This window comes from Pseudomonas sp. DG56-2, assembly GCF_004803755.1.
Classification (GTDB): domain Bacteria; phylum Pseudomonadota; class Gammaproteobacteria; order Pseudomonadales; family Pseudomonadaceae; genus Aquipseudomonas; species Aquipseudomonas auratipiscis.
The window spans coordinates 237,844-351,117 of sequence record NZ_CP032311.1 but is presented as its reverse complement, the minus strand read 5'-3'; the positions used below and the strand labels follow the sequence as shown (position 1 = coordinate 351,117).

Annotated in this window: 110 protein-coding genes and 2 tRNA genes (2 of these 112 cut by a window edge); 70 read left to right on the top strand and 42 right to left on the bottom strand. The window is 58.7% G+C overall.

The genetic code is table 11. The annotated features are described in order from the left end of the window. Both D3Z90_RS01625 and D3Z90_RS01620 read right to left on the bottom strand, forming a co-directional pair. On the bottom strand, positions 1-76 hold the 5' end (the start) of the coding sequence (locus D3Z90_RS01625) for a DUF5943 domain-containing protein (RefSeq protein ID WP_136474119.1). The gene continues 455 nt to the left of window position 1, outside the view; the window shows 76 of its 531 coding nt (coding positions 1-76); the start codon lies at positions 74-76; its stop codon lies off the left edge, out of view. Positions 77-150: 74 nt separating this feature from the next. Next, positions 151-1,128, bottom strand: coding sequence for a dipeptidase (locus D3Z90_RS01620; RefSeq protein ID WP_136474118.1), 978 nt, complete (start codon positions 1,126-1,128; stop codon positions 151-153). A gap of 285 nt (positions 1,129-1,413) precedes the next feature. On the opposite strand from D3Z90_RS01620, the gene D3Z90_RS01615 reads away from it, so the two are divergent. The 4 genes from D3Z90_RS01615 (at position 1,414) to D3Z90_RS01600 (ending at position 3,801) form a co-directional block, all read left to right on the top strand. After that, positions 1,414-1,821: a lysozyme inhibitor LprI family protein gene (locus D3Z90_RS01615; protein ID WP_136478860.1), complete on the top strand. Its 408-nt coding sequence runs from the start codon at positions 1,414-1,416 to the stop codon at positions 1,819-1,821. Positions 1,822-1,828: 7 nt separating this feature from the next. Then, complete coding sequence (locus D3Z90_RS01610; RefSeq protein ID WP_136474117.1) at positions 1,829-2,248, top strand: DUF3010 family protein; 420 nt, start codon at positions 1,829-1,831, stop codon at positions 2,246-2,248. Between the two features lie 127 nt (positions 2,249-2,375). Continuing rightward, positions 2,376-3,092 carry a hypothetical protein gene (locus D3Z90_RS01605; protein WP_256658307.1) on the top strand — a complete coding sequence of 239 codons (717 nt, stop codon included), beginning with the start codon at positions 2,376-2,378 and terminating at the stop codon, positions 3,090-3,092. 67 nt (positions 3,093-3,159) lie between these two features. After that, a complete protein-coding gene (locus tag D3Z90_RS01600; RefSeq protein WP_136474115.1) occupies positions 3,160-3,801 on the top strand; it encodes a hypothetical protein in 642 nt (213 codons plus the stop codon). Here the strand turns inward: D3Z90_RS01600 and D3Z90_RS01595 are convergent. Continuing rightward, positions 3,798-4,745 (bottom strand): GlxA family transcriptional regulator, encoded by a 948-nt coding sequence (locus tag D3Z90_RS01595; RefSeq protein WP_136474114.1) that lies wholly within the window; start codon positions 4,743-4,745, stop codon positions 3,798-3,800. The genes D3Z90_RS01600 and D3Z90_RS01595 overlap by 4 nt on opposite strands. A 143-nt stretch (positions 4,746-4,888) precedes the next feature. Between D3Z90_RS01595 and choX the strand changes: the two genes are divergently transcribed. The 5 genes from choX (at position 4,889) to D3Z90_RS01570 (ending at position 8,605) form a co-directional block, all read left to right on the top strand. After that, entirely contained in the window at positions 4,889-5,833 is a 945-nt protein-coding gene (gene choX / locus D3Z90_RS01590; RefSeq protein WP_136474113.1) for a choline ABC transporter substrate-binding protein, read from the top strand. 43 nt (positions 5,834-5,876) lie between these two features. After that, positions 5,877-6,761: a 3-keto-5-aminohexanoate cleavage protein gene (locus D3Z90_RS01585; RefSeq protein ID WP_136474112.1), complete on the top strand. Its 885-nt coding sequence runs from the start codon at positions 5,877-5,879 to the stop codon at positions 6,759-6,761. A gap of 15 nt (positions 6,762-6,776) precedes the next feature. Next, on the top strand, positions 6,777-7,742 hold the full coding sequence (locus D3Z90_RS01580; RefSeq protein ID WP_136474111.1) for an L-carnitine dehydrogenase: 966 nt from the start codon (positions 6,777-6,779) through the stop codon (positions 7,740-7,742). A gap of 13 nt (positions 7,743-7,755) precedes the next feature. Further along, positions 7,756-8,226, top strand: coding sequence for a thioesterase family protein (locus tag D3Z90_RS01575; RefSeq protein ID WP_136474110.1), 471 nt, complete (start codon positions 7,756-7,758; stop codon positions 8,224-8,226). Between the two features lie 124 nt (positions 8,227-8,350). After that, on the top strand, positions 8,351-8,605 hold the full coding sequence (locus D3Z90_RS01570; RefSeq protein ID WP_136474109.1) for a hypothetical protein: 255 nt from the start codon (positions 8,351-8,353) through the stop codon (positions 8,603-8,605). Between the two features lie 82 nt (positions 8,606-8,687). Here the strand turns inward: D3Z90_RS01570 and D3Z90_RS01565 are convergent, their stop codons facing one another. Next, complete coding sequence (locus tag D3Z90_RS01565; protein WP_136474108.1) at positions 8,688-9,791, bottom strand: GlxA family transcriptional regulator; 1,104 nt, start codon at positions 9,789-9,791, stop codon at positions 8,688-8,690. Positions 9,792-10,203: 412 nt separating this feature from the next. Next, the gene (locus D3Z90_RS01560) at positions 10,204-11,580 is read right to left on the bottom strand and encodes an L-serine ammonia-lyase (protein ID WP_136474107.1); all 1,377 of its coding nucleotides are present in this window, start codon (positions 11,578-11,580) and stop codon (positions 10,204-10,206) included. Positions 11,581-12,029: 449 nt separating this feature from the next. Between D3Z90_RS01560 and D3Z90_RS01555 the strand changes: the two genes are divergently transcribed. From D3Z90_RS01555 to choV, 3 genes are all read left to right on the top strand, one after another. Beyond that, complete coding sequence (locus D3Z90_RS01555; protein ID WP_136474106.1) at positions 12,030-12,977, top strand: choline ABC transporter substrate-binding protein; 948 nt, start codon at positions 12,030-12,032, stop codon at positions 12,975-12,977. A 66-nt stretch (positions 12,978-13,043) separates the two neighbouring features. After that, positions 13,044-13,892, top strand: a complete 849-nt coding sequence (gene choW, locus D3Z90_RS01550) for a choline ABC transporter permease subunit (RefSeq protein WP_178084200.1) — start codon at positions 13,044-13,046, stop codon at positions 13,890-13,892. Continuing rightward, the gene (gene choV, locus D3Z90_RS01545) at positions 13,889-15,067 is read left to right on the top strand and encodes a choline ABC transporter ATP-binding protein (protein ID WP_136474104.1); all 1,179 of its coding nucleotides are present in this window, start codon (positions 13,889-13,891) and stop codon (positions 15,065-15,067) included. Before choW ends, choV begins: the two co-directional genes overlap by 4 nt. Before the next feature lie 58 nt (positions 15,068-15,125). Here the strand turns inward: choV and hisF are convergent, their stop codons facing one another. From hisF to D3Z90_RS01515, 6 genes are all read right to left on the bottom strand, one after another. Then, entirely contained in the window at positions 15,126-15,896 is a 771-nt protein-coding gene (hisF, locus tag D3Z90_RS01540; protein WP_136474103.1) for an imidazole glycerol phosphate synthase subunit HisF, read from the bottom strand. Between the two features lie 10 nt (positions 15,897-15,906). Beyond that, positions 15,907-16,644, bottom strand: coding sequence for a 1-(5-phosphoribosyl)-5-[(5-phosphoribosylamino)methylideneamino]imidazole-4-carboxamide isomerase (gene hisA / locus D3Z90_RS01535; RefSeq protein ID WP_136474102.1), 738 nt, complete (start codon positions 16,642-16,644; stop codon positions 15,907-15,909). An 84-nt stretch (positions 16,645-16,728) separates the two neighbouring features. Continuing rightward, positions 16,729-16,992 (bottom strand): DUF2164 domain-containing protein, encoded by a 264-nt coding sequence (locus tag D3Z90_RS01530; RefSeq protein ID WP_136474101.1) that lies wholly within the window; start codon positions 16,990-16,992, stop codon positions 16,729-16,731. After that, entirely contained in the window at positions 16,992-17,630 is a 639-nt protein-coding gene (gene hisH / locus D3Z90_RS01525; RefSeq protein ID WP_136474100.1) for an imidazole glycerol phosphate synthase subunit HisH, read from the bottom strand. Before hisH ends, D3Z90_RS01530 begins: the two co-directional genes overlap by 1 nt. Continuing rightward, positions 17,630-18,223, bottom strand: a complete 594-nt coding sequence (gene hisB / locus D3Z90_RS01520) for an imidazoleglycerol-phosphate dehydratase HisB (protein WP_136474099.1) — start codon at positions 18,221-18,223, stop codon at positions 17,630-17,632. Before hisB ends, hisH begins: the two co-directional genes overlap by 1 nt. A 166-nt stretch (positions 18,224-18,389) precedes the next feature. Then, complete coding sequence (locus tag D3Z90_RS01515) at positions 18,390-20,051, bottom strand: OFA family MFS transporter (protein ID WP_136474098.1); 1,662 nt, start codon at positions 20,049-20,051, stop codon at positions 18,390-18,392. A 359-nt stretch (positions 20,052-20,410) separates the two neighbouring features. Between D3Z90_RS01515 and D3Z90_RS01510 the strand changes: the two genes are divergently transcribed. The 9 genes from D3Z90_RS01510 (at position 20,411) to D3Z90_RS01470 (ending at position 30,934) form a co-directional block, all read left to right on the top strand. After that, entirely contained in the window at positions 20,411-22,663 is a 2,253-nt protein-coding gene (locus D3Z90_RS01510) for an AsmA family protein (RefSeq protein WP_136474097.1), read from the top strand. Beyond that, positions 22,660-23,724, top strand: a complete 1,065-nt coding sequence (gene mutY / locus D3Z90_RS01505) for an A/G-specific adenine glycosylase (protein WP_136474096.1) — start codon at positions 22,660-22,662, stop codon at positions 23,722-23,724. The genes D3Z90_RS01510 and mutY overlap by 4 nt, the downstream gene beginning before the upstream one ends. Continuing rightward, the gene (locus D3Z90_RS01500; RefSeq protein ID WP_136474095.1) at positions 23,724-23,996 is read left to right on the top strand and encodes an oxidative damage protection protein; all 273 of its coding nucleotides are present in this window, start codon (positions 23,724-23,726) and stop codon (positions 23,994-23,996) included. Before mutY ends, D3Z90_RS01500 begins: the two co-directional genes overlap by 1 nt. Before the next feature lie 91 nt (positions 23,997-24,087). Further along, positions 24,088-24,163 (top strand) — tRNA-Phe (locus tag D3Z90_RS01495). 610 nt (positions 24,164-24,773) lie between these two features. Continuing rightward, on the top strand, positions 24,774-26,384 hold the full coding sequence (locus D3Z90_RS01490; RefSeq protein WP_136474094.1) for an AAA family ATPase: 1,611 nt from the start codon (positions 24,774-24,776) through the stop codon (positions 26,382-26,384). 736 nt (positions 26,385-27,120) lie between these two features. Then, positions 27,121-27,681, top strand: coding sequence for a lecithin retinol acyltransferase family protein (locus tag D3Z90_RS01485; RefSeq protein ID WP_136474093.1), 561 nt, complete (start codon positions 27,121-27,123; stop codon positions 27,679-27,681). 125 nt (positions 27,682-27,806) lie between these two features. Then, positions 27,807-28,805 carry a PD-(D/E)XK nuclease family protein gene (locus tag D3Z90_RS01480; RefSeq protein ID WP_168198424.1) on the top strand — a complete coding sequence of 333 codons (999 nt, stop codon included), beginning with the start codon at positions 27,807-27,809 and terminating at the stop codon, positions 28,803-28,805. A gap of 572 nt (positions 28,806-29,377) precedes the next feature. Further along, entirely contained in the window at positions 29,378-30,415 is a 1,038-nt protein-coding gene (gene ppk2, locus D3Z90_RS01475) for a polyphosphate kinase 2 (protein ID WP_136474091.1), read from the top strand. A 78-nt stretch (positions 30,416-30,493) separates the two neighbouring features. Next, complete coding sequence (locus tag D3Z90_RS01470) at positions 30,494-30,934, top strand: hypothetical protein (RefSeq protein ID WP_136474090.1); 441 nt, start codon at positions 30,494-30,496, stop codon at positions 30,932-30,934. Positions 30,935-31,037: 103 nt separating this feature from the next. Here D3Z90_RS01470 and gabP read toward each other — a convergent pair whose 3' ends face one another. Together gabP and D3Z90_RS01460 are read right to left on the bottom strand one after the other, a co-directional pair. Continuing rightward, positions 31,038-32,432 carry a GABA permease gene (gene gabP / locus D3Z90_RS01465; RefSeq protein WP_136474089.1) on the bottom strand — a complete coding sequence of 465 codons (1,395 nt, stop codon included), beginning with the start codon at positions 32,430-32,432 and terminating at the stop codon, positions 31,038-31,040. A gap of 236 nt (positions 32,433-32,668) precedes the next feature. Continuing rightward, on the bottom strand, positions 32,669-32,848 hold the full coding sequence (locus D3Z90_RS01460; protein ID WP_136474088.1) for a hypothetical protein: 180 nt from the start codon (positions 32,846-32,848) through the stop codon (positions 32,669-32,671). Positions 32,849-33,042: 194 nt separating this feature from the next. Between D3Z90_RS01460 and D3Z90_RS01455 the strand changes: the two genes are divergently transcribed. From D3Z90_RS01455 to D3Z90_RS01435, 5 genes are read left to right on the top strand one after another with little or no spacing between them, the layout of a single operon-like run. Beyond that, entirely contained in the window at positions 33,043-33,816 is a 774-nt protein-coding gene (locus D3Z90_RS01455) for an ABC transporter ATP-binding protein (RefSeq protein WP_136474087.1), read from the top strand. Positions 33,817-33,829: 13 nt separating this feature from the next. Beyond that, on the top strand, positions 33,830-34,591 hold the full coding sequence (locus D3Z90_RS01450) for an ABC transporter substrate-binding protein (protein WP_136474086.1): 762 nt from the start codon (positions 33,830-33,832) through the stop codon (positions 34,589-34,591). A 57-nt stretch (positions 34,592-34,648) separates the two neighbouring features. Beyond that, the gene (locus D3Z90_RS01445; protein WP_136474085.1) at positions 34,649-35,344 is read left to right on the top strand and encodes an ABC transporter permease; all 696 of its coding nucleotides are present in this window, start codon (positions 34,649-34,651) and stop codon (positions 35,342-35,344) included. Next, positions 35,341-36,030 carry an ABC transporter permease gene (locus D3Z90_RS01440; RefSeq protein ID WP_136474084.1) on the top strand — a complete coding sequence of 230 codons (690 nt, stop codon included), beginning with the start codon at positions 35,341-35,343 and terminating at the stop codon, positions 36,028-36,030. The genes D3Z90_RS01445 and D3Z90_RS01440 overlap by 4 nt, the downstream gene beginning before the upstream one ends. 45 nt (positions 36,031-36,075) lie before the next feature. Next, positions 36,076-37,296 carry a methyltransferase gene (locus D3Z90_RS01435; protein WP_136474083.1) on the top strand — a complete coding sequence of 407 codons (1,221 nt, stop codon included), beginning with the start codon at positions 36,076-36,078 and terminating at the stop codon, positions 37,294-37,296. Between the two features lie 238 nt (positions 37,297-37,534). Here the strand turns inward: D3Z90_RS01435 and mdtI are convergent, their stop codons facing one another. After that, positions 37,535-37,864 carry a multidrug/spermidine efflux SMR transporter subunit MdtI gene (gene mdtI / locus D3Z90_RS01430; RefSeq protein ID WP_136474082.1) on the bottom strand — a complete coding sequence of 110 codons (330 nt, stop codon included), beginning with the start codon at positions 37,862-37,864 and terminating at the stop codon, positions 37,535-37,537. Continuing rightward, positions 37,858-38,217, bottom strand: a complete 360-nt coding sequence (gene mdtJ, locus D3Z90_RS01425; RefSeq protein WP_136474081.1) for a multidrug/spermidine efflux SMR transporter subunit MdtJ — start codon at positions 38,215-38,217, stop codon at positions 37,858-37,860. The genes mdtI and mdtJ overlap by 7 nt, the downstream gene beginning before the upstream one ends. Positions 38,218-38,691: 474 nt before the next feature. On the opposite strand from mdtJ, the gene D3Z90_RS01420 reads away from it, so the two are divergent. The 5 genes from D3Z90_RS01420 to D3Z90_RS01400 all read left to right on the top strand — a co-directional run bounded on the left by D3Z90_RS01420 (position 38,692) and on the right by D3Z90_RS01400 (position 40,318). After that, positions 38,692-39,270: a hypothetical protein gene (locus D3Z90_RS01420; protein ID WP_136474080.1), complete on the top strand. Its 579-nt coding sequence runs from the start codon at positions 38,692-38,694 to the stop codon at positions 39,268-39,270. A gap of 9 nt (positions 39,271-39,279) precedes the next feature. Continuing rightward, positions 39,280-39,486 carry a helix-turn-helix transcriptional regulator gene (locus D3Z90_RS01415; protein WP_038605723.1) on the top strand — a complete coding sequence of 69 codons (207 nt, stop codon included), beginning with the start codon at positions 39,280-39,282 and terminating at the stop codon, positions 39,484-39,486. Between the two features lie 18 nt (positions 39,487-39,504). Continuing rightward, positions 39,505-39,885, top strand: coding sequence for a hypothetical protein (locus D3Z90_RS01410; protein ID WP_136474079.1), 381 nt, complete (start codon positions 39,505-39,507; stop codon positions 39,883-39,885). A 23-nt stretch (positions 39,886-39,908) separates the two neighbouring features. Continuing rightward, on the top strand, positions 39,909-40,145 hold the full coding sequence (locus tag D3Z90_RS01405; RefSeq protein WP_136474078.1) for a hypothetical protein: 237 nt from the start codon (positions 39,909-39,911) through the stop codon (positions 40,143-40,145). Between the two features lie 97 nt (positions 40,146-40,242). Further along, a tRNA-Thr gene (locus D3Z90_RS01400) sits at positions 40,243-40,318 on the top strand. Positions 40,319-40,687: 369 nt separating this feature from the next. On the opposite strand, the gene D3Z90_RS01390 is transcribed toward D3Z90_RS01400, so the two are convergent. Then, positions 40,688-41,008 (bottom strand): DUF3077 domain-containing protein, encoded by a 321-nt coding sequence (locus D3Z90_RS01390; protein ID WP_136474077.1) that lies wholly within the window; start codon positions 41,006-41,008, stop codon positions 40,688-40,690. Positions 41,009-41,665: 657 nt separating this feature from the next. Between D3Z90_RS01390 and D3Z90_RS01385 the strand changes: the two genes are divergently transcribed. After that, complete coding sequence (locus D3Z90_RS01385) at positions 41,666-43,045, top strand: NAD(P)/FAD-dependent oxidoreductase (RefSeq protein WP_136474076.1); 1,380 nt, start codon at positions 41,666-41,668, stop codon at positions 43,043-43,045. Here D3Z90_RS01385 and rfaD read toward each other — a convergent pair. Beyond that, positions 43,042-44,037 (bottom strand): ADP-glyceromanno-heptose 6-epimerase, encoded by a 996-nt coding sequence (gene rfaD / locus D3Z90_RS01380; RefSeq protein WP_136474075.1) that lies wholly within the window; start codon positions 44,035-44,037, stop codon positions 43,042-43,044. The genes D3Z90_RS01385 and rfaD overlap by 4 nt on opposite strands. Before the next feature lie 214 nt (positions 44,038-44,251). Next, positions 44,252-45,442, bottom strand: coding sequence for an MFS transporter (locus tag D3Z90_RS01375; protein WP_136474074.1), 1,191 nt, complete (start codon positions 45,440-45,442; stop codon positions 44,252-44,254). 215 nt (positions 45,443-45,657) lie between these two features. Between D3Z90_RS01375 and D3Z90_RS01370 the strand changes: the two genes are divergently transcribed. Continuing rightward, positions 45,658-47,322, top strand: a complete 1,665-nt coding sequence (locus D3Z90_RS01370) for an FMN-binding glutamate synthase family protein (RefSeq protein ID WP_136474073.1) — start codon at positions 45,658-45,660, stop codon at positions 47,320-47,322. Between the two features lie 114 nt (positions 47,323-47,436). Here D3Z90_RS01370 and D3Z90_RS01365 read toward each other — a convergent pair whose 3' ends face one another. Then, positions 47,437-48,729 carry an OprD family porin gene (locus tag D3Z90_RS01365; protein WP_136474072.1) on the bottom strand — a complete coding sequence of 431 codons (1,293 nt, stop codon included), beginning with the start codon at positions 48,727-48,729 and terminating at the stop codon, positions 47,437-47,439. 443 nt (positions 48,730-49,172) lie between these two features. Here D3Z90_RS01365 and D3Z90_RS01360 point away from each other — a divergent pair, with 443 nt between their 5' ends. Then, a complete protein-coding gene (locus tag D3Z90_RS01360) occupies positions 49,173-51,257 on the top strand; it encodes a TonB-dependent siderophore receptor (RefSeq protein ID WP_136474071.1) in 2,085 nt (694 codons plus the stop codon). Between the two features lie 413 nt (positions 51,258-51,670). Here the strand turns inward: D3Z90_RS01360 and aguA are convergent, their stop codons facing one another. The 3 genes from aguA to D3Z90_RS01340 all read right to left on the bottom strand — a co-directional run bounded on the left by aguA (position 51,671) and on the right by D3Z90_RS01340 (position 56,807). Further along, on the bottom strand, positions 51,671-52,777 hold the full coding sequence (aguA, locus tag D3Z90_RS01350; protein WP_136474069.1) for an agmatine deiminase: 1,107 nt from the start codon (positions 52,775-52,777) through the stop codon (positions 51,671-51,673). Positions 52,778-52,837: 60 nt separating this feature from the next. Next, complete coding sequence (aguB, locus tag D3Z90_RS01345) at positions 52,838-53,716, bottom strand: N-carbamoylputrescine amidase (protein WP_136474068.1); 879 nt, start codon at positions 53,714-53,716, stop codon at positions 52,838-52,840. 184 nt (positions 53,717-53,900) lie between these two features. Next, on the bottom strand, positions 53,901-56,807 hold the full coding sequence (locus tag D3Z90_RS01340) for an aminotransferase (RefSeq protein ID WP_136474067.1): 2,907 nt from the start codon (positions 56,805-56,807) through the stop codon (positions 53,901-53,903). A 195-nt stretch (positions 56,808-57,002) separates the two neighbouring features. On the opposite strand from D3Z90_RS01340, the gene rfbB reads away from it, so the two are divergent. The 7 genes from rfbB to D3Z90_RS01305 are packed head-to-tail and all read left to right on the top strand — an operon-like array spanning position 57,003 to position 64,082. After that, the gene (gene rfbB, locus D3Z90_RS01335; protein WP_136474066.1) at positions 57,003-58,085 is read left to right on the top strand and encodes a dTDP-glucose 4,6-dehydratase; all 1,083 of its coding nucleotides are present in this window, start codon (positions 57,003-57,005) and stop codon (positions 58,083-58,085) included. Beyond that, entirely contained in the window at positions 58,082-58,954 is an 873-nt protein-coding gene (gene rfbA, locus D3Z90_RS01330; RefSeq protein WP_136474065.1) for a glucose-1-phosphate thymidylyltransferase RfbA, read from the top strand. Before rfbB ends, rfbA begins: the two co-directional genes overlap by 4 nt. Continuing rightward, complete coding sequence (gene rfbC / locus D3Z90_RS01325; protein WP_136474064.1) at positions 58,954-59,499, top strand: dTDP-4-dehydrorhamnose 3,5-epimerase; 546 nt, start codon at positions 58,954-58,956, stop codon at positions 59,497-59,499. Before rfbA ends, rfbC begins: the two co-directional genes overlap by 1 nt. Beyond that, positions 59,496-60,371 (top strand): dTDP-4-dehydrorhamnose reductase, encoded by an 876-nt coding sequence (gene rfbD / locus D3Z90_RS01320; RefSeq protein ID WP_136474063.1) that lies wholly within the window; start codon positions 59,496-59,498, stop codon positions 60,369-60,371. The genes rfbC and rfbD overlap by 4 nt, the downstream gene beginning before the upstream one ends. A gap of 35 nt (positions 60,372-60,406) precedes the next feature. Continuing rightward, the gene (locus D3Z90_RS01315; RefSeq protein WP_136474062.1) at positions 60,407-62,221 is read left to right on the top strand and encodes an ATP-binding protein; all 1,815 of its coding nucleotides are present in this window, start codon (positions 60,407-60,409) and stop codon (positions 62,219-62,221) included. Next, entirely contained in the window at positions 62,218-63,630 is a 1,413-nt protein-coding gene (locus D3Z90_RS01310) for a sigma-54 dependent transcriptional regulator (RefSeq protein WP_136474061.1), read from the top strand. The genes D3Z90_RS01315 and D3Z90_RS01310 overlap by 4 nt, the downstream gene beginning before the upstream one ends. Continuing rightward, positions 63,627-64,082, top strand: coding sequence for a YiiD C-terminal domain-containing protein (locus D3Z90_RS01305; RefSeq protein ID WP_136474060.1), 456 nt, complete (start codon positions 63,627-63,629; stop codon positions 64,080-64,082). The genes D3Z90_RS01310 and D3Z90_RS01305 overlap by 4 nt, the downstream gene beginning before the upstream one ends. On the opposite strand, the gene cysQ is transcribed toward D3Z90_RS01305, so the two are convergent. Continuing rightward, complete coding sequence (gene cysQ / locus D3Z90_RS01300) at positions 64,071-64,898, bottom strand: 3'(2'),5'-bisphosphate nucleotidase CysQ (RefSeq protein WP_136474059.1); 828 nt, start codon at positions 64,896-64,898, stop codon at positions 64,071-64,073. The genes D3Z90_RS01305 and cysQ overlap by 12 nt on opposite strands. Then, the gene (gene nudE / locus D3Z90_RS01295) at positions 64,895-65,461 is read right to left on the bottom strand and encodes an ADP compounds hydrolase NudE (RefSeq protein WP_136474058.1); all 567 of its coding nucleotides are present in this window, start codon (positions 65,459-65,461) and stop codon (positions 64,895-64,897) included. The genes cysQ and nudE overlap by 4 nt, the downstream gene beginning before the upstream one ends. Before the next feature lie 80 nt (positions 65,462-65,541). On the opposite strand from nudE, the gene yrfG reads away from it, so the two are divergent. Beyond that, on the top strand, positions 65,542-66,204 hold the full coding sequence (yrfG, locus tag D3Z90_RS01290) for a GMP/IMP nucleotidase (RefSeq protein ID WP_136474057.1): 663 nt from the start codon (positions 65,542-65,544) through the stop codon (positions 66,202-66,204). Here the strand turns inward: yrfG and lysM are convergent, their stop codons facing one another. Continuing rightward, complete coding sequence (gene lysM / locus D3Z90_RS01285) at positions 66,205-66,645, bottom strand: peptidoglycan-binding protein LysM (RefSeq protein WP_136474056.1); 441 nt, start codon at positions 66,643-66,645, stop codon at positions 66,205-66,207. 84 nt (positions 66,646-66,729) lie between these two features. On the opposite strand from lysM, the gene D3Z90_RS01280 reads away from it, so the two are divergent. The 6 genes from D3Z90_RS01280 to D3Z90_RS01255 all read left to right on the top strand — a co-directional run bounded on the left by D3Z90_RS01280 (position 66,730) and on the right by D3Z90_RS01255 (position 73,446). Beyond that, the gene (locus D3Z90_RS01280; RefSeq protein ID WP_136474055.1) at positions 66,730-67,617 is read left to right on the top strand and encodes a LysR family transcriptional regulator; all 888 of its coding nucleotides are present in this window, start codon (positions 66,730-66,732) and stop codon (positions 67,615-67,617) included. 92 nt (positions 67,618-67,709) lie between these two features. Beyond that, positions 67,710-68,540: a formate dehydrogenase accessory sulfurtransferase FdhD gene (fdhD, locus tag D3Z90_RS01275; RefSeq protein ID WP_136474054.1), complete on the top strand. Its 831-nt coding sequence runs from the start codon at positions 67,710-67,712 to the stop codon at positions 68,538-68,540. Between the two features lie 2 nt (positions 68,541-68,542). Further along, complete coding sequence (locus D3Z90_RS01270; protein WP_136474053.1) at positions 68,543-70,879, top strand: FdhF/YdeP family oxidoreductase; 2,337 nt, start codon at positions 68,543-68,545, stop codon at positions 70,877-70,879. A 215-nt stretch (positions 70,880-71,094) separates the two neighbouring features. Continuing rightward, a complete protein-coding gene (locus D3Z90_RS01265) occupies positions 71,095-71,571 on the top strand; it encodes a glycine zipper domain-containing protein (RefSeq protein WP_136474052.1) in 477 nt (158 codons plus the stop codon). 284 nt (positions 71,572-71,855) lie between these two features. Further along, positions 71,856-72,671 carry a protein-glutamate O-methyltransferase CheR gene (locus tag D3Z90_RS01260; protein WP_136474051.1) on the top strand — a complete coding sequence of 272 codons (816 nt, stop codon included), beginning with the start codon at positions 71,856-71,858 and terminating at the stop codon, positions 72,669-72,671. Between the two features lie 118 nt (positions 72,672-72,789). Beyond that, complete coding sequence (locus D3Z90_RS01255; RefSeq protein ID WP_136474050.1) at positions 72,790-73,446, top strand: response regulator transcription factor; 657 nt, start codon at positions 72,790-72,792, stop codon at positions 73,444-73,446. 23 nt (positions 73,447-73,469) lie between these two features. Here the strand turns inward: D3Z90_RS01255 and D3Z90_RS01250 are convergent, their stop codons facing one another. The 4 genes from D3Z90_RS01250 to D3Z90_RS01230 form a co-directional block, all read right to left on the bottom strand. Beyond that, on the bottom strand, positions 73,470-73,898 hold the full coding sequence (locus D3Z90_RS01250; protein WP_136474049.1) for a thioesterase family protein: 429 nt from the start codon (positions 73,896-73,898) through the stop codon (positions 73,470-73,472). Positions 73,899-74,059: 161 nt separating this feature from the next. Beyond that, positions 74,060-75,601: a phosphoenolpyruvate carboxykinase gene (locus tag D3Z90_RS01245; protein ID WP_136474048.1), complete on the bottom strand. Its 1,542-nt coding sequence runs from the start codon at positions 75,599-75,601 to the stop codon at positions 74,060-74,062. Positions 75,602-75,780: 179 nt separating this feature from the next. Beyond that, positions 75,781-76,683, bottom strand: a complete 903-nt coding sequence (gene hslO / locus D3Z90_RS01235) for an Hsp33 family molecular chaperone HslO (protein WP_136474047.1) — start codon at positions 76,681-76,683, stop codon at positions 75,781-75,783. A gap of 62 nt (positions 76,684-76,745) precedes the next feature. Then, the gene (locus D3Z90_RS01230; protein WP_136474046.1) at positions 76,746-77,147 is read right to left on the bottom strand and encodes an RNA-binding S4 domain-containing protein; all 402 of its coding nucleotides are present in this window, start codon (positions 77,145-77,147) and stop codon (positions 76,746-76,748) included. Between the two features lie 139 nt (positions 77,148-77,286). Here D3Z90_RS01230 and D3Z90_RS01225 point away from each other — a divergent pair, with 139 nt between their 5' ends. Together D3Z90_RS01225 and rimK are read left to right on the top strand one after the other, a co-directional pair. Beyond that, positions 77,287-77,769: an ATP-dependent zinc protease gene (locus tag D3Z90_RS01225; protein ID WP_136474045.1), complete on the top strand. Its 483-nt coding sequence runs from the start codon at positions 77,287-77,289 to the stop codon at positions 77,767-77,769. Continuing rightward, positions 77,766-78,671, top strand: coding sequence for a 30S ribosomal protein S6--L-glutamate ligase (gene rimK / locus D3Z90_RS01220; RefSeq protein ID WP_045180940.1), 906 nt, complete (start codon positions 77,766-77,768; stop codon positions 78,669-78,671). The genes D3Z90_RS01225 and rimK overlap by 4 nt, the downstream gene beginning before the upstream one ends. Here the strand turns inward: rimK and D3Z90_RS01215 are convergent. Together D3Z90_RS01215 and ompR are read right to left on the bottom strand one after the other, a co-directional pair. Beyond that, entirely contained in the window at positions 78,668-79,981 is a 1,314-nt protein-coding gene (locus tag D3Z90_RS01215) for an ATP-binding protein (protein WP_136474044.1), read from the bottom strand. The genes rimK and D3Z90_RS01215 overlap by 4 nt on opposite strands. 127 nt (positions 79,982-80,108) lie before the next feature. Next, positions 80,109-80,849 (bottom strand): two-component system response regulator OmpR, encoded by a 741-nt coding sequence (gene ompR, locus D3Z90_RS01210; protein ID WP_136474043.1) that lies wholly within the window; start codon positions 80,847-80,849, stop codon positions 80,109-80,111. A gap of 240 nt (positions 80,850-81,089) precedes the next feature. Here ompR and D3Z90_RS01205 point away from each other — a divergent pair, with 240 nt between their 5' ends. The 4 genes from D3Z90_RS01205 to D3Z90_RS01190 all read left to right on the top strand — a co-directional run bounded on the left by D3Z90_RS01205 (position 81,090) and on the right by D3Z90_RS01190 (position 86,159). Further along, positions 81,090-83,408 (top strand): Tex family protein, encoded by a 2,319-nt coding sequence (locus D3Z90_RS01205; protein WP_136474042.1) that lies wholly within the window; start codon positions 81,090-81,092, stop codon positions 83,406-83,408. After that, on the top strand, positions 83,408-83,791 hold the full coding sequence (locus D3Z90_RS01200; RefSeq protein ID WP_136474041.1) for a PaaI family thioesterase: 384 nt from the start codon (positions 83,408-83,410) through the stop codon (positions 83,789-83,791). Before D3Z90_RS01205 ends, D3Z90_RS01200 begins: the two co-directional genes overlap by 1 nt. Before the next feature lie 153 nt (positions 83,792-83,944). Continuing rightward, positions 83,945-85,531 carry a glutamate--cysteine ligase gene (gene gshA / locus D3Z90_RS01195; RefSeq protein WP_136474040.1) on the top strand — a complete coding sequence of 529 codons (1,587 nt, stop codon included), beginning with the start codon at positions 83,945-83,947 and terminating at the stop codon, positions 85,529-85,531. Position 85,532: 1 nt separating this feature from the next. Further along, on the top strand, positions 85,533-86,159 hold the full coding sequence (locus D3Z90_RS01190) for a TetR/AcrR family transcriptional regulator (RefSeq protein WP_136474039.1): 627 nt from the start codon (positions 85,533-85,535) through the stop codon (positions 86,157-86,159). A 74-nt stretch (positions 86,160-86,233) separates the two neighbouring features. On the opposite strand, the gene D3Z90_RS01185 is transcribed toward D3Z90_RS01190, so the two are convergent. From D3Z90_RS01185 to D3Z90_RS01150, 8 genes are all read right to left on the bottom strand, one after another. Then, on the bottom strand, positions 86,234-86,449 hold the full coding sequence (locus D3Z90_RS01185; protein WP_010221227.1) for a molybdopterin-binding protein: 216 nt from the start codon (positions 86,447-86,449) through the stop codon (positions 86,234-86,236). An 18-nt stretch (positions 86,450-86,467) separates the two neighbouring features. Then, positions 86,468-87,280, bottom strand: a complete 813-nt coding sequence (gene ssuB, locus D3Z90_RS01180) for an aliphatic sulfonates ABC transporter ATP-binding protein (protein ID WP_136474038.1) — start codon at positions 87,278-87,280, stop codon at positions 86,468-86,470. Beyond that, positions 87,277-88,071, bottom strand: coding sequence for an aliphatic sulfonate ABC transporter permease SsuC (gene ssuC, locus D3Z90_RS01175; protein WP_136474037.1), 795 nt, complete (start codon positions 88,069-88,071; stop codon positions 87,277-87,279). The genes ssuB and ssuC overlap by 4 nt, the downstream gene beginning before the upstream one ends. A gap of 10 nt (positions 88,072-88,081) precedes the next feature. Beyond that, a complete protein-coding gene (gene ssuD, locus D3Z90_RS01170) occupies positions 88,082-89,230 on the bottom strand; it encodes an FMNH2-dependent alkanesulfonate monooxygenase (protein WP_136474036.1) in 1,149 nt (382 codons plus the stop codon). Between the two features lie 58 nt (positions 89,231-89,288). After that, entirely contained in the window at positions 89,289-90,254 is a 966-nt protein-coding gene (locus tag D3Z90_RS01165; RefSeq protein ID WP_136474035.1) for a sulfonate ABC transporter substrate-binding protein, read from the bottom strand. Between the two features lie 93 nt (positions 90,255-90,347). Further along, a complete protein-coding gene (gene ssuE, locus D3Z90_RS01160) occupies positions 90,348-90,941 on the bottom strand; it encodes an NADPH-dependent FMN reductase (protein ID WP_136474034.1) in 594 nt (197 codons plus the stop codon). A 191-nt stretch (positions 90,942-91,132) separates the two neighbouring features. Next, a complete protein-coding gene (locus tag D3Z90_RS01155) occupies positions 91,133-91,771 on the bottom strand; it encodes a peroxiredoxin (RefSeq protein WP_136474033.1) in 639 nt (212 codons plus the stop codon). 159 nt (positions 91,772-91,930) lie between these two features. Continuing rightward, on the bottom strand, positions 91,931-93,268 hold the full coding sequence (locus tag D3Z90_RS01150; protein ID WP_136474032.1) for an OprD family porin: 1,338 nt from the start codon (positions 93,266-93,268) through the stop codon (positions 91,931-91,933). Between the two features lie 544 nt (positions 93,269-93,812). Here D3Z90_RS01150 and tauA point away from each other — a divergent pair. The 4 genes from tauA to tauD are packed head-to-tail and all read left to right on the top strand — an operon-like array spanning position 93,813 to position 97,285. Beyond that, entirely contained in the window at positions 93,813-94,790 is a 978-nt protein-coding gene (tauA, locus tag D3Z90_RS01145; protein WP_136474031.1) for a taurine ABC transporter substrate-binding protein, read from the top strand. Between the two features lie 12 nt (positions 94,791-94,802). Then, on the top strand, positions 94,803-95,597 hold the full coding sequence (gene tauB, locus D3Z90_RS01140) for a taurine ABC transporter ATP-binding subunit (RefSeq protein ID WP_136474030.1): 795 nt from the start codon (positions 94,803-94,805) through the stop codon (positions 95,595-95,597). Continuing rightward, positions 95,594-96,433, top strand: a complete 840-nt coding sequence (tauC, locus tag D3Z90_RS01135; protein ID WP_136474029.1) for a taurine ABC transporter permease TauC — start codon at positions 95,594-95,596, stop codon at positions 96,431-96,433. The genes tauB and tauC overlap by 4 nt, the downstream gene beginning before the upstream one ends. Before the next feature lie 18 nt (positions 96,434-96,451). Next, the gene (gene tauD, locus D3Z90_RS01130; protein ID WP_136474028.1) at positions 96,452-97,285 is read left to right on the top strand and encodes a taurine dioxygenase; all 834 of its coding nucleotides are present in this window, start codon (positions 96,452-96,454) and stop codon (positions 97,283-97,285) included. 53 nt (positions 97,286-97,338) lie between these two features. Here tauD and betT read toward each other — a convergent pair whose 3' ends face one another. Together betT and epsC are read right to left on the bottom strand one after the other, a co-directional pair. Beyond that, entirely contained in the window at positions 97,339-99,300 is a 1,962-nt protein-coding gene (gene betT / locus D3Z90_RS01125; protein WP_168198423.1) for a choline transporter BetT, read from the bottom strand. A 212-nt stretch (positions 99,301-99,512) separates the two neighbouring features. Next, positions 99,513-100,445 (bottom strand): serine O-acetyltransferase EpsC, encoded by a 933-nt coding sequence (epsC, locus tag D3Z90_RS01120; RefSeq protein WP_136474026.1) that lies wholly within the window; start codon positions 100,443-100,445, stop codon positions 99,513-99,515. Between the two features lie 190 nt (positions 100,446-100,635). Here epsC and D3Z90_RS01115 point away from each other — a divergent pair, with 190 nt between their 5' ends. From D3Z90_RS01115 to D3Z90_RS01060, 12 genes are all read left to right on the top strand, one after another. Next, entirely contained in the window at positions 100,636-101,634 is a 999-nt protein-coding gene (locus D3Z90_RS01115) for a D-cysteine desulfhydrase (RefSeq protein WP_136474025.1), read from the top strand. 107 nt (positions 101,635-101,741) lie between these two features. Continuing rightward, positions 101,742-102,536, top strand: a complete 795-nt coding sequence (gene tcyJ / locus D3Z90_RS01110) for a cystine ABC transporter substrate-binding protein (RefSeq protein ID WP_136474024.1) — start codon at positions 101,742-101,744, stop codon at positions 102,534-102,536. Beyond that, positions 102,536-103,201 (top strand): cystine ABC transporter permease, encoded by a 666-nt coding sequence (gene tcyL, locus D3Z90_RS01105; RefSeq protein WP_168198502.1) that lies wholly within the window; start codon positions 102,536-102,538, stop codon positions 103,199-103,201. Before tcyJ ends, tcyL begins: the two co-directional genes overlap by 1 nt. A gap of 3 nt (positions 103,202-103,204) precedes the next feature. Then, positions 103,205-103,966, top strand: coding sequence for an L-cystine ABC transporter ATP-binding protein TcyN (gene tcyN / locus D3Z90_RS01100; protein ID WP_136474022.1), 762 nt, complete (start codon positions 103,205-103,207; stop codon positions 103,964-103,966). Between the two features lie 170 nt (positions 103,967-104,136). Further along, a complete protein-coding gene (locus D3Z90_RS01095) occupies positions 104,137-104,856 on the top strand; it encodes a hypothetical protein (RefSeq protein ID WP_136474021.1) in 720 nt (239 codons plus the stop codon). Between the two features lie 176 nt (positions 104,857-105,032). Continuing rightward, the gene (locus D3Z90_RS01090; RefSeq protein WP_136474020.1) at positions 105,033-106,274 is read left to right on the top strand and encodes an SfnB family sulfur acquisition oxidoreductase; all 1,242 of its coding nucleotides are present in this window, start codon (positions 105,033-105,035) and stop codon (positions 106,272-106,274) included. A gap of 20 nt (positions 106,275-106,294) precedes the next feature. Continuing rightward, positions 106,295-107,500, top strand: coding sequence for an SfnB family sulfur acquisition oxidoreductase (locus D3Z90_RS01085; RefSeq protein WP_136474019.1), 1,206 nt, complete (start codon positions 106,295-106,297; stop codon positions 107,498-107,500). After that, positions 107,500-108,885 carry an LLM class flavin-dependent oxidoreductase gene (locus tag D3Z90_RS01080; protein WP_136474018.1) on the top strand — a complete coding sequence of 462 codons (1,386 nt, stop codon included), beginning with the start codon at positions 107,500-107,502 and terminating at the stop codon, positions 108,883-108,885. The genes D3Z90_RS01085 and D3Z90_RS01080 overlap by 1 nt, the downstream gene beginning before the upstream one ends. Further along, a complete protein-coding gene (locus D3Z90_RS01075; RefSeq protein ID WP_136474017.1) occupies positions 108,878-109,681 on the top strand; it encodes a MetQ/NlpA family ABC transporter substrate-binding protein in 804 nt (267 codons plus the stop codon). Before D3Z90_RS01080 ends, D3Z90_RS01075 begins: the two co-directional genes overlap by 8 nt. Position 109,682: 1 nt before the next feature. Further along, positions 109,683-110,810, top strand: coding sequence for a methionine ABC transporter ATP-binding protein (locus D3Z90_RS01070; protein WP_136474016.1), 1,128 nt, complete (start codon positions 109,683-109,685; stop codon positions 110,808-110,810). Continuing rightward, positions 110,800-111,444, top strand: coding sequence for a methionine ABC transporter permease (locus D3Z90_RS01065; RefSeq protein WP_136474015.1), 645 nt, complete (start codon positions 110,800-110,802; stop codon positions 111,442-111,444). Before D3Z90_RS01070 ends, D3Z90_RS01065 begins: the two co-directional genes overlap by 11 nt. 173 nt (positions 111,445-111,617) lie before the next feature. After that, complete coding sequence (locus D3Z90_RS01060) at positions 111,618-113,009, top strand: L-cystine transporter (protein WP_136474014.1); 1,392 nt, start codon at positions 111,618-111,620, stop codon at positions 113,007-113,009. A gap of 81 nt (positions 113,010-113,090) precedes the next feature. Here D3Z90_RS01060 and D3Z90_RS01055 read toward each other — a convergent pair whose 3' ends face one another. Continuing rightward, positions 113,091-113,274, bottom strand: partial view of a dihydrofolate reductase gene (locus tag D3Z90_RS01055; protein WP_136474013.1) — the 3' end only. Its footprint extends 335 nt past the window's final position; 184 of the gene's 519 nt are visible here — the last part of the coding sequence; its start codon lies beyond the right edge, outside the window; it ends in the stop codon at positions 113,091-113,093.

Sequence of the window (113,274 nt, the reverse complement as noted above, 5' to 3'; positions counted from 1 at the left end):
TGGGCAGGGCATCGCTGGTCCAGACACCGGTTTCGCTGTCGACTTCGATAGGCAATTGCGGGGCGATCTTGGCCATGGAAACTCAACTCCAGAAATTTTGGTTGGCTGCCCCTGCGCTGGTGGCAGGGGTGCAAGACGGTGACTGGCGGCTTATTCGCCCCAGACATCTTTAAGAACGTTGACCCAGTTTTCGCCCATGATCTTGCGCACCACGCGCTCGCTATGGCCGCGCTTGAGCAAGGTCTCGGTGAGGTTGGGGAACTCGCCTACGGTGCGAATCCCCAGCGGGTTGATGATCTTGCCGAAGCTGGTCAGACGACGGGCGTAGCCCTTGTCATGGGTCAGGTACTCGAAGAAGTCCTGGCCATGGCCCTGAGTGAAGTCAGTGCCGATACCGATAGCGTCTTCACCCACGAGATTCATGGTGTATTCGATCGCTTCGGCGTAATCGTCGATGGTCGAATCGATGCCTTTGGCCAGGAACGGCGCGAACATGGTCACGCCAACAAAGCCACCATGGTCGGCGATGAACTTCAGTTCCTCATCAGACTTGTTGCGCGGGTGCTCCTTGAGCCCGGAGGGCAGGCAGTGGGAGTAGCACACCGGCTTTTTCGATTCGAGAATGACCTCTTCGGAAGTCTTGGAACCGACATGGGAAAGGTCGCACATGACCCCCACACGGTTCATCTCAGCGACGATTTCACGACCGAAACCCGACAAGCCTCCGTCACGCTCGTAGCAGCCGGTGCCGACCAGGTTCTGGGTGTTGTAGCACATCTGCACGATACCGACGCCCAACTGCTTGAACACCTCGACGTAGCCGATCTGGTCTTCATAAGCGTGGGCATTCTGAAAGCCAAAAAGGATCCCAGTTTTGCCCAGTCCCTTGGCTTTGCGGATATCGGCAGTGCTACGCACCGGCATCACCAGGTCGGCGTTCTCGCGGATCAGTTTCTGGCTGGCAGCAATATTGTTGACCGTAGCCTGGAAGCCCTCCCAGACCGACACCGTGCAGTTGGCGGCAGTCAGGCCACCTTTGCGCATGTCCTCGAACAGCTCACGGTTCCATTTGGCAATAATCAGCCCGTCGATAACGATGCTGTCGGCGTGTAACTCGGCTGGGCTCATCAGGCGGTCCCCTTTTTTTGAGTTGGGTTGCGCCAAATCTTGTGCCGGCGCTTTAGGGCCAGCATATGCCTAGGGATCAGGTCGCCCCGATGCAAAAACGACAGGGGAATTGCCGAAAGCGTCAAAGGGGGGGGAGTTCGCAGGGCTGCACCTCATTTTCACCAGCGCCGTCGCCGCAGTCTGCATGGGTCGCCCCAAATACGCTTATCGGTGCTCACCAATACTGTTCTTTCGCAAGGTGCTGAGAGAGAATTCGTCTTCATGTTCCGGGGGGAGGATGTCTGCTTGAAAACGATAATTGGGCTGTTGCTCGCTACGCTGGCCTTGGGGGCTAACGCCACTGAAGAGGACAGTACTCCGTGTGACAACGTCGAGACCGACCAGCAAAGCTATGACTGCGCACTGTTCAGCCGCACCAGCGCAGAACGGGAGCTCAACGCCGCGCTTGCCGACCTGTTGGACCGGATCAAGGAACAATTCGCCGGCCAGAGTGCGAAGATCAGCGAAGTCAGCCAACGCTTGAGCAACGCACAAAACCTCTGGAAAAAGCTACGTGACGCCGACTGCCAAGTCGAAACCTTCGACCAGGCCCCGGGTAAATCCTTTGAGACGGCAATGAACACCTGCCTGGCGCAACGTAGCGACGATCGCTCCGAATACTTGCAGTCCCTGGGGCTGCAGAACTCCGATTGAGAACAGTATGAAAATCTGCGGAATTGAAATTAAAGGCAGCGAGGCGCTGCTCGCCGTCGCCACGCTGGACGGCGCCAATCCGGTGCATGTTGCCTTGGCGACAAAAAAGATCGCGCTTGAAAACGACGAGCTGGCGGAAAACGTCAAAGCCTTCGCCAATCAGGCCCGACAATTTTTTGCCGAGCACGGCATCAGCCATCTGGCGATCAAAAAGCGCAGCAAGAAAGGCGATTTCGCTGGCGGCCCGACAACCTTCAAGATCGAAGGCGTGTTGCAACTGCTGGATAACTGTACGGTGGAACTGGTCTCACCACAGACCGTCAGTGCGCAAGCCAAGAAACATAATTTCGAGTTGCCAGGCTCGCTGAACAAGTACCAGCACGAAGCCTACAAGAGCGCCTGTGCGTTGTTGCTCAAACACAGCTGAGGCTCGTCCCAAAGTCCCGGCGCATGGAAAAACATGCTGCTGAAAGTGCTCGGCAGGTTCCGACAAAGTCACTCCCAGGCCGCTCTTCCTGAGGCAGGCCATGAATCTGACGTTAAGGAACCTGGATATGAGCACCAGCATCACTCAAGCCGACATGGACAAAGCAATCGAGAAGCTGAAGAAAGAGGGCGAAGATCGCGTACTGATGGTCGCCAACACCGTGTGTATCTTCGCACCTGACGTACCGGCCGGTGTGGCAGAAGATGTGCTGGCGGGTATGCGCCTGATGAACCTGTCGGCCAACAAAAAGTTCGACAAGGAAACTCAACAGCGCGAGTGGTACAACTACTACAACGACGGCCTGGGCAAATTTGGCTGGACCTTGACCGGCGCAGCCCACGCCGAAGAGGCTATCGACAAAGAAGATATCACCGCAGCCGCACTGGCCGCGCATATCGTCACTGTCAGCCTTGGTCACAATCATCGTCTGTCCCGGTGTGTAAAGCGTGCCTTCGAAGTCACCGTGAGCACGCCAAAAGCCCAGAACCTGCTGGAGGAAAGCAGCCTGAGCGTTTCGGGTAAATCGAGCACCCTCCAGGTAGCAGCGTGTGAGATGACCCCGCAAGGCTTGCCAGTCATGCACATGACCAGCGTCCAGATGAGCTACGACAAGGCAGAAAAAGCCCAAGGCTCCATAGGTCGCAAAGTCAACAAGTCCAACACTCGAGTCTACCGTGCATCGCAGCAAGGCTCCTTCAGCGTTCGCCAGTTCGAAGCCATGCGCAAAGCGGTGAGCGACAAGCTCGCCAGCCAGGCAAACGACATCCTCGATCTGGATATCTAAGCCTGTGGCCAGGTATCAACCTGTTGATGCCTGGCCTGACGCCAACTCAACGGCTTCAGGTGACGCCATGACACAAAGTCTCCCCCCCAACGCCAACACCCAGGACATGCCCAGTACGGCGCTGTTCTCTTCGCCCCTATCAATCAGCCAGGAGGCAGGGCTTGTCACCGACCTGGTCGAGGACACGTATCAATGCCTGCGCTTGGCGCAGTTGATCGCCAACGACCGATTCGTCCGGGAGATACAGGCCAAGGAATGGTTTGCCAGTTTCCTGGAAACCTTGAAAGAACTTGGCTTCAAACTGATCGAACACACCCGCAAAGCGATTCCCTACAACCCATCTGACGATGTGCTAAAAGACGTCTTCGAAGGCTGGCTTCCTCCCCCGCAGACAGCAAAATCAAGCTTTCACGCTGCGGCTAAAAATGCTTTCAATGAAATGCAGGCGTCGGAGGACAACCTGTATCGGAAGTACACCAGCTCGACACACCTGAGTATCACCCTGGCAGCGGATCCTGGCGAACCCCTGACGGCCATTCTGTTTCATGTGCTGTGTACTCACGACCCTGATGCCCCTAAGACTCGACTAAAACTGGAGCTCGATCACCTGGGAGCCGTGTTCGACAAAGATGCATTCAACTCCCAGCGCAAAAAAGTGCAGGACCAGCTCGACAAATTTGCCACGCTCGATCAACTCCTTGACGTCTAATGAGCACGCATCAATCGACGCTCTTCGCGTGGGCAGTTGCCGAACTGACGTTTGTAGCGTCGGGCAAAGTAGGACGGTAATTCGAAGCCACAAGCCAGGCTGATCTGAGTGACGCTCATGTCGGTCTGCGCCAACAGTTGGCGGGCTTTCTCCAACCTCAGCGACAAGTACAGATTGCCCGGGGTATCGTCCAGATGCAGGCGAAACAGTCGCTCGAGTTGACGTCGGGTCACCATCACCTTGGACGCCAACTCCAGCGTGCTCAACGGCGTCTCGGTATGCTTTTCCATCTCGCTGATCACCTGCACCAGCTTGCGGTTGCTGATCCCGTAGCGTGTCGCAATCTGCATGCGTTGATGGTCTTGGCGCTGACGTATGCGGCCAAGCACGAATTGCTCAGACACTTGCACAGCCAGTTCACTGCCGTGAGCCTGGGCGATGAGGTCGAGCATCAGATCGATTGAAGCAGTACCACCGGCACAGGTGATGCGCCGGCGATCGATCTCGAACAGTTCCTGCGTCACCTCAAGACGCGGATAGCGCTCCTTGAACGCTTCAATGGCCTCCCAGTGCAAGGTCACCCGATGACCATCGAGCAGACCTGCCTGCGCCAGCACCATCGCGCCGGTATCAATACCGCCGAGCACCACACCATCGCGGTCGAGACGACGCAAGGTTTGCTGCATCGCCGACGAAAAGCAGGCCAACGGCTCGAAGCCGGCAACCACCAGCAACAAACTCGCGCCCGCCTCTCGTCCCAGAACGCCGTCGGCGTTGATCGACATGCCATTACTGGCCTGGACGGGCCCGCCATCAATACTGACTACGCTCCAGCGATAAAGCGCAGCACTGAAGCGATTGGCAACTCGCAGGGGCTCCACCGCCGAGATGAAACCCATGGCAGAGAATCCCGGCAGGAGAAGAAACTGGATCAATTGCGACATTGAATGCTCCCTCTTGGCTGGTCGCCAGCGTGCAAGTTTTAGTCGCCACCGTGCGTTTTACAACCCCGCGACCCGCGTAGCGTGTGTAAACGGTCCGCAGAGACCGGCCCCATAACAATATGCACTGCCGTTGGAGAGCCACCATGCACAGCTTGATCCGCCGCAGCCTGTTGTCCCTCACCCTCAGCGCCACAATCGCCACTCCCCTGTTAGCCGCCGAACCCGCCGCCTGCAAAGACGTACGCCTTGGCGTGGTCAACTGGACCGACGTCATGGCCACCAGTGCCATGGCCCAGGTTCTGCTTGACGGCCTGGGTTACAAAACCAAGCAGACCAGTGCCTCGCAACAGATCATTTTCGCCGGTATCCGCGACGACCGATTGGACATGTTCCTGGGTTACTGGAACCCGATCATGACGCAGACCATCACCCCCTTCGTCACTGCCAAACACGTCAAAGTTCTCGATAACCCGAGCCTGGATGACGCCCGTGCGACCCTCGCAGTTCCCAAGTACCTGGCAGACAAAGGCCTGAAGACATTTGCCGATATCGCCAAATTCGAGAAAGAGCTAGGCGGCAAGATCTATGGAATCGAGCCTGGCTCCGGCGCCAACACTCAAATCAAGGCGATGATTACCAAGAACCAGTTCGGCCTGGGCAAGTTCCAGCTGGTGGAGTCCAGCGAAGCCGGCATGCTCGCCGCTGTAGATCGCGCGGTACGCCGCAAGCAGGCGGTGGTGTTCTTCGGTTGGGCGCCGCATCCGATGAACGTCAATATCGATATGGCTTACCTCAGCGGCAGCGAAGACGCCCTTGGTCCGGATGAGGGCCGGGCCACGGTCTGGACCGTCACCGCCCCGGATTACGCCGAGCGCTGTCCGAACGCCAACCGGCTACTGACCAACCTCAAATTCACTGCCGAAGACGAGAGCCGCATGATGCAACCGCTGCTCGACCACAAAGACGCCCTGGCGTCCGCCCGTCAGTGGCTCAAGGATCACCCTGAAGACCAGAAGCGCTGGCTTGAGGGAGTGACCACCTTCGATGGCAAACCGGCTGCCGAAAATATTCAGCTCACTGCCAACTGACAGATCCCATTGCGGGGCAAGCCCGCTCCTACAGGAAGCCGCCATGAACCACGACGTCATCATTACCTGCGCCCTGACCGGCGCGGGTGACACTGCCAGCAAGAGTCACTTGGTCCCGGTTACCCCCAAGCAAATTGCCGAAGCCGCCGTGGAAGCGGCAAAGGCCGGTGCAACCGTGGTGCATTGCCACGTTCGCGATCCGCAAACCGGACGCTTCAGCCGTGACGTAGCGCTATACCGCGAGGTAATGGAGCGCATCCGTGAAGCCGATGTGGACATCATCGTCAACCTCACTGCCGGCATGGGCGGCGATCTGGAAATTGGCCCAGGTGAAACACCCCTTGAGTTTGGTAGCGGCACCGATCTGATCGGCCCGCTGGAACGGCTGGCGCACGTCGAAGCGCTGTTGCCGGAGATCTGCACGCTCGACTGCGGCACCCTCAACTTTGGCGACGGCAACAGCATCTATGTCTCGACGCCCGCGCAATTGCGGGCCGGGGCCAAACGCATTACCGAGCTGGGAGTGAAAGCCGAACTGGAGATCTTCGACACCGGGCACTTGTGGTTCGCCAAGCAGATGATCAAGGAAGGCCTGCTCAACGATCCGTTGTTCCAGCTGTGCCTGGGTATCCCGTGGGGAGCGCCAGCCGACACCGCCACCATGAAAGCCATGGTCGACAACCTGCCAGCTGGCGTGACCTGGGCCGGATTTGGCATTGGTCGCATGCAGATGCCAATGGCGGCCCAAGCAGTCCTGCTCGGCGGCAACGTACGGGTAGGTCTGGAAGACAACCTGTACCTGGACAAAGGCGTCCTGGCCAGCAACGGGCAGTTGGTCGAGCGCGCCACCCAGATCCTCAGCCGTCTTGGTGCCCGCGTCCTTACCCCAGCCGAAGGCCGGGCAAAAATGAACCTGAGCCGTCGCTGATCAGTGGAGTGAGAAATGAGCTTTATTACCGAAATCAAGACATTCGCAGCATTGGGCAGTGGCGTGATCGGCAGCGGCTGGGTAGCTCGCGCCCTGGCGCATGGCCTTGATGTAGTGGCCTGGGATCCGGCACCGGGCGCTGAAGCCGTACTGCGCAAACGCATTGCCAATGCCTGGCCGACGCTGGAGCAACAGGGTCTGGCAGCGGGAGCTTCACAACAACGCTTGCGGTTTGTCAGCACCATCGAGGAGTGCGTATGTGATGCCGACTTCATTCAAGAAAGCGCCCCGGAGCGTCTTGATCTCAAGCTCGACCTGCACAGCAAGATCAGCGCCGCCGCCAAGCCCAACGCCTTGATCGGCTCGAGCACTTCCGGACTGTTGCCCAGCGAGTTCTATGAATCTTCAACCCACCCTGAACGCTGCGTGGTCGGTCACCCGTTCAACCCGGTGTACCTGCTGCCCTTGGTGGAAATAGTGGGCAGCAACAAAACCGCCCCTGAAGCCATCGAAGCTGCAAAAACCGTCTATACCGCCTTGGGTATGCGCCCCCTGCATGTACGCAAGGAAGTCCCGGGATTCATTGCCGACCGCCTGCTCGAAGCGCTATGGCGCGAAGCCCTGCACCTGGTCAACGACGGTGTGGCGACGACCGGTGAAATCGACGATGCAATTCGCTTTGGCGCAGGCCTGCGCTGGTCATTCATGGGCACCTTTCTAACCTACACCCTGGCCGGCGGCGACGCTGGCATGCGCCACTTCATGGCGCAGTTTGGCCCGGCGCTGCAGCTACCCTGGACCTACCTGCCGGCGCCGGAGCTGACTGAAGGCCTGATCGATGCCGTGGTCGAAGGCACCAGCGAGCAACTGGGCCAGCGCAGCATAAGCGCGCTGGAGCGCTATCGTGATGATTGCCTGCTGGCTGTACTTGAGGCGGTGAAAACCACCAAAGCCAAACACGGCATGACCTTCAGCGACTGACCGGAGCCCTCTGATGCCCGCACTGATCACCTACCAAACCCCAGTCCAGGCGGACTGGGTCGACTACAACGGGCATCTGCGCGATGCTTTTTACCTGCTGATATTCAGCTATGCCACCGATGCATTCATGGACCGCATCGGGCTCGATAGCGACAACCGCAGCGCCAGCGGCAACTCCTTGTTTACTCTGGAATGCCACCTCAACTACTTGCACGAAGTAAAACTGGGCACCGACGTCTGGGTGCAGACACAGGTCATTGGCTTCGATCGCAAACGCCTGCACTTGTACCACAGCCTGCACCGTGAAGGCTTTGAGCCGGTGCTGGCGGCCAGCGAGCAGATGCTGCTGCACGTGGACCTAGCCGGCCCTCGCTCGGCGCCCTTCGCGCCCGAGGCGGTGGAGCGCTTGGAAGAAATTTGCGCTGACCAGACAGACCAGCCAGCTGCACAATTCGTTGGCCGGTTGATCGCTCTTCCCCAGTAGCATCCTGCCCCAAAAACGACCTGCTCTTAGGTAAAGCAGCCATTGCCACATTCTGCGCTTGCCCCACCGCAGTGGTGCCCACAGAATCGACTGACGATCACACCTGCAAACAAGGACAAAAGCCATGATGCATGCGGATTTGATTGATCAGGACGACCTGTTGAGCCAATTGCGCGCTCTGGGTTTCGAAATGCCGACCGACGCCAGTGCCGAGCAGGCCTGCGAATGTGCGGTGCGTGGCTTGAGCGAGCAAAGGGCCAAAGCCCTGAAGGGCCTGGTAGAGCAACTGTACACCGGCAACGCGACCATTCTGCCGGCGGTGCGCCAGGCCATCGAAAAGCAGTTGTTGCCCGCCTTGGCCGAATTCAACAATCGCTGAAAGTAACAAGGGGCAAGCCCGCTCCCACAGGTTGCTGATCACCTGTGGGAGCGGGCTTGCCCCGCGATAAATCCAACCTGACCTATAGCCTCACGCTGGCAAATGTCGACTCGTTACGCGCCTGGCTCAGCGCCGACATAGGCCCCGCCAGTGGCGACAGCACCATTGCCTGTGGAATCGGCATCATCGCCACCTGCTGCGCGGTATTGGAACCCACACGCTCGTCACGCGGCGGAATACCGAAGTACTCGCGGTAGCACTTGGAGAAGTGCGGGGTAGAAACGAAGCCGCACACCGAGGCCACTTCGATGATCGACATGGGGGTCTGCTTGAGCAATTGCCGGGCGCGAATCAGGCGCAGCTTGAGGTAATAGCGCGACGGCGAGCAATGCAGGTATTTCTGGAACAGTCGCTCAAGCTGGCGACGCGATACCGCCACATACACAGCCAATTCGTCCAGATCGATTGGCTCTTCCAGGTTGGCTTCCATCAGCGCAACGATTTCCTGCAGCTTCGGTTGGTTGGTACCGAGCATGTGCTTGAGCGGTACACGCTGGTGATCCTGCTCGTTGCGGATTCGCTCGTAGACAAACATCTCGGAAATCGCCGCCGACAGCTCACGGCCGTGATCGCGGCTGATCAGGTGCAGCATCATGTCCAGCGGTGCAGTACCGCCGGAGCTGGTGAAGCGATTACGGTCGAGGGTGAACAGTCGGGTGCTCATGCTCACCCGTGGGAAGGCTTCCTGCATTGCCGCCAGGCATTCCCAGTGCACGCTGCAATCGAAGCCGTCGAGCAGGCCGGCACACGCCAGCGCCCAACTGCCGGTGCACACCGCACCTAGACGGCGCGACTGGCGGGCCTGGCTCTGCAGCCAGGTCACGTGCTCGCGGGTAACCGTGCGCTGAATACCGATGCCGCCACAGACAATGACGGTATCCATGGCCGGCGCCTTGTGCATCGCCGCATCGGGAGTGATTTGCAAGCCGTCACTGGCCCACACCTGACCACCATCCACGCTCAAGGTACTCCAGCGATACAGCTCGCGTCCGGACAGTTGGTTAGCCATGCGCAGCGGCTCGACGGCCGAAGCCAGGGAGATAAGAGTGAAGTTGTCCAACAGCAGGAAGCCGATGGATTGTGGCGTGCGGTTCTGGGTTGGGGTCCCGGAGTTGTACGACGTCATCGCGGTATCTCCTCACACAATGCAGGTTGCGCCTCAGGCAGGCGCGGGCTTTTTTTGTCACGGCCCCGATTCGAATGCAGGGGCTTTGATAATCACAACGCAATTGCCGTGCCTGAAATTGAATGGCTATTCAACAAAACCCAAAAACGACGTCGCGCAGTGTCTATCTGGCAACTGTTGCAACCCTGGGTTTTAAACGCAAAACACCGTGCTAGCGCCGCTGCACGGGCGACCTGAGCAATTCGGTAGCACTTGTGGGAAGGATGCCCAGAAACGACATATTCGAGTGTCACCCCAGGCACAAGTTACCCGGGTAACAGCTTTCTTCAGCAAGCTTGCCAAGGTCCTGATAAAGACGCGCGCCAAAAGGTGGCAGCCGTGCCAGGCACGGGCACTAATGACGCAGGCAACATCAACACTCGACGGCGCTTACGGCCAAGCCGCCACGTGAGGTTTCCTTGTACTTGTCGTGCATGTCGGCGCCGGTGTCGCGCATGGTGCGGATCACCCGGTCAAGCGAGATGAAGTGCTCACCGTCACCACGCAGCGCCATTTGTGCCGCGTTGATTGCCTTTACAGCAGCGATCGCGTTGCGCTCGATGCACGGCACCTGTACCAGGCCGCCAACCGGGTCGCAGGTCAGCCCCAGGTTATGCTCAAGGCCGATTTCAGCGGCGTTTTCCAGTTGTCCCGGTGTTGCGCCTAGCACTTCGGCCAAGCCTGCCGCTGCCATTGCACAGGCCGAACCGACCTCACCTTGGCAGCCCACCTCAGCGCCGGAGATCGACGCGTTTTTCTTGCACAAAATACCGACCGCCGCCGCGCCGAGAAAAAAGTCGACCACGCAGGCTTCGCTCACCTGATCGCTAAAACGCATGTAGTAGTGCAGCACCGCCGGAATGATCCCGGCCGCGCCATTGGTTGGCGCGGTTACCATGCGCCCGCCCGCGGCGTTTTCCTCGTTGACCGCCAGGGCATACAGATTGACCCACTCCATAGCGCTCAAGGTCGAACCAATCACATTGGGCTTGTTCAGTTCCTGCAAGCTGCGATGAAGCTTGGCGGCGCGGCGCTTCACATTCAGCCCGCCGGGAAGAATGCCTTCGTATTTCAGACCGTTTTCAACACAGGCCTGCATCGCCTGCCAAAGCTTGAGCAGACCGGCTCGGATCTCTGCTTCGCTGCGCCAGACTTTCTCGTTTTCCAGCATCAGTTGCGACACGCGCATGTCGTTTTGCTTGCACAGCGCCAACAGCTCGGCAGCACTGTTGAAATCATACGGCAGCTCGGTGTTGTCAGCATCCAGCACGCCGCTGGCTGCCTGCGCCGCATCGACCACAAAGCCGCCACCGACCGAGTAATAGGTATCCCGGTGCAACTCACCGGCAACGCCTTGAGCAATCAGGGTCATGGCGTTGGGATGGTAAGGCAGGTTTTCATCCAGCAGCAGCATGTCGCGGTGCCAGACAAAGCCGATCTGCAGCCGCCCTGCGAGCAGCAAGGTGTCTGTTTCGCGCAATGCAGCGATACGCGGCGCAATCTGCGACGGATCGATTGCGTCGGGCCACTCGCCCATCAAGCCCATGATCACCGCATTGTCGCTGCCATGGCCGATGCCGGTCGCCGACAACGAGCCATACAGGCGTACCTCGACGCGTTGCACCTGCTCAAGCTCGTCACGCTCACGCAGGCCCTGGACGAACAGCGCTGCCGCACGCATGGGCCCGACGGTATGAGAACTGGATGGACCAACGCCGATCTTGAACAGGTCAAACACACTGATGGCCATGGCGCAAACTCCTGAATGAGCAGCCACCCGCAACCCAAGCCAAGGGCGTTGCAACTGCTACGCTGAAAAGGCGGCAATCCGCCGAACTCGCGCATCATCAGGCTTTTGAACGCACGTCTGACGTCTACAACCGACGCACTCTTGCCCAGCAACGCCGCCAGTTGTCAGCACCACCGCTGCGCCGTTTTTTTGCGGTGCAGCGCCAGCAAAACTACGTTTACAGGGCCGGATAAATCTGTAAACGACCTCATCGACACTGGAAGCGACCCTGTCTGTACTGGATACGACGCACCCTGTAGGCGTTTGATTTTCGCTGTTAGATGATCGTTATCGACTCGATTGCACGGCACCTGTCCCGCTATCGCCCGATAGCCCGGCCCGACCGAATGCAAGACATAAAGCACGGCGGTCCCGTGGGACATCCGACAAAAACATCAGGAGTCCATCGAATGAAAGGTTCACCCTCGCTATTGCTGGCCACGCTGTTGAGTGTGCCGCTGCTGGCCCAGGCCGCAGAGCCGGAGCAGTGTCATACCGTTAACTTCTCTGATGTCGGTTGGACCGACATTACCGTGACCACCGCCGTTACCAGCGTCGTGCTGCAATCGCTGGGGTACAAGACCAAGACCACCATGATCTCGGTGCCGGTAACCTACAAGTCGCTGGCCGATGGCAAGAATATGGATGTGTTTCTCGGCAACTGGATGCCGACGATGGAAAACGACATCAAGCAGTACCGCGATGCCGGTACGGTGGAGACCGTACGAGCCAACCTTGAGAACGCCAAGTACACCTTGGCCGTGCCCCAGGCGCTGTATGACAAAGGCCTGAAAACCTTCGCCGATATCCCCAAGTTCAAGAAAGAACTGGACGGCAAAATCTACGGGATCGAACCCGGCAACGACGGCAACCGCACCATCCAGAGCATGATCGACAAGAACGCCTTCGGCCTCAAGGACGCCGGTTTCAAGGTGGTCGAGTCCAGCGAAGCCGGGATGCTTTCGCAGGTTGATCGTGCTGCCCGCCGTGGCAACGATGTGGTGTTCCTGGGCTGGGAGCCCCACCCGATGAACACCCGCTTCAAGATGAAATACCTCGATGGTGGCGATGACTTCTTCGGTCCCGAATACGGCAAGGCCACCGTGCTCACCAATACCCGCAAGGGTTATGTACAGGAATGCAGCAACGTCGGTCAGTTGCTGAAAAACCTGTCCTTCACCCTGGACATGGAAAGCACCCTGATGGGCAACGTCCTGGACGACAAGATGAAACCCGACGCAGCTGCCAAGGCCTGGCTGAAAAAGAACCCGCAGGTACTCGACACCTGGCTGGCCGGAGTTACCACCGTTGACGGCAAACCCGGCCTGGAGGCGGCCAAAGCCAAACTGACGCAGTAAGCACCACCTGCGGCGGGCCCGCCCCGCCGCAGGCTGTCTTCAATCTTATGCAGGTGGACGCTCGCTATCATGCTGATCGATCAAAAAATACCACTGGGCCAGTACATCGCAGGCTTCGTTGACTGGTTGACGCAACATGGCGCCAACTACTTCGATGCCTTCGCTGAAGCACTGGAATTGATGATTCATGGAGTGACCGGGGCACTGACCTGGTTCAACCCCTTCGTCCTGATCGGCCTGATTGCAGTGATCGCGCATCTGATTCAGCGTAAATGGTCGCTGACCGCTTTCTGCGCACTGTCTTTCCTGCTGATCCTCAACCTTGGCTACTGGCAAGAAACCATGGAGACCCTGGCACAGGTGTTGTTCGCCACTATGGTCTGCGTGGCCATCGGCGTACCGCTGGGAATTCTCGCCGCGCACAAACCGATGTTCTATACCGCTATGCGTCCAGTGCTGGACCTGATGCAGACAGTACCCACCTTCGTCTACCTGATCCCGACCCTGACGCTGTTCGGCCTGGGTGTGGTTCCCGGTCTGATCTCAACGGTGGTGTTCGCCATCGCCGCACCGATCCGCCTCACCTACCTGGGTATCTGTGATGTGCCCCAGGAACTGCTCGACGCCGGCAAGGCATTCGGGTGTTCGCGCCGCCAACTGCTGTCGCGCATCGAGCTGCCCCATGCCATGCCGAGCATCGCTGCCGGCGTTACCCAATGCATCATGCTCTCGTTGTCGATGGTGGTAATTGCCGCGCTGGTAGGCGCCGATGGCCTGGGCAAACCTGTAGTCAACGCACTGAATACTGCCGATATCGCCCTGGGCTTCGAAGCCGGTCTTGCAATCGTGCTGCTGGCGATCATGCTCGACCGTATCTGCAAACAACCCGACGCACCGGCAAGGAGTGAAGCATGAGCATTATTCGCTTCGAAGATGTAGACGTTATCTTCTCCAGCCGACCGCGTGAGGCACTCAGCCTGCTCGACCAAGGCCTTTCGCGGGAGCAGATTCTGAAAAAAACCGGGTTGGTAGTCGGCGTGGAAAAAGCCAACCTGGATATCAACAAAGGTGAAATCTGCGTGTTGATGGGGTTGTCTGGCTCGGGTAAGTCGAGCCTGCTGCGCTGTATCAACGGACTCAACACGGTGAGCCGAGGCAAGTTGTTCGTCGAGCATGAAGGCTCGCATATCGACATCGCCCATTGCACCCCGGCGGAGCTGAAAATGATGCGCACCAAGCGCATCGCCATGGTGTTCCAGAAGTTCGCCCTGATGCCTTGGCTGACAGTGCGCGAGAACATCAGCTTCGGCCTGGAGATGCAGGGTCGCCCGGAAAAGGAACGGCGCAAACTGGTCGACGAGAAGCTCGAGCTGGTGGGTCTTACCCAATGGCGCAACAAGAAGCCCGACGAACTCTCAGGCGGCATGCAGCAGCGTGTGGGTCTGGCCCGCGCCCTGGCCATGGACGCCGATATCCTGCTGATGGACGAACCTTTCTCCGCCCTTGACCCGCTGATCCGCCAGGGCTTGCAAGACGAACTGCTGGAGCTGCAACGCAAGCTGAGCAAAACCATTGTTTTCGTCAGCCACGACCTGGATGAAGCACTCAAGCTCGGCAGCCGTATCGCCATCATGAAAGACGGCAAAATCATCCAGTACAGCAAGCCGGAAGAGATCGTTCTGAACCCGGCCGATGAGTACGTGCGGACCTTCGTCGCCCACACCAACCCACTCAACGTACTGTGCGGCCGCAGCCTGATGCGCACGTTGGACAAGTGCAAACGGATCAACGGTTCGGTGTGCCTGGACCCAGGCGGCGACTCCTGGCTGGATCTGGCCGAAGGCAACACCATCAAAGGTGCGCGTCAGGGCGCCAACGGCATGGATCTGCAGAATTGGGCACCGGGTGAGGCGGTAGAAGAACTGGGCCGCAAACCGACCCTGGTGAGTGCCAGCATTGGAATGCGCGAAGCACTGCAGATCCGTTACCAGACCGGTAACAAGCTGGTGCTTCAGGAAGGTAATACCGTGGTGGGAATTCTCGGCGACAGTGAGCTGTATCACGCGTTGCTGGGCAAGAATCTGGGCTGAGGCTATCGCGGGGCAAGCCCGCTCCCACAGGGAGCGGTTTTGCCCCGCGATAGCGGCATCAGCGAACGACGATCCCCTGCTTGGCCATGAAGGCCTTGGCTTCCGGCACCGTGTACTCGCCGAAATGGAAGATACTCGCCGCCAGCACTGCGCTGGCATGGCCTTCGATAATTCCGTCAGCCAGGTGCTGCAGGTTGCCCACACCACCCGAAGCAATCACCGGAATACCCAAGGCATCGCTGATGGCCCGGGTAACACCCAAGTCAAAGCCATTCTTCATGCCGTCCTGATCCATGCTGGTCAGCAGAATCTCGCCGGCACCCAGGCCTTCCATCTTCATCGCCCACTCAACCGCATCCAGACCGGTCGGTTTGCGACCACCGTGGGTGAAGATTTCCCAGCGCGGGGTTTCACCCGGCCCGGAAACTTTCTTGGCGTCGATGGCAACCACAATGCACTGGGAACCAAAGTGCGCGGCAGCTTCGCCGACGAACTCCGGGTTGAACACCGCGGCAGTGTTGATCGAGACCTTGTCGGCACCGGCATTGAGCAGGTTACGGATGTCCTGCACGGTACGCACACCACCGCCTACAGTCAGCGGGATAAACACCTGGCTGGCCATACGCTCAACGGTATGGAGCGTGGTGTCACGCCCATCGACGCTGGCGGTGATGTCGAGAAAGGTGATTTCGTCAGCGCCCTGTTCATCGTAGCGGCGAGCGATTTCAACCGGATCACCGGCATCACGAATGTTCTCGAACTTGACGCCTTTGACTACCCGGCCGTTATCGACATCGAGGCAGGGGATGATGCGCTTAGCCAATGCCATGTGGGAGTCCTCAGCCTTTGTAGCTGTCGCAGAAGGCTTGCGCCTCGGCGACATCCAGGGTGCCTTCGTAGATGGCCCGGCCGGTGATCGCGCCGATGATGCCCGGCGCCTTGGCGTCGAGCAGGGCCTTGATGTCACCCAGGTTGTGGATACCACCGGAAGCAATCACCGGAATCTTGGTAGCCGCGGCCAGTGCCGCCGTGAACGGTACATTGCAGCCCTGCATCATGCCGTCTTTGGCAATGTCGGTGTAAACAATCGCCGAGACGCCGTCGGCTTCGAACCGCTTGGCCAGGTCAATGACTTGCACCGAGCTGACTTCTGCCCAGCCATCAGTGGCAACGAAACCGTCTTTGGCATCCAGGCCGACGATAACCTTGCCTGGGAAGGCGCGGCAGGCTTGGGCGACGAACTCAGGCTCTTTAACGGCCTTGGTGCCGATGATTACGTAGCTGACGCCAGCCTTGACGTAATGCTCGATGGTTTCCAGCGAACGGATACCGCCACCGATCTGGATAGGCAGGTTCGGATAGCGCTTGGCAATGGCAGTTACCACTTCGCCGTTGACCGGCTGGCCTTCGAAAGCACCATTGAGGTCAACCAGGTGCAGGCGACGGCAACCACCTTCGACCCACTTGGCGGCCATGCTCACCGGGTCATCGGAAAATACCGTGGAGTCTTCCATGCGGCCCTGGCGCAGACGTACGCAAGCACCGTCTTTAAGATCGATAGCGGGAATAATCAGCATGCTGTTTTCCTTCGTAAAAAGAGCTGCAAGTTGCAAGCTACAAGCTGCAAGCGTGCGCGTCTGTTCTCTTGCAGCTGGTAGCTTTCAGCTGCTTTTTTCTAGCGACCAGAGGTCACTTTCAATACTTTCGAAGCGTTCCTTGAGATGGTTCTGCACATCGAAAATCGCTCGATTGTAGTAATGCGGAGCGATTTTCTTGCTGAACAGGTCCAGAACCTCAGCGACCTCGAACGACCCCAGTTGCAGCTCGAAACGGTCTTCGAGAAAGCGCTTGAGTACATCCAGCGCTTCACGCTCCTGCTCCGGGGCCAGGGTGATAATCGGTGCCTTGGTCTTGGACTTGCTCATTACCAGTGGCCATCCCAGGCGGCGAAGTTCTGCAGCAACTGCAGGCCATGGGTATGGCTTTTCTCCGGGTGGAACTGCACCGCAAAGCGCGAACCTTCAGCCAGCGCTGCAGCGAAATCGACGCCGTAGTGACCACGCCCCACCACCTGCAAGGCCTTGGCCGCAGTGATGTAGTAGCTGTGCACAAAGTAGAAACGTGCAAGGTCAGGAATGTTGTGCCACAGCGGATGATCGATGGCCTGGGTGACTTCGTTCCAGCCCATGTGCGGCACCTTCAGGTGCTCGCCATCCTCATGCAGGTCCTTGCCGAAAAACCGCACATTGCCGGGGAACAGGCCAATGCAATCGACGCCGTCGTTCTCTTCGCTGTGGTCCAGCAGCGCCTGCATACCCACGCAGATGCCGAGAAACGGACGGTCCTGGCTGACTTCGCGCACCAGGCTGTCAAAGCCCAGGCGACGAATTTCAGCCATGCAGTCGCGAATCGCGCCCACACCCGGAAACACCACGCGATCTGCCTCGCGGATTACCGCCGCGTCACTGGTGATCAGTACCTTGCCGGCGCCGACGTGTTCCAGTGCCTTGGCCACCGAGTGCAAGTTGCCCATGCCATAGTCAATAACGGCAACTGTCTGCATTAAAGGCAACCCTTGGTCGACGGCATTTGCCCGGCCATGCGCTCATCCAGCTCGATAGCCATGCGCAGGGCGCGGCCGAAAGCCTTGAACACTGTTTCGATCTGGTGGTGGGTGTTGTGCCCACGCAGGTTGTCGATGTGCAAGGAGACGTTGGCGTGGTTGACGAAGCCCTGGAAGAACTCCTGGAACAGGTCGACATCGAAACCGCCTACCGAGGCGCGGGTGAAGGGCACGTGCATTTCCAGGCCTGGACGGCCGGAAAAGTCGATAACCACACGCGACAGCGCTTCATCGAGCGGTACATAGGCGTGGCCATAGCGGCGGATGCCCTTCTTGTCGCCAATGGCCTGATTGAAGGCTTGGCCCAAGGTAATCCCGACGTCTTCGACGGTATGGTGATCGTCGATATGCAGGTCGCCCTTGCACTCGATGTCGAGATCAATCAGCCCATGTCGGGCGATTTGGTCGAGCATGTGTTCAAGGAAAGGCACACCGATATCAAATCGAGCCTTGCCGCTGCCATCCAGGTTAATCGAGGCCTTGATCTGGGTTTCCAGAGTATTGCGCTCGACGGAAGCCTTACGTTCGACCATCACCAGCTCCGCAAAATCATTGGGCGAAAAAGGCGGTCATTATAGGCCTAGAAGCGTCAGGCTTGGAACGAAGAAGACGCGCGGCGGGGAATTTATCGCAGGGTTTGCCCGCTTCCACCGGGTTGCTGTGACCCAATGGGAGCAGGCTTGCCCCGCGATGAATCGATTAATTGAACAGCACAGCCGTCTTTTGCAGCGTCACCCAGATACCCCAGGCCAGCGGCACCCCGACCGCCAGCCAGGCAGCGATCACCAGCGGCAGGCTCCCCGGCGCGGCATGCCACTCCAGCACGCGGGCATTGCCGCTGCCCTGGTCATGGCTTAGCGCTTGCTCGGCGGCCAGCTGTGCGTCGGTCATGAAGTATTTGTCGGCAACCGGGCGTACCAGCGCATTGCAGATAAAACCCAGCACCAGCAAACCGGCCAGAATGTACAAGGTGATGTCGTAAACCGCTGCGCGCTCCACGCCCAGGGCCAACTGGTACTCACGCAGGTAAGTGATCAGCACCGGACCGAGCACGCCTGCTGCCGCCCAGGCCGTCAACAAACGCCCGTGAATGGCACCGACCATCTGCGTACCGAACAGGTCGGCAAGATAGGCCGGCACGGTGGCGAAGCCGCCACCGTACATCGACAGGATGATGCAGAACGCGGCCACGAACAGGGCGACGTTGCCCAAATGGCCCATGTTCGGCACCAATGCGTACAGGGCTACGCCAAGGGCAAAAAACGCAAAATAGGTATTCTTGCGCCCGATGTAGTCGGAGAACGAGGCCCAGAAGAAACGCCCGCCAATGTTGAACAGGCTCAATAGCCCGGTAAACCCGGCCGCGATGGCAGCAATCTGCGCCAGTTGTGTACTGCTGAGCTCGCTGAAGCTCAGGTCATTACCCAGCAATTTGCCGGCGAACACTTCCTGCAGCAGCGGCGAGGCCATACCCAGAATGCCGATACCCGCCGACACGTTCAGGCACAGTACCAGCCAGATCAATACAAACTGCGGGGTTTTCCAGGCCACGCTTACGTGCACATGACGATGGGTGATCATTGCATTGCTGGCTTTCTTCAGCGGCGCTGTCCAACCTTCGGGCTTCCAGCCCGTCGGCGGTACGCGATAGGCCAGGGCGCCACCGATCATGAACACGAAGTAGATCGCCGCCATTACCACGAAGCTTTGCCACACGCCTACGTCTTCGGGGCTGGCGAAATGGTTCATCAGGGCAGCCGCCAACGGCGCACCGACCATGGCACCACCACCAAAGCCCATGATCGCCATGCCAGTAGCCATGCCGCGCTTGTCCGGGAACCACTTGATCAGGGTCGACACCGGAGAGATGTAACCCAGGCCCAGGCCGATACCACCAATAACACCCGAGCCCAGCCACATCAGCCATAACTGGTGGGTATAAATGCCAAACGCCGAAGTCAGCAGGCCACCACACCAGCACAGCGCCGAGACGACGCCGGCCTTGCGCGGCCCGGCGTGTTCCAGCCAGCCACCCCAGATAGCGGCCGAGCAGCCCAGGAACACAAAAAACAGCGTGTAGATCCAGCTCAACATCGAGATCTGCCAGTCGCACTCGGCGCTGAACAGACGAGCAAAGAAGCTCATGTCCGGGGCACAGGCCAGCGGCGCCGTAATGCCGATGGCCTGGGATAAGGGCAACCAGAACACCGAAAAGCCATACGCCATGCCAATGCACAAATGGATGGCCAAGGCGGCTGGCGGCACCAACCATCGGTTGAACCCGGGGGCGGCGATAATCCGCTCTTTCGATAAGAAGCCGGGGCTATTGCTGATAGCACCCGCCGTGATACTGCTACTCATTATTGTGTTCCCCTCGTAGATGGTCAGCTCACGGCTCTCGATCTTGGCCCATCGGCAACTGATCGTTTTTGGCGCTTTTGCCCTACAAAACGCGACATTTCGTCGCAGAAGGCTGTGTGAGCGGCGCAAGAGTAGCATTCGCCTGCGGCTTTGAAAGCACACTGATGCGGTGTTTTGTACTGCAACTGAACTGTCGCTGCCTCCACTGTCGAAACCTTGGCCACGCTAACCTCGGCACAATCGGGGTTTGTTCGTGCTGTAGGAGAATTACGCATCAACCTTCGACTAGCTCCAGTGACGACAACCACAGCGCTATACTCTGCGGCTAAATTTTAGAATCGGACTACAAGGACTCGCCCATGAAAGCGTTCGGCAAAATCCTGGGGCTAGTGCTTCTCGGGCTGTTGCTGATCATTGTGGCTCTAGGCTTTGCCTTGACCCACCTCTTCGATCCCAACGACTACAAAGACGAGATTCGCCAGCTTGCACGCGACAAAGCCCACGTTGAGCTAACACTCAATGGCGATATTGGATGGAGCCTGTTCCCCTGGCTGGGGCTGGAGCTGCATGAAGCCAGCATCGCTACGCTGAACAACCCGAAAGTCGCATTTGCCGATTTGCAGATGCTTGGACTGTCGGTTCGCGTCCTGCCCCTGCTACGCCGCGAAGTGCAAATGAGCGATGTACGTGTCGAAGGCCTCAACCTGATTCTGAGCCGCGATGAAAACGGCCATGGCAACTGGGAAGACATCGGCAAACCGTTGCCGACGGCAGCCACCGCGCCCGCCGACGGCGCGCCCTCCGCACCTGCCGGTGACAGCACCGCCAAGGCCGACAGCAAGGCCGACGCCAATGAGCGTCCGGTCAAACTGGATATCGACAGCCTGACCGTCAACAACGCCCGCGTTCAATACAGTGATGCGCGCAGCGGCCAGACGATCAGCGCTGAAAGCATCCAACTGAGCACCGGCGCCGTGCACGAAGGGGTCAATATTCCGCTGAAAATGACCGCTTTCGTAAGCACCGCGCAACCCGCGCTCAAGACCCGTACCGAGCTCAGCGGCGAGCTGCGTTTCGACCGTCGCCTCAAGCGCTATCAGTTCGAAGACATGAAGCTTAGCGGCGAAGCGTCGGGTGAACCTCTGCAAGGCAAGACCCTGACCTATGCAGCCCAAGGCCAGTTGCTGGTCGACCTGGCCGCCAATGTCGCCGAGTGGAACGGCCTGAAACTTTCGGCCAACCAGTTACGCGCCCTGGGCGAACTGAACGTGCGCGATCTGGACAAGACCCCGCAACTGACGGGTGGCCTGTCCATTGCCCAGATCGACCTGCGCACCTTCCTCGACAGCATCGGCCGCACCCTGCCGGCCACCGCGGACGCCACTGCGCTGAGCAAGTTCGAGATGGTCACCCGCCTGCAAGGCAGCCCTAACAGCCTGGCGCTGGAAGACCTGGCCGTAAAACTGGATGAAAGCACCTTCAGCGGCCGCCTGGCCGTGGAAGACTTCGCCAAGCAAGCCCTGCGTATGCAACTCAAAGCCGACAAGTTCGATGCCGACCGCTACATGCCGGCCAAGAGCGAGGCTGCCGCCAGCGCCACGGCTGCGCGCCAGGCTGAGGTCAAGAGCAAGGAGCAAAGCGCCCTGGCCAGTGCCGGCAACACCCCGCTGCCCGACGCCCCAACCCAGGTGGCCTGGAGCAGCGACAAACTGTTGCCGGTCGATCGCCTGCGCCAGCTCGACCTGCAGGCAGACCTGAGCTTCGGCCAACTGACGCTGGAAAAGCTGCCCATCGACAATGCCCATCTCAAGACCCAGGGCCAAGGTGGCCTGATCACCCTTGAAACCCTGCGCGGCGGCCTCTACGACGGCGACTTCGAAACCAAGGGCACCCTCGACGTGCGCCCGGCAGTTCCGCAGATAGGTCTCAACACCAAGGTCAATCGGGTACCGGTCGAGCACTTCATCAAGAGCCAGACTGAAACCTCGCCGGTCAAAGGCCTGCTGACCCTGAGCAGCAGCCTGACCGCCACCGGCAACAGCCAGAAGGCACTGGTCGATACCCTCAACGGCAATGCCAGCTTCGTTATCAACGACGGCATCCTGGTCAACGCCAACCTTGAACAGCAACTCTGCCAGGCCATCGCCACCCTCAACCGCAAGGCGTTGAGCGGTGAGCCACGCGGCAAGGACACACCGTTCCAGGAGCTCAAGGGCAGCCTGGTACTGCGCAATGGGGTAGCCAGCAACCCGGACCTCAAGGCGCGTATTCCCGGCCTTACCGTCAACGGTCATGGCGACCTCGATCTGCGCGTGCTGGGTATGGACTACCGCGTGGGCGTGATCGTTGAAGGCGACAAACGTGAGATGCCGGATCCGGCCTGCCAGGTCGGCCAGCGCTACGTCGGCCTGGAGTTGCCACTGCGTTGCCGTGGCCCGCTGGAGCTGGGTGCCAAGGCCTGCCGCCTGGACAAGGAAGGCCTGGGCAAAGTTGCAGCCAAGCTTGCCGGAGACAAAGTCAGCGAAAAACTCAGCGACAAGATCGATGAGAAACTCGGTGACAAGGTCAGCCCTGAACTCAAGGACGCGCTGAAGGGGCTGTTCAAGCGATGAGCCCCGAGCAGTTTTCCAGCGCTGTGCTGGAGTGGTACGACCGTAATGGCCGTCATGACCTGCCCTGGCAACAGGGGATCACCCCTTATCGGGTGTGGGTTTCGGAGATCATGCTGCAGCAGACCCAGGTCAGCACCGTGCTCAACTACTTCGATCGCTTTATGCAAGCGTTGCCGACCGTAGAGGCACTGGCCGCAGCGCCGGAAGATGAAGTGCTGCACCTGTGGACGGGCCTGGGCTATTACACCCGGGCGCGCAACCTGCAGAAGACCGCGAAAATCGTCGTCGAACACTACGGCGGCGAATTTCCGCGCGATGTCGAAAAGCTCACCGACCTGCCTGGCATCGGCTTATCCACAGCCGGGGCCATTGCCAGTATCAGCATGGGCCTGCGTGCGCCGATCCTCGACGGCAACGTTAAACGCGTGCTGGCCCGCTACACCGCCCAGGAAGGCTACCCGGGCGAACCCAAGGTGGCCAAAGTGCTGTGGGCCAATGCCGAACGCTATACCCCGCACGCCAGAGTCAACAACTACACCCAGGCGATGATGGACCTGGGCGCCACCCTGTGCACCCGCAGCAAGCCCAGTTGCCTGCTGTGCCCTCTCAAGGTTGGCTGCGAAGCACACTTGTTGGGTCAGGAGATTCGCTACCCGATCCCCAAACCCCGCAAGGAGCTACCACAGCGCCGCACGCTAATGCCGCTACTGGCAAACGGCCAAGGTGCCATCCTGCTTTATCGTCGTCCCTCTACGGGGCTATGGGGTGGCTTGTGGAGCTTGCCGGAGCTGGAGCAGTTGGAACAGCTCGACGACCTAGCCGATCAGCATGGCCTTACCCTTGTCACTCGCCAGGCGCTGGACGGCCTGACTCACACCTTCAGCCATTTCCAGTTGGCCATCGAACCCTGGCTGGTCCGGGTCGATGACTCCCGGGCCGACATGGTCGAGCCCGACTGGCTCTGGTATAACCTCGCCACCCCGCCGCGCCTGGGCCTTGCTGCCCCGGTCAAAAAGCTGCTCAAACGCGCGGCCGATGTTTTGATTGCAGGAGAGTCGTGATGACCCGCACCGTAATGTGCCGCAAATACAACGAAGAACTTCCAGGCCTGGAGCGTCCACCGTACCCGGGCGCCAAGGGTCAGGACATCTACGAGCATATCTCGCAGAAGGCCTGGGCCGATTGGCAGAAGGAACAGACCATGCTGATCAACGAGAAGCGCCTGAACATGATGAACGCCGAGGACCGCAAATTCCTCCAGGGCGAGATGGACAAGTTTTTCTCCGGCCAGGAATACGAAAAGGCCGAAGGCTACGTTCCACCTGCCGAATAACCCCCAAAAACCGTAAGCGACGGAATTAATTTAAAAAATTTTCAAAAAGTGTTTGACCTAAACCTGAAAAAGCCTTTTAATGCGCCCCGTTGCCCAGATAGCTCAGTCGGTAGAGCAGGGGATTGAAAATCCCCGTGTCGGCGGTTCGATTCCGTCTCTGGGCACCAAAATACCGAGAAACCCCAAGGAACAATGTGTCCTTGGGGTTTTTTATTGCCTGCGATTTAATGGCAGCTGGACCATGGCGCTTCGGCAGCGTGATTGAAAGGAGTCCAACGGACTTTCGGTACCGACCCCAAAACTGGGTAGTTTTAATCTAATTTGAATTGTCAGCTTGAGAGCCTCCCTCAGACAAGCTGAGACGTCGGCAATACAGGCCCGCCCAGCATAGCCCTTCCGCTTCCCCTGGCACACCACAGGGCCTCTGAGCACTCTCGACCGCCCTTCACTCCAGACACTTACAAGTCACGCTGCATGCGCGGCACGCATAAACCAGCCCCTGGAGTCGAACATCAGGACAAAATACTGGACTTCCGATGCAACCGGGGAAATGCACCGACTTGCCCACCCATTTGCATTCGACTGATTAGTCATATGCATAGACTTTGACCATTACCCTTCGTGGCCCTGACCGGCAGAGATCGACCAAAACCTGCCTTTCAGGAGCGATCGTTTTTGGCCTAAATACCTCTTGCTGGAATCCGCCTCAGGAGATGACAGCCCCATCCTGAATCAGGCACCCTGTTAACTAGTCATTAACTCTCTTCGGCAAATACCATGCAATTTACAGTTCCAACGAATGGCGATCCCATCGAAATTGATGTAGTGCAAGGAACATCTGTTGTCTTTGTAGGAGCTAATGGGAGTGGCAAGACTCGACTCGCAATTCATATAGAAGCATTTGGAGGGGAAAGCGCCCATCGAATTTCGGCACATCGCGCACTCACACTGAATCCTGGCGTTCCGAAAATCCGTGAAAGGCAAGCGTTAGCGGGATTGAGGTTCGGTCATCCAGACGAGAGTGCAGCCTTATACCATCGCACGGGGTCTCGCTGGCAATCGAAAGAAGCCAGCGCGCTACTGAACGATTTCGACTATGTACTCCAGGCGATGTTTGCCGAACAGTCGCGAACCTCCCTCGAAACTCATAAGAGTGTACGGGACGGAAAGAACCTGGCGGCTAACGATACGAAATTCGAGAAACTTCAGAAAATTTGGCAGCTCTTGTTACCGCACCGCGTTCTCGAAATCAGTGGTGATGATATTCAAGTGATATCACCTACTACTGGGGCTACGTACAGCGCAACCGACATGAGTGACGGAGAGCGGGCAATTTTCTACTTAATTGGCCAAGTTTTGGTTGCAGCGGAAAATTCCGTGCTCATCGTAGATGAGCCTGAATTGCATGTTCACCGTTCGATCATGAACAAGCTATGGGATCATCTTGAAAGCGCCCGCCCCGACTGCGCCTTTGTGTTTATCACACATGACCTAGAGTTCGCTGCTGGCCGAGTAGGTCAAAAATTTGTGATCCGCGACTATAATTCCGTAGGACCACGCTGGACCATCGATACGGTGCCCACCGACACCGGTTTCACTGAAGAAATCACCACCTTACTTCTCGGTAGCCGTCGGCCAATTCTTTTCGTTGAAGGCGATGCCAAGAGTCTTGATAAAGCAGTTTATCGATGCGCTTACCCTCAATGGACTGTTGTGCCACGCGGCTCGTGTCAAGAAGTTGTACACGCTGTAACAACGTTGAGAGCTAACACCGAGCTCACACGCGTCCAATGCGCAGGGATTATTGATGCCGATGGCTACGACACCACGGACATCGATGCCTTCGAACAAATGGGTGTGGCCGTTTTACCGGTATCAGAAATTGAAAATCTGTTTTTGCTCCCCGAAATCAGTCGGGAAATCGCAAACGCCGAGCACCTAGCCCCTGAAGAAATTGAAGTGCGCCTTGACGGGCTTAAGGATGACATTCTAACTCTGGCAGGCCAGTCTGATCTAACTGATCGGGTTGTGCGGATGTACTGTATGCGGCGTATTGATCGCGCACTCAAGAAAACTGATCTCAGCAAGCAAGATTCGATCGAAGGGATGAAAAACGCCTACATCCTGCAGACTCAAAGCATAGATATCACAGCAATTGCCAAAGAGCGTCGAACCAGAATTGAGACCGCAATCGCTCAAGGTGATATCCCAACTCTCCTGTCTTTATTCGATAATAAAGGAATGCTGGCTAAAGCTTCCAGTCGCTTAAAAAACACTAGCCGCGCCCCGTTTGAAGCGTGGCTGGCAAGAGTGCTTCTTAATAATAAGGTGCCCGGACTCGTCAAAGCTTTGCGAGACGTACTGCCGGAAATAGCACTACCCTACTGACCTGCCGGTTAACCTGACTCTGTCACCCTGGGGCAGACGCTAGAAGCCGCGATCGGAGACTGCTCTCGACGATGACCGCTTCTGGTCGTTTTCTGCCTCTCACCACAGGCAGAAAGCAGCCAAAAGCGGACTGTGGCTTAGCGGTGTAGGAAATTTTTCAGTAAAGTGTACACCTCTGCTTAGTTAGTGACCCAAGCTGAGGGAGATCGTTATCATTAAACAAAAATGTGTGCCAGCTTCTCTCGTGATCTCTCAAGCTCCTGGTGTGTAACTTGAATTTGTGACGACTACGGAAAATTACCTTTTACGAACTGCATGCCTGCAAATGCCTCCTGATCAGCTTTATTGCTTACAGGCTTTAAAAGCCTCTTACATTGAATTGCCACCGTTATATTATTTTTTCCATTGCAGACCGTTTTATTGACCTGCCTTAAAGACGACAACGGTAGCTAAAGATACATATGGCCCCCAATACTCCAGTGAGACTGATCTAAAGATCCGTAGTCAGCATGGACTGGTCGCGCTGGCATCTGGTGACCAGCGTACCTTTCTCCTGTAGCAAGGTAGCCTCCATAAGCCAGAAGAGACTCAGCGGAGAGAAAGAGAAGTGAGATGCCCCTAAAACTGCCCAAAAGAACGATAGATCTTGCGATATCATAATGATGGCAGCATGATTATCGGTGCCATAAGCTTCGCCATAGAGTACATATCGATCACAGCTTTTTAGGGACAGAAAATGCTGGGAAAAATTTTTAAAACCTTATTAGTTCCAAGCATCCGCACCACTATTAATCCAACATTCAAATTTACTTCAACAAAGCGAACGGAGCGAAGCCTTGCAAAAACATTCATCTGTGCAGGCTTGGGCAAAGAGGCCGATCTTGTACCGGGCTGCATAGTCGTCTGTGACCTTGCGGGAAGCTTTGCAGATCACACGGGAATATATATTGGACAAAATAATCGAATTGTAGAGCGAAACGGTGACGGAAAAATTAAAAAAGTCACTCCACACGCCTTTATGAACTCCCATGGACTTCGAACGGGCATAACCCTTTATGCCGCCTATTCCAATGGAAAAATAATTAGCAGCCCGGAAATCTCTGATAGAGCTAGTGCCGCAGTGGGCAATAAAAGCGGATACAATTTAATTTTCAACAACTGCCACCGCTTCACGGCTTATTGTGCTACAGGCGTCGAACACTCAGTGACCACTTTCGATTCGCTTACAACAATTCTGGAAGAAATATTCCCTAATCTCCGCTGGGTCCCCGTAAAAGACCAGTATACAAAGAAATAGTGCATTAAGTGCCCTCGGATCATTATGTACAAAACTCATAATCCGATCGCTGACTACACATTCCTGAGGCTTGGCTCCTTTCCTAGCCTTCACCGTTGACGTACCATTGCGCATGGACCCTGACATTGAACAATTTATTCGAATATGCCAGCAAGGAACTCAGTACAGATGCCTTCCTAGCTTGGTTCTTCAAAGAACTGGATGAAAATCCGGACATCAGCCTATATCGCTCACATGTGTTCAATGCTTTGGGGTTCACCAAAGAGGGCGAAACGCCCGTTAACATTCACTCAAAATTACAGTCCGGCAGTGTTGATTTAATGCTGAGCTTTGACGTGAACGACGAGCGCCGCAATATTTTATTTGAGAATAAAACTTCATCAACCATTCACTCAGATCAACTTAACACTTACCAAAAACGCTTCCCCGACTGTTACAAATATATTTACTTCAAAATCGGCTATATCGACACATTGGAACGACAGAGCTTAGGGAAGTATGAGCTCATCTCCGCCCATGACTTTTATAATACCGTTAGCTTCTTAGCTAACTTCCATCCAATCATTCATCAATACTGCGCTTTTCTAAAGGACAATTGGATTTCCAAGGAAGAAGAAGCCCTAAAAAACCTAGCGGCTTCGTGTCCTGACGCGTTCAAAAGCGCCATAGGCCAACGACACTTCATCGGTGAACTCTATGAGCAATTGAAGGGCAGTGATGCTTGTTTGAAATTCAAGAAAGGGGTAAATAAAAACGGTTCCCCATGGACTCAGCTAGATTTTTGCCAACGAAAGAACTACTACGAGGAAAAAAACGAAACGTTGTTTTGGAGAGTTGACTCCCGCTCCGGGAGAACCTACCTACGCATCAACCAGTACGCTGCTGTCCCCAAGGACGGTCTTGACATTGCTGCCCACAAAAAACGGCGCCTACAAGCACTGCGCAAGCTAGCAGCAAACATCAGCAAGCCTTACGACTTAAAGCCTGGCAAGCTTTCAAACAAGGGAGTGAGAGAAAGCGAGGTCATCATTTTTTTCTTTGACGAGAACCCTTACAGCCGCCTCAAAGAGCTCATTCCAGAATTCACCACCAATTTTCAGGCCCTGTACTACCAACTGGAATAGCATTTCTTGCTGGCTCAAAAGTCACGCGGTGCGCGCGGTGCATGGAAACGCAGCGGCAATCAGCTCACCCCGCTCCGGTGCTCCTCCGGACCGTACGGAACACTTTCAAGCCATCTGGCCCGTTTCTGGCCGGTGTTTACCGCCCCGTCTTTGAGATAGGCCCAGGAAAACCAGCCGTTTGCCAAACGGGTAAGGACTTTCACAGGTTTTGAAAATCCCGTGTCGGCGGTTCGATTCCGTCTCTGGGTACCACCTTTCGCTTTCAGGTGGTGTCAGCATCATCTGAAACACATAAAAAACCCGCCTTCGAGCGGGTTTTTTATTGCCTGAAATTCCCGCCCCTTTCCTGATTAGCCCAACTCACGCCGCAGCTACAAGCCGACCGGCGCATACCGCCTGCACACCTTAAGCCCTCAATGGAACAACGGGGTTGCGCACTCGTCGCTTCAACGCGGCTGAAACTTTAGGTTTGGGCGAGAACCCCCAAGGCTTTTGACCAACATCAGTACCTTCTCGCCGCACCCTCGTATGCTATTTGGTGGAAATTCGAAAAAACCAACAGGCCCACCTACATGAGCGAAGAATCCACAGCCCTGCCTCTGCCCGTGCCGACCCCAGATACTTCGGCCAACACCAGCCCCACCCCGGCCAAGCCTGCAACCCCACGCCCACGGCGCGCGCGCACCACCCGCAAACCAGCCGTAGCAGCCGCTGAAAGCGAAATCGTCGCGATCAGCCAGCAACCTGCCGCTCTCAAGGTCGCGTCCGCCCCACGCGGCTCCAACGAAGACAGCACCGCAGCGAAGCTACCGGCCAGTTACCCCTACCGCACGCGTATGCGCCGGGGAGAATACGATAAGGCCAAGCACGATTTGCAGATCGAACTGCTCAAGGTGCAGAGCTGGGCCAAGGAAACCGGCCAGCGTATCGTCGTACTGTTCGAAGGACGGGACGCAGCGGGTAAAGGCGGCACGATCAAACGCTTCATGGAGCACCTGAACCCGCGCGGCGCACGTATCGTTGCCCTGGAGAAGCCTTCCGAACAGGAAAAGGGCCAGTGGTACTTTCAGCGCTACATCCAGCATTTGCCCACCGCCGGTGAAATGGTCTTCTTCGACCGCTCCTGGTACAACCGCGCCGGTGTCGAGCGGGTGATGGACTTCTGCTCGCCGCTGCAATACCTCGAGTTCATGCGCCAGGCCCCCGACCTGGAACGCATGCTGTGCAATTCCGGCATTCTGCTGTTCAAGTACTGGTTCTCGGTAAACCGCGAAGAGCAACTGCGCCGCTTCATCTCGCGTCGTGACGACCCGCTCAAGCATTGGAAGCTGTCGCCCATCGATATCAAGTCGCTGGACAAGTGGGACGAATACACCGCTGCCAAGGAAGCGATGTTCTTCCACACCGACACCGCTGATGCGCCATGGACGGTCATCAAGTCCGACGACAAGAAGCGTGCGCGCATCAACTGCATACGCCACTTCCTGCATTCGCTGGACTATCCCGGCAAGGACCTGCGCGTGGCCCACCAGCCTGATCCGCTGCTGGTTGAGCGTGCGGCGCGGGTGCATGCCGAGGAAGACCGTGGCGAGCTGGTACAGCCTGCCTGAGCGAGGCCGTCGGATACACTTGGGTTTCTTTGCCAACTAGGCTTCAATACGCAAAATTTTTTGACTCAGGATTCACCGATGGCCTCTAACAGCAAGCAGCAGAAACGCGCCAAGCGCGCCGCCAACAAGGCTCGTGAAAACCGCATGGTGCGTAGTGGCCAGGCAGTGAAGAGCAGCGGCGAAAGCTCCAGCGCCAGCGTCGAGCAGGTATTTAACAAGGCCATGGACTCGGGCAGCTACACCGCGCTGTTCGAAAAAATGAAACAAGCCCAGGAAGACGGGCTTGTTTCGTTGATTTCGGTGTTCCTGGTCGACCCACTGCTGGCCCTGGTACTCAAAGGCCACAAGGAAGAACACGCCACCGACTACATCGTCATGGTCTTCACGGCCTACCGCCAATGGCTGGATGGCGCCGACGAAGCCACCACCATGGCCTGGCTGGAAAGTGACGAGTTCCAGCAAGCCTACATTTCTGCCTCTGAAGCCGTGGCCAAGACCCAGCAGAAAATGTATGGCTAACACTCGGGCCTGCTCGCGATAAGGCCGCCACAAGCCTGCGTGCAATGCCCAATAAAAAGGCCGCGATCTGTTCAGATCGCGGCCTTTTTACATGCCAGCTGAATCAGTTGCTGAGCACCGCACGCCCAGCCGCCTCGGCCTTGCGCTTGCGCGCCACCAGCAGGCCCGCCGCTACCACAGCTATGGACAGCAAGCCGGTGGCAACGATTTCGATACGGTGATCCGGACGGATCAGCATCACGGTAAGAATGCCCACGATGAAAGCGATGGTCGCCCAGGTCAGGCCCGGGAACAGCCACATCTTGAACGCGATTTTCTCGCCACGCGCCATACGCTGGCGACGCATGCGCAGTTGCGATACTGCGATCACCAGATACACCAGCAAGGCAATAGCGCCGGAGCTTGCCAGCAAGAACTCGAACACCGCAGCAGGGGCCACATAGTTGGCAAACACAGTCAGAAATGCCGCCGCAGTCGACAGCACCACAGCAACGTACGGGGTGCCGCTGGAAGTGGTGCGCTGGGCCATGGCCGGGGCATCACCACGCTTGCTCAGGGAGAAGAGCATGCGCGAAGAAGTGTAAAGCGCCGAGTTCAGGCAGCTGGTTACTGCGATCAAGACAACGATATCGACGATCAGCTTGGCATTAGGGATGCCCATCAGGTTCAGCACGGTCTGGTACGAACCCACTTCGGCCAAGTCGCTGTGGTTCCATGGCACCAGTGCCACCACCAGGAAGATCGACACGAGATAGAACAGGAAGATCCGCCAGATCACAGAATTGGTGGCCTTGGTGATCTGCTTGCCTGGGTCCTTGGACTCGGCGGCAGCAATAGTGACGATCTCGGTACCCATGAACGAGAACATGGTGGTGAGCATTGCCGCCAGTACCGCGCCGAGGCCATTAGGCATGAAGCCTTGAGTGTCGAACAGATGGCTGACGCCGCTGACCTGGCTGTTAGGCAGGAAGCCGAACACCGCTGCCAGGCCAAGAATGATGAAGCCAATGATCGCGACCACTTTGAGCAAGGCGAACCAGAACTCGAATTCACCGTAGTTCTTCACGCTGAACAGGTTGGTAGCGGTCAGCAGTAAGGTGATGACCAGGGTAAATACCCAGATACCTACGTCAGGGAACCAGGCATGCAGAATGGTTGCGGCGGCGTTGGCCTCCAGCGGAATCACCAGCACCCAGAACCACCAGTACAGCCAACCAATGGTAAAACCTGCCCAATGGCCGATAGCCCTGTCGGCATAGGTGGAAAACGATCCGGTGTCCGGGGAAGCAATGGCCATCTCGGCCAGCATGCGCATCACCAGAATCACCAACGTGCCGGCAGCAGCATAAGCCAGCAATACCGCGGGACCTGCCTGGGCGATGGCATGGCCAGAACCCACGAACAAACCAGCACCGATTACACCCGCAATAGACAGCATGGTGACATGCCGTTGTTTGAGCCCCTGAGCGAGGTCATTGGAATTGTGCGTACCGCTCATAAAACTACCTTTGAAGGGAGTGGCTTTCTACATCCTGATTTCGTCAGGCGCACACTTCGCAAAGCGTGCTACATCCTGTTGGTGGTGGATAAGGCAATAAATGCGCCAGCGACATGACCGTTCGTAGCCGCAACTGCTCAGGCCGCGGAAATAAAGGGCTCCATGTCTTTGCTGCCAAGACATGACCGAAAGGCCATCAAATCACAACGGAAAAACACGATTACTGAAATACCCACTTACAAATACCCGGGTGCACCAAAACCCATCGGCGGTAACACCTCGCGCACATTTTTTGCGCAAAAAGGCGCAACCCACAGGCGCAACCATTTGCCGCAGTTACGCGCCAAAGCTGTGCCCAAGGTCAGAAACGACTTTCCAGCACCGGCCAAAACTGGCACCATCGCGCCTTTTTTCATCAAGGCTCCGGCCCTGGAAACGAGGGAAGTGGTCATCGGCGCGACAGTCCGCTGCAGCGATGCGACACTTGCCCTCTTGGCAACTGCTTGCCCCTCCCGACCTTGTTGGCTGTCATTCCGCCGCTATGCTAGCTTGGCGCAGCCAGGAAGGCCGCCAACAAGCAGGAGCGCACCAGAACACATGAGGACCGCACATGGCTGAGGCCACGCCCGCGCTGGAAATCCGCAACCTGCACAAACGCTACGGCGACCAGGAGATCCTCAAGGGCATCTCGCTGACCGCCCGCGATGGCGATGTGATCTCGATCCTGGGATCCTCCGGCTCCGGCAAGTCCACTCTGCTGCGCTGCATCAACCTGCTGGAAAACCCGCACCAGGGGCAGATCCTGGTCGCTGGTGAAGAGCTGCGTTTGAAAGCCGCAAAAAACGGCGACCTGGTAGCCGCCGACAACAAGCAGATCAATCGCCTGCGCAGCGAGATCGGCTTCGTGTTCCAGAATTTCAACCTGTGGCCGCACATGAGTATCCTCGACAACATCATCGAGGCGCCCCGGCGCGTGCTCGGCCAAAGCAAGGCCGAGGCCATCGAGCATGCCGAAGCACTGCTCAACAAAGTGGGGATCCACAACAAGCGCCACAGCTACCCGGCCGAACTTTCCGGCGGCCAGCAGCAGCGCGCAGCCATTGCCCGCACGCTGGCAATGAAACCCAAGGTCATACTGTTCGACGAACCGACCTCGGCGCTGGATCCGGAAATGGTCCAGGAAGTGCTTAACGTTATCCGTGCCCTCGCCGAAGAAGGCCGTACCATGCTACTGGTTACACACGAAATGGGCTTCGCCCGCCAGGTGTCCAGTGAAGTTGTCTTCCTGCACCAAGGGTTGGTCGAAGAGCAGGGAACGCCGCAGCAGGTTTTCGAAAACCCGACCTCGGCGCGTTGTAAACAATTCATGTCCAGCAACCGCTAACGGAGCAACACGCATGCAGAACTATAAGAAATTCCTCCTGGCCGCTGCCGCCACGCTGGTGTTCTCGGCCAATGCAATGGCTGCCGAGAAACTGAAGATGGGCATCGAAGCGGCCTACCCGCCGTTCAACAACAAGGATGCCAGTGGCCAGGTCGTAGGTTTCGACAAAGACATCGGCGACGCCCTGTGCGCCAAGATGAAGGCTGAATGCGAAGTCGTCACCTCCGATTGGGATGGCATCATTCCAGCCCTGAACGCCAAGAAGTTCGACTTCATCGTCTCGTCGCTGTCGATCACCGACGAGCGCAAGCAAGCCGTTGACTTCACCGACCCGTACTACTCGAACAAACAGCAGTTCATCGCCCCGAAAAACGTCGATTTCAAAACCGACGACGCGTCGCTCAAAGGCAAGACCCTGGGCACCCAGCGCGCCACCCAGGCAGCAATCTGGCTGGACGATCACGGCGGCATGGACGGCAACTTCAAGGTCAACCTCTACGACACCCAGGAAAACGCCTACCTGGACCTCACCTCGGGTCGTGTAGACGCCCTGCTGGCCGACAAATACGCCAACTACGACTGGCTGAAGTCCGATGCCGGCAAGAACTACGAGTTCAAAGGCGAGCCAGTGAACGAGAGCGACAAGGTCGGCATCGCTGTGCGCAAAGGTGACAACGAACTGCGCAACAAGCTGAACGCTGCACTGAAGGAAATCGTTGCCGACGGCACTTACAAGAAGATCAACGACAAGTACTTCCCTTTCAGCATCTATTGATTCGCCCCGACCGGCGTCGCCCCTACGGCGATGCCGGTCCCTTGAACAAACCTGCCCATGAATATTGATCTATACGGATTCGGTCCGGCCCTGTTAGCCGGGACGCTGATGACCGTTAAACTTGCGTTGTCAGCCCTGTGTCTGGGTCTGGTACTGGGGCTGCTTGGCGCCCTGGCGAAAACCTCACCGTACAAACCCCTGCAATGGCTGGGTGGCTTTTACTCCACGCTGGTGCGTGGCGTGCCCGAACTGCTCTGGGTGTTACTGATTTACTTCGGCACCGTCAGCATGATGAATCAGCTTGGCGAAGCCCTGAATATTCCGGGCCTTGAGCTCAGCGCCTTCTCTGCGGGCGTGATTGCCCTGGGCCTGTGCTTTGGTGCCTACGCCACCGAAGTCTTCCGTGGTGCGATCCTGGCGATCCCCAAGGGCCATCGTGAAGCGGGCCTGGCCCTGGGCCTGTCCAAAGGCCGGATCTTCTCGAAACTCATCCTGCCGCAGATGTGGCGCATCGCCCTTCCCGGCCTCGGCAACCTGTTCATGATTCTGATGAAAGACACCGCACTGGTATCGGTGATCGGCCTGGAAGAAATCATGCGTCACTCACAAATCGCAGTGACTGTGAGCAAGCAGCCATTCACCTTCTACATGGTTGCCGCCATCATCTACCTGGCGCTAACCGTACTGGCAATGACCGGCATGCACTTCTTGGAAAAACGCGCCGCACGCGGCTTCGCGAGGGCCAACCAATGAACTGGGAAGTCATTATCAAGTGGCTGCCACGGCTTGCCCAAGGCGCCACACTGACCTTGGAGCTGGTGGCAATCGCCGTTATCGCCGGCCTGATCATTGCCATTCCGCTTGGTATCGCGCGCTCATCGCGGCACTGGTATGTACGCGCCCTGCCTTACGGCTACATCTTCTTCTTCCGTGGTACGCCACTGCTGGTGCAACTGTTCCTGGTGTATTACGGCCTGGCCCAGTTTGAAGTGGTGCGCAATAGCTCCCTCTGGCCATACTTGCGCGACCCGTTCTGGTGCACGGTGCTGACCATGACCCTGCACACCGCGGCCTACATCGCCGAGATTCTGCGCGGCGCCTTGCAGGCCATTCCGCGCGGTGAAATCGAGGCGGCGCGGGCGCTGGGCATGTCCAGAGCCAAGGCGCTGTTCTACATCATGCTGCCGCGCGCCGCGCGCATCGGCCTGCCGGCGTACAGCAACGAAGTGATCCTGATGCTCAAGGCCAGTGCCCTGGCCAGTACCGTAACCCTGCTGGAACTGACCGGCATGGCGCGGACCATCATCGCCCGCACCTACCTGCCGGTAGAGATCTTCTTCGCAGCGGGGCTGTTCTACCTGCTGATCTCCTTCCTGCTGGTGCAAGGCTTCAAGGTGCTTGAACGCTGGCTGCGCGTCGACGCCTGCCAGGGTCGCTAAACCTGTATAACGGGGCTGATCACAGCCCCGTTCGCTTGACTGCCTATGACCACGCCCCGCCCGCTAACAGATACGCACATGCTTGGCCGCTTCCAGGCCCTGGACAGCTTTCTGCGCGAGCATCAAGCGCTTTGGCGCCCCCGCCCCTTCACCCAGCTGCAATTGCCCTGGGAAAGCGAGCACCCAGCCTTGGCGAACTGGTTAAGGCAACGCTCGTTGAGCGAGGCAGAGGCGGCGCACAACCACCCCGAGCTTTTGCCCGCACCCCAGCCATTCCCGCAGTTGGCGCAGTTGGCACACCAGTTGTCCGAAGTCGGCGAGCTACCTGCCATCGAACTGCACTCAGCAAGCCATCGCCTGAATGTGGATGTGCCTGGTCGCAAGTGGCAGCAGATCGAGGCATTCGCCAGACACCTGGCGTTCACCCACGACCCCCAACACTGGCTCGACTGGTGCTCCGGCAAGGGCCACCTTGGCCGACGGCTACTGCAAGCCGAGCGGCACAAGCTGACCTGCCTGGAATACGACCCTGCACTGGTACAAGCCGGCCATGCCCTCAGCGAGCACCATGGCCTACCGAGCCAGCACTTGCTGCAAGACGTGATGGCAGAGGAAACCTGCCGCCAGTTGGGCAGCGAACATACGGCGGTGGCCCTGCATGCCTGCGGCGACCTGCATGTGCGCTTGATCAAACTGGCCAGTCAGCAAGGTTGTCGACAACTGGCCATTGCCCCGTGCTGCTACAACCGCATTCAGGCCGCGCACTACCAGCCGTTGTCTGGCGCCGCGATTGCCTCGGGGTTGCAGCTTTCAATCGATGATCTTGGCCTGCCACTGAGTGAAACCGTCACCGCCGGCGCGCGGGTACGCCGCCAGCGCGACGAATCGATGGCCAGGCGCCTGGGCTTTGATCTGCTGCAGCGTCAGCTGCGGGGTGTAGATGAGTACCTGCCGACACCATCATTACCGGTCAGTTGGCTGCACAAGCCGTTCGCGGACTACTGCCAGGAGCTGGCAGCACTCAAAGGCCTGCCCATCGACCCCATACCAGACTGGACTAGCTTGCAGGCCCTGGGTTGGCAGCGTCTGGCCGAGGTCCGTAACCTTGAGCTGCTGCGCAATCTGTTCCGTCGCCCCCTCGAGATATGGCTAGTATTGGACCGCGCCCTGTACCTGCAAGAGCAAGGCTACCGGGTGCAGTTGGGGGTGTTCTGTGACCAGCCACTGACGCCGCGCAATCTGATGCTGCTGGCCGAACGCCACTGACTTCAACAACTGTGCGCAGCCTGTGGATAAGTCTGTGGGCAACCTTTTGAAAAAACCCTCAAAAACCTTGGATCCAAACGCTTTCAGCGATTGATCGTTTTTTGCTCAGCGGTTTATCGCCAGCAAAAACAGCTATTTGCGCAAAGACCAAAGGAGCGCCTCGAGCCGACATACGCGCGGCCCTGCTGGCACGCGCCTTGTGCATAAGCGTTCCAGCAAATAGCTCTAAGCAGCAAAATCAGGCCAGTTTCAGCAGACTCATACCCGCCAGCAACAGCAGCAAGCCCAACCAGCCTCGCCCGGCCAAACGCTGGCCAAAAAGTGCCCACCCCATGGCCACGGTGGCGAGAATGCCGAAGCCACCCCAAATGGCATAAGCGAGCGACAGTTCAATATCGCGAACAGCCTGGGCCAGCGCAGTAAACGCCGCCAGTACACAAAGAATCGAAACGATCCCCAGGCCGCGCTTGCGAAAACCATCGGAATACTTGAGCAACAGGTTGGCGATAACTTCGAGCACGATCGCCAGGCCAAGCCAAGCGAAAGGAATCCAATTCATGCTTAGCATGGCAGCGCCTCCCTGTTGCGCTCGGCAGGTGCTGGGCGGGTACCAGACTTGATCAGCAAGATACCGGCAATCATCACACCCAGGCCGGCGGCCTTGAGCAAGCCCAGGCTTTCACCCAACCAGGTAACGCTGGCCAAGGTAATAAGCACGATGCCGATGCCTTCCCACAGCGCGTAGGCAACACCTACCGGCACGCGCTTAACGGCCAGCGCGAGGAAGAAATACGACAGACCGATCATGGCGTACATCAAGCCATGACCCAAAACCGGGTGCGCAGTAGCGGCGAATTTCATCGAAACGGTACCAATCACCTCAGCGATGATGGCGATAAACAAATAGATCCAGGAACGCATGATGCCCTCCCACGGGCGAAACAAACCGGGCGCACAAGCGGCGACGGGTTACAGACAAAACCAAAGAAAAAGCTGTTTGTCGGGGGAGGCGCTAGAGACCGCCGGTCCAGTGATTTTCACAGGAAGCCAGACGAGAGGAGGGGAGCAGAAACGCTTTACTGTTCAACATAATGAACAACAAATTAGCTCAAGGCATCGCAAAAGTCAAATCGATAGAAAATTACTAATTAAATTTCGCGCCTTTTAAACCGTATCCAGGTGAAAGCCCTTAAAGGTTGCCGAAAGCTTCGTAAATTATATTTCCCAAGATCTTAGGACTATCCCTTCCCTCTGTGTGGATACGTTGCTACCGGAGCAGCTTGCCCCGCGATCGAGTCAAAACGTCACACTGCAGCTAAAACAACAATTAATTATTGTATTACGATAATTTCTAGAAAATAATGCCCACCGCTCAACATCGAACGGAGGCAAAACATGAACAGTAAAACAGTGGCCTATGCGCGCTCGCGTCTTCGAGTGATCGGCGCATTCGCCGCTCTACTTGCCTGGACGACTGCCGTCGTCGAATTCGGCAGCACAGCAATGCTGTGGATTTTCGACAAGGCCCAGATGCAGAGCGCTTACCTGCAAAGCTATGGCGACCAAATGCCATTGCTGCTGGCACCGGACTACCAACCCTCCATCCTGGCCCTGAGCCTGGTGCTGGCCCTGGAGTTGATCCCCAGCAGCCTATCGGTGCTGGCGTTGTTCTTCACCGGCTTGTTCTTCCTGCGCTTGTCCAAGGGTCAAACCTGGACAGCAGAAAACATCAAACTGCTGTGGTGGGTTGGCCTGCTGTGCATCTGCACACCGATGCTGTGGCCGGTGATCGGCACCCTCCAAGGCTTGGCATTTGCCATCGACCTGCCTGCGGGGGAAAGAAGCTTCAGCGTATCGATCGGTGTATCATCCGTGGCGGTTTACGAGATCATGAAAGGGATATTGCTCTGCGCCTTTTCACTCCTCATGCGTGACGCCAAAACCATCAGCGATGAACACAACTGTTATGTCTAGCTTCCCCCTATGCCGATAATCATCCGCCTCGACGTGGTCATGGCCAAAAACAAGATCCGCTCCAAGGATCTGGCCGAAATTATCGGGATTACGGAAGCGAACCTGTCGTTGCTGAAAAACGGCAAAATCAAGGGTTTCAAAATCGAGACCCTGGAGAAGCTCTGTCGCGCGTTGAACTGCCAGCCAGGTGATCTGCTGGAGTTCAGCGAGGAATGATCAAGGAACCAGCAACTCGTGAGCAATTCACCCAAGTGGCGCCCTGCGCTGCTGCTGGCTGCCGCCCTGCTCGGCGGCTGCGGCCCTAGTTACACCTATAGATACTCGCCCCCACCCAGCATGATGGGCATGAACTGCATCAACAGCTGCGCCACCGAACGCAACCACTGCAAACAAATGGCGCGCCTGCAGGAAAACAGCGACCAGGCCCTGTACCAGGCCAACCTCAGAAGCTACCAGCACTGCCAGAACGGCAAGAGCAAAAAAGAAGCCCGCAAAAGCTGCTACTACCCCAGCTACCCGTACGGCAGCGGCTCAAGCTACAGCTGCGGCAACGACTACGACAGCTGCTACCAGAGCTGCGGCGGCACCATCCAGCGCATCCTCAATAAAGAATAAACCTGAAGAAAACGGAATTTACAGTGAACAAAATACATAGCCTTGCCTTACTCACCTTCATCCTCGCCCTGACCGGCTGCAGCAGCGCCAGCTACACCCCGGACTGGGAAATGCCAAAGATGCAGGTACTGGGCGACAACGGCCTGCCGGCACAGCCTTACATGCACTGCAACAAGCGTGGCTGCCACGACCACAAACCCATGCTTTTCGACCCGACCAAAGCCGAACCAGACGCCACTTCACTGCACCGTGGCTGGTAGGAAAACGGGCCGAAATACCTTTTAGAAACAAGTATTTCAAAGAATCGTGCAGAAGTAGTTTACAGACGCAAACCGATCGCTATAATGACGCCCCTGTGCCGGTATAGCTCAGATGGTAGAGCAACTGACTTGTAATCAGTAGGTCCCGGGTTCGATTCCTGGTGCCGGCACCATTCAAGGTTCCATAGAAAGCTTTCAAAATCTCTGGAACCCCCGAAAAACCCGCCTTCTGGCGGGTTTTTTCGTTTTGGCATTTCATTAGATTTCGATGCAATTGCTCTCAGAGGCAAGCATCTGACCGATCTGCCACTTTTTTTAAAACCTATAGGTCATCCAGCAAAACCTTCACCCGCTGGGGGGCCGCAAGACGTTCGCGCACCGTGGCAAGCAGGGCCTCGCCCTCATCAGTCCTCATCAGTTGCCTGCGCTCGGCCATGGGTTCGACGCTTGGCACATCCGCTTGAACAAACCCCCACCCCAGACGAAGGGCCGCCAAGCAGCCCCTCTCAAGCGGTCACTCCAGCCCCGCATTTTCACTCAACTCACCCCCGCCCTTTGCGCTTCAATCCCTCGCTATCAATCCCATCCAACACTGCATCCACCAGCCCTTTCGCCAGGTCCGCCGAATGCAGGGTAGACCAGAGCAGGCCTTTCTTGGGTAGGTCATGAATATGCTCGCAAGCTTGCTGGGCGGTGTCGTAGATGCCTTCGAGCAATAGCGAGACGTGGACCAGTGCGTCTTCAGCTTCGATGCCTTCGCGCACGGTAAACAGGGGTGGGTGGCCGGCGTTGCAGGCGCCGAAGGTGGATTCGGCGGTTTTGCCGAAGAGGGACTGCGGGGGATCCGGGACTATTTTTGTCATTGTGAACATCTCTATTGTGGTGGAACTGGCACCACTCGCGACCAAGCAAGTTGGGTGACAGCTGTACGCAGGTTGGTCGACCGAGACAATAGACAAACCCGGCAGGCACGAATGCCTCCCGCGCACAGCCGCCATAAAACGAAGGTGCAGACGAACATCTCGTCAGCATTCGTAGTTGGACGCTGAAACGTCTAATTGTGGGAACGGGCGACCAAACCCGATCGCTGATTTTGCAGCGACCCGGGAAGCCTAACGTTCATCGTCAGGTGAGGCAAGCCGAGGGCGCCAGCCTTGAAATCTCGTGTCCCATCCGTTATAGCTAAAAAGGCATCCATAACCAGAAGAGGCAGAATCAGCCCGTCATGAATGAGATCACACGTATCTTTCGCCCCCAAGGCCCGTTTGCCGCGCTGTTTGGCAAGTCTTGCGGGCCCATCGCTGTTGCTAGTGTTTCGCAGCTCAGCTCTCCGCTTTCGACACTCTTCCACACCCTGTCGATTCCACCCCGCGACATTCTGCTCGCGCATAAACGCAAACGCCCTGTTCCTCCACCTGCCCGCTGACATCTGAATTTTTCGCTTTCCATTGCCCTCGGTTTCACCGTTCAGGGCTGGAGACGCTTTGGATTTTTTTCAGTGTTTTCTGTCAGGAATTTTTATGACTATTCGTGTTGCCATTATCGGCGCAGGCCCTTCCGGCCTGGCGCAGCTGCGTGCCTTTCAATCCGCTCACGCCCAGGGTGCTCCGATGCCCGAGGTGGTTTGTTTCGAAAAGCAGGCCGACTGGGGCGGGATGTGGAACTACACCTGGCGCACCGGGCTGGATGAGCACGGCGAGCCGGTGCACGGCAGTATGTATCGCTACCTGTGGTCGAACGGGCCGAAGGAGTGCCTGGAGTTTGCCGACTACAGTTTTGATGAACATTTCGGACGGCCGATTTCTTCATATCCGCCGCGTGAGGTGTTGTGGGATTACATTCAGGGCCGGGTGAAAAAGGCCGGCGTGCGCGACTATATTCGTTTCAATACGGCGGTGAAGGCCGTGCGCTTTGATGAAGCCAGCCGTACCTTTACGGTCAACGCCTACGACTACGCCATCGGCCAGGGTATCGAGCAGGTGTTCGATTATGTGGTGGTGGCCAGCGGGCATTTCTCTACCCCGCATGTGCCAGACTTCAGCGGCTTCGAACGGTTTTCCGGACGCATTCTGCATGCCCACGACTTCCGCGACGCGCTGGAATTCAAAGGCAAGGATGTGCTGATTGTCGGTAGCAGCTATTCCGCCGAGGATATCGGTTCGCAATGCTTCAAGTATGGCGCACGCTCGATCACCAGCGCCTGGCGTACCCAGCCCATGGGTTACAAGTGGCCCAAGGGCTGGGAAGAACGGCCGCAGCTGCAGCGTGTTGAAGGCGACATGGCCTATTTTGCCGACGGATCCAGCAAGCGCGTTGATGCGATCATTCTTTGCACCGGCTATCAGCATCACTTCCCGTTCCTGCCGGACGATCTGGCCCTCAACACCGGCAATCGCCTGTGGCCGCTAGGCCTCTATCAAGGTGTGGTGTGGGAGCAGAACCCGCAGTTGCTCTACCTTGGTATGCAAGACCTCTGGTACAGCTTCAACCTGTTCGATGCACAGGCCTGGTTTGCCCGCGATTACATGCTCGGGCGCATCGAGCTGCCGCAGCCATCGGCGATGCAGGCCGACAGTGCGCGCTGGCGTGCCGAGGAAGAAGCGCTGGAAACCACCGCTTCGATGTACGAATTCCAAGGCCGCTATATCAAGCACCTGATCGAACAAACCGACTACCCAAGCTTCGATATCGACGCGGTAAACCGCATTTTCCTGAAATGGAAGTCGGATAAAAAGCAGGACATCATGGGCTATCGCGACAAGTCCTACCGTTCGGTTATCACCGGCACTGCCGCCGTGCCGCACCATACCCGCTGGCTGCAGGCCATGGATGATTCGCTCGGCGAGTACCTGCGCGAAACCGCTGCCAAGGGCGATGTAAAGGCGCTACGTCAGCACTAAGCGAGCGTCGCCTGCAACCAGTCGCAGTAACGTGCAACACCCTGCTCTACCGACAAGGTAGGCTCCTGGTAGCCAACTGCCCGTAGCTGGCCAAGGTCGGCGCAGGTGTAGCACTGATATTTGCCACGCAGGTGCTCAGGAAACTCGCTGTATTCAAGAATGCCTTCAAGCAAGGCCATCTCCCGGGAAAGCGGGGGGTGGTCGTGCTGCTCGCGCAAGTGGTTGATAACCGCCATGGCCACGTCGTTGAACGGCTGGGCGCGGCCACTGCCGACGTTGAAGATGCCGCTCAGTTGCGGGTTATCCAAGAAGAACAGGTTAACCTTGACCACGTCTTCCACCGAGACGAAGTCGCGCAGGTGCCCACCGCTTGGGTAGTCACCGTAACTGCCGAACAGGCTGACTTTGCCGTGGGCCTGGTATTGGTTGAAGCAGTGAAAGGCCACGGAGGCCATGGCGCCTTTGTGCTGTTCGTGGGGCCCGTACACGTTGAAGTAGCGCAGCCCAACGATCTGGCTGCGTGACACCGGCAGTTGTCGGCGCACGCGCTGGTCGAACAAAAATTTGGAGTAGCCGTACACATTCAATGGCCGCTCACATTCGCGTTGTTCACGAAAGTCGCGCCCAGCGCCGTACACCGCTGCCGATGAGGCGTACAGCATCGGTACTTGCAGGCTTTGTGCAGCGTCGAGCAGGTCGCGGCTGAAGCGGTAGTTGCTGTCCATCATGAATCGGCCGTCGTCCACGACGGTACTGGAGCACGCACCCTGGTGCAGCACGGCCCTGACTTTGCCGAACTGGCCGCACGCAAAGCGCTCAAGAAAGTCGTCTTTGTCCAGGTAATCGGCAATCTCGCAATCGGCGAGGTTGCGAAACTTGTCGCCATCAGTCAGGTCGTCGACAGCAATGATCTCGGTTTCATCGCGTCGATTGAGGGCCTGGACCAGGTTGCTACCAATGAAACCGGCCGCGCCGGTGACGATAATGGTCATGCTTTGTCCCCCTTTGAGGGTGCAGAGCTCTCAGTGTAGGCAACGTTTGCTGCTCAAAAACTAACCAGGGTCAATAGATGCGTTGTTGCCGATAACGCTCGTCGGACTTCTGTTTTGCTGTTGCCGCTGATGCAGCCGTTTATCTCCGACAAGCGTTATTTCGGCTCGCTCTACCAGTACGCCGGTCTGGAACCAGACCCAGGACCAGTAATGCTTAGCCCGCCGCAGACAAGGCCATGTCGCGACGGCGCCCGTAAAGTCGACCGAGGCTTATCGCCCAGTTCAGCAGCGCCACCAGCAGCAGGCTGATCATCATTGCTTCGGTGCCGTTGCTGACGATCAAGTTACCGGCCAACCAGGGATAGCCGAACACCCCAAGAAAGTAGGCAAGGCTGAACAACAGCAAGGCTTGTGGGGTGAGACCGGCCGGGGCCTGGTTCGCCGCCAGGCCATTGATCACCGAGTAGTTCAGGCCATACCCGACGCCCAACAGCGCTGCGGCCAGCAGGTAGCCAAGGTTGTCCTGCACGCCCCAGCCCAAGGCCAGCACCGCCACAACGATGAACCCGCAGAGCAGGCACGAGGCTTGATAGGCGTCACGCTTTACCACCCACCCTGCGATCAACAACCGGCAACTGATTGCCGCGCTCATGAAGCCAATGAAGAACAACGAGTAATCCAGGCCGCGTACCGCCGCATAGGACGTCTGGAAGCTGCCCAGGCCACCGAAGATTGCGCCGCCCAAACCCACCATGACAATCGGCCAACGCGCCTTCGAGCCCAGCACCTCGATGGACGCACGCCTGCTGATGCTGACACGGCTGGAAGCCGGACGCTGCAGGCGCGCCAGGTAGGTGAAAATCAACAGGCCGACCAGCGCTGCCAGGGCAGCTGTGTAGAACGCGGTCTGTACCGTCAGGCCGAACACACTGGCCAGCTTGCCGACCAAAGGCCCGGAGCCGATACCGCTCATCATGCTGCCCGAGAGCAAGGCAAAGCTGTGGGTACGGCGCTGCGCCTCGACGCGTTCGCTGACCAGGATGGGCCCGAGGGTATAGAACGCGCCCCAGCCAAGGCCCAGAACAAGGCCACAGAGCATCAGGCCAATACCGGTGCCAGGCACCAGGGCAAAGCCCAGGCAGGCCACCACCAGGCAACACGCTGACAGTGCAATAGCCCGCGCAGACCCAAGACGGTCAGCCAGATGACCGCTGCCCAGCACTGCAACCACGGTACTGAGCATGGCCAGCGAAATGATCTGGCCAGCGTCCTGCTCATTACCGCCACGGGTGCTGACCAGCAACGACAACAAAAACGTCGAGCCATACGACAGCGACAGCAGATAGCTGGCCAGGCACAGCAGGCCAAAGCCCTGGGCGGCGGGTTGAATGCGAGGTGCGGTCATCGCTTGAAATCACTCGGAAACATCTGGAGAGATCTTTTAGCACGGGCGCTGAGCCTGGCAGTTATGCAACTAGCGGAGTTGGGTTCAGCTATCTGCGAACTAACCCGGCTCAGGTCAAGCACGCCGGGAATAAAAGTCTTTTACTGATTTCACGGGTTTTCCGCTTGAGCGCTTGCCCTATCCTTGGAAGGATCTCTCATATCAGTGGAAGATTCATGAAAGCTTCGCTTCCCAGCCGCTATGCCTGTTTGGTCGGCTGTTTGCTGTTTACCTGTATCAGCCTGCCGTTTCTTTCCAACCATGTGTGGCTGTGGCCCTTCACCCTGATCTGTGCACTGCTCAGCCTGGTTGGCCTGAATGACCTGCGACAAAGCCATCACGCGGTGCGACGCAACTACCCGATTCTCGGCAATATCCGTTACCTGATCGAAACCATTCGCCCGGAAATTCGCCAGTACCTACTGGAGGGCGATGACGACAAGCTGCCGTTCTCCCGCGCCCAGCGCTCGCTGGTGTACGCACGGGCCAAGAATGAAAGCGCCGAGAAGGCCTTCGGCACGCTCATCGATGTGTACCGCCCCGGCTTTGAGTTCATCAGCCATTCGATGCTGCCTGCAGACACCCCCGACCCTGCTTCGTTTCGCATTGCCATCGGCGGCCCGCAGTGCCGTCAACCCTACTCGGCGTCCATCTTCAACATCTCGGCAATGAGCTTCGGTGCCCTTAGTGCCAACGCCATCGCGGCGCTCAATCAGGGCGCCAAGCAGGGTCGCTTTGCCCATGACACCGGTGAAGGCAGTATCAGCCCGTACCACCGCGAGCACGGTGGTGATCTGATCTGGGAAATCGGTAGTGGCTATTTTGGTTGCCGCACTTCGGCCGGGCGTTTCGATCCAGAGCGTTTCGCCGAACAGGCGCGTGACCCGCAAGTGAAGATGATCGAGATCAAGCTGAGCCAGGGCGCCAAGCCTGGGCATGGCGGGATTCTGCCAGGGCATAAAGTCAGCAGCGAGATTGCGGCCACCCGTGGGGTGACGGTGGGTGAGGACTGCATCTCGCCTGCAGCCCACAGCGCCTTTCGCACGCCGATGGAACTGCTGCAGTTCATCGCCCAGTTGCGCGAGTTGTCTGGCGGCAAGCCGGTGGGTTTCAAATTCTGTCTAGGCCACCCGTGGGAGTTCATGGGGATTGCCAAGGCGATGCTGGTGACCGGTATTGTTCCGGACTTTATCGTTGTCGACGGCAAGGAAGGCGATACGGGCGCCGCACCTCGCGAGTTCAGCGATAACATTGGTGTGCCGATGCGTGAAGGGCTGATGTTTGTCCACAACACCCTGGTGGGCTTGAACCTGCGCGACAAGGTGCGCATTGGCGCAGGCGGCAAGATTGTCAGTGCTTTCGACATCGCCAGCGTGCTGGCAATCGGTGCGGACTGGGTCAACTCGGCGCGTGGCTTTATGTTCGCGATTGGCTGCATTCAGTCGCAAAGCTGCCATACCAACAAGTGTCCTACCGGCGTCGCTACTCAAGACCCGCTTCGTCAGCGCGCCCTGGTGGTGCCGGACAAAGCCGAGCGGGTTTACAGCTTTCACCGCAATACCCTGCATGCGCTGGCTGAAATGCTCGCGGCAGCAGGCCTGGACCATCCCTCACAGCTAAAGCCCAAGCATCTGGTACGGCGCATCAGTGCCAGCGAGATCCAGCTATTTTCCCAGTTGCATGTGTTCCTCAAGCCCGGCGAGTTGCTCAGTGGCTCGATCGAAAGTGAGTTCTATGCACGGATGTGGCGAATGGCACGCAGTGACAGCTTTGAGCCGGAAACAGGCGAAGCGTCACCGATCAAGCCTGCGGTACGTCGCAAAGAAAGCATGCCAGCCTAGAGAACTGCTGCACAGTCCTTCGCGGATCGATCCGCTCCCACAGCTTTCGGTGAATGTGACGCTTGAATGAACAACCCCGGCCTAGGCCGGGGTTGTTGGAGACGCAAGCAGCAATTACAGGATGCTGATTGGGTACTCTACGAACACGCGGACTTCGTTGCCGTCGTCGTTGAGTTCAGCTTCACGCATGCTGTCGGAAGTACGCAGGAACGAGCTACGCAGCTTGATCGACAGATCTTTGGCTGGACCTTCCTGAACCACGTACTTGAACTGGTTGAAGATTTCGCGCTCTGTACCTTCACCGAAGCCGCGGGTGTTGATGTTGTCACCACGCACGTAGGCTACACGGTAGGTCAGACCCGGTACGCCGAAGGCGCCGAAGTCCAGGTCGTAGGCAACCTGCCACGAACGCTCGTCTTCGTTGTTGAAGTCGGACCAGTAGGAGTTGGCCAGGTAGATGGTCGAACCACCGTCACCGATACCACCAGCATTCTGGTAGAAACCGTAGTTGTAGCCGGTGTCACCGGTGCTGCGCTGGTGCGCCAGGGTCAGCGCGTGCGGACCGAAAGCGTAAGTGGCTGCCAGGCTCCAGATGGTGTTGTCGCGACGGTCGTCAGTGGCGAAATCGCGGTCCAGCTTGGTCTTGTAGCCGTTGAAGTCCAGGGTCAGAGACTGATCGTCTGCCAGCGGCTGAACGAAGTTGACACCCAGGTACTGCTTCTTCAATACGTCTTCTACATCGGAACCGTACAGGGAAGCGGACAGGTTCTCGGTGAACTTGTAGCTACCGCCGAATACGTTGATCGACTTCAGGCCACCGCTGTCACGGCCTTCAGCACTTTTACGTGCTTCCTGGGTGAAGCGACCGGCGTTCAGTTCCAGGCCCTTGATTTCCTTGGAGGTGATCAGGGTACCGGTGTAGCTCTCTGGCAGCAGGCGGCCATCGTCGTACTGCAGCACTGGCAGTTCCGGCATTTGGTCGCCGTACTTCAGTACGGTGTTGGAGACGCGGAATTTGACCGCTGCGCCGCCACGAGCAAGATTGTGTGGGGAGCTTTGCGGATCAGCTGGGGTATCGCCATTGCCTGGTTTGAAGAAGTCGATACCGGCGCCGCCGTTGCGACCTTTGCCGCCGTCCAGACGCACAGCGTACAGACCGAAAGCGTCTACACCGACACCCACGGTGCCTTGGGTGTAGCCGGAAGAGAACTTGCCGATGAAAGCCTGACCCCATTCACTCTGGTCGTCGGTGCCATGCTTTTTGTCGCGGTTGATGAAGGCGTTGCGCAGCAGAACACTGGCGCTGCTGTCTTCGATGAAGCCCTTAGCTGCGGCCTGGTCATTGGCCGATGCTTGAGTCGCGGCCATAAGCCCCAGCGCGATCAAGCTGATCCTGGTTTTCAACATTTTATTCTTTTCCTTATTTCTTAGTCGGATACGCGCTGAGACCTACGCCAAAAACCACGCCCCCTGCGTGGGTTGACGCTCGCGGGTCAGAAAATAAAAAACCCGCTTGCGAGTGATCGCAACGGGCCTTTTATTCTGGACTCTTGGTCTATGGGCCTTCAGGCGTTGACCGAATCCTATCCGTGTGCGGATCAGCATGTCAAAATTTCGTGAAACTACTCCGAGTATCGACGCAATTCGTCGCACTCCGAGGAAACGAAGTCCCCAATGAGCAGCACAATTATGGCGTCAGTTCAGGGGCCCGCTCAAGAAACAATTTGAAATACAAATACTTGCAAGCTTTAAAGAAACAATTAACACAAGCAAATAGCAAGCATTATCATTCGCGCAAAATTTCAACCCCTCTTTTCGTCTAATACCCTCAAGCCCTGCGGATGTACTTAATGCCTGCCCCCTGCCGTCTGGCACCCTTGACCCTGGGTGTCTCCCTGTTTCTCTCTTCTGGATTTGCACTGGCCACCAGCACCACCCTTCCCGAGTTATCGGTTACCGCTGAAAGCGACCGCGAGCGCGATGATCCGCGGGTCAAGGAGGTCAGCACAGCGACGCGCACGTCCACCCCGGCCCGGTATGTTCCTCAGGCCATCGATTCGGTGAAGACCAGCAATGTACTGGACTACGGCACCAATGATCTGGGCAAGGCACTTGGCGGCATACCCAACGTCAGCAATGGTGCCGACACGCGTTTCGACAGCGTGCGCATTCGCGGCTTCGACGCCAGTAACGACTTCTACCTCGATGGTATTCGCGACGACAGCCAGTACGTGCGCGACCTGCACAACATCGAACGTATCGAAGTGCTCAAGGGCCCTGCTGCCGTGCTTTACGGACGAGGCAGTCAAGGCGGCATCGTCAACCGAGTAAGCAAGATGCCCGAAGCCGGTCGTCGCTCGTCCATCGAAGCCCAGGGTGGCAGCGAAGACTTGCGCAGCTTGTACGCCGACCTCAGCGCAGACCCATCGGAGAACATCAGCCTGCGCCTGAACATGGGCAATCAGGACAACAACAGTTTCCGCCATGGCATCGACGGCAGCCGCCAACTGTTCGCGCCATCCATGAACTGGCAACTGACCCCAGACCTCAACTGGCTGGTGCAATACGAGTACAGCCGCTACAACCGCACACCTGATCGCGGTATTCCAAGCGTCAATGGTCGCCCGGCCGATGTCAGCCGCAGCACCACCTATGGCGACACCCACCGCGACTTCATCGATGACAAGGCGCAGTCGCTGCGTTCGCGCCTTAACTACCAGCTCAGCGAGAACTGGCAGGTGCGCCATACCCTGGGCCTGTTCAAGCTCAACAGCGACTTCGACAACACCTACCAGACAGGCTATGACGCCAAAACCAACGAGGTTAACCGCCAGCGCTGGCAGCAAGACTTGAACACACGCAACCTGTTCAACACCATCGAGCTGGAAGGCAACGTCGATACCTTCGGTTTGCAGCACACCTTGTTGACCGGTATCGAGGTCGGCAATCAACGCCGCGATCCACTGCTCTACAAGGCCGCTGGTAAAGTACCGGGCGTAGACCTCGACAACCCCGACCGGAACTTGCAGTACAACGGTCAAATGGTGCTATCGAGCAACAACCACACCGTGGTCGACAGCCGTGGCCTGTACATCCAGGACCAACTGCGCCTGAACGATCAGTGGCAAGTGCTCGCCGGTGTGCGTTTCGATCAGTTCGAAGTAGAGACCACCAACAAGATCAAGAACCTTTCCGAGAACCAGGAAAGCAATAGCACCAGCCCACGGGTGGGCGTGGTCTATTCCCCCTGGAAGGAGCACTCCTTCTACGCCTCGTGGAGCAAAACTTTCTCGCCGGTGGGCGGCGGTTTGATCGGCATTACCCCAGGCGCTGCCGGCAACACCAACGAAACCAGCCCGGAAGAAACGCGGCAGAAAGAAGTCGGGGTTAAAAGCGACTGGCTCGACGAACGCCTGAGCACCACCTTGGCGGTTTACGAACTGGAGCTCTACAACCGTCGCACCAGCGACCCGAACATCCCGGACGTTACCTTGCTTACCGGCTTGCAGCGCTCGCGCGGTGTCGAGCTGACGGCTACCGGCAACATCGTTGGCAACTGGTATGTTCGTGGCGGTATCGGCATTCAGGATGCCACCATCGTCAAGGATGAAAATGGTCAGGACGGCAACCGCGTGAGCAACGTCGCCAAGCGCAATGGCAGCCTGTTTCTGACCTGGAAGCCGGAAATGGGCTGGTACGGCGAAACCGGCCTGACCCTGGTGGGTGAGCGCTTCGCCGACAACCAGAACACCGCGGTGTTGCCAGGTTACGGTCGATGGGACGCCTTGGCCGGGTTCCGTACCAAGGATTGGGACGTGCGCGCGGCGTTGAACAACATCGCCGACAAGACCTACTACAGCTCAGCTACCAGCGCCGCGCAGATCCAGTTCGGTGATCCGCGCAGCCTGGTGGTTACTGGCACTTACAGTTTCTAAGAGAAGCGCGGGCAAGCCCGCGCCGATCGGCTTGTCGGTCAATTGCCCAGCAGGGCTTCGAGCTCTGCTTCGGTGATCAAGCCGGTTGGATAACGCGCCAACAATGTACGACGGTGATCGGACTTCCTGCCCCGGGTTCTTCCATTTTGTTTCAACCATTGAGCCACTCGCTGAAGCGACTCATGATTCATTGCTGATGAGGGCGAAGCCGGCTCACTTACTGCATTCATTTCGACACGTACTCCCTGGGCCGTGAGCGGCTAACCTACGCAAACTTTGTGACAGAACAGGGTTGCTCTATCTGTTTGAAATACAATGCAAAACAAATACAAGAGGTGTGCCAGCGCACGCACCGATTGTCGAACAAGCATAAAAAAACCCGTCCAAGGACGGGTTCTTTTATAAGCGATGCCTCAACCTTTCGAAGGCGCCGGCTGCTGTTGGGTCAGGCAGTGGATGTTGCCTCCGCCCAAGAGCATTTCGCGTCCGGGGATCATCACGATTTCATGATCAGGGAAGACGCGAGCAAGGATCGCTCTAGCCTCGGCATCTGCCGGATCGTCGAAGCTCGGCGCAATGATGCCGCCGTTGACGATCAGGAAATTGACGTAGGATCCCGCCAGGCGCACCGAAGGGTTGCGCTCCTGGCTACCCGCCACCGGATCGACGCCCGCACACTCTTCTTCAGTGGCAAACAGTGGGCCCGGAATCGGCATTTTGTGCACGGTAAAGGCACGTCCCTTGGCATCGCGGCTGTTCTGCAGCACCTCAAGTGCGGCGTGGCAGCGCGCGTAGTTGGGGTCTTGCGGATCATCTGTCCAGGCCAGTAACACTTCGCCAGGACGCACGTAACAACAGAAGTTGTCGACGTGACCATCGGTTTCATCGTTGTACAGACCATCTGGCAACCAAATGATGGTGTCCACCGCCAGGTGGTCACGCAGCACCGCTTCGATCTGCTCGCGATTGAGGTGCGGGTTGCGGTTGTGGTTGAGCAGGCACTCTTCGGTGGTGATCAAGGTGCCTTCACCATCAACGTGGATCGAGCCGCCTTCCAGCACAAAGCCTTCGGTGTGATAGCGCTGGCAGCGTTCCATTTCCAGAACCTTGCTGGCCACTTGCTCATCACGGTTCCACGGCGCGTACAGGCCACCTTCGAAACCACCCCAGGCATTGAAGCCCCAGTCAACGCCACGTACTTCACCACTGTGGTTGATAACGAAGGTCGGGCCGGTGTCCCGGACCCAGGCATCGTCGTTGCTGATTTCAACCACACGGATGTTTGGTGCATCCAGGCGCGCGCGCGCGTTGTCGTATTGAGCGGCCGAAACGGCAACGGTAACCGGCTCGAAACGGGCGATGGCCTGAGCCAGCGTCACGTGTGCGGCCTGTACCGGTTTGCCGCCCAGGCGCCAGTTGTCCGGGCGCTCGGGCCAGACCATCCATACCTGGGTTTGCGGCGCCCATTCGGCGGGCATGTAAAAGCCATCGGCGCGTGGGGTGCTGGTCAGGGTCTTCATGAGTAAACCTTTGCAGTGTTCGCCGCAGCCACCAGGGCCTGCGGCGAGGTCATTGAATGATCAGGATTCCAGCGCGCCATCGAGGGTTTTCACCGGGCCGTACAGATTCGGACGGCGGTCACGGAAAGTACCCCAGGCGCTGCGGATGTGCTCCAGTTTGTCCAGGTCGAAAGTATGCACCAGCACGCCCTCTTCGGTCTCGTTGAGCGCTTCGACTTTCTCGCCAAACTGGTTGGCAATGAACGACGAGCCGTAGAAGGTGATGTCGTAGCCGTCCTGTTCTTCTTTGCCGATACGGTTGCTGGCAACCAGCGGCATCAGGTTGGCGCCGGCATGGCCTTGCTGCACACGCTGCCAATGGTCACGCGAGGAAATGCTCTTGTCGTGCGGTTCGCTACCGATTGCGGTCGGGTAGAACAGCACTTCAGCGCCCAGCAACGCCATGCTGCGAGCGCACTCCGGGAACCACTGGTCCCAGCAGATGCCAACGCCAATCTTGGCATAACGAGTCTGCCAGACCTTGAAGCCGGTATCGCCCGGGTTGAAGTAGTACTTCTCGTGATAGCCAGGGCCATCCGGGATGTGCGTCTTGCGGTACACGCCCAAGTTACTGCCGTCAGCGTCGATGATCGCGATGCTGTTGAAACGTGCGCGTCCAGCCAATTCGAAAAAGCTGATCGGCAGTACCACCTGCAGTTCCTTGGCCAGTGCCTGGAAGTGTTCGATGGCGGCGTTGGTTTCCACCGGCGTTGCCAGTTGCAGGTAGTCCGGGTTCGGCTTCTGGCAGAAGTACGGGGTTTCGAACAGTTCTTGGATAAGAATGATCTGCGCGCCTTTGGCGGCGGCTTCGCGGACCAGCTTTTCAGCGGTAGCCAGGTTGCTCTGGCGATCCCAGGAGCACGCCATCTGGGTGGCGGCGACGGTAACGGTGCGGCTCATGAAAACCTCTCGGAGGATAACTGGGCCGACTGACCATGCAGGCGACCGATGACTGTGTGCAGGGGTGATGGACAAGTTTATATCCGATAAATATCGACTTTAAAAGCCCACAAACAAAAAATTCAGCCACAAAAAAGCCGGTTAAACCGATAACAATCGGATTAACCGGCTTTTATTCAGCGCGCTAGAGCGCTTCCGACAGCACCCTGTCGATGCTGTCGACAAAGAAGTCCACGCTCTGGCGCGTGGTGCACATCGGCGGTTTGATCTTGAGAATGTTCAAGAAGTCCCCCGTTGGCTGCATGAATATCCCCAGGTCGCGCAGGCGGTTGCACAAGGTGGTGGTTTCTTCAGTGGCCGGTTCCAGGGTGGTGCGGTCGCGCACCAGCTCCAGGCCCAGGTAAAAACCTGAACCATGGACTGCACCCGCTAACGGATGTTTATCGACCAACCCTTGCAAGCGTGCCTTGAAGTGTCGGCCAACGTCACGGGCGTTGTCCCACAGGCCTTCCTCATCCATCACATCAAGTACGGCGATGCCGATCCGGCAACTGACAGGGCTGCCACCGGCAGACGAGAAGAAGTACCCCTGCGCTTCAAGCGCCTCGGCGATTTCCCGACGGGTGATCACCACACCCAATGGTTGGCCGTTACCCATGCCCTTGGCCATGGTGATGATGTCCGGCACCACCCCCTGTTGCTCAAAGCCCCAGAAGTATTCGCCAAGGCGACCGTAGCCAACCTGGACTTCATCGGCAATGCACACCCCTCCGGCCGCACGGACTTTGGCGTAGGCCTGCTCCAGGTAACCGGCAGGCAGGGAAATGCCCCCCGCATTGCCATAAACCGGCTCGCAGATGAATCCGGCCAATTGGCGCTGCGCTGCTGCCACGGCCTCAAGTTTCGCATCAACATCGCGCAGATAGTCGGCGGTGCTGTCATCCCCGCGATAGGCGCCGCGGTAGGTGTTCGGCGCGATTACCGGGTGCACCCATTCAGGACGCGTACTTAAAGCCAAAGGGTTGTCAGCGATGGACGTCGAAATCGCATCGGTGGCCACCGACCAGCCGTGATAAGCCTCCAGCACACTGAGCATGTCGCGCCCACCGCTGTAGGCCCACGCCAGGCGAATCGCCAGGTCGTTGGCCTCGGTGCCGCTGTTGACCAGGAATACCCGGTCCATCGAGTCTGGCGCCAGCGCCAGCAAGCGCTCGGAGAACTCGGCGATGGCGGCGTAATGAAAGCGTGAGTTGGTGTTCACCAGCGACCACTGACGTGCGGCCTCGCTGGCCATGCGCGGGTGACCGTGGCCGAGTACGGCAACGTTGTTGAGCATGTCCAGGTAGGAGCGTCCCTGCATGTCGATCAGGTAATTGCGCCAGCCACGTTCGATATGCGGTGGTTGCTCGTAGTAATGCTTTTGCGAGCGGGCAAAGCTGGCATCGCGCCGCGCCAGCAATTGCTGCGCATCGACCAGCGGCTCAGCCTCGCATGCAAAGCCCAGCAACGCCTGAGGGGACGGGCACAAGGCTTTCCAAGCCGCCGCTCGCGACGGCTCGACGAATGGCGGTGGGCACAGGCCCGGCACGCGGCACAGCTGAATACTCAAGAGCCCGTCACTGCGACCCAGGTGTTGCCCTTGACTGATTTGTGCTCCGGTTTCAGGTGCATCGACCAGCCCCCGCAACCACAGACTGCATTGCTCCCCTTGCAGGCAGCCCTGGCCATCGTCGGTCGCCAGCCACACCCCCGCCCACGGCGCCTGTACTTCATTCACCGGAGCCTGCAACTCAACGTGCAACGCGAAAGTGCGGGGTTCCTGCGGGTTGTCGATATGGGTTTGCGAAAGGCGGTATTGGCCGTGAAGCGAGCAGGCGGCCCCATTTTCACCCGCCTGCTCACGCAGCAATTGCTGGTCGAAGCCCGGTTGTTCCCAGTTACCTGCCTGAAAGTGACTGCTCAACACGCCCAGGTCCACCGCGCTGACACTGCTGTCTTGCAAGCCGGGCAGCAGCTCACCACTCGCGCCCAGTTCCAGGGCCGGCAGATCGCCACCGGCTACCTGCGCAATGGCAGCCTCCATCAATTCGAACGGCACGCTGGTAGCGACCTCGAATATTTCCCATTCGTGGCTGAGGTTGTCGCGAATGTAGGCGTTGTCCGGGTCGACACTCAGTTGCTGCTCGCTGCTGAGCACTAGCACGGCAGCGCGCGCGACCACCATTGGCCAAAGGGCCTTGAGTTCGACGTCGGTCAGCGGGTTTAGCGCATGGTAGGCCTGGACGGCAGGCAGAATGCGCAGCGGATCACCCTCAGCGTGGTGCAGCAGGGCCGCACAGGTTACCGACAGATCGGCAATCCGCCAGGTGTGCACCAGGTCGCCGAAATCGATAACCCCTTGCAGTTGCCACTGGCGCTGCTCGTCACGTTGCCACACCGCGTTGTCATCGGTGATATCGAGGTGTACCGCCTGCATGGGCAATTGTCCGGTCAGCGGCTGCAGGCGTTTTTGCGCCTTGTCGGTGGCCGCCAGCAGTTGCGCCTTGCGGGCGCCCTCGGTGAGTACCGGCGACAGGTGCGCGATCAGCTCAATGGCGTGCCGTGGGTCCCATTGCAGCGTACGTTCAAGCCCAGGATGGGTGAAATCCGCCAAGGCCTGGTCAATACGTGCGCAAAGCCCGCCAAGCTCGGCGATCAACTGCGCCGGCATGAATTTAAGACGGGTGAGTGACTGACCTTCTATGTAGTCGAGCAAACGCACGCGCAGTGCCTGACCGGCCTGATCGAGCGTCAATAACTGCGCACCGCTCTTGGCTGGCATCACCGCCGGCACCGGCAGACCGCGCTCGTGCAGATAGCTCAGGGCCGCGTGCTGGGCCTCAAGCTCAACAACGGTATAATCGCCGTGGCAGATTTTCAGCACATAGCGCCCTTGGGGGCTATCGACACGAAAGTTCAGGTCTTGCTGGCTGCCCAGCGAGTGCAATGAGCCACTCAACCCATAGTGTTCCTGCAACAGTTGCAGCGCTTGTTGCTCGCTGACATCGGGACAAGGCTGGCTAGCGCGGTGGAGCAAGGTACTGAGTGGCATGTTGGGACCTCATTTTTTTGCTGCTTATATCGCCACTGCTTTTGCCGATAAGCAAGTACGGCAGGGAAAAAGCGATGAACAACGAGGCGTTCCAAAGTACCCTACGGTAAAGACGTATCTGCCTTGCTCTATTTGCCACCCGCCGCAAGCTAGGCTTGGGTAGAACTTCATCTGATTCATCAAAGGTCATTGGACATGCGCATACTCATAACCGGCGGAGCCGGGTTCATCGGTTCGGCCCTGATTCGGCATCTGATCCAGACGACAGAGCATGAGGTCCTGAACCTCGACAAGCTGACCTATGCCGGCAATCTGGAGTCGTTGACCAGTATTGCGACCAATACCCGCTATGAGTTTGTCCAGGCAGACATCGCCGACCAGCCAACCGTCAGTGCTGTGCTTGAGCGCTTCAAGCCCGATGCGATCATGCACCTGGCCGCAGAATCGCACGTTGACCGCTCCATCGATGGGCCATCGGATTTCATCCACACCAACATCGTCGGCACCTACAGCCTGCTGGAAGCCGCGCGCGCCTACTGGCTCAAACTGCCAGCGGCAGAGCGTGCAGCGTTTCGCTTCCACCATATTTCTACCGATGAAGTGTATGGCGACCTGCACGGCGTCGATGACCTGTTCACCGAAACCACGCCCTACGCGCCAAGCTCGCCGTACTCGGCCAGCAAGGCGGCGTCAGACCATCTGGTCCGCGCCTGGCAACGCACGTATGGCCTGCCGGTACTGATTACCAACTGCTCGAACAACTATGGCCCGTTCCACTTCCCGGAAAAGCTGATTCCGCTGGTAATTCTCAATGCCTTGGCGGGCAAGCCGCTGCCTGTCTACGGTAATGGCCTGCAGGTACGGGACTGGCTGTTCGTCGAGGACCATGCCCGCGCCTTGTTCAAGGTGGTCACCGAAGGTCAGGTTGGCGAAACCTACAACATTGGTGGCCACAACGAGCAGAAGAACATCGATGTGGTTCGCGGTATTTGCGCCCTGCTCGAAGAGCTGGCCCCACAGCGCCCGACCGGCGTTGCCCACTACGCCGACCTGATCACCTTCGTTCAGGATCGCCCGGGCCACGACCTGCGTTATGCCATTGACGCCAGCAAGATCGAGCGCGAGTTGGGATGGGTACCTGAAGAAACATTCGAAAGCGGCCTGCGCAAGACCGTGCAGTGGTACCTGGACAACCTGGAATGGTGTCAGCGGGTACAAGACGGCAGCTATCAAGGACAACGACTGGGCGTCAGTGACTACAAGGATCTAATTGCATGACAAAAGGTATTGTTCTGGCAGGAGGCTCTGGCACTCGCTTGCACCCGATCACCCTGGGTGTTTCCAAGCAACTGCTGCCCATCTACGACAAGCCAATGATCTACTACCCGCTTTCGGTGCTGATGCTGGCGGGTATCCGGGAAGTTCTGCTGATCTCCACCCCGACCGACTTGCCTCACTACAAGCAATTGCTGGGTGACGGCAGCCAGTTTGGTATCGAGTTGAGCTACGCCGAACAGCCTTCCCCCGACGGCCTGGCCCAGGCGTTTTTGATTGGTGAAGCGTTCATTGGCGACGATTCGGTCTGCCTGATCCTGGGCGACAACATTTTCCACGGCCAGGGCTTCACCGAACAACTGCGTCGCGCCATCAAGCAGCCAACCGGCGCCACGGTATTTGGCTACTTGGTAAAAGACCCCGAGCGCTTCGGCGTGGTCGACTTCGACGAAAACGGCTGCGCCCTGTCGATCGAAGAAAAACCCGCCAAACCGAAGTCGCCCTATGCCGTGACTGGGCTGTATTTCTACGACAACGATGTGGTGGAAATCGCCAAGAACGTCAAACCTTCGCCGCGCGGCGAACTGGAAATCACCGACGTCAACAATGCTTATCTGCAACGCGGCGACCTGCGCGTCGAGCGTTTCGGGCGTGGTTTTGCCTGGCTCGATACCGGTACCCACGACAGTCTGCTGGAAGCCTCGCAGTACGTGCAAACCATCGAACACCGTCAGGGCTTGAAGGTGGCCTGCCTTGAGGAAATCTCATACCAGCAAGGCTGGATCGACCGCTCACAGTTGCTGGAACGCGCCAAGGCATTTGGCAAGACCGGCTACGGACAATATCTCTACGGTTTGGCTGAAGAACGCTAATGAATGTAATCAACACTGATCTGCCCGGCGTACTTATCCTCGAACCCAAAGTGTTCGGTGATAGCCGTGGTTTCTTCTACGAGAGCTTCAACGCCAGAACGTTCAAAGAACAGACCGGTGTTAGCACCAATTTTGTTCAGGACAACCACTCCAAGTCGCAGAAAGGCGTGCTTCGTGGCCTGCACTACCAACTGGAAAACACTCAAGGCAAGTTGGTGCGCGTCACCTACGGCGAAGTATTGGACGTGGCGGTCGATGTGCGCCGCAGCTCTCCCCACTTCGGAAAGTGGGTGGGTGTAAAGCTGTCCGCTGAAAATCGTCGCCAACTGTGGGTACCGGAAGGCTTTGCCCACGGTTTCGTCGTGCTCAGCGACAGCGCCGAATTTCTCTACAAGACCACCGACTACTACAACCCACAAGCCGAATGCTGCATTCGCTGGGATGACCCGGACCTGGCCATCGACTGGCAGCTGACTTCGGCGCCCATCCTGTCCGCCAAGGACCAGGTCGGCAAATCGCTGAAAGAGTTAGAACTGCTGCCATGACCGCACGTCGACCCACCATCCTTATCAGTGGCCAGCACGGTCAGGTGTCCCGTGAACTGCAACAGCGTCTGGGCGACCTCGGCCAGTTGCATGTGCTGGGCCGTGAGCAACTCGATCTGGCCCGGCCCGAAGGTATTCGTGAACGAGTGCAGGCACTCAAGCCGGATTTGATCATCAACGCTGCCGCTCATACAGCAGTCGATCAGGCTGAGAGCGAACCTGAACTGGCTTTCGCGATCAATGCGCAAGCACCGGGTGTCTTCGCTGAAGAGGCCGCGAAACTGGAGATCCCGCTGATCCACTACTCCACCGACTACGTGTTCGACGGTAGTAAGGACAGTCCCTACAACGAAGACGACCAGCCCAACCCGCTGGGTGTCTACGGGCGTAGCAAACTGGCGGGCGAACAGGCCATCAGCGCGGTCGGCGGCCAGCACCTGATCCTGCGAACCAGTTGGGTCTACTCACGGCACGGGCGCAACTTTCTGCTGACCATGCAGCGTCTGTTGCAGGGAAAGCCGGAACTGAGCATCGTCGCGGACCAGATCGGCGCACCGACCTGGGCCGGTACCATCGCCCTGAGCACCCGCGCCCTGATCGAACGCTGGCTGGCTGGCGAAGCTGGCGCCTGGGGCACGTACCACCTGACTGCACAGGGTGAAACATCCTGGTTCGGTTTTGCCCAGGCCATCGGCGAGCAGCTCAAGGCCCAAGGCCTGCCCTGCGCCAAGCTGATACCTATCCCGTCCAGCGACTACCCCACGCCGGCCACGCGGCCATTGAACTCGCGTCTTGACTGCAGTCGCCTGCAGCAACAGTGGCAGGTCAGCCAACCGCACTGGCAGCAAGCGCTGATCGACTGCTTGAAGTAGCGCATAATGCGCCAGAGCTTTCTGGCGCATAAACGATGATCAAGATTCCACCTCTTCCCCGCCGCCCGCGATGGCGCAGTCTGGCATTGCTGGCCGTGTGCCTGGCACCGTTGCTGTGGCCTTTGCAGCACCTGGCCAAGCAGTACTACGAAGGCGAACTCGCCGGGCAGAACCGCCAAACCCTCGACCTGTACGTCGCCAACCTGCTCGGTACGCTACATCGCTACGAGACGCTGCCTCAGATCCTCGGTGACCTTCCCGCCCTGCGTGCAGCCCTGGCTGATCCATTGCGCCTGGAAACGCTGACCAATGCCAACCGCCTGCTCAAGGACATCGCCACCCAGACCGGTGCCGAAGTCATGTACCTGATGGACACCCGGGGCAACACCCTGGCAGCGTCCAACTGGGACAAGCATGACAGTTTCGTGGGTCGAAACTTCGCCTTCAGGCCGTACTACTCAGAAGCGATCCAAGGTCGACTTGGCCGCTTTTTCGGTCAGGGCACGACGTCGGCCAAGCGTGGTTACTTCTTCGCCGCGGCAGTGCGCGACCGTGACGAAATCATCGGTGCCCTGGTGGTCAAGGTCGATCTGGACCACACCGAAACCCTGTGGGGCAAGACGCCTGAGCAACTGTTGCTCACCGACCATAACGGCGTGGTGATTCTTACCTCGCGCCCCGACTGGCGCTTTCGAGCCACCCGGCCGTTAACCGATTCCGAACGCGAAGCCATCGCCGCTATCCAGCCCTACCCGACCCAGGCTCCGCAGCCGCTGAAGCTGGTCCCCGAGGCCTGGCTGATCCAGACCCAGCCGATCGAGGAAACCGGTTGGCAGGTGAGTATTCTGGCGCCGCGAACCCTGATCGATCGCTCGGTCAATACCGTGGTCGCCATTGGCGGCGCAGGTCTGCTGGTGCTGATGCTATTGCTGGGCCTGATCATGCAGCGCCGACGCCACTACATGGACCGCATCGATTTCGAGGCCCATGCACGCCAGGAGCTGGAAAAACGTGTAATCGAGCGCACTGCCGATCTGGAAGGTCTCAACAGTCGACTGAAAAGCGAGGTACTGGAACGCGAGCAAGCGCAACAGGAACTTGTGCGTGCCCAGGACGAACTGGTCCAGGCTGGCAAGTTGTCGGTACTGGGGACCATGTCGGCGAGCATCAGCCACGAGCTCAACCAGCCACTGGCAGCCATTCGCAGCTATGCCGAAAATGCCGAGATTCTCCTTGATCACCAGCGCACCGACGATGCACGCAGCAACCTCAAGCTGATCAGCGAGCTGACCGGGCGCATGGCCTCGATCATTGCCCACCTGCGCGCCTTTGCTCGGCGCGACCGGCATGCACCGGAAAGCGTCGCCTTGCAGCCCGCGCTCGACGACGCCCTGGCGCTACTGGCCAAACGTCGGCGGGCCATGGCGGTAGAACTTGTGCGCGACCTGCCCGAGGCAACCTTGTGGGTCCAGGCCGGTGAAACGCGCCTGCGCCAGGTGCTGGGCAACCTGTTGGCCAACGCCCTCGATGCGCTCACTGAAAAAGCCAACCCGCGCAAGCTCATACTCAGTGCCGAACAACGCGATGGCAACGTCTATCTGTACATTCGCGACAATGGTCCGGGTTTTTCCAGCGAAGCGCTGGCCCGGGCGCGCGAACCGTTCTTCACTACCAAGACGCGTACCCAAGGCCTTGGCCTGGGCCTGGCGATCTGCGATACCTTGATGCGTGCGCTGGGCGGCGAGTTGCTGCTTGGAAACCATCCCGAAGGTGGCGCTCTGCTCACCTTGCAACTACGCATCGCCAAGCCTGGCGCAACCTTGCCAACCTCAGAGGACCCATCGGCATGACAACCGAGCCGCTCATTGACAGCCGCGTACAGGTAATTCTGGTCGACGACGACCCGCACCTGCGCCAAGCCCTGAGCCAGACCCTGGATCTTGCCGGTCTCAAAGTCCTGCCCCTGAGCGATGCGCAGAATCTGGCTGGACGCATAGAACTCGACTGGCCCGGCGTACTGGTCAGCGATATCCGCATGCCCGGCATCGATGGCCTGGAACTGTTGCAACAGGTCCATGCGCAAGATCCGGAGCTACCGGTCCTGCTTATTACCGGGCATGGCGACGTGCCCCTCGCTGTCCAGGCCATGCGTGCCGGCGCCTATGACTTTCTTGAAAAACCCTTCGCCAGCGATGCGCTGCTCGACAGTGTGCGCCGCGCCCTGGCCCTGCGTCGCCTGGTTCTGGACAACCGCAGCCTGCGCCTGGCACTGAGCGATCGCCAGCAACTGAGCACGCGTCTGGTCGGTCACTCGGCGCCCATGTTGCGCCTGCGTGAACAGATCGGAGCGCTGGCAGGAACCCGTGCCGACGTGCTGATTCTGGGCGAAACCGGCGCGGGCAAAGAAGTGGTGGCCCGTGCCCTGCATGATTTGTCGAGCCGCCGAGACGGCCCGTTCGTGGCCATCAACGCAGGGGCACTGGCCGAATCAGTGGTCGAAAGCGAGCTGTTCGGTCACGAGCCGGGCGCGTTCACCGGTGCGCAGAAGCGCCGCATCGGCAAGTTCGAGTTTGCCAATGGCGGTACGTTGTTCCTCGATGAAATCGAAAGCATGAGCCTGGATGTGCAGGTAAAACTCCTCCGCCTGCTGCAGGAGCGGGTGGTAGAACGCCTCGGTGGCAACCAACAGATCCCGTTGGATATCCGCATCATTGCCGCCACCAAGGAAGACCTGCGCCAAGCGGCCGATCAGGGTCGCTTCCGTGCCGACCTTTACTACCGTTTGAACGTTGCGCCACTGCGTATTCCACCGTTGCGTGAGCGCGGCGATGACATCCTGGTGCTGTTCCAGCATTTTGCCGATGCTGCCAGCGAGCGCCATGGCTTACCGGCGCATACCTTGCTGCCAGCCCAGCGGGCACTGCTATTGCGCCACAACTGGCCCGGCAATGTGCGCGAGCTGCAGAACGCCGCCGAACGCTTTGCCCTGGGTCTGGAACTTGCCCTGGATGGCGACGTTCCAGCAGCGGCCCCTCAACAATCAGTCAGTGTTGGCAGCGGTAATCTCAGCGATCAGGTCGAGCAGTTCGAACGCTCGTTGATCGCCGCCGAACTGGCTCAACCCCACAGTTCCATGCGCAGCCTCGCCGAGGCTTTGGGCATTCCGCGCAAGACTTTGCATGACAAGCTGCGCAAACATGGCTTGAGCTTCGCTGACAGTACTACCAGCACCGACGAGATGGAGGACCCGCGTCCATGACTACGGACAGCCAATACCTTGAAGCCGTGCTGCACGGCGACATTCCCCTGACCCGCGAGATGGGCATGCGGGTACTTGACTGGCAGCAGCATCAATTGCGCCTGCAGCTACCGCTGGAGGCCAACGTCAACCACAAGAGCACCATGTTCGGCGGCAGCCTGTATTGCGCTGCGGTACTGGTCGGTTGGGGCTGGTTGCACCTGCGTCTGCGCGAGGCGGGCATAGACGATGGGCATATCGTCATTCAGGAAGGCCAGATCAGTTATCCACTGCCGGTGACCGGTGCGGCAATCGCGCTATGCCAGGCGCCAGAGGAGAAAGTCTGGGAGCGCTTCATTGCCACCTACCAGCGCCGCGGCCGTGCGCGACTCAATTTGCACACCAAGGTCAGTAATGCCGGTAGTGATGAGGCCGCCGTGCTGTTCAGCGGCCAGTACGTGCTACATCGTTGAGGCCAGTTGCAACAGCTGGCCGCGCCACGGGGCCGCGGCGGGCAGCGCCAGGAAGAAGGGATTGAGCAGCGATTCGCGCGGTGGATAATCGAAGGTTTTGCCATCCAGGCCCAGCACTTCACCGCCCGCGCCTTCCAGCACGCCTTGCGCTGCGGCGGTGTCCCACTGCGACGTAGGCGCCAGACGCGGGTAACAGTCAGCTGCACCCTCGGCCAGTAAACAGAACTTCAGCGAACTGCCAATATTTGCCAGCTCCAGCTCGCCTACTGCGGTACTCAGGCCCGCCAGCAAGGCTTCTTGCTGTGGACTCGAATGGCGGCGACTGGCGACCACGGTAAAAGCGCTGCCAGGCGCAGGTGCCAGCCGCACGTTGATGGCTCGCGGCTTGCCATCGGTCTCTTCAAGCCAGGCCCCCAGGTCTTTACCGCCATAGTAACAACGGCCATTGGTGGGAATCGCCACGACACCGAACACCACCCGTCCCTGCTCGATAAGGGCGATGTTGACGGTGAACTCCTCAGTTCCGGCAATAAACTCCTTGGTGCCGTCGAGCGGGTCGACCAGCCACCAGCGCTGCCACTGCTGACGCTCACTGAAAGGAATATCGCAATCTTCCTCGGACAACACCGGAATGTCTGGCGCCAATGCTTGCAGGCCCTTGGCAATAACGTCGTGGGCCGCCAGGTCGGCAGCGGTGACCGGTGATTCGTCGGTTTTGGCCGTTACCGCTACATCTGCACGCCAGAACGGCAAAATCGCTTCGCCTGCCTCACGTGCCAAACTCACTACCTGTTGCATCAACTGCTGGTCACTCATGCGCCAAACACTCCGCGCTGGGTCAGCAGGTCCCGCACCAGGTACAACGCAGCCAGCGCGCGACCTTCGGAAAATTGAGGATGCTGCGCCAGGGCAGACAATTCACGCAGGTTGATCTTGTCGACACGCATGGGCTCAGGCTCATCGCCTTCCAGGCGCTCTTCATACAAATCCGTGGCCAGCACCACCTGAATTTTCTGGCTCATGTAACCCGGCGATAGCGAAAGCTCGGTCAAATGCTCAAGCTGCCGGGCGCCAAAGCCGGCTTCTTCCTTGAGCTCACGGTCGGCCGCTGCCAACACATCCTCACCCGGCTCGATCAGGCCCTTGGGCAAGGACAGCTCGTATTCGTCGGTACCGCCGCAATACTCTTCGACCAGGACGGCATGCTCGGCATCGAGCATCGCCACGATCATTACCGCGCCATAACCATTGCCACGCCCCACAAGTCGCTCATAGGTGCGCTCGTTGCCATTTGCAAAACGCAATTGCACAGCTTCAACTCGAAACAGACGGCTGCTGGCGACAATCTCGCGGGAGAGGACGGTGGGTTTCTGGCGCATGAGGCGGCTCCTTGGCGTGAACGGGTTACTATACCGTGGCTTGCCTAGCCACCGCTGCCCTGACTGCCCGAGAATTTCATATGCCCGTTTTAGCCTGGTCCACCATCGACACTGTCTTGCTGGACATGGACGGCACCTTGCTGGATCTGCATTTCGACAACCATTTCTGGCTCGAACACCTGCCCCAACGCTATGCCGACTTGCATGGCATCAGCCGAGCGATGGCCGAACTGGAAATGCAACCACTGTTCGAGCAGCACGCAGGCTCGCTGAACTGGTACTGCCTGGACTTCTGGAGCCGCGAGCTGAACCTTTCGGTACGCGACCTGAAGCTGGAGACCGCCCATCTGATCGCCCTGCGTCCAGATGCCGATACGTTTCTGCAGGCGATCAAGCAGGCCGGCAAACGGGTAATCCTGATTACCAACGCCCACCGCGATTCGCTGTCTTTGAAGCTGGAAAAGGTTGAGCTGGCGCCCTACTTCGAGCGTCTGATCAGCTCCCATGACTACGGCTTCCCCAAGGAAAACCCGCAATTCTGGGATGCCCTGCACAACGACATCGGCTTTGAACCAGGCCGCAGCCTGTTCATCGACGACACCTTGTCGATTTTACGCAGTGCCCGCGACTTCGGCGTGGCGCACCTGCTTGCGGTGCGCCAACCGGACAGCCGGAAAGGGCCGCGCGATACCGAAGAGTTCGCTGCGGTAGAAGACTACCGAGCGCTGCTCGAAGGGCTTTGATTACTCGGGAATGCGCAGCGACTGGCCCGGGTAGATTTTGTCCGGGTGCTTGAGCATCGGTTTGTTGGCCTCGAAAATCTTGTTGTACAGATTGGCGTTGCCATATACCGCCAGCGAAATCGCGCTGAGGGTGTCGCCCTTTTTCACCACGACAAAGCGAGCAGCGGCAACGACCGGTCCGGTTACGGTGATCTGATCGTCCACTGTGGCAACCCCTGCAATGTTGCCCAGGGCCAGGAGGATTTTCTCTTTCTCTTCCTGACTGGCAACTTCACCCGTTACCGTCACCTTATCGCCATCGACCGTTGCCTTGATGTTCGGGTTGCCGAGGCCCACCTCTTCCACGTGCTTTTGCAACTGGTCGCTGGCATTGGCATTACCTGGGGTCAACAGGTCGATGATTTTCTCGCCGGCCTCTTTGATGAAACTGAAAATGCTCATACCGCTCTCCTTGGTGATGAATCTCGGAGCCTGGAGTCTAGGACAGGTTAGAATGCTTCGCCTGCTTTGCGCCAAGGAGCGACGATGGACATCAAACAACTCAAATTCCTCATCGCCCTGGATGAAACCCGTCACTTTGGCCAGGCGGCTGCCCGCTGCCATGTAACCCAACCGACACTGTCCATGCGTCTGCGCAATCTGGAGCAGGAACTGGACCTGGCCCTGGTCAATCGTGGCCAGCGCTTCGAAGGCTTCACCGCCCAAGGTGACCGAGTACTGGCCTGGGCCCGCACCGTGATTGCTGCCTACGATGGTTTGTACGCAGAAGCTGCAGCCTGCCGCGGTCATTTGGTGGGCAATCTGCGCCTGGGTGTGGTGCCGCTGTCGAGCTTCGATCCTCTGCCGTTGCTGCAACGCCTGCACCAACGCCATCCGGACCTGAACTTCGAACTCAGCGCGTTGAGCTCCGAACAGATCCTCGACCAACTCACCAGCAACCGTCTGGACCTGGGTGTGTCTTACCTGGAGCGCCTGGACCACGAGCGCTTTCTGTCGCTGCCGCTGGGTGAAACCCGTATGGGCCTGTTGTATGACCCAGATCATTTTTGCTTCGACGAGCAACCTTTAAGCTGGCAAGCACTGACTGAATTGCCGCTGGGTCTACTGACAGCCGGCATGCACTTTCGCCAGTCAATCGATCACAACTTCCACAGCCGCGGCCTGAAGCCCCGGTTGCTGATGCAAACCGATGCCGTCCATCAGTTGGCTCAAGCGGTACATGGCGGACTGTGCTGCGCGATCATGCCATTGTCGGCAGGTCTGGAAGTGTTCACCGAACGGTTGCGCCTGCAACCGATCGAACAGGCCAATACCCTCGCGCCATTGGGCCTGATCATGCGGCGTACAGCGCCGCGCTCGGCCCTGGCAGAAGCCTGTCTGGCCGAATTCCAAGCATTGCAAAGTGATGCCTGATCGACGCTGTCTATCAAAACATCAGCAATAGCGATTAGACGGTAACCGAGCGCAAGCCTAGGCTTAAATCAGACTAGCCGCCGGTACCTCTAATGAGTACAAAACCTCCGGCCTGCGCGGCGTCGCTACCCCTGACTGCGCCCGCGGCCAGCAACCGCTATGACTACAACTACCTGACCGATTACAGCCAGGCCAGCACAGCGCTGGCTGAAGAGGTAGCCCTGGGCATTGCCTACAACGGCATCAACCAGGCGGTGATGCTGGTAAGCCCTACGGACCTCGAAGATTTCATTGTCGGCTTCAGCCTCGGCAACGGCATCATCACTTCGCTCGATGACATCTATGACCTGAAGCTCAAGGGCCAAGGCGCCGCTATCAACGCCGAAGTAGAAATCTCCAGCCGTGCCTTCTGGAACCTGAAGAACCAGCGCCGACAACTTGCCGGTACCAGTGGTTGTGGCCTGTGCGGGGTCGAAGCACTGGACCAGGCCTTGCCGCAGCTTGACGCCCTGCCTGGCGCCCCCCTGCCGCCTGTCCACTGGCTCGAAGGCCTGCGCCAGCGCATGGATGACTTTCAACCCCTGGGCCAGTACTGCGGTGCCGTGCATGCGGCATTGTTCATGAACAACCAGGGTGAATTGCTGCTGGGTCGCGAAGACATTGGCCGACACAACGCACTCGACAAACTGATCGGCGCGCTATTGCGCCAGCAAATCAACCCTGAAGGCGGCCTGGCCATTGTCACCAGCCGCTGCAGCCTGGAGTTGATCCAGAAAGTCTTGCGTGCCGGCATCCAGACCCTGGTCAGCCTGTCGTCACCCACCGGCCTGGCCCTGCAGTGGGCGCGTCGTCACAACCTCAACCTGATTCATATTCCCAAACACAGTGCGCCACGGGTATACAGCCCCGTGCTGGAGAATTGACCGTGAGCCTGCATCATCAAGCCGATCAGAAGCCCGTCCCGCGCTATAAACCCTACAACGGCGCCGCTGGCGGCTGGGGCGCACTGCGCAGTGTGGCCCAGGCCTGGATCGGCAGTGACAACGCCCTGAAGAACATTCGCGCCCTGCTCAAGACCAACCAGAACGGCGGTTTCGATTGCCCGGGCTGCGCCTGGGGCGATTCACCGGAAAGCGGCATGGTGAAGTTCTGTGAGAACGGCGCCAAGGCTGTGAACTGGGAAGCCACCAAACGCCGTGTCGATGCCGCGTTTTTCGCCCGTCACAGCGTAACCTCACTGCTCGCCCAGAGCGATTATTGGCTGGAGTACCAGGGCCGGCTGACCGAGCCGATGGTTTATGAACCGAGCACCGACCGTTATCGCCCGATTGACTGGGATGCAGCTTTCGCCCTGATTGCCAGCCACCTGCAGAACCTTGCCAGCCCAGACCAGGCCGAGTTCTATACCTCTGGCCGCGCCAGCAATGAAGCGGCCTACTTGTATCAGCTGTTTGTGCGCGCCTATGGCACCAACAACTTTCCCGATTGCTCGAACATGTGCCACGAGGCCAGCGGCGTAGCGTTGGGCCAAAGTGTCGGGGTCGGTAAAGGCACGGTCACGTTTGATGACTTCGAACATGCCGAGGCGATTTTTGTCTGGGGCCAGAACCCCGGAACCAACCATCCACGCATGCTTGAGCCGCTGCGCGAAGCGGTCAAGCGCGGCGCTCAGGTGGTGTGCATCAATCCCCTCAAAGAACGTGGCCTGGAACGTTTCCAGCACCCTCAGCACCCGCTGGAAATGCTCACCAACGGTGACCGCCCGACCAACACCGCCTATTTCCGTCCGGCCTTGGGTGGCGACATGGCTGTGCTGCGCGGCATGGCCAAGTTCCTCCTGCAATGGGAACGTGAAGCACAGGCGAACAACGCGCCAGCCATTTTCGATCACGCGTTTCTCAATCAACACACCCAAGGCGTGCTCGATTATCTGCAAGCGGTGGACGATACCTCCTGGGCGCATATCGAGGCTCAATCCGGCCTGAGCCTGGCCGAAATCGAACAGGCCGCACGGATGTACTGCAAGGCCAATAAAGTCATCATGTGCTGGGCCATGGGTATCACCCAGCACCGCCATTCGGTGGCGACCATTCAGGAAATCGCCAACCTGATGTTGTTGCGTGGCAACCTTGGTGTACCTGGCGCCGGCTTGTGCCCTGTGCGTGGCCACAGCAACGTGCAGGGCGACCGGACCATGGGCATCAACGAACGCCCACCGGTTAGCTTGCTTGATGCCCTGGAACGACGTTTCAAATTCAAGGTACCGCGGCACAATGGCCACAACACCGTAGAAGCGATTGCAGCCATGCTCGGGGGGCAGGCCAAAGTCTTTATCGGACTGGGTGGCAACTTTGCCCAGGCAACACCCGATACCGAGCGCACCGCGCAAGCCTTGCGCAATTGCGACCTGACGGTGCAGATCAGCACCAAGCTCAACCGTAGTCACCTGATACACGGCCGGCAGGCACTGATCCTGCCGTGTCTGGGACGCACCGACATCGACCAGCAAAGCGAAGGCCCGCAGGCCGTTACTGTCGAAGATTCGTTCAGCATGGTGCATGCCTCCAACGGCCAACTGCAGCCCCTGTCCCGACATATGCGCTCGGAGCCTGCGGTGGTCGCCGGGATCGCCGCGGCCACCCTGGGTGCCAAACCGGTGGACTGGAACTGGCTGGTGGCCGACTACGCCCGTATTCGCGACCTGATCAGCGACACCATCCCTGGATTCAACGACTTCAACCAGCGCCTGGAACATCCTGGCGGCTTCTACCTGGGCAACAGTGCCGGACAACGGCAGTGGAAGACCGCCAGCGGCCTGGCTAACTTCAAGGCCAACCAACTGCCAGATGACCTTCTGCACGAGTGCATTCGTGCAACCGGACAATTGCCGGACCTGATCATGCAATCGATGCGTTCGCACGATCAGTACAACACCACCATTTATGGCCTCGATGACCGCTACCGTGGGGTCAAGGGCCAGCGCAATGTGCTGTTCGCCAACGAGGCCGACATCATTCGCCTGGGCTTCCACCCTGGGCAAAAGGCCGATATCGTTTCGCTCTGGAGCGATGGCCGTGAGCGTCGGGTCAAGGGCTTTACCTTGTTGGCTTTCGATATCCCTGCGGGTCAGGCGGCGGCGTACTATCCAGAGGTCAATCCGCTGGTGCCGTTGGAAAGCGTCGGCGACGGCAGCCACACACCGACCTCCAAGTTTGTCGCGATCAAACTGGAAGCTGCCAGCGACAATACCCGCATCCTCTGACAGAATCTTCTGTACGAAACGCACAAAAAAAGGCCCTGGCAGCGATGCCGGGGCCTTGTCTCAAGTAAGCTCAGACAGCGTAAAATCGAGAAAGTTTCATAGTGAAAACAGTAACTTAGAGAATTGTGTACAACTCGTGTTACTCGTCGGATTTTCGTTGCCAGCCCCCCTTCCCAGCCTCAGGATCGCCTCGTCATCCTTATGAGGCTCTCTTGATGAAGTACTCCTCGATTCTGTTGTTGTCTCTTGGCCTGCTCAGTGGCGTTGCCTCGGCAGGTGGCACCACCGAAGCCGGTATTGGCGGCGCATTGGGCGGGGTACTGGGCTCTGTGGTCGGTAACTCGATCGGCGGCAGCACTGGCTCGACTATTGGCGCCGGCCTTGGCGGTGCGGCAGGCAGCGCGGTGGGTGCCAACAAGCACAGCCGTGGCGAAGCAGCGATTGGCGGTGCACTGGGTGCTGCTGGCGGTAACGCTATCGGTCGTAACGTCGGTGGTACCAACGGCGGCTACATTGGTGCAGCCGCAGGCGGCGGTGCAGGTGGCGCCCTGGGTAACTACATGGGCAAGAAGAGCGACGAAGAAGATCGTCACTACAGCAATAACCGCAGCTACGACGACCGCCGTCACTACCGCGACCGTGGTCATCACTACGGCCATCGCAAGCACAAGAAGCACTGGCGCCACCGCTGATCGCGCAAGGGCTTAAGCCAATCTCCTAGTCCCTGCTGTCACCGGCAGGGACTGCGAAGCGCCCCCCGCGTTACCGCTCAAGCCATTCGAGCCGATCTACCTCTCACACCGTCACCCTCTGGCAGCCGATAATACCCCTACCCTACCTAAGACTTAGGGGCTACCCCGATTCTGGCAACAATAGCCTGTAGCTATCATCGAATTCCCAATCAGCCAACGGACGCAGGGAATGCGCATCGATTCTGCAACGCCGATCCGGCTGCTCATTGCCAGAAGAAGCTGAGATGCCAGCGGGCAAACGTTTCCCTGCACTTAACGAACTTCAGTTCCTTGAACTTCAGTCGCTGGTCGAACGCGCCTCAGGTGTGATCCTGCTTCCTGCGCGCCGAACAGTCGTTGCTGCGCGCCTGGCCAGACGCCTGCGTCATTTTCAGTTACCCGGTTTCAGCCAGTACCTGCGCTTGCTTGCACAGCCTGACCAGCTTGCCGAGCGCCAGCAGGTGGTCGAACTGCTGGTCCCCAAAGAAACCTACTTTTTCCGCGAACACCCACACTTCGAGTTTCTCGCCGACTGGCTGAGCAAGTCCCACGCGCCTGTGCGTCTGTGGAGCGCCGCATGCTCATCGGGTGAAGAAGCCTACAGCCTGGCCATGATCGCCAGCGAAGCTGCCCGTAGCGACACCTGGAGCATCCTGGGCAGCGATATTAGCCCCGTCATGCTCAAGCTTGCGCACGAAGGTATCTATGACATTGCCCAGGCGCGTTACTTCCCCCAAGGCTGGTTGCAGCGCTATTGCCAATGTGGCATCGGCGCAACGGTGGGGCGCTTGCAAGTGCAAACGACATTGCGCGAGCGAGTCAGCTGGCGGCAGCTCAATCTGCTCCAGCCGCTGCCCGACGACCTGGGGGTTTTCGATGTCATATTTCTACGCAATTTACTGAGTTATTTCAGCCAGGATGACAAGCAACTGGTCGTTCGGCGCTTGCTAACCCGGCTGCGTCCGGGTGGACTGCTGTTGATCGGTCACAGCGAAAACATCCATGGGCTTGATTTGCCAATACGACCGATACTGCCCTCGATATACGAGCGCCTATGTTGACCGGCGCTGCCGTCACCAACGACAGACCTTCGATATCAATCGCTCTCCTGCGCGGCAGCGCTCATACGGACCGAGCAAACCTGCCGCTCCCCAACTCTTGCGAAACAGGTTCGACCCCATGCTTTGCCGAATTCTACTTGCCGACGACTCGCCGCTTTTTCGAGCTGGCCTGCGTGCACTGCTCGAACAAAAAAAACATTACGCCGTGGTCGGTGATGCAGGCGATGGCACGACAGCTATCGCGCTGGCGGAAAAGCTCAAGCCTGATGTGATCCTGTTGGACTTGACCGCCGATACCCTGGATAGCGAACAAATCTTGCGCGAGTTGAACCTGCTCGCGCCGACCTGTCACGTGCTGATGCTTTCAACACGTTCGGAGCTGGATTTCGTCATGCGCTGCCTGCAACTCGGTGCCCATGGCTTTCTGCTCAAGAGCGCTTCGGTGCAAGAACTTGAGCAAGCCCTACTAGCGTTGAAAAACGGTGGCCAGTACCTGTCGGCCGCGGTGCTGCCGATGGTGATCGGTCAGGCCGTCAAACACAGCCGAAAACGCATGCCCGGCAACAGTGCCATGCAACTGACTACGCGCCAGCTGGAGGTGCTAAGGCTCATCGCCCGTGGCGAAAGCACTCGCTCGATTGCCGACGGCCTGGGACTGAGCGTAAAAACCATCGAAGCGCACCGCTCACAAATCATGCACCGACTACAGATCCACGATGTTCCGGGCCTGGTGTTATTTGCCGTACGCGAAGGCATCATCCGTCTGAACGACTAAGCCCGTAGTTCAGCCGCGCACACTCAGCATTGCAAACTCAGCAAAGCCGCCTGCAGGACGTCAGGCAACGGTACCGGTCGGCCTGAGGCGCGCTCGACAAAAACCTGCACGACCTTACCCGCAGCACACGGCTGCGCATCGCCGACCCGGAACAGACCCAACTGGTATTCCACCGAGCTTCCGGCTACGCGCGCCACCCGCAGGCCCACCTCAAGCGTGTCGGGGAACGCCGGCAAGGCAAAGAAGTCCGCCGCCGAACTGACCACAAAGCCCAGTACCTCCCCTTCCTGCGGGTCCAGACCCGCCTGCTGCAGAAGAAAGGCCTGGATGGTCGTATCGAAGTAGCCGTACACCGTCGCACCCGCGATATGACCGTTGAGGTCACTGTCTTGCCAGCGGGTAAGGATGGGTTGCAGGTGCGGGTAGTCGTGGCGTTGGGGAGTATCGGACATGGCTGGCCTGAGGATGGATGCAGATAAAAGAAGCTTCCCACAATCACATCGCAAGTCCTATTGTCGCATTCAACAATAGTTCGCCGAGTGGTCTGACCACATGCAACAGAATGCAAAAAGCCGCCCCGAGGGGCGGCTTTCTGTTTAACGCTGACTTGAGCTTAGAGCTGTGGACCAGCGGCCTTGATGGCGTCGGAAACTTCAAACTTCTTGAAGTTCTCGATGAACAGGTTGGCCAGGGCCTTGGCTGCGTCATCGTAAGCGGTCTGGTCAGCCCAGGTGTTGCGTGGGTTGAGCAGAACGGTTTCAACGCCAGGAACGAGTTTTGGCACGTCCAGGTTGATGATGTCCAGGTGCTCGGTTTCAGCACCCACCAGCGCGCCGCTCTGGATCGCTGCGATCACTGCACGGGTGGTCGGAATGTTGAAACGCTTGCCGACGCCGTAGCCACCACCGGTCCAGCCAGTGTTGACCAGGTAAACCTTGGAGCCGAAGCCACGGATACGCTTGATCAGCAGTTCAGCGTACTCGCCAGCTGGACGCGGGAAGAACGGCGCGCCGAAGCAGGTGGAGAAGGTCGACTTGATACCGCTACCCGAACCCATTTCAGTCGAACCCACCAACGCGGTGTAGCCCGAGAGGAAGTGGTACGCCGCTTGCTCTTCGCTGAGAATCGAAACAGGTGGCAGTACGCCGGTCAGGTCGCAGGTCAGGAAGATAACGGCGTTCGGCTCGCCACCGAGGTTCTTCTCGGAACGCTTCTCGACGTGCTCCAGCGGATAGGCGGCACGGCTGTTCTGGGTCAGGCTGCCGTCGGCATAGTCAGCCTTCTTGGCGTCGTCCAGAACAACGTTTTCCAGGACCGCGCCATGCTTGATGGCTTTCCAGATGACCGGCTCGTTCTTCTCGGACAGGTCGATGCACTTGGCATAGCAACCGCCTTCGATGTTGAACACCACGCCTTCGCCCCAACCGTGCTCGTCGTCACCGATCAGGTAACGGCTTTCGTCAGCCGACAGGGTGGTCTTGCCAGTGCCGGACAGGCCGAAGAACAGCGTGACGTCACCCTCTTCGCCGATGTTGGCAGCGCAGTGCATTGGCAGCACGTCGGCAGCTGGCAGCAGGAAGTTCTGCACCGAGAACATGGCTTTTTTCATTTCACCGGCGTAACGCATGCCGGCGATCAGCACTTTCTTCTGTGCGAAGTTGATGATCACGCAGCCATCGGAGTTGGTGCCGTCTCGCTCTGGCACACACTCGAAGTTGGCGACATTGAGAACTTGCCACTCATCACGGCCAGCAGGGTTGTACTGCTGCGGATTGATGAACAGGCAACGGCCAAACAGATTCTGCCAGGCAGTCTGAGTGGTCATCTTGACGGCCAGGTAGTGCTCGGCTGCAGCGCCTACGTGAACGTGGGAAACGAAATGCTCTTGCGCGTTGTTGAAGGCCTCGACGCGGTCCCACAGGGCATCGAACTTGTCGGCCGGGAACTTGCGGTTGATCGGGCCCCAGGCGATGGCATCCTGCGTGGACGGCTCTTCGACGATGAAACGGTCAACCGGCGAACGACCGGTACGGTGACCGGTTTTCACGACCAGCGCGCCTGTATCGGCCAGCTCGCCTTCACCGCGGTTCAGCGCTTCTTTTACCAGCTCATCGACGCTCAGGTCGGTGTAGACGGTGTTGTGGGCTTGCGTCATGAGATTCCCCATCCGGCCTGAGGCCGAGTGCTCCAAACGTTTTGTAGTAGAGCTTTTAAAACTACTACAGCGAAAAAAGTGGCCGGATTATGCCAGAAACGCCCAAAAAAAGTAGGGCCCTCCTGTCAGAACGGCGAGTTTCCGGCGTTAGACAGGAGATTTACCTGTGGTGAAACGTTTTAGTGACGAGTATCTGACGGCGCGTCTACACCACCACCGGCGAACAATTGCTCGATATCGGCTGCATCGAATTCATAGCTCTGGTTACAGAACTGGCAATCGACCTCGATTTTGCCTCCATGTTCATTGACCAGCGCCAGCGCGTCGTGTTCGCCCAGGCTGATCAACGCATTACCGGAGCGCTCCCGCGAGCAACTGCAGCGGAAATGCAGTGGCTGGATATCGAACAGGCGCACGGCATCTTCGTGGTAAAGGCGATGCAAGACCGTCTCATTGTCCAGGCCGAGCAGTTCTTCGGCTTTCAAGGTGTTGGCCAAGGCCTTCACATGATTCCAACTTTCTTCACGGTCTTCGATGTCCTTCTGACGATCAGCAGGCAGTTGCTGAACCAGCAGACCACGGGCGCGCTGACCGTCGGCGGTCAGGGAAATGCAGGTGTTGACCTGCTGGGACATGACGAAGTAGTTGGTAAAACATTCCGACAGATCCTTGCCATCGAGTTCTACCGTCCCCTGATAGCGCTGACCGTTGACTGGAATGATGGTCAGCACCAGATGTCCGCCGGGCATCAGGTCAGCCAGCGTTGCATCAGCCTTGATCTGCTCGGCCTCATACCGGGCCAGACCACGGATTTCGTGCTCGCTGGTGCATTCGATGGCCAGCAACGGCACGGGCCCGCTCGACTGTGCCTGGAGAATCAGCAAACCGTCGAACTTCAAGGTGCCGACCAGCAGGGCCGCCGCTGCCATCAGCTCGCCAAGCAACTGCGCGACAGGCTGCGGGTAAGGGTGCTTGGCCAGTACCTCGGCGTAGCTGCGCTCCAGGCCGACCATTTCACCGCGTACATCGCGATCGTCGAAGATGAAGCGTTGGGTGTAATCGGTATCGGACAAATCGTGCATGGGTTCAGGCTTTCGAATAAATGGGTTAATGGCGCCTAGTTTATCAGTGCGCCCCGCGCCCGTTAACCGGCGCTGTCATGAAGCTGGTGGATCTGGCGCCGTTGCTTCTTGGTTGGCCGACCGTCGGTCGTTATCCCCATCGCTCCGGCCTTGCGCATGGCGGCGGCCTTCTCGCGACGGTCGATACTTTCCGGCGTTTCGGCATAGAGCGCCTGGGCCTCGGGTGCTCCCCGACGCACCACCGAAAGTGCCAGAACCACCACCGTGCGCTCATCAAAGCCGGTGCGCAAGACGAATTCGTCGCCTACGCGCGGCTCTTTGCCCGGTTTACAGCGTTCCCCACGACAATGCACCTTGCCGCTTTCGATGGCCGCCTTGGCCAGTGCGCGGGTCTTGTAGAAACGTGCGGCCCAGAGCCATTTGTCCAGACGTACTTTGTCATCGTTTTCCGGCTTTTGTGCCATGACATTTCTCCGCATATTTTCGTTAACGGAACTGTACTACCGTATCTGACGGATGCAAAAAAACTGCCGCGTGCTTACAGTTCACGACTTGTCGCGCACGCCGGTCTGGCCTTGCGATTTTTTATGCTGGTTGAGCAATTTGAAGACATTTGACCATTTGACTGTAATTGGCCTGCGCGAGTGGGTAGCCTTGCCCGACCTGGGCGTGGCCGGCTTGCGCGCCAAGATCGACACCGGCGCCAGCACCTCGAGCCTGCACGCCACAGAGGTAGAGCCTTTCGAGCGCAACGGCGAGCCGTGGGTGCGTTTCAATGCACACCTGGGTTCGATCGTGCAATTACGCCACCGCCGCTGTGAAGCACCGTTGGTGACCATGAAGACCATCAAGAGCTCCAATGGCCACGCGCAAATTCGCTACGTGATCAGGACGCCGCTGGCATTGGGCGACCGGGTCTGGGAGGTCGAATTCACCCTGGCTTGTCGCAAAGCCATGCGCTATCGCCTTTTACTCGGATCCAAAGCCCTGATTCATGGCCAGTTGGTGGTCAATCCAGGTCTCAAGTATGTTCAGGACAAGCCGGCATTTCCGGCCACTATTTCTCCTTCCACAGGTGTTGCATGAAGATCGCCGTGCTGTCGCGTAACCCGCGTCTGTATTCCACTCGTCGTCTGGTTGAAGCCGGTACTGCACGAGGCCATGAGATGGTTGTGATCGACACCCTGCGCGCCTATATGAACATCGCCAGCCACAAGCCGCAGATCCACTACCGTGGCAAGCCGCTCGAGGGCTTCGATGCCGTAATCCCGCGGATCGGCGCATCGGTGACCTTCTATGGCTGCGCAGTGTTGCGCCAGTTCGAAATGATGGGCGTGTTTCCATTGAACGAATCGGTTGCCATTGCCCGCTCGCGGGACAAGCTGCGCTCGCTGCAATTGCTGTCGCGACGCGGCATCGGCTTGCCGGTTACCGGCTTTGCCCATTCGCCAGACGACATCCCGGACCTGATCCAAATGGTCAATGGCGCCCCGCTGGTAATCAAAGTGCTCGAAGGCACCCAGGGCATAGGTGTGGTGCTGTGCGAAACCACCAAGGCTGCCGAATCGGTAATCGAGGCATTCATGGGCCTGAAGCAGAACATCATGGTTCAGGAATACATCAAGGAGGCTGGAGGCGCCGATATCCGTTGCTTCGTGGTCGGCGACAAGGTCATCGCCTCGATGAAGCGACAGGCCAAACCCGGTGAGTTCCGCTCCAATTTACATCGAGGTGGCAGTGCCAGCCTGATCAAGATCACTCCCGAAGAGCGCATGACCGCCATTCGCGCTGCCAAGGTGATGGGGCTGAGCGTTGCCGGTGTGGATATCTTGCGGTCGAATCACGGGCCACTGGTAATGGAGGTTAACTCATCACCAGGCCTGGAAGGCATCGAGGTCACCACCACCAAGGACGTGGCCGGCATGATCATCGAGCACCTGGAAAAGAACGGCGGGCCAAATCTGACCCGCACCAAAGGCAAAGGCTAGACCGCGTCACGCGGTAGCAACAGCCCCAGCGGCAGGCGCACCCTGGCTTCCAGTCCGCCGCCGGAGCGGTTGCGCAACTCGACATTGCCGCCATGCTGCGCGGCAATGCGCTTGACGATTGCCAACCCCAACCCGGTCCCCTTGCCGCTTCGGGCCCGGTCGCCGCGAATGAATGGGTTGAAAATACCTTCCAGCTCGTTCGGATCAATACCCGCACCTCGGTCCAGCACACTGAGCACCACATACGGGGCGCTGCTGTCGCCAGACACGTAGGCCGCCACCTCGACGCCCTTGCCTGCGTGATACAGGGCGTTGCCGATCAGGTTGTTCAACATGCGCTTGAGCGAAACCCTACGCAACGGAAAAGGCGGGATTGGCTCTAGACATAGGCGTACACGCTCTTCTGGCTGGTTGAACGGCGCCACCACTTCACGCACCAGGTCGCTCAGGTCGACCTCCTCCACCGGCTCGTCCCGACCGTCGCGAATAAACGCCAGAAACTGGTCGAGGATGGCGTCCATGTCTTCGATATCGCGCACCATGTCGTCGGTCAGGTCACTGTCGTTGTCCAGCATCGACAGCGACAAGCGTAAACGGGTCAAGGGCGTACGCAGGTCGTGGGAAACACCCGCCAGCATCAACTCCCGCTCCTGACCAGCCTGCTCGACGTCTTCAGCCATTTGGTTGAAGGCCCGGTAAACCTCGGTCATCTCGCTCGGGGTATCGCTGATCGGCAATCGCACACTACGCCCCTGGCCCAGTTGCCGGGCAGCAAATACCAGGCGTTTGAGCGGCTGATTGAGCTGACGGACAAAGATCCATGCCGAGGCTGTGGATAACAAGCCAATGGCCAGGAACCAACCCAGTACGCTCCAGATTTTCTGGCCACGCAGCGGATGCGGATAAAGCGGAACCTTCAACCAACCGTCGCCCAGACTTGGCGCCCTGACCCACAGGGCCGGTGGCGCATGGATGCGCAAGCGCACCTCAGTGTCGGCACCAAGCTCAGCCTGCATCTGACGTTGGTAGATTTCACTGTAGGGCCAGTGCTGCTCACCTTCCGGAACACCAGAACCCACCACCCGAATAAGCCCGGCGGCTTCGGCGATCTTGTCGCGGTCGGACTCATCGGCTGCCCAGTAGGCGCGCAGGGTCAGAGCCACCCCGTGGCTGTATTGGCGATCGACCAGCACGTCTTCGTTCATCAGCAGGTAAACCAAGGTCAGCGCCTTGGAAAACAGCACGACGATCAGCACCAACCATAAGGTGCGGGCGAAGAAGCTTTGCGGGAACCACAAGGGCGTTTTCATCGACAACGGCTACACACTTTGCAGGAACGAGCATGGCTCGCAGGCTTTGCGGATCTCGGCACACGCAAAAGCAGGGCAACCCGAAGGTCCACCCTGCTCGCTGTGACTGACTCCTACAATCGAAACATCACTTGCTGGCATTGCCATCCGGTACGAACACGTAGCCGACACCCCAGACCGTCTGGATATAACGGGGCTTGGAAGGATCAGGCTCGATCATGCGACGCAAACGGGAGATCTGCACGTCGATGGAGCGCTCCAGTGCATCCCACTCACGACCACGGGCCAGGTTCATCAACTTGTCACGGGTCAGCGGCTCGCGCGCGTGCATGACCAGGGCCTTGAGAACGGCGAACTCGCCGGTTGTGAGCATGTGCACTTCGTCGCCGCGCTTGAGTTCGCGGGTAGCCAACGACAACTCGTAGTCGCCAAAGGTGACGGTTTCGTCCTCGCTGCCTGGGGCACCGGGCACTGCCGGCGCCTGACGACGCAGTACGGCCTTGACCCGCGCCATCAACTCGTCGGGGTTGAACGGTTTGGCCAGGTAGTCGTCGGCACCCAGCTCCAGGCCCTTGATGCGGCTGAGCTCATCACCCTTGGCGGTAAGCATGATGATCGGGATCTGATTGTTTGCAGCCCGCAAGCGACGGCAAGCGGTAAGGCCGTCCTCGCCAGGCAACATCAGGTCGAGCACCACCATGTTGAAAACTTCACGGGCCAGCAAGCGGTCCATCTGTTCGGTATTCGGTACTGCACGGGCGCGATAGCCCTTACTGGTGAAGAATCGTTCCAGCAGGCTGCTCAAGCCTGGGTCATCATCGACGATGAGAATTTTTTCGCCTTCAACGGTTTGTGCAGTGCTGCTCATGGATAGCTCCTCTAATCTCGGCACGCATTATGGCTTAGCCGCCATTGGCCGTGCCGTGTGCATTGTTAGCAGATTTTTCCCCGGGCGCCAGTTCTGCCTGGTCAGGGGCTGGCTCGCTGCTATCACCGCAACCCCGGCTGGCTGGGTATAATGCGCCGCTTTCAGCCAGCGCCGCATTGATCCGAGCGCCCTTTGGCGCCCGCCCGCGGCCTTTGTATTCACAATTTGTCAGGTGGTTTTATGGACAGCATCAACAGCCGCATCGCCGAGGAACTCGGCGTACGCCCGCAACAGGTCGAAGCGGCCGTGGCCCTGCTTGATGAAGGCTCGACAGTGCCTTTCATCGCTCGCTACCGTAAAGAAGTGACCGGCAGCCTGGATGACACCCAACTCCGTCACCTGGACGAACGCCTGCGCTACCTGCGTGAGCTGGATGATCGCCGCTCCAGCATCCTTGCCAGTATCGAAGAACAGGGCAAGTTGACCCCGGAACTGGCTCGCGAAATAAAATTGGCTGACACCAAGACGCGTCTCGAAGACCTCTACCTGCCCTACAAGCAAAAGCGCCGCACCAAGGGCCAGATCGCCCTGGAAGCGGGCCTGGGCGAACTCGCCGATGGTTTGCTGAACGATCCACAACTGAGCCCGGAGGTCGAAGCTGCACGCTTCGTCGACGCCGAAAAAGGCGTGGCCGATGTGAAAGCTGCGCTCGAAGGCGCCAAGTACATTCTCATGGAGCGCTTCGCCGAAGACGCCAGCCTGCTCGACAAACTGCGCAGTTTCCTCAAGCAAGAAGCAGTGCTCAGCGCGCGACTTGTCGCTGGCAAGGAAGAGGAAGGTGCCAAGTTCCGTGACTACTTCGAACATGATGAACTGCTCAAAAGCATGCCATCGCACCGCGCCCTGGCGATTTTCCGCGGCCGCAACGAAGGCGTGCTCGCCGCTTCGCTGAAAGTCGGTGAGGAACTGCCTGGCACCCTGCACCCTTGTGAAATGATGATCGCCGAACGCTTCGGCCTGCAAAACCACAACCGCCCTGCCGACAAATGGCTGAGCGAGGTGGTGCGCTGGACCTGGAAGGTCAAGCTATACAGCCACCTTGAAACCGATCTGTTCGGTGAATTGCGCGACAACGCCGAAGGTGAAGCCATCAACGTCTTCGCTCACAACCTGCACGACTTGCTGCTGGCCGCCCCTGCAGGCCCACGCGCCACTCTGGGCCTCGACCCGGGTCTGCGCACCGGCTGCAAAGTGGCAGTGGTCGATGCCACCGGCAAGCTGCTCGACACTGCCACGGTTTACCCGCATGTGCCGAAAAACCAGTGGGACCAGACCATCGCCGTGCTCGCCGCCCTGTGCGCCAAACACTCGGTCGAGCTGATCGCGATCGGCAACGGCACCGCAAGCCGTGAAACCGACAAACTGGCTGCCGAGCTGATCAAAAAATACCCAGCGCTGAAGATGACCAAGGTCATGGTCTCTGAAGCCGGTGCTTCGGTGTATTCCGCTTCGGAACTGGCAGCCCGCGAATTCCCCGACCTGGATGTATCGATCCGTGGCGCCGTGTCCATTGCCCGCCGCCTGCAGGACCCGCTGGCTGAGCTGGTGAAAATCGATCCGAAATCCATTGGTGTCGGCCAATACCAGCACGACGTTTCGCAACTCAAGCTGGCCCGTGGCCTGGACGCGGTGGTCGAGGACTGTGTGAACGCCGTAGGGGTCGACGTCAACACCGCCTCGGTAGCCTTGCTCGCACGTATCTCCGGCCTCAACAGCACACTGGCGCAAAATATCGTTAACCATCGTGATGCCAATGGCGCGTTCAAAACCCGTACAGCGTTGAAAAAAGTCAGTCGCTTGGGCGAAAAAACCTTCGAGCAGGCTGCCGGCTTCCTACGCGTAATGAACGGTGACAACCCGCTGGACGCTTCCGCGGTCCACCCCGAAGCCTATCCGCTGGTACAGCGCATCGCGGCTGAAACCGATCGTGACATTCGTTCCCTGATTGGCGACAGCGGCTTTCTCAAGCGCCTGGACCCGAAAAAGTTCACGGACGAAACCTTTGGCCTGCCGACCGTCACTGACATTCTTCAGGAGCTGGACAAACCGGGCCGCGACCCACGTCCCGAGTTCAAGACGGCTGAATTCCAGGAAGGCGTCGAGGACCTCAAGGACCTGCAACTGGGCATGATTCTCGAAGGCGTGGTGACCAACGTGACCAACTTCGGTGCCTTCGTCGATATCGGCGTCCACCAGGACGGCCTGGTGCACATCTCGGCGCTCTCCGAGAAGTTCATCAAGGACCCACGCGAAGCGGTCAAGGCCGGTGACGTGGTCAAGGTCAAGGTCATGGAAATCGATATTCCGCGTAAACGCGTCGGCCTGTCGATGCGCATGAGCGACACTCCAGGCGAGAAAATCGATGGCGCCCGTGGCAGTCGTCCAGGCTCAGCCCCGCGCCAGCAAAGCGCTCCAGCTCGCGCCAAGGAGACCCCGGCACCTGCCAACAACGCCATGGCGGCATTGTTCGCCAACGCCAAACAGCTGAAGAAGAAGTGATGCCGGCCCCACAAGAGGTTGTCCTCAGTGCCTTCAGCCAATTGCTCGGCTGCCGCCTGCAACATCTGGAGGCAGGCGTTGCGCACATGACCCTGGCCCTGGCGCCGGAGTTGCGCAACCGCGGTGGCAAGCTGCATGGCGGTGCGATCTTCAGTCTGGTCGATACTGCCATGGGCCTGGCTTGTTCCAGCGCTCATGGTTTCGACCAGCAGAGCGTGACCCTGGAATGCAAGATCAACTACCTGCGCGCGGTTGGCGAGGGTGAAGTGCTGTGCATCGCCCGGGTGCTGCACGCCGGGCGACGCACGCTGGTGGTCGACGCTGATGTGCTTCAGGGCGACAAGCTGGTGGCAAAAGCGCAAGGAACGTTCGTCGTCCTCTAGCTTCAAACGGCAAAATTGGGATACTTTCGGCAGAGCGCAGGCACTGCCGAAAGCCGGCCGAAACCAGGCGACAACGCCAGTTCCTCTGTCCACCCTTGTAGACCGTCATTTCCACCCCCATATTGGGGCGACTGATGCGTGAAGGAATCCATCTTGAGCGAACTTCTCAACCGCCGCCTGAGCTTGCTCGGCCAAGGCGACAACCTCTCCCTGCTCAAGCAGTGCCTGCACGGCATCGAGCGCGAATGCTTGCGTGTGACCGACGACGGTCGTCTGGCACAAACCCCGCATCCCGAAGCTCTCGGCGCGGCGTTGACCCACGAGCAGATCACCACGGACTACTCGGAATCGCTGCTGGAGTTCATTACTCCAGCCCTGGCCGACCCTGCGCAGACCCTGGAAAGCCTGGAGAACATCCACCGATTCGCCTACACCAAGCTGGGTAGCGAATACCTGTGGAGCCCGTCGATGCCGTGTCCACTACCAGCCGAGGAAGATATTCCAATCGCCTGGTACGGTGAGTCGAATATTGGCCAGCTCAAGTATGTGTACCGCAAGGGCCTGGCCCTGCGTTACGGCCGCACCATGCAGTGCATTGCCGGGATTCACTACAATTTCTCGCTGCCAGAAAGTCTCTGGCCGCTGCTGCGCGCCGCTGAAGGCAGCAGCCTGGATGACCGTGAGTATCAGTCGGCAGCCTACATTGCCCTGATCCGCAACTTCCGCCGCTACAGCTGGTTGCTGATGTATCTGTTCGGCGCCTCGCCGGCCCTGGACGCGGGTTTCCTGCGTGGTCGGGCTCATTCACTCGAACAGTTCGACGTCGATACCCTTTATCTGCCTTACGCCACCAGTCTGCGCATGAGCGACCTGGGCTACCAGAGCAATGCCCAGGCAGGCCTGACGCCTTGCTACAACGATCTGAGCAGCTATACCGACAGCCTGCGCAAGGCCGTTGCCACGCCGTATGCGCCCTATGTAGAAATCGGTACGCACAAGGATGGCGAGTGGGTGCAGCTCAACACCAATATCTTGCAGATCGAAAACGAGTACTACTCCAATATTCGTCCCAAGCGCGTGACCTACAGTGGTGAGCGGCCGATCCAGGCCCTGATGGCCCGTGGCATTCAGTACGTCGAAGTGCGTTGCCTGGACATCAACCCGTTCCTGCCGACCGGTATCGATCTACCGGAATCGCGTTTTCTCGATGCATTCCTGCTGTTCTGCGCGCTGGATGACAGCCCACTGCTGGGCAATCAGGAATGTGGCAACTGCACGTCGAACTTCCTCAGCGTAGTCAAGGAAGGTCGTCGACCGGGACTCATGTTGCAGCATCACGGCAAGCCTGTGGAGCTGAAGGTGTGGGCAAACGAGCTGCTCGAGCGTATTGCGCCGCTGGCCGCGTTGCTTGACCGCAGCCTGAACAGTGACGAGCACAGCAAATCCCTGAACCTGCAAAAAGACAAAGTCAGCGATCCATCCCTGACCCCGTCGGCCCAGGTCCTGGCAAGCATGACCGAGCACAAGGAAAGCTTCAGCCGCTTCTCTCTACGCCAGAGCCAGGCGCACGCCGAATTCTTCCGCGCCAAGGCCCTGCCAGCCGACGAACAGCAGCGTTTCGAGACTGCCGCTCGCGAGTCCCTGGAAGCGCAAGCAATGCTCGAGCACGAAGAGGACAAGGCCGATTTCGACCTGTTCGTCAGTGCTTATCAGGCCAGCATCCTGGCGATCAGCAACTGATATGAGCCGTACCGTCAGCACCCGCAAACCCCGCGCTGGCAGCCAGGCGCGGATCGACGCGATCCTTGCAGCGGCGCGCACCCTGCTGGCCAGCGAAGGTGTGGCAGGGCTATCGATCTACAGTGTCGCCGAGCGCGCGCAAATCCCGCCGTCCTCGGTGTATCACTTTTTCGCCAGCGTTCCGGCATTGCTCGAAGCCCTGACTGCCGATGTTCATGCAGCCTTTCGAGCGTGCCTGGCGCAACCGATAGACACCTCTGCGCTCACTACCTGGCACGATCTGTCGCGCCTGGTCGAGCTGCGCATGTTAAGTATCTACAACGAGGATGCCGCCGCCCGGCAGTTGATCCTTGCCCAGCATGGTTTGAGCGAAGTAACCCAGGCTGACCGCCAGCACGACATCGAGCTGGGCGACTTGATGCACAAGCTATTCGCCGAGCACTTCCAGTTACCCGTGCTGCCCAATGATGTCGATGTGTTTGCCCTGGCCATGGAACTGGGCGACCGGGTCTATGCCCGTTCAGTACAGTTGCATGGGCAAATCACCCCGCGCATGGCGGAGGAAGGCATGCGCGTGTTCGATGCGTATCTGGGACTGTATTTACCGCCTTTTTTGCCTAAACGCTGAAGCCGCTTTCGCGAGACAAGCCCACTCCCACAAGGCCGCCTGGGCCTGTGAAAAAGGGCTCGTCCAGCAACGGATCAGAGTTTGGCAATCGACACTTCAGTGGACTTCACGAAGGCAATTACCTCACTGCCGATGGTCAGTTCCAGCTCACGTACCGAGCGGGTGGTGATCACTGAGGTGACGATGCCTGAAGCCGTCTGCACGTCGATTTCCGACAGTACCGGGCCTTCGAGGATTTCCTTCACGGTGCCTTTGAACTGGTTACGTACGTTGATCGCTTTAATGGTCATGAGTGTGCTTCCTTGAGGTCAATGAGCCCAACGCAGTTGCGTTGGCAAAGGTGCTACGGGTTCCGGTTCCGGTGGTGCAGCAGGCACCGAGAGAACGCGGTTGAGAACTTCGGTTTCCAGCGCCGCCAATCGATGCGAGCCCCGCACACGAGGGCGCGGTAGATCGACGGTCAGGTCCAGCCCCACTTCGCCGTCCTCGATAAGAATCACCCGGTCTGCCACGGCAACTGCTTCGCTGACGTCATGGGTCACCAGCAATACGGTGAAGCCGTGCTCGCGCCAGAGCCGTTCAATCAGTTGCTGCATCTCGATCCGAGTCAGAGCATCCAGTGCGCCCAACGGCTCATCGAGTAACAACAAACGCGGCTGGTGGATCAATGCGCGCGCCAGGGCCACACGCTGCTTCTGCCCGCCTGAAAGTGCTGCTGGCCACTCGTTGGCGCGCTCGCCAAGGCCCACCGCCTCCAGAGCGTGCAGCGCCTGGGCGCGCCAGCTGCCCGACAAGCCCAGGCCAACGTTGTCGATAACTTTCTTCCAGGGCAGCAGGCGCGCTTCCTGGAACATCAGCCGGGTATCCTCGCGCGCCTCGCTCAACGGTGCCGAGCCTGCCAGAAGCTCACCACCGCTGGGTTGATCGAGCCCGGCGAGCAAACGCAGCAAGGTGCTTTTGCCACACCCGCTACGGCCGACAATGGCCACGAACTGGCCGGCCGGGATATGCAGATCGATGTCACGCAGCACCTGGCGCTGGCCAAAGGTTTTCTGCAGGTTGTTCGCCGCCAACGGTATACCGCGCAGCAGTCGTGCCGGTGCTTCCTTGAGGATGGTCATGCGCCCTCTCCCCGAGTGGGTTGATAAGCCGGATGCCAGCGCAGCCATACCCGCTCAAGGCCGCGTGCAGCCAGGTCAGCAAGTTTGCCGAGCACGGCATACAGAACAATCGCCAGCACCACCACATCGGTCTGCAGAAACTCACGGGCATTCATTGCCAGGTAGCCGATGCCGGCATTGGCAGAAATGGTTTCAGCGACGATCAGCGTCAGCCACATAAAACCCAATGCGAAGCGCACGCCGACCAGAATCGAAGGCAAGGCACCGGGCAGGATGACCTGGCGAAACAACTCGAAGCCGGACAAACCATAGCTGCGAGCCATCTCCACCAATGCCGGGTCGACATTGCGAATGCCGTGGTAGGTATTGAGATAAATCGGGAACAGCGTGCCCAGGGCGACCAGGAAAATCTTCGCCGACTCATCGATGCCGAACCACAGGATCACCAGCGGAATCAGGGCAAGATGCGGCACGTTGCGGATCATCTGTACCGAACTGTCGAGCAAGCGCTCGCCCCACTTCGACAAGCCGGTGATAAAGCCCAGCACCAGGCCGATCGCACCACCGATCAAAAAGCCCAGCGCGGCGCGCCAGCCACTGATCGCCAGGTGGGTCCAGATTTCGCCGCTGCGCACCAATTCGACACCGGCACTGAACACCGCAGTCGGTGCCGGCAGGATGCGCGTAGACAGCCAACCGGCGCTGACTGCCAACTGCCAGACCGCCAACAGCAGCAGCGGCAGCGCCCAAGGCGCCAGACGCTGTGACCAGGGTGTGGATACACGACTCATGACCAGACCCTCAGCGCTGTGCCGTGGATTTGGGCAAAATGTCGTTGGCGACCATTTCACCGAACGGACTCACATAGCCGCCACTTTTCGGCAGCTCGGGACGCTCCACGTCCAGGTGCGGGAACAGCAACTCGGCCACACGATAGGATTCCTCCAGATGTGGATAACCCGAGAAGATAAAGGTGTCGATGCCCAACGCGGCGTATTCCTTGACCCGTTCGGCCACGGTCGGCCCATCGCCAACCAGCGCAGTGCCGGCACCACCACGTACCAGGCCTACTCCAGCCCACAGGTTGGGGCTGACTTCCAGATTGTCACGGCTGCCGCCATGCAGCGCCGCCATGCGTTGCTGCCCCACCGAGTCGAAGCGTGAGAGCGAGGCCTGGGCACGGGCAATGGTGTCATCGTCCAGGTGCGAGATAAGACGCTCGGCGGCCTGCCAGGCTTCGGCGTTGGTTTCGCGCACGATCACATGCAAGCGAATGCCGAAGCGCACGGTGCGACCTTGCTGGGCGGCCTTGGCGCGAACCTGCTCGATCTTCTCGGCCACGGCCGCTGGCGGCTCACCCCAGGTCAGGTAAAGCTCGACCTGCTCGGCAGCCAAGTCCTGGGCCGCTTCCGAGGAGCCGCCAAAGTACAGCGGCGGACGCGGCTGCTGGATCGGCGGGTAGAGCAACTTGGCGCCTTTGACCTGAATGTGCTGACCGTCGTAGTCGACCGTCTCGCCTTCCAGCACCCGCCGCCAGATACGGGTGAACTCTACCGACGCCTGGTAGCGCTCTTCATGACTGAGGAACAAACCATCACCGGAAAGCTCTTCCGGGTCACCCCCGGTCACCAGGTTGAACAGTGCACGGCCACCGGAAAGTCTATCCAGCGTCGCGGCCTGACGTGCAGCCACCGTCGGCGAAATGATGCCCGGGCGCAGGGCCACGAGAAATTTCAGACGTTGGGTAACCGGAATCAGCGAGGCGGCTACCAGCCAGGAATCTTCGCAGGAACGACCGGTCGGGATCAGCACCCCACCAAAGCCCAGGCGGTCGGCCGCTTGGGCGATCTGTTGCAAGTAACCGTGATCGACTGCACGTGCACCTTCGGAAGTGCCCAGGTAGTGACCGTCGCCGTGAGTGGGAAGAAACCAGAAAACATTGAGGCTCATTGGAGTTGTCTCCTAAGGGGTACGCAAGCCGGGAGCAGCTCCCGGCACGGGCGAATCGTCAAGGCGCGCTGGCGACCTTGGCCGGGGGTGTCCAGATCACATCCTTGATGCTCAGCGGCTTGGGGATCAGCTTGAGCGTGTGGAAGGTGTCGGCGATTTTCTGCTGGGCGCTGACCACATCCGGGGTCAGGAAGTGAGCGCCATAACCCTGGCGTTTTACCGAGGTCAGAGTGATGTCGGCTGGCAGTCCCAGCAGCGGTGCAACCTGGTTGGTCACTTCCTGCGGATTGGCCTTGGACCACTCGCCCACCGCACGCACTTCTTCGACCAGGGCGTTGATCACCTCGGGATGCTGCTGCGCGTAGGGCTTGGTGGCCAGATAGAACTGGTGGTTGTCGACGATGCCTTTACCATCGCGCAGCGTGCGTGCCTGCAGCTGCTGCTCGGCGGCGGCCTGGTAAGGATCCCAGATGACCCAGGCATCGACGCTGCCGCGCTCGAACGCAGCGCGGGCATCGGCAGGCGGTAGAAATACCGGCTGGATATCGGTGTACTTGAGGCCGGCATCTTCCAGGGCACGTACCAGCAGGTAGTGAACGTTCGAGCCTTTGTTCAGTGCGACTTTCTTGCCCTTGAGGTCTTTCACCGCCTGAATCGACGAGCCCTTGGGCACCAGAATCGCTTCGCTGTGTGGAGCCGGCGGCTCGTAAGCCACATACAGCAAGTCAGCCCCGGCAGCCTGGGCAAACACCGGAGGGGTTTCGCCGGTAACGCCGAAATCGATGGAGCCGACGTTCAGGCCTTCCAGTAGTTGCGGGCCGCCAGGAAACTCGGTCCATTGAACCTGGATACCCTGGGCTGCCAGGCGCTTCTCCAGCGAGCCCTTGGCCTTGAGCAACACCAGGGTGCCGTATTTCTGATAACCGATGCGCAGGCTTTGTGCCTGAGCTTGAGTAATGGCGCCGAAGGACACAGCCGCAGCAAACAGAGCGACCAGACCACGACGCAAAATGACAGTGCGCATAGCGCTCTCCTTTTGCTGTTGGGTTTTGGCTGCACCTGCTTGCCCGTTGGCGGGCGAGTAAGGTGGGACTTGCGAGAAAGCGGTTACAGCGGCTCAGATGCTCCAGCGAGCACTGAGCAGACGCTCATTCAGTACACCGGGTGCGACCGGTTTCGGCCTGCGTGCCAGGGCACTGTGAAACAGTTCAAGCGATTCGTTCAGGCGTTGCTCCAATACCGGCGCCAATTGCGCTGCGTTATTGCCTTCGCCGTAGGTGATCTGGCTGTCGTCGGCGAAAATCCCTTGCAGGGTTTCCTGCGCCTTGAGCGCAGACAGCACCGGCTTGAGGGCGTAATCCACAGCCAGCATGTGGGCGATGCTGCCACCGGTTGCGATGGGCAATACCACCTTGTGGTTCAGGGCACGCTCAGGTAGCAGATCCAACAAGGTTTTCAGCGCACCGGCAAACGAGGCTTTGTACACCGGGGTCGCGACCACCAGGCCGTCGGCTTGTTCTACCAACGCCAGGAAGTGCTGCACCCTGGGGCTATCGAATCGCGCATGCAGCAGGTCCTCGGCCGGAAAGTCGCGGACCTGGAATGTCACCACCTCTACGCCCTGGCCTTGCAACCACTGCCGGCTGCGCTCAAGCAGCACGCCGGAACGTGAACGCAGACTGGGACTACCACCGAGAGAAACAACCAGCATTGGAGCGCATCCTTGATCGTGTTCTGAAAGGCCGCGAGGTCGAGTTCTCGCTGGAATGGATTGACCTTAACAGCTCGACACATATACCAATAAATCATATTTATTCATTTGTTTATTCTTTTATGATCTATTAATTTTGACCCTAAAAAAGGGCCGTCGAAACGGCCCAAAATCCCTGCATGGTTGAGTGATCAGCGATTGGGCTGTGGGGTCAGGCGCAGGTACGGCTTGACCGCTCTGTAGCCCTTGGGAAAGCGTTGCTTGATTTCATCTTCATCCTTGAGTGAGGGCACGATCACTACTTCATCACCGTCCTGCCAGTTGGCTGGCGTGGCCACCTTGTGGTTGTCGGTGAGCTGCAAGGAGTCGATCACCCGCAGGATCTCGTGGAAGTTACGCCCGGTACTGGCGGGGTAGGTAATGGTCAGGCGGATCTTCTTGTTCGGGTCGATCACGAACAAGGAGCGCACCGTGAGGGTATCGCTGGCATTGGGATGAATCAGATCGTACAGGTCAGACACTTTGCGATCGGCATCGGCCAGGATCGGGAAGTTGACGGTGGTGTTCTGGGTTTCGTTGATGTCTTCAATCCAGCGGTGATGGGAATCCACCGGGTCGACCGACAGGGCAATGGCCTTCACGCCACGCTCGGCGAACTGCTCCTTGAGCTTGGCAGTGAAGCCCAGTTCGGTGGTGCAGACCGGAGTGAAGTCGGCTGGGTGCGAAAACAGCACACCCCAGCTGCTACCCAGCCACTCGTGGAAGCGGATCTTGCCGGCGCTGGATTCCTGTTCGAAGTCGGGGGCGATATCGCCGAGTCTGAGGCTCATGGTGCGGCTCCTTGGCTGGGTTCGTTATGGGCTCACTGTGCCTGCTATGACATAAAAACAAAAAGAATAAATATCGATTTATTTATAACTTTTAAACCTATCAATGAGCAGACAAAAAAAAGCCTCGCATGGAGCGAGGCTTCTCTTTTTCAACTGGGCTTACATGAAGCTGTAAGTGTAGTTGAAGATCAGACGGGTCTGGTCTTGGTCGTCACTAGCTTCGGAACCACCGCCGCGGTAAACACCATGGCGCAGGCTGACGCCCAGGCCTTTAAGGGTGCCTTCCTGAAGGACGTAGTCGATACGCGCATCGCGCTCCCATTCGTGATAGCTGCTGCCATTATTGGCACTCTTGATGTCATCGCCACGCAGGTAAGAAACCGAAGTTTTCAGACCTGGTACACCCAGGCGTGCGAAGTCATAGGAGTACTGACCAAAGGTGGTGTTCTCACCCGCTTTGGCGAACTGGTTGATCATACTGTCGGTGAACAGGTAGAAGCTGGCGCCGCCGTTACCTTCGCCATGCGTGCTACTAGTGCCGTCTTTAGTCACGCCACCTTGGTTCGCCCAGACAAAACCACCATCATCACCAATCTGCTGGTGTCCCAACAGGAAGGCATGGCCACCAAGGGTATAGGTGAACATCGCGCTCCAGGTCTTGTTATCGACCTCGCCTGCGTTCTTCGCATAACCCTTGTTGTTGTCGAAGGCATACCCGGTCTGCCCGTTCTTGCCATCGCTGCTGCTGTCGAAGTAGCGCAGGTCAGTCTTGAACGATTGGTCGTCGGCGATCGGATAGACGTGAACCAAGCCTAGGAAGTGCTGCTTGTAGAAGTCTTCCAGGTTTGAGTAGTAGTACTGCAAGGTCAGGTCTTTAGTGACTTTCCAGTCGCCACCGGCGAACTGAAACTTATTGCTGTCCTGCGTTGCGCCCGAGACGGACAGGCCAGTACGGTTGCTCGACGCACGGCCCATGGCATGAGTCAGCTGCCCGGCGTTGAGGGTCAGGTTGTCGATTTCCTTCGACTGGATAGTGCCACCTTCAAATGTCTGAGGGAGCAGACGACCATCGTTCGATACGAGAATCGGGAGGTTAGGAGCCAAGGCGCTACCGAAATGCGCTTCAGTTTTCGAGAAACGAGCCTTAGCGTTGGCACCAAAGCGTGCCCATTGACTAACCGCCGACCCATCGGTGTCGCTTGGGAAGAATGTGCTGCTATTTGGGTGATGACCTTTACCACCATCCAAATGGATTCCCCACAGGGCTTGCGCATCAACGCCGAAACCTACAGTTCCCTCAGTGAAGCCCGAGATGTAGTCAACTTTGAAGCCCTGACCGGATTCGCGGTTGTCGTTGCCACCGTCACGGTTGTCGCCATCGAAATACATGGTCCGCGAACTCAGCGAAAGCTTGCTGTCTTCAACGAAACCGGCAGCACCCGCGTGCTGGGCCAGAACCCCAACGGCCACGGCAAGTGCCAATGTGGACTTGTACATGTTTTGCTCCTCTCATTTCTAATTCTTGTGTGTCGCTTACGGCAGGATCTTTTGCCCTGCTCGACGTCGATAGGCGATTAGCACCAAAGGATGACCGTCAAGTCAATCGTAACTATTCATTTCACTACTTTGGTCTAATGCGCCCAACCTGGGGGGCAAGGATAAAGACAATTCTATAAATCTAAAAAGACTTATTTCTTAATTTTTCAGATTAATACGGAATATAAAGCGTATTTTTCCTTCTGCTCCCCTGGTCAGGGGGCAAATTCCAGATAGCTATTTAATCGGGAGGTTTTAGATCGCTTGGCTCTGACGTATCGCGCCTTGCCTCTTCTCTCGGGAATGGGCCCATCTTTGTCGTTTTCGGCTTCCCTCAGCCTTGACCCCCGTCAGGTTTAGAAGACCGATGCCCATTGCGCAAGTCGATGGGCATAAAGCGATTGGCTCCTAAGCTAATGCTAAAAAGTTATTTATTTTTAGTTTCTTAGATCATTTAGTCTTTCGACCACTTTCTCCCAACTGATCGTCTGACCAGGAGTTCTCCATGACCCTCCATGCTCCGCTGCGCCTGTTCGCCGCCCTGACTCTGGCCGGCACCAGTTGGTTCGCCCAGGCGGCCGACCTTACCGTTGCCTACCAAACCACCGTGGATCCGGCGAAAGTTGCCCAGGTGAACGGCGACTACGAAAAAGCCAGCAAGGCCAGCATCGACTGGCGCAAATTCGATAGCGGTGCCGATGTGATTACCGCCGTGGCCTCCGGTGGCGTGCAGATCGGCTACCTCGGCTCCAGCCCCCTGGCCGCCGCCGCGACCCGCAAGCTGCCGGTGGAAACCTTTCTGATTGCGACCCAGATCGGCGCCGCCGAAGCACTGGTAGCCCGCGATGGCGCCGACATCAATTCTCCGCAGGATTTGATCGGCAAGAAGATCGCCGTGCCTTTTGTTTCCACCGGGCATTACAGCCTGTTGGCCGCGCTCAAACAGTGGAACATCGACCCGGCCAAGGTGCAGATCCTCAACCTGGCACCTCCGGCGATCATCGCCGCCTGGAAACGCGGTGATATAGATGCCACCTACGTCTGGGACCCAGCGCTGGGCGTGGCCAAGGAAAACGGCAAGGTGCTGATCACCTCCGGCGAACTGGCCGAAAAAGGTGTGCCGACCTTCGATGCCTGGATCGTGCGCAAAGACTTTGCTGCCAAACACCCTGAAATCGTCAAGGCCTTCGCCAAAGTCACTCTGGATGCCTACGCCGACTATCGCAAAGACCCACAAGCCTGGCTCGCCAAGCAAAGCAACATCGACAAGTTGGTGAAGCTCTCCGGGGCCAAGGCCGCGGATATCCCAGCCTTGCTGCAAGGCAACGTATTTCCGCTGGCGGCCGACCAGATCGCAGCTCTGGGTGCGCCGACTACCCAAGCCATCACCGACACTGCCACTTTCCTCAAGGAGCAAGGCAAAGTCGAAGCGGTACTGCCGGACTACGCGCCGTATGTCAGCGCCAAGTTCATCGCCAACTGATCGGAGATCGTCATGGCATTGCTTGAGCTGGAGCGCATCAGCGCACAGTACCCCGGCGCAGCCGACCCGGTGCTGGCCGATATCACCCTGAGCCTAGGGCCCCAGCAACTGCTGGTCGCCCTCGGTCCGTCCGGCAGCGGTAAAACCTCGCTGCTCAATCTGATCGCAGGTTTCGTTGCCCCCAGCGCCGGACGTATCAGCCTTGATGGCGTGCCGGTGCAAGGGCCCAGCGCCGAGCGCGGCGTGGTGTTCCAGGACGATGCATTGCTGCCTTGGCAGGATGTACTGGCCAATGTCGCCTTTGGCCTGGAACTGGCCGGCGTGCCGCGTGCCGAACGCGAACGCAAGGCGCGAGAAATGCTTGCCCTGGTAGACCTGGCCGATTTCGGCAAGCGACGGATCTGGCAATTGTCGGGCGGGCAAAAGCAACGCGTTGGCCTGGCCCGGGCATTGGCCGCCGACCCACGGGTACTGCTGATGGATGAGCCCTTCGGCGCTCTTGATGCCTTTACCCGTGAGCAGATGCAGGAGTTGCTCCTGCAAGTCTGGCAGCGCACGGCCAAGCCAGTATTGCTGATTACCCACGACATTGAAGAAGCGGTGTTTCTTGCCACTGACCTGATTCTTCTAGCGCCCAACCCCGGGCAGATCGTCGAACGCCTGCACCTGGATTTCGGTCGGCGCTACGCAGCCGGCGAACCTGCCAGGGCGATCAAGTCCGACCCACGCTTTATCGAAACCCGCGAGCACGTACTGAGCCGGGTGTTCTCTCAACGCAGCGCCGCAGTGCGGCAGGAGTTCGCATGAGCAGCCTGGAAGTGCCGGTTACGGCCAAACGCAGCGCTGAGTCAGCGCCGGTGGCCAAGGCACGACGCAACCTGAGCACCCGCTGGATCAGCACGCTGACCCTGGCCACCCTGCTTCTGGTGTGGTGGGCGGTGACCGCTGCCGAGTGGATCGAGCCTTTGTTCTTGCCGTCCCCGCAAGCGGTACTGGCCAAGGCCTGGTTGCTGCTGACCCAAGGTTATATGGACGCCACCTTGTGGCAGCACCTGGGCGCAAGCCTCCAGCGTATCGGCCTGGCCCTGGGCGCGGCGATTGTCACCGCAATTCCGATTGGCATCGCCATCGGTCACAACCGCATCGCCCGCGGCATTCTCGACCCGCTGATCGAGTTCTACCGCCCTATTCCTCCCTTGGCCTATTTGCCACTGATCGTGATCTGGTGCGGAATCGGCGAGCTGTCGAAAGTGCTGCTTATTTATCTGGCAATTTTCGCCCCTATCGCCATTGCCACCGCCACCGGCGTGCGCACGGTCGATCCGACCAAGTTGCGCGCGGCACAATCGCTGGGGGCCTCACGAGCGCAACTGATTCGCCACGTCATCCTCCCCAGCGCCTTGCCCGACATTCTTACCGGTGTCCGCATCGGCTTGGGCGTGGGCTGGTCGACGCTGGTTGCCGCCGAGCTGATCGCCGCCACCAGCGGCCTGGGCTTCATGGTCCAGTCGGCAGCGCAGTTTCTGGTTACCGACGTGGTGGTGTTGGGCATTCTGGTGATCGCATTGATCGCCTTCGCCCTGGAAATGGGACTGCGCGCCCTGCAGCGCAAATTGGTGCCCTGGCACGGCCAGAGTCATTGAGATCAATCGAGAATAATCATGAGCTTGACCATTACCCCGCTGAGTTCTGCACTCGGCGCCCAGATCAGCGGCATCGACCTCAGCCGCGAAATCAGCACCGAACAACGCGACGCGGTTGAACAGGCCCTGCTCAAGCATCAGGTGCTGTTCTTTCGTGAGCAGCCGATCAATCCACAGCAGCAAGCGGCCTTCGCTGCACGCTTTGGCGATCTGCACATTCACCCGATCTACCCCAATGTGCCTGAAACCCCTCAAGTGCTGGTGCTCGACACCGCCGTGACCGATGTCCGCGACAACGCCATGTGGCACACCGACGTTACCTTCCTGCCAACCCCGGCGCTGGGGGCGGTACTCAGCGCCAAGCAGTTGCCGACCTATGGCGGCGATACCTTGTGGGCCAGTGGCATAGCGGCCTACGCAGCATTGTCGGAGCCGCTCAAACGATTACTCGATGGTCTGACCGCAACCCACGACTTCACCAAGTCCTTTCCGTTGGAGCGTTTTGGCACCACGCCTGAAGACTTGCAACGCTGGGAAACGACCCGGCGTGACAATCCGCCCCTGTCACACCCGGTGATCCGCACTCACCCGGTGAGCGGGCGTAAGTCGCTGTTCGTCAATAATGGATTCACTACGCGCATCAACGAACTGAGCGACACCGAAAGCGAGGCGATACTCAACTTGCTGTTCGCCCACGCCACGCGGCCGGAGTTCACCATCCGCTGGCGCTGGCAGGAGAACGACATAGCCTTCTGGGACAACCGCGTGACCCAGCATTACGCCGTCGATGACTACCGTCCGCAACGACGGGTAATGCATCGAGCAACGATACTGGGAGATGCGCCGTTCTGAGGCAACGGCTCAGACCGGAGGGCGCGGGCTGGCCCGCCCCTACCGGTTGCCTGCTAACGCACCATGTGCAGGAATTGCATATGCCGTTCGTACTGGTCGAGGATGTCGTTGATGATCTGCTCCTTGCTGTAGCCAACCAGATCATAGTCCTGGCTGCCTTCGCTCAGATGAACCTCGGCACGATAGTAACGACGGTTCTTCAGTTCCTGAGTGCCAAGGCCGCCCAGCGCGAATGACGGAGTGAAGTAGCCACGCATCTGCACTTGATAGATGAACGGCTGCTCTTCCCCATGACCAATCTTCAGGCTGACGTTGTCGTGGCTCGGGTCTTCCTGGGTGATGACATTCAGCCCCTTCTCGACAAACACTTCGGTCACTTCACCAATCGCCGGACGCACTACGTCGTCCATGAACCGGTAGACCTCGTCACGCGAAGGAAAATGTACCGCCTGGCTCAGGCGCTGACGCCAGCCACCACGGCCCCGACGAGAATTGGCGAACGGCGCCAGCGAGTGCATCTGCGCAATCTGGCGCTGCGACTCCAGGTAGAACGCCTTGTGCAGCCCCCACATCATCGCCAGCAGAATCACCGAAAACGGCAGCGAGGTCAGCACGACCGCCGACTTCAATGAGTCGATGCTGCCTGCGAACAACAGGCCGATGGTCACCAGGGCCGTCATTGCCCCCCAGAACACCCGCAACCAGTTCGGTCCGTCTTCATCGGCATTGCCGTCGCGAGCGGACAACGTCGACAACACCACAGTGCCCGAGTCCGCCGAGGTAACGAAGAACACAAAGCTGATGAACACCGTGACGGCAATCACCACCTTGCTCCACGGATAGGTTTCCAGCAGCAGGTACAGGGTCATCGAGGGGTTGTCGATGGCCGACTGACCAAGCGCTGTCATGCCGTGATCGAGCACCTGCGAGATGGCGCTATTGCCGAAGATCGACATCCACGCCAAGGTGAAGCCCAATGGGATCAGCAACACGCCGAAGACAAATTCACGAATGGTGCGACCACGGGAAATTCGCGCAATGAACAGGCCCACAAAAGGCGCCCAGGCAATCCACCAGGCCCAGTAGAACACGGTCCAGCCACCCAGCCAGTCTCTGTCCTGGTTGTAGGCATACACATCAAAACTCTTTCTCGGCAGCGCTCCCAGGTAGTCGCCCAGGTTCTGGATCAAGGTATTGAACAGATGCTGCGTAGGCCCGGCGAACAGCACGAACAACAGCAGCGCGCATGCCAGGAACATGTTGATGTCGGACATCACCCGCACACCCTTCTCGACCCCGGCCACGGCAACAGCCACCGCCGCGCCCATCATCAGGGTGATCAACGCCACCTGTACCCACTGGGTATGAGGAATGCCGAACAGGTAGTCCAGGCCCGAGTTGAGGTGCAATACCCCAAAGCCCATGTCCGCGCCAAGGCCGAAAACCGTGGCGATGATGCCGAAACCATCCACTGCATAGCCGATAGGGCCATTGATGCGCTTGCCGATCAACGGATAAAGCGCCGAGCGCAGGGCCAAGGGCAAGTTGTGGCGATAGGCGAAGTAGGCCAGGGCCATGCCGACGAAAGCGAATACGCCCCAACCGTGCAGCCCCCAATGCAGAAACAGTAGCTGCATGGCCTGACGCCCAGCCTCGACCGTTCCAGCTTCCCCCTGGGGTGGCTGGAGCATATGAGTCAGGGGTTCGGATACGCAGAAAAAGAAAAGAGTGATGCTGATGCCCGCAGCGAACAGCATTCCGGCCCAGGACAGGTAGCTGAACTCGGGTTCGTCGTGGTCGGCACCGAGCTTGATCTTGCCGTAGCCAGATAAGGCGGTGACCACCACGAAGACCAGGTACAGCGTCATCGCCAGCATGTAATACCAGCCGACCGTATTGGCCGCCCAGTTTTGCGCCGCCAACAGCCATTCGCCAGCTGCCTGCGGATTACTGATTACCACTAGTCCGAAAATGAGGATAAAACTCGCCGAGAAATAGAAGACGGGCGGATTCATGCGGATTTTGCCGCTAGGTAAAGAACTCGGTGCACCCATTAAATGTGCACCTCAAAATGACGGGAAAGGCTTGGATTGAACGGGTTCAGCAAAGGGTTTCCTCCTGTTGAACGCCGGCAGCGGACCACCGTTTTAACTTGAACAAGCGTTCAAGTTAAACATGGATGGGGTCCTTAATGCGACCCGATGCCGCAATCCAAGCCCTGCCTGGGCTACTTCTGCGTGCCGTCATCGTGCTGCAGATTGGCCTGAGTCAGGTTGCTACCCGCAGCTACACTGCGGGTCAGCCAGACGTTGCCGCCGATGGTCGAGCCCTTGCCAATGGTGATTCGTCCCAGAATAGTTGCACCGGCATAAATCACCACGTCGTCCTCGACGATCGGGTGGCGTGGATGGCCCTTTTGCAACTGACCGTCCTCGTCTGCCGGGAAGCGTTTGGCCCCCAGGGTTACCGCCTGGTAGATACGCACCCGCTCACCAATGATCGCGGTTTCACCGATCACCACACCCGTGCCGTGGTCGATGAAGAAGCTCTGACCGATTTGCGCGCCGGGGTGAATGTCGATGCCGGTGGCCGAGTGCGCCAGTTCCGAACTGATGCGCGCCAGCAGCGGTAAGCCGGAACGGTACAGGTGATGAGCCAGACGGTGATGGATAACCGCCAGGATGCCTGGATAGCACAGCAACACTTCATCGACGCTTCGCGCTGCCGGATCCCCATGGAACGCGGCCAGTACATCGGTATCGAGGATGCTGCGCAAGCCCGGTAGCGCCGCAGCAAAGTCCTGGATCAGGCTCAATGCCTTGGCGTCGACATCAGCGGTGTTGCACTTGCCATGGCGGGCGACATAGCGCAGCTCCAGACGGGCCTGGGCAAGCAAGGCAGTCAAGGCTGAGTCGAGGGTATGCCCGACATAGAAATCTTCACTTTCCTCACGCAGGTCCACCGGACCAAGACGCATGGGAAACAGTGCGCCGCACAGTTGCTCGAGAATGTGCCGCATGGCTTCTCGCGACGGCAGCTCGCGCCCACCTTGTTCACCACTGCTGCGACCATTGTCGCTGCGCCATTTGGCTCGGGCGCTACGCAAGCCGGCAACGATGCCATGCAACTGCCAATGCCCTGTCTGCGCGTTTTCGCTCACGGTTACATCTCCTGCCGCGGCGGCGAGAATGGAATGAAAGGCCGCCAGATAGACGCTCACTCTACGACAATTGGCGTCGAGAGAAAAAATACCCTTTATTCCAAAACGCAATAAAGCTGGCATAAGGCCGGGAGTTGCTTGCGGGCACAGGCCTGCCTATAGTCGTTTTTTCCCTTGCAGATGTATTGCCATGATCGACGGACAGCTTTCCCGCTTCAATCGTCTGGAACTGCTTGGCGCGCCAACCGCGCTGGAAAAGCTGCACCGCCTCTCGGCCTGGCTGGGCCGTGACATTTACGTCAAACGCGATGACTGCACACCCCTGGCCCTGGGTGGCAATAAACTGCGAAAACTCGAATACCTGGCGGCGGATGCCTTGAGCAAAGGCGCCGACACCCTGGTCACGGCTGGCGCAATCCAGTCCAACCATGTGCGTCAAACCGCAGCGCTGGCTGCACGCCTGGGCCTGGCATGTGTCGCATTGCTGGAAAACCCTATCGGCACTGACTCGGCAAACTATCAGGGCAACGGCAACCGCCTGTTGCTGGAGCTGTTCGACGCCAAGGTCGAGCTTGTGGATAACCTCGATAACGCCGACGAACAACTGCAAGCTTTGTCAGTACGCTTGCACGCCAGTGGCCGCAAACCCTACATCGTCCCTATTGGTGGCTCCAACGCCCTTGGCGCCCTCGGTTATGTCCGCGCAGGCCTGGAGCTTGCCGAACAGATCCACCAAAGCGGGCAGACATTCGCAGGTGTAGTGCTTGCCTCCGGCAGCGCCGGCACCCACAGCGGGCTAGGCCTGGCGTTGGCAGAAGCGTTGCCACACTTGCCGGTGATTGGTGTCACCGTGTCGCGCAGTGACGAGGCGCAGCGGCCCAAGGTCCAGGGGCTGGCCGAACGCACCGCAGAACTCCTGGGTGTGCGCCTGCCTGAAGCCTTCAAAGTTGAGCTGTGGGATGAGTATTTTGCCCCACGCTATGGCGAACCGAATGCCGGCACCCTCGCCGCCATTCGCCTGCTGGCGAGCCAGGAAGGTTTGTTGCTGGACCCGGTCTACACCGGCAAAGCCATGGCGGGCTTGCTCGACGGTATTGCCCGCCAGCGATTCGACGACGGCCCACTGATTTTCCTGCATACCGGCGGGGCCCCGGCATTATTCGCCTACCCTGAGGTCTGGAATAGCTGAATAGCATATTCAAAAAAAGAATAACAAAATTGATTTATATTATTTTTAAACCTATTAGCGTCACCCTATAGTCGCCTTCCACACCACAATAACGTTGGGGCTTCGTCATGACAGTAATCGGTAAACAGATTCTCAATGCGGGCGTTGCCCTGCTGCTGGGCGCCAGTCTGCTCGGTCAGGCCGTTGCCGGCGAGCAGCTGAAGACGATCAAGGACAAGGGCACGATCAGCGTCGGCCTGGAGGGCACCTATCCGCCGTTCAGTTTCGTCGATGCCGATGGCAAGCTGGCCGGTTTCGAAGTGGAGCTGTCGGAGGCGCTGGCCAAGGAGCTGGGCGTCAAAGCCAAGCTGCAACCGACCAAATGGGACGGCATTCTCGCAGCCCTTGAGTCCAAGCGCCTTGATGTGGTGATCAATCAGGTGACCATCTCTGACGAGCGCAAAAAGAAGTACGACTTCTCCCAGCCTTATACCGTTTCCGGTATTCAGGCGCTGGTCCTGACCAAGAAAAAGGATGAGCTCAATATCAAGACTGCCGCAGACCTTGCCGGCAAGAAAGTCGGGGTAGGCCTGGGGACAAACTATGAGCAGTGGCTCAAAGAGAACGTCCCACAGGCGGTGATCAAGACCTACGACGACGACCCAACCAAATTCCAGGACCTGCGTGTCGGCCGCATCGACGCGACCTTGATCGACCGCCTGGCCGCCCTCGAATATGCCAAGAAGGCCAAGGACACCAGCATTACCGGAGACGCCTTCTCGCGCCTGGAGTCGGGCGTCACCCTGCGCAAGGGCGAGCCAGAACTGCTCGACGCCATCAACAAGGCACTGGACAAACTGCGCGCCGACGGCACGCTGAGCAAACTGTCCGAGAAGTACTTTGGCGCCGACGTGACTAAATGATCGAAGAAAGCCTGCAGCTTGCGCTGGACAGCGCGCCCTTTCTACTCAAGGGCGCGTACTACACCGTCATCCTCAGCCTTGGCGGGATGTTCTTCGGTCTGTTGCTGGGTTTCGGCCTGGCGCTGATGCGCCTGTCATCTCTCAAGCTGCTGAGCTGGACAGCGCGGGTCTATGTGTCGTTCTTTCGCGGCACACCGCTGCTGGTCCAGTTGTTCATGATCTATTACGGCCTGCCGCAATTGGGGCTGGAACTGGACCCGCTGCCAGCAGCGCTGATCGGCTTCTCGCTGAACATGGCCGCCTACGCTTGTGAGATTCTACGCGCCGCTATCGGCTCGATCGATCGAGGCCAATGGGAGGCTGCGGCCAGTATCGGCATGACCCGCGGTCAGGCCATGCGCCGGGCAATTCTGCCGCAGGCAGCCCGCACCGCCTTGCCGCCCCTGGGCAACAGCTTTATTTCATTGGTCAAGGACACTGCCCTGGCCGCCACTATTCAGGTGCCAGAGCTGTTCCGCCAGGCGCAGTTGATCACGGCACGGACCTTTGAAATTTTCACCATGTACCTTGCCGCCGCCCTCATCTACTGGGTACTGGCCAGCATTCTTGCGCACTTCCAGAACCGCCTGGAAGCGCGAGTCAACCGGCACGACCAGGAGTCCTGAGGCATGATCGTGGTAGAGCGACTGAGCAAGCAGTTCAACGGCCAGACAGTTCTGAAGGAGATCAGCCTGAAGGTCGAGGCCGGTGAGGTTATTGCCATCATTGGCCCCAGTGGCTCGGGCAAGACCACCTTCCTGCGTTGCCTGAATTTGTTGGAAACACCCAACAGCGGCCTGATCCAGGTGGGTGATGTGACGATCGATGCCAACCGCCCCCTCAAGCAGCAGCAAGGGCTGATCCGCAAGCTGCGCCAGCAAGTCGGGTTCGTGTTCCAGAACTTCAACCTGTTTCCCCATCGCACAGCCCTGGAAAACGTCATCGAAGGTCCGCTGGTGGTCAAACAGACGCCTCGCGAACAAGCGGTGGCCCTGGGCATGAAACTGTTGGCCAAGGTCGGCCTGGCTGGCAAGGAGGCTTCCTATCCGCGCAAGCTTTCCGGTGGCCAGCAGCAACGGGTAGCGATTGCCCGTGCGCTGGCGATGGAGCCTGAGGTGATTCTCTTCGACGAGCCAACCTCGGCACTTGACCCTGAGTTGGTCGGAGAGGTGCTGGCGACCATCCGCAGCCTGGCCGAGGAAAAGCGCACCATGATTATCGTCACTCACGAAATGAGCTTTGCCCGCGATGTCGCCAATCGAGTGATTTTTTTCGACAAGGGTGTGATTGTCGAACAGGGCGAGGCGCGGGCGCTGTTCGCCCATCCCCGGGAAGAACGTACCCGGCAGTTTCTGGGCAAGTTTCTCGGTACGCAAAACACCGGGTACTGAATTCCCCGCCAGATTCACAGCTTGCGCTGCGCCTGCAAACCCACTGCAGGCGTAGGCTTGATCCGAAGTTTGCCGCGGCCTGGCAAGAAGGCAGCATTCAGGCTTGATCCTTCCCGCTCGCTGACTAATAACCGCCAATCCCGCAGCTATTCATGCCAAGGATGCGCGTTATGCCCAACGTCAGCCAAGCAAGCGAATTACCCCCTCCGTCCCTCCCCGGCATCCACGCTGGCGGTATCGGGCGCCATAGCGCCGCCCGATTACAGGCGCGCATAGTCATTGAGCCGCCGATGCAAGCCGGTGATCTATTGGCCATCTTCTGGGGGCCACGATTTGTCAGTGCCCACACCCTGCGTATCGATGAAGTGCCGGGCTTGATCGATATACCCATACCTGGCCATCTATTGCACAACGGCATACACCGCCTGCACTACCGCTTGCTGACACCGGGTCACCGTCCAATACGTTCGCCCGAGTTACAGGTGTTCGCCAAACTCGACTGCCCAGGAGGCAACAGCGACCACGCGCAGCTTCAGCCATTGCAATTGGCCGCACGGGTGCGCCGTCACGGCCTTTTTCTCGATGCCCTGAACCACGACCTGCCTTGCACATTGGCGCCTTATTCGAACATGGCCAGTGGCGACCACATTACCCTGTGCTGGGGCGATCTGCGTCTGGACTTGCCGCCGTTGCATGCGCATCAAGTAGGCAAACCGATCCAGGCGAACATTCCGTTGGCGTTGATTCAGGAATGGGGACCAGACCCGCACCTGCAACTGAGTTACTGCATTCTGGATCGCGTCGGCAACCGCTCTAGATGGGCTTGTGCCAGGCAATTACAGGTGTTCGCCGAGCGACTACCGGGTACTTCTATCCATATTCCAAAATGATAGTTTATTTAATTTTTATACAGCTTTAGGGTATATAAACCGGACCACCGGACCAGCGCATTCAGTCGGCGCGCTTTGCGCCGACCTCTTCAATACGTGAGGTAAGGTATGGTCGGGAACACAATCACCCCAGTGCGTAACGCCAGGGCATTGAGTACAGCCAAGGAGCGGTACTGATGTCCAATCTGGCAGATACAAACGTCCACAGCGATCTTGATAGCGCCCCGCGGCTGTTGCCAGCTACCGTGCTGAGCACCGACGCACAAGCCTTGCTGGCCGCGCACGAGCTAGCCGAAACAGCGCGCAGTCAGGCAGCACGACGCGATCAACAACGCAAACTGCCCTGGGCAGAAATTGAACAGTTCACCCGCAGTGGCCTGGGCAGCATTTCCATTCCCCATGCTTACGGCGGCGCGCAGGTGTCTTTTGTCACCCTTGCCGAGGTGTTTCGCATCATCAGCGCAGCCGATCCAGCACTGGGACAGATTCCGCAGAATCAGTTCGGCATCCTTCAGTTGCTCCAAGGCACCGCCAGCGAACGGCAAAAGACATTGCTGTTCAAGTCGGTGCTCGACGGCTGGCGCATCGGCAATGCCGGCCCAGAGCGCGGCAGCAAGCACACCTTGGAGCTCAAGGCGCGGATTACCCGCGAGGGCGATCATTATCTGCTCAGCGGACAAAAGTTCTATTCCACTGGCGCACTGTTCGCCCACTGGGTGGCAGTCAAGGCGCTGAACGATGAAGGCCGCCAGGTGATGGCTTTTGTTCGTCGCGGCACCCCGGGGCTACGGATCGTCGACGACTGGTCCGGTTTTGGCCAACGCACGACGGCCAGCGGCACCGTGCTGCTGGACCGGGTTCAGGTAGACCCTGAACTGGTAATCGACAATTGGCGGCAGAACGAGGTGCCTAACATTCAAGGCGCCGTTTCTCAACTGATCCAGGCCGCCATCGACGCCGGTATCGCCCAGGAAGCCGTCGCCGACGCCATCAGCTTCGTGCGTGAGCGCTCACGACCTTGGATCGATGCCAAGGTCGAGCGCGCCAGCGAAGATCTCTATGTAATCGCCGACATCGGACGCCTGCAACTTGAGTTGCACGCTGCCCTGGCCTTGCTGAGCAAGGCGGCGCGCACCCTCGATGAAGTCAGCGCAGCGCCGATCGATGCAGCCTCGGCCGCGCGCGCCTCGATTGCGGTGGCCGAAGCCAAGGTGCTGACCACCGAGATTGCCCTGCTGGCCAGCGAGAAGCTCTTCGAGCTTGCCGGTAGCCGCGCCACCCTCGCCGAGTTCAACCTCGACCGGCATTGGCGTAACGCCCGGGTCCACACCCTCCACGATCCAGTGCGCTGGAAATACCACGCCGTTGGCGCCTACCACCTCAACGGTACGTTGCCTGCCCGGCATTCCTGGATTTAACCAGACCACTGGAGCTTTATATGAGCCTTCTGCCGCAACCGCACGAAAACGTCGCGGTCATCCACACTGACGCCCAGGCTTTACACATTGCCGAGGAAGTTGCCGTTCAACTGCGTCGCGACAGCACCCTGCGTGACCGTGAACGGCGCCTGCCACACCCGGAGCTGGCACTCTTTTCCCACTCTGGGCTATGGGCAATCAGCGTTCCCAAAGCCTTTGGCGGCGCGGGTGTTTCGAACGTCACCCTGGCCAAGGTCATTGCCCGCATCGCCCAGGCCGACGGATCGCTTGGACAAATTCCACAAAACCATTTCTATGCCCTAGAGGTGCTGCGCGTAAATGGCAGCCTCGCGCAACAGCAGCGCCTGTACGCCGAAGTACTGGCCGGCCAACGCTTTGGCAATGCCTTGGCCGAACTGGGCACCAAGACCGCTCATGATCGGACCACGGCATTGAGCCGCGACGGCGACGCCTACCGCATCAACGGACGCAAGTTCTACGCCACCGGTGCGCTCTATGCCCAGCGCATTCCCACCTCGGTAGTGGATGAAAACGGCGTGCAACATCTGGTCTTCGTCCCAGCCGAGAGTGAAGGACTGCAAGTGATCGACGACTGGAGCGGCTTTGGTCAACGCACCACCGGCAGCGGCTCGGTACTGTTCGAGAATGTCCGGGTCGATGCCCAGGATGTGCTGCCCTTCCAGAGTGCCTTTGAACGACCTACGCCTGTCGGCCCGCTGGCACAGATTCTCCATGCGGCGATCGACACCGGCATCGCCCGCGCCGCCTATGAAGATGCCCTGCAGTTCGTGCGCACCCGCAGCCGCCCCTGGATCGACTCAGGCAGTGATCAGGCCAGTGAAGATCCATTGACGTTGAAGTCCTTCGGTCATCTGGCGATCCGCTTGCACGCAGCCGAGGCGTTGCTTGAGCGTGCCGGCGAGTTTCTCGACCAGGCCCAGGCCGACCCGAATGCCAGCACCGTAGCCGCGGCGTCCATCGCCGTTGCCGAGGCCCGGGCGATCAGCACCGAGATATCCCTGGCCGCTGGCAGCACTCTGTTCGAATTGGCCGGAAGCCAGGCGACCCTCGCCGAACACGGCCTCGATCGCCACTGGCGCAATGCTCGCGTGCACACCCTGCACGACCCGGTGCGCTGGAAGTACCACGCCATCGGCAACTACTACCTCAACGATGAAAACCCACCGCTGCGGGGGACCATCTGATGACCCGGAAAAAGATCCTGCTCAATGCCTTCAACATGAACTGCATCGGGCACATCAACCACGGTTTGTGGACTCACCCGCGAGACACCTCCACCCAGTACAAGACCCTCGAGTACTGGACCGAGCTTGCCCAGTTACTTGAGCGCGGACTGTTCGACGGGTTGTTCATCGCCGATATCGTCGGCGTCTACGACGTCTACCAGGACAGCGTCGAGGTGCCGCTCAAAGAGTCGATCCAGTTGCCGGTCAACGACCCGCTGCTGCTGGTTTCGGCGATGGCCGCGGTAACCCGGCACCTGGGCTTCGGCCTGACCGCCAACCTCACTTACGAGCCGCCCTACCTGTTCGCCCGCAAGCTCTCGACCCTCGACCACTTGAGTCGCGGCCGCGTCGGCTGGAACATCGTCACCGGTTATCTGGACAGCGCAGCTAGGGCCATGGGCCTTGAGCAGCAAACTGAACACGACCGCCGCTACGATCAGGCCGACGAGTATATGCAGGTGCTGTACAAGCTGCTGGAAGGTAGCTGGGAAGACGGTGCGGTGATCAACGATCGCCAGCAACGGGTCTACGCCCGCCCGCACAAGGTCCACAAGGTCAACCATCAGGGAGAGTTCTACCGGGTCGACGGCTACCACCTGTGCGAGCCTTCGCCGCAACGCACGCCGGTGCTGTTCCAGGCGGGAAGCTCCGAGCGTGGCCTGGGCTTTGCCGGTAACCATGCCGAATGCGTGTTCATCAGCGGCCAGACCAAGGAAGGCACACGCGCCCAGGTCGACAAGGTGCGTGCCAGTGCTGTGGCCGCCGGCCGTGATCCAGAGGCGATCAAGGTGTTCATGGGCCTTACCGTGATTGTTGCCCGCAGTGAAGAACAAGCCTGGGCCAAACATGCCGAGTACCTGCACTACGCCAGCGCCGAAGCTGGGGTCGCACACTTTGCCAGCTCGACCGGAATCGACTTTTCACAATACGAGCTGGACGAGCCTATCCAGTACGTCAAAAGCAACGCTATTCAGTCGGCCACCAAAGCCTTGCAGAACAACGATTGGACCCGCCGCAAACTGCTTGACCAGCATGCCCTGGGCGGGCGCTACGTCACCATTGTTGGCTCACCGACTCAGGTTGCCGACGCGCTGGAAAGCTGGATTGCCGATACCGGCCTGGATGGCTTCAACCTGACCCGCACGGTAACCCCGGAAAGCTACATCGATTTCATCGACCTGGTGATACCCGAGCTGCAACGCCGAGGTTCCTACAAGACTGCCTACGAACCCGGCAGCCTGCGCGAAAAACTCTTCGCCAGTGACCACTCCCTGCTGCCCGCCGACCACCCCGGCGCCAGCTATCGCCACACCGCCCAGACAGGAGCGCACCAGCATGCTTAAGACCTTCTTTGCCCGCCCCGTGGCGGCCCTGGCCCTGGCCCTTGGTCTAATTGGCAGCAGCCATGCCGCTGAGGCGCTGAAAGTGGGCACCACTGCAGCCTTTGCCATCCCGCTGGAAGCCGCCGTCAGCGAAGCGAAAAAACAGGGTCTTAGTGTCGAACTGATCGAGTTCAGCGATTGGATAGCTCCAAATGTAAGCCTGGCCAGCGGCGATATCGACGTGAACTACTTCCAGCACATCCCCTTCCTGGAAAACGCCAAGGCTGCCGCCGGTTTTGATCTGGTGCCCTATGCACCGGGCATCATCAACAACGTCGGCTTGTATTCGAAAAAGTACAAAAGCTTCGATGAACTGCCACAAGGCGCCAGCGTCGCGATCGCCAACGATCCGATCAACAGCGGTCGCGGTCTGCAACTGTTGGCCAAGGCCGGACTGATCAGCCTCAAGCCGGGGGTTGGCTACAAGGCTAGCGAAGAGGACATCATCGCCAACCCCAAGCAGTTGAAGATTCTCCAGGTCGAGGCGGTGCAGTTGGTACGTGCCTATGACGATGCTGATCTGGTCCAGGGCTATCCGGCCTACATTCGCCTGGCCAACACCTTCGATGCCTCCTCGGCGTTGTTGTTCGATGGCCTCGACCACAAGGAGTATGTGATTCAGTTCGTCATCCGTCCGCAGACCAAGGATGACCCACGCCTGGCCAAGTTCATCGACATTTACCAGCACTCGGCTGCGGTACGTGCCGCCCTGGAGAAGGCCCACGGCAAGCTCTACCAACCCGGTTGGGAGAGCTGAAATGAGTGCTGCCACCGCCCTCGAGGTGCCCAAGGAGCACGCTTTCGCACCACTGCATCAGGCTGAACAACGAGCACTGCATCCTGAGTCGAGCAATGCCCATGTGCGCTTTATCGGCTTGAGCAAGACCTATCCGGGACAAGGCGCACCAGCACTGGAAGCCATCGATCTGAACATTCAGCGCGGTGAGATTTTTGGCATCATCGGGCGTAGCGGCGCTGGTAAGTCGTCGTTGATCCGCACCATCAATCGTCTCGAACAACCCAGCAGCGGCCGCGTGCTGATCGACCAGGTGGACATCGGCGCGTTCGATGAAGACCGTCTGGTACGCCTGCGCCGACGCATCGGCATGATCTTTCAACACTTCAATTTGATGTCGGCGAAAACCGTTTGGCAGAACGTCGAACTGCCGCTCAAGGTCGCTGGCGTGCCCAAGGTCCAGCGCCAACGCAAGGTAGCCGAGTTGCTGGCGTTGGTAGGCCTCGAACACAAGCACCATGCCTACCCGGCACAACTGTCGGGGGGGCAGAAGCAACGCGTCGGTATCGCCCGGGCGTTGGTACACGACCCGGATATTCTTCTCTGCGATGAAGCGACCTCAGCCCTCGACCCGGAAACCACTGCCTCCATCCTCGAGCTTCTGCGCGACATCAACCAACGCCTGGGCCTGACCGTGGTGCTGATTACTCACGAGATGGCAGTCATCCGCGATGTCTGCCATCGAGTAGTGGTGCTAGAGCGCGGGCGTATCGTTGAGCAAGGTGCCGTATGGCAAGTGTTCGGCGACCCACGGCATGAGGTCAGCAAAACCTTGCTGGCACCGTTGCAACCCGCTTTACCACCCGACCTGCAGGCCCGTCTGCAAGCGCAGCCGGGCAGTGCCGAGGCAGGCTTGGTATTGAACCTCAAGATTGCTGGAACGCAACGCCAGGCACCGGAGTTATCCACATTGTTTGCCAGCCTCGGCGGGCGGATCAGCCTGCTGCAGGGAGGCATCGAGCCGATCCAGGGGCGTGCGCTGGGGCAGTTGGTGCTGTCGGTAGCGGATTCACCGCACAGCCACGCGCAGATCATCGAACGCGCCCGCCAATGGGCCACTCAAGTAGAGGTACTGGGTTATGTGGACTGATCGCCTGCTTCAGGGCGTACTCGATACCCTGTTGATGGTCGGGGTGTCATCATTGATTGCCTTGCTTGCCGGGATTCCCTTGGCGGTGATTCTGGTTACCAGTGGCAAGGGCGGGATCTTCGAAGCCCCCACCTTGAACCGGGTACTGGGCGCCTTCGTTAACCTGTTCCGCTCGATTCCGTTCCTGATCCTGATGGTCGCGCTGATTCCCTTCACTCGCCTGATCGTCGGTACCACTTATGGAGTGTGGGCCGCGGTAGTGCCGCTGACCATTGCCGCTACGCCGTTCTTTGCCCGAATCGCCGAAGTCAGCTTGCGTGAAGTTGACCACGGCCTGATCGAAGCGGCGCAAGCCATGGGTTGCCGGCGCTGGCATATCGTCTGGCACGTATTATTGCCCGAAGCCCTGCCGGGCATCGTCGGCGGCTTCACCATCACCCTGGTGACCATGATCAATTCCTCGGCCATGGCCGGCGCCATCGGTGCAGGCGGCTTGGGCGACATTGCCTATCGCTATGGCTACCAGCGTTTCGACAGCCAGATCATGCTCACCGTGATTGTCATGCTGGTGGTGCTGGTGGCATTGATACAGCTTGGCGGGGACCGCTTGGCCAAAGGCCTGAACAAGCGCTAGGCGACGGCGATAGCTGCGTGAGCCAGCATCATAGGCTTACGCACACCCTTCATATTCCAAAAACGACTAAGCAAATTACTTTTTGATATAAATTCGTTCGTTTTCATGCTGTTAGCATTTCTGTTCGCAATCGCACACAGAGGCGATTCCCCGCGTTATCCCCTGGAGCTTCAATGAATCTGCCGCTGTCTCTCAATCTGCTGGCGTTCCTGGCATTGCTGCTAGGCCTGGCGCAAACCCGTCATGGCAACTGGAGCCTGGCCAAGAAGGTATTGGTCGGCCTGGTTCTGGGCGTGCTGTTCGGTGCTGCCCTGCATACCATTTATGGCGCTGGCAATCCGGTACTCAAGGCCACCATCAGTTGGCTCGATTTAGTAGGCAACGGCTACGTGCAGTTACTGCAAATGATCGTCATGCCGCTGATCTTCGCTTCGATCCTCAGCGCTGTGGCGCGGCTGCACAATGCTTCTTCACTGGGCAAAATCAGCTTCCTGACCATCGGCACTCTGCTGTTCACCACGGCCATCGCCGCGCTGATCGGTATCGGGCTGACCAATTTGTTCGGGCTGACCGCCGAAGGACTGGTGGCAGGCACCGCCGAAACCGCACGCATGCAGGCCATCCAGAGCGATTACGTGGGCAAGGTCGCAGACCTGAATATCCCGCAACTGCTGCTGTCGTTCATCCCCAGCAACCCGGTGGGCGACCTGGCGCGCGCCAAGCCGACGTCGATCATCAGCGTAGTGATCTTTGCCGTGTTCCTCGGCATGGCCGCCCTGCAATTGCTCAAGGATGATGCCGAAAAAGGCAATCGCGCCCTGGTCGCTATCGACACCCTGCAAGCCTGGACCATGCGTCTGGTGCGCTTGGTGATGAAACTCACTCCGTATGGCGTGTTGGCCCTGATGACCAAGGTCGTTGCCAGCTCGAACCTTGACGACATCCTCAAGCTCGGCAGCTTTGTGGTGGTCTCGTACATCGGCCTGGGGCTGATGTTCGTGGTGCATGGCGTGTTGCTGGCGATCAGCGGCGTCAATCCACTGCGCTTCTTCCGCAAAGTCTGGCCGGTGCTGACCTTCGCTTTCACCAGCCGTTCCAGTGCTGCCAGCATCCCGCTGAGCATCGAAGCGCAAACCCTGCGCCTGGGCATTCCACAGTCGATCGCAAGCTTTGCCGCTTCGTTCGGCGCGACCATTGGCCAGAACGGCTGCGCCGGTTTGTACCCGGCAATGCTAGCGGTGATGGTGGCTCCAGCAGTTGGTATCAACCCGCTCGACCCACTGTGGATCGCAACGCTGGTGGCAATCGTCACCCTGAGTTCGGCCGGTGTTGCCGGCGTCGGTGGCGGTGCGACCTTTGCCGCGCTGATCGTGCTGCCGGCCATGGGCTTGCCGGTAGAACTGGTGGCGTTGCTGATCTCGGTCGAGCCGCTGATCGACATGGGGCGTACGGCATTGAACGTGAACGGTTCGATGACCGCAGGGGCGATTACCAGCCAGATGCTCAAGCAAACAGATCGCCAGGTGCTGGGCACCGACGAACATGCCGAACTGAGCCACAGCTAACGCCAGAGCGGCTTGGCCCGCGATAGGCCGGCAGGTTATTTGCCGCCTTGTCGCGGGGCAAGCCCACTCCTACCAAGTGAATCAGGCCTTTTCCCAGACCTCGAAGTGGTAGGCCGGCTTGTCACCTTCCGCCGGATTTGCCTGCGTCGACGCGAGCGTCCATTGCGCCGCATCGAACGCTGGAAACCACGCATCCCCTTCCGGGTTCAATTCGACCCGCGTCAAATACAACCGATCAGCCAGGCCTCGCTCGATGGCTTGGGTG

Bases quoted from the DNA above. Each gene is read 5' to 3' on its own strand.
- D3Z90_RS01620 (WP_136474118.1), bottom strand. From the start codon at position 1,128: ATGAGCCCAGCCGAGTTACACGCCGACAGCATCGTTATCGACGGGCTG.
- D3Z90_RS01610 (WP_136474117.1), top strand. From the start codon at position 1,829: ATGAAAATCTGCGGAATTGAAATTAAAGGCAGCGAGGCGCTGCTCGCC.
- D3Z90_RS01605 (WP_256658307.1), top strand. From the start codon at position 2,376: ATGAGCACCAGCATCACTCAAGCCGACATGGACAAAGCAATCGAGAAG.
- D3Z90_RS01600 (WP_136474115.1), top strand. From the start codon at position 3,160: ATGACACAAAGTCTCCCCCCCAACGCCAACACCCAGGACATGCCCAGT.
- D3Z90_RS01595 (WP_136474114.1), bottom strand. From the start codon at position 4,745: ATGTCGCAATTGATCCAGTTTCTTCTCCTGCCGGGATTCTCTGCCATG.
- choX (WP_136474113.1), top strand. From the start codon at position 4,889: ATGCACAGCTTGATCCGCCGCAGCCTGTTGTCCCTCACCCTCAGCGCC.
- D3Z90_RS01585 (WP_136474112.1), top strand. From the start codon at position 5,877: ATGAACCACGACGTCATCATTACCTGCGCCCTGACCGGCGCGGGTGAC.
- D3Z90_RS01580 (WP_136474111.1), top strand. From the start codon at position 6,777: ATGAGCTTTATTACCGAAATCAAGACATTCGCAGCATTGGGCAGTGGC.
- D3Z90_RS01575 (WP_136474110.1), top strand. From the start codon at position 7,756: ATGCCCGCACTGATCACCTACCAAACCCCAGTCCAGGCGGACTGGGTC.
- D3Z90_RS01570 (WP_136474109.1), top strand. From the start codon at position 8,351: ATGATGCATGCGGATTTGATTGATCAGGACGACCTGTTGAGCCAATTG.
- D3Z90_RS01565 (WP_136474108.1), bottom strand. From the start codon at position 9,791: ATGACGTCGTACAACTCCGGGACCCCAACCCAGAACCGCACGCCACAA.
- D3Z90_RS01560 (WP_136474107.1), bottom strand. From the start codon at position 11,580: ATGGCCATCAGTGTGTTTGACCTGTTCAAGATCGGCGTTGGTCCATCC.
- D3Z90_RS01555 (WP_136474106.1), top strand. From the start codon at position 12,030: ATGAAAGGTTCACCCTCGCTATTGCTGGCCACGCTGTTGAGTGTGCCG.
- choV (WP_136474104.1), top strand. From the start codon at position 13,889: ATGAGCATTATTCGCTTCGAAGATGTAGACGTTATCTTCTCCAGCCGA.
- hisF (WP_136474103.1), bottom strand. From the start codon at position 15,896: ATGGCATTGGCTAAGCGCATCATCCCCTGCCTCGATGTCGATAACGGC.
- hisA (WP_136474102.1), bottom strand. From the start codon at position 16,644: ATGCTGATTATTCCCGCTATCGATCTTAAAGACGGTGCTTGCGTACGT.
- D3Z90_RS01530 (WP_136474101.1), bottom strand. From the start codon at position 16,992: ATGAGCAAGTCCAAGACCAAGGCACCGATTATCACCCTGGCCCCGGAG.
- hisH (WP_136474100.1), bottom strand. From the start codon at position 17,630: ATGCAGACAGTTGCCGTTATTGACTATGGCATGGGCAACTTGCACTCG.
- hisB (WP_136474099.1), bottom strand. From the start codon at position 18,223: ATGGTCGAACGTAAGGCTTCCGTCGAGCGCAATACTCTGGAAACCCAG.
- D3Z90_RS01515 (WP_136474098.1), bottom strand. From the start codon at position 20,051: ATGAGTAGCAGTATCACGGCGGGTGCTATCAGCAATAGCCCCGGCTTC.
- D3Z90_RS01510 (WP_136474097.1), top strand. From the start codon at position 20,411: ATGAAAGCGTTCGGCAAAATCCTGGGGCTAGTGCTTCTCGGGCTGTTG.
- mutY (WP_136474096.1), top strand. From the start codon at position 22,660: ATGAGCCCCGAGCAGTTTTCCAGCGCTGTGCTGGAGTGGTACGACCGT.
- D3Z90_RS01500 (WP_136474095.1), top strand. From the start codon at position 23,724: ATGACCCGCACCGTAATGTGCCGCAAATACAACGAAGAACTTCCAGGC.
- D3Z90_RS01490 (WP_136474094.1), top strand. From the start codon at position 24,774: ATGCAATTTACAGTTCCAACGAATGGCGATCCCATCGAAATTGATGTA.
- D3Z90_RS01485 (WP_136474093.1), top strand. From the start codon at position 27,121: ATGCTGGGAAAAATTTTTAAAACCTTATTAGTTCCAAGCATCCGCACC.
- ppk2 (WP_136474091.1), top strand. From the start codon at position 29,378: ATGAGCGAAGAATCCACAGCCCTGCCTCTGCCCGTGCCGACCCCAGAT.
- D3Z90_RS01470 (WP_136474090.1), top strand. From the start codon at position 30,494: ATGGCCTCTAACAGCAAGCAGCAGAAACGCGCCAAGCGCGCCGCCAAC.
- gabP (WP_136474089.1), bottom strand. From the start codon at position 32,432: ATGAGCGGTACGCACAATTCCAATGACCTCGCTCAGGGGCTCAAACAA.
- D3Z90_RS01460 (WP_136474088.1), bottom strand. From the start codon at position 32,848: ATGAAAAAAGGCGCGATGGTGCCAGTTTTGGCCGGTGCTGGAAAGTCG.
- D3Z90_RS01455 (WP_136474087.1), top strand. From the start codon at position 33,043: ATGGCTGAGGCCACGCCCGCGCTGGAAATCCGCAACCTGCACAAACGC.
- D3Z90_RS01450 (WP_136474086.1), top strand. From the start codon at position 33,830: ATGCAGAACTATAAGAAATTCCTCCTGGCCGCTGCCGCCACGCTGGTG.
- D3Z90_RS01445 (WP_136474085.1), top strand. From the start codon at position 34,649: ATGAATATTGATCTATACGGATTCGGTCCGGCCCTGTTAGCCGGGACG.
- D3Z90_RS01440 (WP_136474084.1), top strand. From the start codon at position 35,341: ATGAACTGGGAAGTCATTATCAAGTGGCTGCCACGGCTTGCCCAAGGC.
- D3Z90_RS01435 (WP_136474083.1), top strand. From the start codon at position 36,076: ATGACCACGCCCCGCCCGCTAACAGATACGCACATGCTTGGCCGCTTC.
- mdtI (WP_136474082.1), bottom strand. From the start codon at position 37,864: ATGCTAAGCATGAATTGGATTCCTTTCGCTTGGCTTGGCCTGGCGATC.
- mdtJ (WP_136474081.1), bottom strand. From the start codon at position 38,217: ATGCGTTCCTGGATCTATTTGTTTATCGCCATCATCGCTGAGGTGATT.
- D3Z90_RS01420 (WP_136474080.1), top strand. From the start codon at position 38,692: ATGAACAGTAAAACAGTGGCCTATGCGCGCTCGCGTCTTCGAGTGATC.
- D3Z90_RS01415 (WP_038605723.1), top strand. From the start codon at position 39,280: ATGCCGATAATCATCCGCCTCGACGTGGTCATGGCCAAAAACAAGATC.
- D3Z90_RS01390 (WP_136474077.1), bottom strand. From the start codon at position 41,008: ATGACAAAAATAGTCCCGGATCCCCCGCAGTCCCTCTTCGGCAAAACC.
- D3Z90_RS01385 (WP_136474076.1), top strand. From the start codon at position 41,666: ATGACTATTCGTGTTGCCATTATCGGCGCAGGCCCTTCCGGCCTGGCG.
- rfaD (WP_136474075.1), bottom strand. From the start codon at position 44,037: ATGACCATTATCGTCACCGGCGCGGCCGGTTTCATTGGTAGCAACCTG.
- D3Z90_RS01375 (WP_136474074.1), bottom strand. From the start codon at position 45,442: ATGACCGCACCTCGCATTCAACCCGCCGCCCAGGGCTTTGGCCTGCTG.
- D3Z90_RS01370 (WP_136474073.1), top strand. From the start codon at position 45,658: ATGAAAGCTTCGCTTCCCAGCCGCTATGCCTGTTTGGTCGGCTGTTTG.
- D3Z90_RS01365 (WP_136474072.1), bottom strand. From the start codon at position 48,729: ATGTTGAAAACCAGGATCAGCTTGATCGCGCTGGGGCTTATGGCCGCG.
- D3Z90_RS01360 (WP_136474071.1), top strand. From the start codon at position 49,173: ATGCCTGCCCCCTGCCGTCTGGCACCCTTGACCCTGGGTGTCTCCCTG.
- aguA (WP_136474069.1), bottom strand. From the start codon at position 52,777: ATGAAGACCCTGACCAGCACCCCACGCGCCGATGGCTTTTACATGCCC.
- aguB (WP_136474068.1), bottom strand. From the start codon at position 53,716: ATGAGCCGCACCGTTACCGTCGCCGCCACCCAGATGGCGTGCTCCTGG.
- D3Z90_RS01340 (WP_136474067.1), bottom strand. From the start codon at position 56,807: ATGCCACTCAGTACCTTGCTCCACCGCGCTAGCCAGCCTTGTCCCGAT.
- rfbB (WP_136474066.1), top strand. From the start codon at position 57,003: ATGCGCATACTCATAACCGGCGGAGCCGGGTTCATCGGTTCGGCCCTG.
- rfbA (WP_136474065.1), top strand. From the start codon at position 58,082: ATGACAAAAGGTATTGTTCTGGCAGGAGGCTCTGGCACTCGCTTGCAC.
- rfbC (WP_136474064.1), top strand. From the start codon at position 58,954: ATGAATGTAATCAACACTGATCTGCCCGGCGTACTTATCCTCGAACCC.
- rfbD (WP_136474063.1), top strand. From the start codon at position 59,496: ATGACCGCACGTCGACCCACCATCCTTATCAGTGGCCAGCACGGTCAG.
- D3Z90_RS01315 (WP_136474062.1), top strand. From the start codon at position 60,407: ATGATCAAGATTCCACCTCTTCCCCGCCGCCCGCGATGGCGCAGTCTG.
- D3Z90_RS01310 (WP_136474061.1), top strand. From the start codon at position 62,218: ATGACAACCGAGCCGCTCATTGACAGCCGCGTACAGGTAATTCTGGTC.
- D3Z90_RS01305 (WP_136474060.1), top strand. From the start codon at position 63,627: ATGACTACGGACAGCCAATACCTTGAAGCCGTGCTGCACGGCGACATT.
- cysQ (WP_136474059.1), bottom strand. From the start codon at position 64,898: ATGAGTGACCAGCAGTTGATGCAACAGGTAGTGAGTTTGGCACGTGAG.
- nudE (WP_136474058.1), bottom strand. From the start codon at position 65,461: ATGCGCCAGAAACCCACCGTCCTCTCCCGCGAGATTGTCGCCAGCAGC.
- yrfG (WP_136474057.1), top strand. From the start codon at position 65,542: ATGCCCGTTTTAGCCTGGTCCACCATCGACACTGTCTTGCTGGACATG.
- lysM (WP_136474056.1), bottom strand. From the start codon at position 66,645: ATGAGCATTTTCAGTTTCATCAAAGAGGCCGGCGAGAAAATCATCGAC.
- D3Z90_RS01280 (WP_136474055.1), top strand. From the start codon at position 66,730: ATGGACATCAAACAACTCAAATTCCTCATCGCCCTGGATGAAACCCGT.
- fdhD (WP_136474054.1), top strand. From the start codon at position 67,710: ATGAGTACAAAACCTCCGGCCTGCGCGGCGTCGCTACCCCTGACTGCG.
- D3Z90_RS01265 (WP_136474052.1), top strand. From the start codon at position 71,095: ATGAAGTACTCCTCGATTCTGTTGTTGTCTCTTGGCCTGCTCAGTGGC.
- D3Z90_RS01260 (WP_136474051.1), top strand. From the start codon at position 71,856: ATGCCAGCGGGCAAACGTTTCCCTGCACTTAACGAACTTCAGTTCCTT.
- D3Z90_RS01255 (WP_136474050.1), top strand. From the start codon at position 72,790: ATGCTTTGCCGAATTCTACTTGCCGACGACTCGCCGCTTTTTCGAGCT.
- D3Z90_RS01250 (WP_136474049.1), bottom strand. From the start codon at position 73,898: ATGTCCGATACTCCCCAACGCCACGACTACCCGCACCTGCAACCCATC.
- D3Z90_RS01245 (WP_136474048.1), bottom strand. From the start codon at position 75,601: ATGACGCAAGCCCACAACACCGTCTACACCGACCTGAGCGTCGATGAG.
- hslO (WP_136474047.1), bottom strand. From the start codon at position 76,683: ATGCACGATTTGTCCGATACCGATTACACCCAACGCTTCATCTTCGAC.
- D3Z90_RS01230 (WP_136474046.1), bottom strand. From the start codon at position 77,147: ATGGCACAAAAGCCGGAAAACGATGACAAAGTACGTCTGGACAAATGG.
- rimK (WP_045180940.1), top strand. From the start codon at position 77,766: ATGAAGATCGCCGTGCTGTCGCGTAACCCGCGTCTGTATTCCACTCGT.
- D3Z90_RS01215 (WP_136474044.1), bottom strand. From the start codon at position 79,981: ATGAAAACGCCCTTGTGGTTCCCGCAAAGCTTCTTCGCCCGCACCTTA.
- ompR (WP_136474043.1), bottom strand. From the start codon at position 80,849: ATGAGCAGCACTGCACAAACCGTTGAAGGCGAAAAAATTCTCATCGTC.
- D3Z90_RS01205 (WP_136474042.1), top strand. From the start codon at position 81,090: ATGGACAGCATCAACAGCCGCATCGCCGAGGAACTCGGCGTACGCCCG.
- D3Z90_RS01200 (WP_136474041.1), top strand. From the start codon at position 83,408: ATGCCGGCCCCACAAGAGGTTGTCCTCAGTGCCTTCAGCCAATTGCTC.
- D3Z90_RS01190 (WP_136474039.1), top strand. From the start codon at position 85,533: ATGAGCCGTACCGTCAGCACCCGCAAACCCCGCGCTGGCAGCCAGGCG.
- D3Z90_RS01185 (WP_010221227.1), bottom strand. From the start codon at position 86,449: ATGACCATTAAAGCGATCAACGTACGTAACCAGTTCAAAGGCACCGTG.
- ssuB (WP_136474038.1), bottom strand. From the start codon at position 87,280: ATGACCATCCTCAAGGAAGCACCGGCACGACTGCTGCGCGGTATACCG.
- ssuC (WP_136474037.1), bottom strand. From the start codon at position 88,071: ATGAGTCGTGTATCCACACCCTGGTCACAGCGTCTGGCGCCTTGGGCG.
- ssuD (WP_136474036.1), bottom strand. From the start codon at position 89,230: ATGAGCCTCAATGTTTTCTGGTTTCTTCCCACTCACGGCGACGGTCAC.
- D3Z90_RS01165 (WP_136474035.1), bottom strand. From the start codon at position 90,254: ATGCGCACTGTCATTTTGCGTCGTGGTCTGGTCGCTCTGTTTGCTGCG.
- ssuE (WP_136474034.1), bottom strand. From the start codon at position 90,941: ATGCTGGTTGTTTCTCTCGGTGGTAGTCCCAGTCTGCGTTCACGTTCC.
- D3Z90_RS01155 (WP_136474033.1), bottom strand. From the start codon at position 91,771: ATGAGCCTCAGACTCGGCGATATCGCCCCCGACTTCGAACAGGAATCC.
- D3Z90_RS01150 (WP_136474032.1), bottom strand. From the start codon at position 93,268: ATGTACAAGTCCACATTGGCACTTGCCGTGGCCGTTGGGGTTCTGGCC.
- tauA (WP_136474031.1), top strand. From the start codon at position 93,813: ATGACCCTCCATGCTCCGCTGCGCCTGTTCGCCGCCCTGACTCTGGCC.
- tauB (WP_136474030.1), top strand. From the start codon at position 94,803: ATGGCATTGCTTGAGCTGGAGCGCATCAGCGCACAGTACCCCGGCGCA.
- tauC (WP_136474029.1), top strand. From the start codon at position 95,594: ATGAGCAGCCTGGAAGTGCCGGTTACGGCCAAACGCAGCGCTGAGTCA.
- tauD (WP_136474028.1), top strand. From the start codon at position 96,452: ATGAGCTTGACCATTACCCCGCTGAGTTCTGCACTCGGCGCCCAGATC.
- betT (WP_168198423.1), bottom strand. From the start codon at position 99,300: ATGAATCCGCCCGTCTTCTATTTCTCGGCGAGTTTTATCCTCATTTTC.
- D3Z90_RS01115 (WP_136474025.1), top strand. From the start codon at position 100,636: ATGATCGACGGACAGCTTTCCCGCTTCAATCGTCTGGAACTGCTTGGC.
- tcyJ (WP_136474024.1), top strand. From the start codon at position 101,742: ATGACAGTAATCGGTAAACAGATTCTCAATGCGGGCGTTGCCCTGCTG.
- tcyN (WP_136474022.1), top strand. From the start codon at position 103,205: ATGATCGTGGTAGAGCGACTGAGCAAGCAGTTCAACGGCCAGACAGTT.
- D3Z90_RS01095 (WP_136474021.1), top strand. From the start codon at position 104,137: ATGCCCAACGTCAGCCAAGCAAGCGAATTACCCCCTCCGTCCCTCCCC.
- D3Z90_RS01090 (WP_136474020.1), top strand. From the start codon at position 105,033: ATGTCCAATCTGGCAGATACAAACGTCCACAGCGATCTTGATAGCGCC.
- D3Z90_RS01085 (WP_136474019.1), top strand. From the start codon at position 106,295: ATGAGCCTTCTGCCGCAACCGCACGAAAACGTCGCGGTCATCCACACT.
- D3Z90_RS01080 (WP_136474018.1), top strand. From the start codon at position 107,500: ATGACCCGGAAAAAGATCCTGCTCAATGCCTTCAACATGAACTGCATC.
- D3Z90_RS01075 (WP_136474017.1), top strand. From the start codon at position 108,878: ATGCTTAAGACCTTCTTTGCCCGCCCCGTGGCGGCCCTGGCCCTGGCC.
- D3Z90_RS01070 (WP_136474016.1), top strand. From the start codon at position 109,683: ATGAGTGCTGCCACCGCCCTCGAGGTGCCCAAGGAGCACGCTTTCGCA.
- D3Z90_RS01065 (WP_136474015.1), top strand. From the start codon at position 110,800: ATGTGGACTGATCGCCTGCTTCAGGGCGTACTCGATACCCTGTTGATG.
- D3Z90_RS01060 (WP_136474014.1), top strand. From the start codon at position 111,618: ATGAATCTGCCGCTGTCTCTCAATCTGCTGGCGTTCCTGGCATTGCTG.